Source organism: Corallococcus sp. AB038B, assembly GCF_003668955.1.
Taxonomy (GTDB): domain Bacteria; phylum Myxococcota; class Myxococcia; order Myxococcales; family Myxococcaceae; genus Corallococcus; species Corallococcus exiguus.
Genome location: NZ_RAWO01000006.1, coordinates 32076 through 147418, shown reverse-complemented (window position 1 = coordinate 147418; position 115343 = coordinate 32076). Strand labels below are relative to the sequence as shown.

Below are 115343 nucleotides of genomic sequence, written 5' to 3'. Positions count from 1 at the left end.
GGGCAGAAGGCCAGCGGCCGCTTCCAGGTGCCGGTGAAGTCCATCAAGACGGGCAACGAGACGCGCGACGGCCACCTTCAGAACGACCGCTGGCTGGACGCGGCGAAGCACCCGGACATCGTCTTCGAGTTCAAGGATGTGGCCCTGCCCGCGCCGCTCGCCAACGCGAAGCCGGTGGTGCTCAAGACGAAGGGCACCTTCACCATTCACGGCATCACGCGCGAAGAGCCCGTGGAGGTGACGGCCACGTACCTCCAGGAGACGGCCGAGACGAAGAACCGCGCCGCGGGCGAGCTCTTGCGCGTGCGCGCGAAGTTCCAGATTCCCCTGGAGGCCTACGGCATCCAGCGCACCGAAGCGCTGCTGCTGAAGGTAGGCGAGCGGGCCGAAGTCACGGTCGACGCCTGGGGCTCCACGCAGTTCAAGCCGTAGCGGTTGTTGTCGTCAGTTCCCTCGTAGTCACACCCCCAAGCGGTACGAAAGGAAGCAACACATGAACGTCAAGGCTCTTGCGGCGGTCGTCGGCACCCTGTCCCTCGGCGCGCTGGCCACCGGCTGTGCGTCCAACAAGGCGGCGGAGGGCAGCAAGGTGCACGCCGCGTCGCCGGGCGCGGCCGAAGGCGCCGAGGCCAGCTGCAGCAACAAGCCCGCCGACAGCGCGGCTCCCGCCGCCGCCCCCGCCGCCGCCCCGGAGAAGGGCGCCGAGGGCTCCTGTGGCGCCGGCTCCTGCGGCGCTGGCTCCTGCAGCGGCAAGAAGTAGTCATTCATCTGGGAGGGCCTGCGTGACAGGTCTCCTCCCAGGCTCGCGGGCGGCGGGAAGAGTCCTTCCTGCCGCCCGTGTTGTTTCCACCCCGCAAGCTCCAAGGAGGAGCGCCGCATGCCGTCCCCCCGCTACGCAGACCGCCATGGATTGAAGCCACTGGGGGCGGGCATCGGGTTGCGCCGCGACTTCTACGAAGCGCTGCCACGCACGCCGCGCGCGCTGGACTGGGTGGAGATCATCCCGGAGAACTTCCTCACGCTGGGCGGCCGCTCCCAACGCGCTCTAGACGCGTGCCGCGAGCGCTGGACGCTGCTGCCGCATGGCGTGGGCCTCAACATCGGCGGGCCGGACGCGCTGGATGACGACTACGTCACCCGCCTGGCCGCGCTGGTGAAGCGGCTGGACGCGCCGTTCTTCTCCGACCACCTGTGTTACTCGCGGCTGGGCGGCGTGCACCTGCATGACCTGCTGCCGCTGCCCTTCACGGAGGCCGCGGTGGAGCACGTGGTGCCGCGCGTGCGCGAAGTCATGGCGCGCGTGGAGCGCCCCTTCCTGCTGGAGAACCCCAGCTACTACGCGGCCATGCCGGGCGGCACGCTGAAGGAAGCGGACTTCCTGCGCCAGGTGGTGGAGGCCGCGGACTGCGGGCTGCTCCTGGACGTGAACAACGTCTGGGTCAACGCGAAGAACCACGGCTACGACCCGCGCGCCTTCGTGGACGCGCTGCCCCTGGAACGCGTGGTGCAAGTGCATCTGGCCGGCCATGACCAGCGCGAAACAGTCCTCATCGACACGCACGGCGACCGCGTCTGTGACGACGTGTGGGCGCTGTACCGCTACACGCTGGAGCGCACCGGCCCGGTCTCCACTCTGATTGAGTGGGACCAGGCCATCCCGTCGCTGGACGCTGTGTTGGACGAGGCGGACCATGCCCGCGTCTTGCTCGCGGAGGGTTCGCGATGAAGCAGTCGCTGAGGCACTTCTTCGACAGCATGGACGCGTACCTCGCGGGGCCACCCGGCGCGGAAGGCCTGTTGAAGCTGTCCGCGTCGCACCCGGGCTGGGACGTGGATCCGGAGCGCATGGCGCTCTACGGCCAGTTCGTGCGCGGCCACGTGCGCTCCACGCTGGAGAAGCTCTTCCCGCTGACGTGCAAGGCGGTGACGCCCGAAGCGTGGGACGCTCTGGTGGAGGGCTACACCCGCACGCGTCCCGCGCGGCACTACGAACTCAACCGCCTGGGTGAAGGCTTCGCGCCCTTCGTCTCGGACGCCGCGGCGAAGGGACTGCCGCCGTTCCTGCCCGCGCTCGCGCGCTTCGAGTGGACGGACTTCGCGGTGTTCGCCTCCGAGGAAGACATCCCGGACGCGGTGGAGCGTCTGACTCCCAACCCCACGCTCACGGTGCTGGAGCAGCCCTACCAGCTCTGCGCGTTCGTGCGGGCCCGGGGAGCGGAAGCGGCGCCGGTGGAAGGCGAGGAGCTGGCGCTGCTCTGGCGCCACCCGGAGCGGCTGGTGACCTTCTACATGGAGGCCACGCCGCCCTCGCTGCTGGTGCTGAAGATGGCCGTGGAGGGCCTGTCAGAAGAGGCCGTCGTCCAGGCCACCGGCATGTCCGCCGCGGACCTCCACGCGGAGGTGGTGCGCTTCGCGAAGGACGGCCTGGTGCTGGCTCCGGCAGCCCGTATTCACTGAAGAACCTGTTGTCTTCCGAGCGGTTTCGCCGCAGCACGTCAAGACGCAAGTGTCCTTCATGGATCCTTTCGTGAAGACGCATGGCTAGGTTTGCGTCCAACATCGCGCAGAAACCGACCCGGAGGTTTTCACCATGAAGAAGACGCTGACTGCCGTGCTGCTGTCGCTGACCCTCGCCGCGCCCGTCATGGCCAAGGACATCGCGGGTGTGAAGTACCCGGAAACCGCCACCGTGGCTGGCAAGGAGCTGAAGCTCAACGGCGTGGGCCTGCGCAAGAAGGCCATCTTCAAGGTCTACACGCTGGGCCTCTACGTGGAGAACCCCACGCAGGACGCCACCGCGCTGCTCAACGCGGACGAGGTCAAGCGCGTGCGCATGTTCATGAAGCGCGACCTCAAGAAGGAGCAGATCACCGAGGCCATCGAGAACGGCTTCAAGAAGAGCGCGGGCGCGAACATGCCCAAGCTCCAGGCGCGCCTGGACGCCTTCAAGGCCGCCATCCCCGCGGAGGTGAAGGAGGGCCAGGAGCTCAACCTCACCTACGTCCCCGGCAAGGGCACCACGGTGCAGGTGACGGGCGGCCAGTCCATCGACGTGGAGGGCAAGGACTTCGCGGACGCGCTCTTCTCCGTGTGGCTGGGCAAGGACCCCGTGGACAGCGGCCTCAAGGACGGCATCCTCGGCAAGGAAGACTGACGCTCCTCCACGCTTCACCCGGAGTCCTGCGCGCGCCCCCGGAGCGGCCCTTCTTCACGGAAGGGGCGTTTCGTGGGGCGCAGTCGTTTCCGGAGGCAACGCCATTGCTTCAATGGTGGACAGCGGACGAGGCCCCTGTCACACGCGCTGGAGTTGAAGCTGGAATGCCCCCGTGCATCAGGAGTTGATGCGCGCCGGATTCTCACCCCTTGTCCGTGCTGGAGAACGCTTTGAAGCGACTGGCCCTCTTCGCCGCCTCCTGTGTCCTTGGCGCCGCCTGCAAGACGGCGGAGCCCACCCCCGAGCCGCCCCAGGCCTCCACCCCGGCCCCCGTGGCCGCCGCCGCGCCGGCCACGCCCGCGCCAGAGGCCCCCGCCGTGCCCATGTCCGAGCGCCCCATGCCCCCGGGCCTGGACGCCGCGGTGATGGACCCGTCCGTGAACCCCTGTGACGACTTCTACCAGTACGCGTGTGGCGGCTGGCTGAAGGCCACGGAGATCCCCGCCGAGCGCGCGCGCTGGAGCCGCGGCTTCGAGACGGTGGCCGAGCGCAACCAGACCGTGCTGCGCGACATCCTCGCCAAGGCCGCGGAAGGGCAGGGTGAGGGCACCGCGGAAGAGAAGAAGCTGGGCGACTTCTACGGCTCCTGCATGGACGAGGCGAAGCTGGAGCAGTCGCTGCCTACGCTGCGCACGTACCTGGCGAAGCTCAACGGCCTGAAGAGCCCGCAGGCGGTGGCTGGCGCGGTGGCCTGGCTGCACGCGCGCGACGTGAACGCGCTGTTCCGCGTGGGGTCGGATCAGGACCAGAAGGACGCCACGCAGGTCATCGCCGTGGTGGATGCCGGGGGCCTGGGCCTGCCGGACCGCGACTACTACCTCAAGCCCGACGTGAAGATGCGCGAGGCGCGCACCGCCTATCAGGCGCACGTGCAGAAGGTCTTCGAGCTGTTGGGGGACGCGCCCTTCGTGGCCAGCCGCAAGGCCATTGGCATCCTCGCCATCGAGACGCGCCTGGCCAACGCGCGGCTGCCCAAGGAGGAGCGCCGCGAGCCGGAGAAGGTCTACCACCGCCTGGAGCGCCAGGGCCTGAAGCAGCTGGCGCCCGCCTTCCAGTGGGACACGTACTTCGCGCAGGTGGGGCTGCCCGCGGGTGAAGCGCTCAACGTGACGGAGCCGAAGTTCTTCTCGGAGGTGTCCGCGCTGGTGCGTCAGCAGCGGCCGACGGACATGGGGCCGTACCTCTCCTACCACCTGGTGAAGGACGTGCAGACGGCGCTGCCCAAGGCGCTGCGCGACGAGTTCTTCCGCTTCGAGTCCACGGTGCTCACCGGCGCCAAGGCGGACCTGGCGCGCTGGAAGAAGTGCGTGGACGCCACGGACGAAGCGCTGCCGCACGCGCTGGCCAAGCCCTTCATCGCGCGCACCTTCGGCGCGGACGGCAAGGCCACCACGCTGGACATGGTCCAGCAGATTGAGCAGTCCTTCGAGCGCAACCTGGACACGCTGTCCTGGATGGACGCGGAGACGAAGGCCCAGGCGTTGGTGAAGGTGAAGAAGATCACCAACAAGATTGGCTACCCGGACCAGTGGCGCAGCTACGACGGGCTGACGGTGACGCGCGACTCGTACCTGGACAACGTGCTGGCGGCGGACGCCTTCGAGCAGGCGCGCCAGCTGCGCAAGGTGGGCCAGCCGGTGGACCGGCAGGAGTGGTTCATGTCGCCGCCCACGGTGAACGCCTACTACAACGCGGCCACCAACGAGATTGTCTTCCCGGCGGGCATCCTCCAGCCGCCGTTCTTCGGGCGGGACGCGTCCGCGGCGGTGAACTTCGGCGGCATGGGCATGGTGGTGGGCCACGAAATCACCCATGGCTTCGACGACGAGGGCCGCCAGTTCGACGCGGACGGCAACCTGCGCACGTGGTGGACCCCGGCGTCGGACAAGGCCTTCCGCGAGCGCGTGTCGTGCGTGAAGAACCAGTATGACCAGTACACCGCCGTGGACGACGTGAAGGTGAACGGCAAGCTCACCCTGGGCGAGAACGTCGCGGACCTGGGCGGCCTCAAGCTGGCGTACGCGGCCATGGAGTCCTACCTGGCGAAGCGCCCGGAGCAGGCGGCGAAGGCGAACTCGTACCGGTTCACCCCGGGGCAGCAGTTCTTCCTCGCGCACGCGCAATCGTGGTGCTCGAAGATTCGTAACGAAGCTGCGCGGCAGCGGGCGCTGACGGATTCGCACTCGCCGGCGTTCCTGCGCGTGAAGGGGCCGGACGTGAACCTGCCGCAGTTCCAGCAGGCCTTCTCCTGCCCCGCGGGGTCGCCGATGGTGGCGCCCGCTGCGAACCGCTGTGAGGTCTGGTAAGGCTTCGGTCCTACCTGGAGGACGGCATGTCTATCTGCTCGTGGCTGGTGTTGGGCGGTATCGCGGGTTGGCTGGCCAGCATCATCAAGGGCACCAATGCCCGGATGGGGATGTTCGCCAACATCGTCGCCGGCATCGTGGGTGCCATGCTGGGCGGCTGGGTGTTCAGCTTCTTCGGTGGCCGGGGCGTGACAGGCTTCAACCTGTACTCGCTGCTGGTGGCCACGGTGGGCGCGGTCATCCTGCTGTCCATCCTGCAAGCCATCCGGAAATAGCGCCCCCGGATGTCGCGCCCTTCGCTGCCTAGAAGAGCGACAGCTGGGGTGACGTGGAGGGCCGCGCGGGGCGCCGGAAGGTGTCCGGCGCGGCCTCCGTGATGGATGAGGCGCGCATGCCCACCTTGCGCGCCGACGTCGCGAAGAGCTGGTGGATGGTCTGGGCGTAGAGCCCTTCGCCGCGCATGCGGTGCTTGAAGCGGTTGTCGGTGAGCTCCCCGCCGCGCGTCTCGCGGATGCGGTGCAGTACCCGCTCCGCGCGCAGGGGCAGCTTCGTGCGCAGGCGCTCCTCGAAGACGGCCTGCACGGGGCCGGGAAGCCGCAAGAGCGTGTAGTGCGCGCGCGTGGCGCCGGCCTCACGGGCGGAGGTGATGACCCGCGCGATGTCCTCGTCGTTGAGGCCAGGGATGATGGGGGCCACGGACACGGCCACGTCGATGCCGGCCTCCGTGAGCTTGCGGATGGTGGCCAGGCGCCGCTTCGGTGTGGCGACGAGCGGCTCCATGGCGCGCGCCAGCTCCTCGTTGTGGAAGGGGAGGCTGATGCTCACGAACAGCTTCGTCTCCGACGCCAGCCGCTGGAGCACGTCCAGGTCGCGCTCAATCAGCACGCCCTTGGTCACGATGCCCACGGGGTTGCGGTACTCGGCGCAGACCTCCAGGCACTGGCGGGTGAGCCGGAGCGACGCCTCCAGGGGCTGGTAGCAATCCGTGACGCCGCTGAAGACGACCGTCTCTCCCTTCCACGATGGACGGTCGAAGGCTTCGCGCAGGAGCTCCGGGGCTTTGGGTTTGACGACGAGGCGCGTCTCGAAGTCCGTGCCCGCGCCGAAGTCCAGGTACTGGTGCGTGGGGCGCGCGTAGCAGTAGGCGCAGGCGTGAAGGCAGCCCCGGTACGGGTTGACGCTCCAGGAGAAGCACACGTCGGGGCTGTCGTTGCTCGCGATGATGGAGCGGCTGTGGTCCTCCCAGACTTCCAGGCGCGCGGGGGGAATCTCGTCCAGGTACTCCACCGCGGTGCTGGCCCAGGGGTTGGGCGGATTGTCGACGGGACGGGCCTTCACCCGGCCAGGGTGTGGCTGAAAGCGCGTTCAGTCAAGACGCCCGCGCGCCTTTACAGCGTGGGGGCCGCGGCCAAAGCTGCCCGGATGGCGAACTACACGGTCAAGCTCTCCAAGGCGCCGAAGGGTCATGAGATTCCACCGCTGCTGGCGGACGTCGGCGCGTGGATTGGCAATCAGTCCCATGGAACGCTGGGCTGGTTCGATGCGCTCGCGGCCGAGCCTGTTCCGAAGGAGTGGAACCCGGAGAAGGCGGACCGGCTTCACCGTGACGCCTTCGCGTTCCTCCAGCTTCCGGATGGCTCGTTGCTCGCGCTCGTGAACCCCGGCGCGGACGCTCCGTGGGCTGTGGCGTTGGTCGGTTCGGAGGGCGAGGCGCGGACGGTCGCGAACAGCCTCGAGGAGTTCCTGGCGCTGTGGGCCCGGGGCGAGACGGAGGTGTCCGACCTGGATGACGAAGAGGGGGCGTCCGGCCGCAAGGCGCTGGCTGCGTGGCTGAAGGCGAAGAAGGTCCGGGCGCCGAAGGCGAAGGACTTCGACTTCGCGGCCTGGCTGGACGGCGATGCCGTGCCCCCCGCGTCCGCGCCTCCGGCGACGGTGCACACGTTCGTTCCCACCGCGGTGATGAAGAAGCTCGGCCCGAAGGTCCAGCAACTGGCGGCGCTCATGGGACGGCGCGCGGACGACCCCGAGGTCATCGCCTACGTGACCGGTGTGCTTGGCAAGAAGGTGCCCGCGTCCACGAGTGAGAACACCGATTCGGTGAACGTCGAAGCGGCGAAGCACGGCGTCGAAATCGTCTTCTCCCACGACATCCTGAACGACGCCTTCCTGCCCATCCCGAAGACGGCCAAGACGTTCATCCCCTACGTCTCCTCCGCGTGGGTGCGCTCGAAGGTGGGCGAGGACGTCCTGGGCGTGCCGTGGAAGGTGAAGGCGGAGGCGGAGCTCACGAAACTGCTCGGCCCGCCCACCGGTCGTAGCGCCGCCTTCGCTGACGAAGACGCGCTCACCGTCGCCTATTGGGACTTCGCGCTCGACACCGCGGAGCACGTGTGGCTCACGCTCGAGTTCGACGAGGCCCTCTCCGTCACCCTCGCCGTGGAGGGCGGGGGCGCCCTCGAGCGGTATCCCGACGTCACGACCGGGCTCTTCATTGGCTATGCCGCGACACGGGGCCTGCTTGATGCGTCGCGATTCCCGGCGCACCGCGCGCTGCTCGAGGCTGTCGCGACACGCAAGGCGAAGGGGTCGGAGTTCGTGAAGCAGGCGCTCCCGCGCGGCCTCTGGGACAACCACCTCCGCGAAGCGCCGGGCCTCCGCGAGCTGGCGTGGCGGTGGTTCCACAACATGAACGGGCTGTGGATCACCGACGACCTCAAGAAGACGTTCGGAAAGCGCGCGGGGCCGCACGGTCACGACGCGCCGAAGCTCGACGACGACACCTGGGACGCCGTCGACAAGGCGGCGCCGCTCCTCGACAAGCGCTTCGCGGAGTGGCTCGCGAAGTAGAGCTGGCCGTGGTCCGTCAGAGCAGCGGGCCACATCCGAGCGTCTTCTCCAGCGCGTCGCGCAGTTTCATCTTGAGCTGCGGCCGGCCCAGGGTGCCCCGCAGCGGGTTCAACTTGTTGCGCACCTCCGTGAGGTTCGCCACCGTCACGCCTTGCCCGGTCGCGGCGACGTAGGTGACGCCCTGGGTCCGCAGGGGCGAGAAGAAGTGCTGGCGGTTGTGGGGTTCGAACAGGGCCCCGGGGACCGCGTTGTGGTGGCCGCCGTACCACGTCAGCCATTCGAACAGGCCCTGGCCCATGGCATGGGCCTCCGTCCCCAGGGTGCCGTTCATGTTCTGGGTCATGCCCTCCGCGTGCGCGCGGCACATGTCCGTCGTCATCAGGAGCACGCGCGCCATGGGGGCCACGTTCTGGAACTGGTTGAGCCAGGCGTCCACCCGGCCCGTGTTGAGGGCGGTGACGATGCGGTCCACCTCCTCGCGGATGCCGGCCAGGATTTCGTTCGGGTACGTGGCGGCCTGGACCCAGGGGCCGTGGAGCGCGGTGCTGAACCCCGCGTTGACCTCCGTCTGATCATAGGGCGCGGACACGTTGCTGGCCTGCCACTGGCCCCGGTAGAGGTCGGTGGTGAAGACGCCGCCCACCATGCTGTGTGGCGGGGGGGCGATGCGGAGCACCTGGGACAGCGCGGCGTGGTTGATGGGGTTGTCGAGCGGCCCCGCGGGGTAGTTGAAGCCCATCTCCGCGTCGATGAGGTGGGGACCCTGGGCGGTGGTCATCACGTTCTCGTGATGGAGGTCGGTGATGCCAAACACCGCCGACACCGTGATGAGCCGGCCCAGCTTCCGGAAGTACGTGGGCTGATTCGCCAGGGCAATCTGCCGCGTCTTCGCGACCATCTGCATGTAGCCGTACTCCCCCCTCGCGTGCGGAAACGCGACGATGCGGATCGCCGGCAGGTCCGCGTCGAGCGTGGTGAAGAGGCTGTCGGTGTACGGCATCAGGGCGGGGTAGTGCGTGCGGCAGATTTGATACGACTGGGGGTCGCCCATGAGCAGCAATTGGAAGGTGAGGTCCGACGGCTTGTAGACGACGCGCCCTCCACAGGAGAACCGCAGCAGCGCGACGCGGTGGCCGGTGTGGTGGGGGTCGCTGCCCGTGACATTCACGTCGGCGAGGGTCCCGGTGATGCCGAAGGCATTCTGCAGCAGGGCGCTGTCTCCCATGATGCGGCTCACCAGCGAGGCTCCGAAGTCCACATGGGCTCGCACCATGTCCTGGATGATCCGCCAGACGCGATCCGCCGGAGTCTCCGCGAGCGTCGCCACCGAGCCCAGCGCGTTGCGGCCCAGGCTCCAGGCGAAGCTGAGCGGACGCAGGTTCCAGGCATTGTCCACCGCGCCCCATTCCCGGCGCGCGGACAGCCCGGCGGCCGCCGAGCAGGGGCCGTAGAGGTCCATCGCCGTGCGGTGGAGGAAGTTGTTCGCCAGCAGGATGCCCGTCAGGCGCTGGAGCCCCGCCAGCTTGAGCACGCCCGCCAGCTGACTCACGACCTGCTTGAGGGCGTCCTTGATGAACGGCTTGACCGCGTTCACGTGCGGGGGCGCGCCCTGGATGACCGCAGTCCCCATGAACGTCGTCACTTCGTTCAGCGCGTCGTTGATCTCGGTGTCGTACATGGCGGAAGGGCCCAGGGGTTGGACGGGAATGTTCACGATACGGCCTTGCGAACTCCATCCGAGGGTGAACCGGGACAGGCGCGGGCTTACATGGGGCCTTGTGGTCTTGGTTGACAACATGAGCCCATGTTGTCAAAAGAGTCCATATGGCCGTGGATCCGAAGCCCCCCTCGAAGCCCTCGGATGATGCGCGGCGGCGCAAGCTGCTGGAGGCGTCGCTCGGGGTGTTCGTGCGCTTCGGCTATCGCAAGACGTCGATGGAGGAGGTGGCCCGGGCGGCGGATGTGTCCCGCCAGGGCCTCTACCTGCACTTCGCCACCAAGGAGGAGCTGTTCCGGGCGGCGGTGGAGTACGCGCTCGGCAACCACCTGGAGGCGGCGCTCGCGGCGCTGACGGCTACGGAGCGCCCGCTGGAGGCCCGGCTGGTGGCCGCGCTCGACGAGCGGTTGGGCTGCTACATCGGACAGATGGGGGCGGATGCCTCGGACCTCATCGAGACCAGCGGCGTCCTCACGGGCTCGCTCCTGGCCAGCCACGATGCCCGGTTCGAGAAGGCCCTGGCCCGGGCGCTCTCCGATTCGCAGTTGATGGCCGTCTATGCGTCCGCCGGACTCACCGCGCCGCAGCTCGCGCGGACGCTGCACGCCACCGCGCGCGGTTGGAAGCACACGTGCACCTCGCGCGAAGCCTTCGTTGAGCAGATCACCGTCGCGGTGCGGATGCTGTTCGCGCCGCTGCGCCAGGGCCGCTGACGCGCCCTGCCTTGTCGTTCCCTCGTTGCTTGACGCACGGAGGCCTCTCCATGAGCGAAGCTCTACCTTTCGGTGCCCGTTCCACGGCGGAGGATGTGCTCGAAGGGGTTGACCTGAAGGGGCGCACCTTCCTTCTCACGGGTTGCAACGCCGGCCTTGGCGCGGAGACCCTGCGGGCGCTCACCGCGCATGGCGGACACGTCATCGGGCTCGCGCGTTCGCTTGAACAGGCGCGGGAGGCGTGTGAGCGGGTGGGGGGCTCGACGACGCCTGTCGCCTGCGACCTGGGGAACGTGGCCTCGGTCCTTGCCGCGGTGGAGACCGTCCGCGCGCTGGGCCGTCCGCTGGATGCCATCATCGCCAACGCGGGGGTGATGGCTCCCCCGAAGCTCGAGCTCCGGTACGGTGTCGAGCAGCAGTTCTTCGTCAACCACCTGGCCCACTTCCTCCTCGTGAACCGGCTGGTCGACCGGGTGCCGGACCGCACGGGCCGCATCGTGGTCCTCAGCAGCAGCGCGGGCGTCAACCAGGCGCCCCGCGAGGGCATCCAGTTCGACAACCTGGACGGGCATCGCGGCTACAAGCCCGTGGCCTTCTACGGCCAGTCGAAGCTCGCCAACGCGCTGTTCGCCCGGGAGTTGTCGCGCCGGCTCGCGGACCGGGGCATCTGCGTCAACTCCCTGCACCCGGGCGCGGTGCGCACCTCGCTCACGCGGAGCGTGGGCTTTCCGCTCACCCTCATCCTGCCGGTGGCCCGGCTGTTCATGAAGTCCGTCGAAGAGGGCGCGGCGACGCAGACGCTGCTTGCCGCGAGCCCCCGCGTGGACGGCCTCACCGGGAAGTACTGGGCCGACTGCCAGGAGGCCCGGGGCCACAGGCTGTTGGAGGATGCCGCGTTCGCCCAGCGCCTCTGGACCGTCTCCGAGGACCTGTTGCGCCCTCTCGGATGAAGGGCATGGTCTCCAGGACATGGAACCCCGGAAACACGAAGGCCGGCAGTCCCGAGTTTCCTCAAGGACTACCGGCCTTCAAGTGAGCGGCGGAAGGGATTCGAACCCTCGACCCCGAGCTTGGGAAGCTCGTGCTCTACCAACTGAGCTACCACCGCAGGTGATGCGCGAAGCGAGGCCCAAAGTAGGGGCGGGGCCCTGCCTTGTCAACGGGAAGAATCGCCTGGGTCTTCCAGTGAGAAGGTCTCCGCGCACGCAGGGCATGACGCGGTTCCTCCCAGGCACCGCAGCCAGGTGGCTGCACGAGCGTGTCCCGCGTGCAGGCTCAACGCGAGCAGCTGCTCCCGAGGCCCCGCCCCGTCGTCCGATGGGACGGTCCGCTCCGGTGCGGGCGTCACCGGCAGGCGGCGGGCAGCGGGCTTGAATGCGGCGTTGGGCTCCGCCGAAACGCTCATTCCTTCATCTTCGGGAAGAAGGACCAGCGGGACACCGCACTTCGGACACTTCGTTTCCAACTGGTCGGCCGCGAGCCCGTCGATCTGGTACCCGAGCCGCTTCCATCCGGACAGGCCTGCCAGGGCCATGAGCAGGTGGAGATGGGTCGTCAGGCGAGGCGTGGCGACCCTCAGCTCTTCCAGCGCCAGCCGGCGTGCATGCGCGATGGCTGTCTGGAAGTCAGTCCGGAACTCCTCGGGCACGACATCCACTGGCCCTTCAAGCACCGTGATGCCAACGACGACCGCGCATTCCCGCCGCGTCACGGGCCCTGGATGCGCAAGGGCCACCTCCACGACGTGGGGGATCGCGGCATACGCACCCGAGCAGATCGATCCCGGGTGGAAGAGGGCACCCCAGAGTTCACCCCACCACAGGCCTTCATCCTCGGGATGCTCCCTCAACTGGCGGAGCAATCCCGGGACGTGGGAGGCAGGGCCCTTGGCCGTCTCCAGTGCATGCCACCGTGGCGAGTCGAGTGGCAGCACGTCGGGCTACTCCCCCTCTTCGACGGTCAGCTGGTACGAGTCCTGGAAGTTCGCCTCGCGGTTCTTCGCGTCGCGCACTTCGAAGACGTAGACGCCCGGCTCGGCGCTGTAGCGGATGGTCTCCGGCAGGTCACCCTTGGCGCGGTCGGACGTCTGCACCAGGGTCAGCTTTCCGTCCGGCTGCACCCGGTGCAGGTAGAGCCCCACGTCCACCTTCAGGATGCCCAGCAGCGTCGCGGTGATGGCCGTGCGCACCGGCCGGTCGGACAGGTCCACCCGGAAGAAGTCCACGTCCTTCGCCGGGTACACCGTGCCGCGCACTGCCTTGCCCAACGTCAGGTCCTGCGCGCGGTCGGCGGTGTTGTTGGGCTCGCGCTCCTCGCCGCCGTTATCCGGCACCGTCGTCACGCTGATTCGGTAGGGCTGGTCCGCGTTCTCGAAGTCCTTCACGAACTTGCCGTTCACCTTCCGGAACGAGCCCTCCACCCGGAAGTAGCAGGTGCCGTTGCACGCCACGTTGTTCAGCCGCTCCGGCTCCTTGAGGGCGCCGTCGTTGGCCTTGAGCAGCACCGTCTCCTTCTGCCCGTCACCCTGCGGCGGCTCCACCATCGACAGCGTCAGGTCCAACCGGTCCACGCCCGACAGCTCCACCTTCGCCAGCACCGGCTCGCGCGTCGTCAGCACGTAGTTGTCCACGTCCGACTTGGGCGACAGGAAGCCCTCGCGGAAGCCAGCGCCCGTCAGCGGCGTGGCCTTGAGCAGCTCGTCGTTGGGCTCCAGCTCCGCGTGCGCCCCCGCCTCCTCCTGGGACACCGTCAGCGTGTAGGGCACCTGCGCGTTGTACGTGCGCCGCTGTGCCTTGCCCGTCCCCGTCCAGCCGCCCTTCACCACCACGTAGACCACCCGGTCCGTGGCCCTCACGCCAATGTTGCGCAGCGCGAGCGGCTCGCCCTCCTTGCCCTGCAGGGTGAAGAGCGGCGCCTCCGCGGCGGACAGGACCGAAATCTCCGGTCGCACGCCCTCCACGGCGGACAGCTCAATCTTCAGCGCCACCGACGGCACCTCCGGCTCGAGGGGCGGGAGGCCCGCGTCCGCCGCCTGGGCCGCCGTCGCCCCCGCCAGCTCTCCGGGCGCCGTGGGCGTCGCGCCCTCCGGCGGCTGAGCGGGCGGCTCTCCGCCTCCAAATGTGCCCTCGGGGGAGGGCGCCGCGTTGTCGTCGATGACCGGCGTCTCGTCCGGCACGGACGGCGGAGGCACGGCCGCGGGCGTCGAACCCGGAGCCGGCGCACCCGGGGCCTCGGGCGTCGCGCCCGGCGCCGGTGCGCCACTGTCCTGGACCGCGGGGACTTCACCCTCGGGCATGGCGGGACCGGGCAGCTCCACCCGGTACCAGTCCTCGTCTCCGGAGTGCCCCAGGAACGCCGTCACCGTCTGCCCCAGCGGCAGCGCGGCGGCGTCCACGGCGCGGTCGTTGGGCTCGCGCTCCTCGCCGTCGTTGGGCTGGCGGTACTTCACCTCCAGCGTGTACGCCCCGCCCGTGCCCTTGCGCGCGGGCGACACCACCAGCCAGCGCTCCTTCTCCACGTAGAGGTTCGGAAGGCGCTCTCCCTTGCCCTCGCCCTCGCTGTTCACGCCCACCAGCCGGTTGCGGTCCTGGTCGTAGACGTCCAGCTTCACGTCCCCGCCGGGCAGGCCCGTCACCGTCACGTCCGCGATGCGCGGAGTGCCGGGGGCCAGCCGGTACCAGTCCTCATCCAGCTTGTTGGGCTCCGCCGCCAGACCGCCCGTCACCACGCTGTCGCGGGTAATCGGCAGCGCCTGGTCGGGCCGCTCGTTGGGCTCCTTCTCCGTGAGGGCGGAGGGGCCCGTCTCCTCCACGCCCGCGTCCGGCACCTCCGCAGGCACGTCCTTCTTGCATGCGGCCACCCCCAGCAGCCCCACGACACAGACCCAGCCCCAACGTCGCATCACGTCTTCCTCCTCGGTCGGTCCGCCTTGTCGGCCTGGGCGTGTCCGGGTGTCAAGCACCCCCAACCCCTGGCGGGCCGCTTTCATCCTCGCCCCCGGCACGTCACATGGACAACGCCAGGCCCTCCTTCATGGCCCGCCGCGAGGTCCGGTGGTGGCGGAAGGTGCACACCCGGACTGGAGCCCCGGGGTGGGGACGATCCAAGATGCGCCCCATGCGACGCCTGTCCCTGGCCTGCCTGCTGTTCGTGTCTCCGTTCGTCCTCGCCGCCGCGCCCGCCGCGCCCGGCTATGCCCAGGCGGAGGCCTGGCTGGAGAAGGAGGGGCGCCCGGACCACTACGTGCCCCTCAATATGCTGGACGGCCGGGACACCACCGTCTGGTGCGCGGAAGGGGAGAAGCCCTCCCACGTCTTCATCGGCTTCAAGGAGCCCGTCACCCTGGACGAGGTGCGCGTCTACACGGGCGACGGAACCTCCCGCGACGCCTTCAAGGCCAACGGCCGCGTGCGCAAGTTCACCCTCACCAGCGTGGACGCGTCCCGCAGCGTCACCGTGCAGGACAAGCGGGGCCTGCAGGCCGTGCCCCTGTCCCAGCCGCTGTTCGGCGCGCGCTTCATCCTGGAAGTGGCGGACCGCTTCCCTGGCGCCAAGGAAGACAGCCCGGTGTGCCTCACCGACCTGGTCCTCTACTCGGGCGGAAAGCCCCTCAACGGCCCCGCGCTGGCCACCCGGTACAAGTACGACGCGCGCGTGGCCCCGCTCGTGGGCACCTGGTTCGGCGGGCATGAAGGCGCCCCGGAGCGCTTCCTGTCCTTCTTCGTGGACGGCACCTGGCGCTTCTCGCTGGAGCCCCTGGAGACGCCGGAGCCCACCACCGTCGTCAGCGGCACCTACACGGTGTCCGGCAACAAGGTGACGTTGGACATCCCGAAGAAGGGCAAGGTGACGGCCCGCTTCGAGCGGACCGCCGCTGGCGAGGGGCCGAAGGCGGCCGCCGCGCTGTCGCTGGACGGGACGCTCCCCGAGGAGTGGGGAAGCGCCTTCCGCGGCAAGCCTTGAGAACGACCGGGCGCCTGGGAGAACCGGGCGCCCACCAACCCTAGCGGCCTAGATGGCCGCCTTGGACTTCCGCTTCGCGTCGAAGTTGCGGAAGAAGGTGACGATCTCCTGCTCGGCGGCCTTGGTGTCCGCGGCGTCCGCGAACTCCGACTCCAGGAAGATGCCGCCGCAGGATTCGCAGGTGTCGTAGTGCAGCGGATGCTTCCGGTCGCCACCATCGATGCGTACGAAGTCCACCTGGCAGTCCGGGCACTGCCCTGTCAGGGCCTCCGCGTCGACCTTGCCCCCGAGTAGCTCCAGACCGGGCAGGTTGTTGTGAAGGAGGATGCGGCGCAGGTCCGAAACATCGGTCCACAGGCCTCCGCAGTCTCCACACTTCCGCAACGTCTCGTGATCTCCTTCGAGATCAGTCATCTCGACGCTGCAACCGGGGCAATTCATGGGGCGGCTCGTTCTCCTGAAAGGGGGGAGCGGTTGGTGCTCCCCAGTGAATGGAGAATGATAAGTCGCCCAAAAATTGGGATGCAACCCGTGCGGCGGCTTCTGTTGGCAACGTGCCGTCGGCCGGCCCCTCAGGCTCAGGCCCGTTCCTTCACCCGGCGGATGTCCGCCCCCAGGCCCCGCAGTTTGCGCTCCAGCCGCTCGTACCCGCGGTCCAGGTGGTAGACGCGGCTGACCTCGGTCTGCCCGTCAGCCCGCAGGCCAGCCAGGATGAGCGACGCGCTGGCGCGCAGGTCGGTGGCCATCACCTGCGCCCCGCTGAGCGCCTTCACGCCCTTCACCACCGCCGTGTGCCCCTGGATGGTGATGTCCGCGCCCAGCCGGTGAAGCTCCGGCACGTGCATGAAGCGGTTCTCGAAGATGTTCTCGGAGATGACGGACGTGCCGTGGCTCACCGTCATCAGCGCCATCAACTGCGCCTGCATGTCCGTGGGGAAGCCCGGGTGCTCCGTGGTGGTGATGTTCACCGACTTGAGCGACCTGGGCGCCTTGCAGCGCAGGCCCCCGCCCTCGGCGGTGATGGTGCAGCCCGCCTCGCGCAGCTTGTCGATGACCGCGTCCAGGTGCTCCGGCCGTGCGTGCTTCACCAGCACGTTGCCCCCGCTGATGGCCGCCGCGACCAGCAGCGTGCCCGCCTCGATGCGGTCCGGGAGGATGGCGTGCTCCACCGGGTTCAGGGAGTCCACGCCCTCGATGGTGATGATGGACGTGCCCGCCCCCTCCACCTTCGCGCCCATCTTGTTGAGGACGCGCGCCAGCTCCTCCACCTCCGGCTCGCGCGCGCAGTTCTCCATCACCGTGCGGCCCTTCGCGAGCACCGCCGCCATCATCACGTTCTCCGTGCCGGTGACGGTGATGACGTCGAAGTTCACCATGCCGCCCTTGAGCTGCTTCGCCCGGGCCTCCACGTAGCCTTCCGTCAGGTGGATGTCCGCGCCCAGCGCCTTCAGGCCCTTCAGATGCTGGTCGATGGGACGCGCGCCAATGGCGCACCCGCCCGGCATGGACACGCGCGCCCGGCCGAAGCGCGCGACGAGCGGCCCCAGCACCAGAACGCTGGCGCGCATGGTCTTCACCAGGTCGTAGGGGGCCTCCGGGGTGATGTTCCCCGCGATGCTGATTTCACACGTGTCCGCCTTCTTGCCGGTGAGCCGCGCGGCCTCGCAGCCCATCGTGCGGAGCACTTCCAGCATCGTGGCCACGTCCGCCAGGTCCGGCACGTTGCGGAAGGTGGTGGTGCCATCCGCCAGCAGCGCGGAGGCCAGGATGGGCAGCGCCGCGTTCTTCGCGCCGGAGACCTCCACCTCGCCGTGCAGCGCGGTGCCACCCTTCATGACGATCTTGTCCATGTCTTTGACGTGCCTTCTCGTGCGGCTGCCGGGCCGCGTGTCCCGTGGCCGTCAGGCCGCGGGCTGTGTCCCGAACGCCATGCGTTCACGCCGTTCCAGGTCCTTCTCCACGCGCGCGTCGGAGTAGCCCGCGGCCCGCAGGAGCTCCAGGACGGCGCTTCCCTGGGTCTCACCCATCTCCAATGCAAGCAATCCGCCAGGCTCCAGCACCCGCCGGGCGCCCTCAATCACCCGCCGCAGCGCGACCAGTCCGTCCGGCCCGCCGTCGAGCGCCAGCCGGGGCTCGCGCCGCACCTCGGCGGACAGCCCGGCGATGTCGCCCGAGTCGATGTACGGCGGGTTCGACACCACCACCCGGAACGTCGCGTCCGGGGGCAGGGGAGAGAACAGGTCGCCCTCCAGCACGCTCACGCGCTCGGCTACGCCCAGGGCCTGCGCGTTCTCACGGGCCAGTGCGCACGCGTCCTTGGACAGGTCCGTGGCCAGCACCGTCGCCTGGGGGCGCTCCGCCGCCACGCTGATGGCGATGCAGCCCGACCCCGTGCACACGTCCAGCACGCGGCTGGGCGCGTCCTTCGGCACCGAGTGCAGCACCGCCTCCACCAGCAGCTCCGTCTCCGGCCGGGGGATGAGCACGCGCGCGTCCACCTTGAACGGGCGGTTGTAGAACTCCTTCGTGCCCGTCAGGTAGTTCGTGGGCTCGCCCGCCATCCGGCGCTCGATGAGCGCCTTGAAGGCGGCCAGCTCGTCCTTATCCAGCGGCCGGTCCAGGTCCACGTACAGGCGCACCCGGCCCGTCTTGAGCACGTGCGCGAGCAGGATTTCCGTCGTGAGCCGGGGCGCATCCACCCCGCGCTTCTCGAAGTGCCCCGTCGTCCAGGTGAGGAGCCGACGGATGGTCCAGACGTCGCTCATGCTTCGCTGGCGGGACGCCCGCCGCCCGTCTGCGCCTTGAGGGCTTCGGCCTGGTAGTGGGTGCGGCAGGCGGTAATCACTTCGTCCACGTTGCCCACCATGATGGCCGGCAGGTTGTGCACGGTGAGGCCGATGCGGTGGTCGGTGAGCCGGTCCTGCGGGAAGTTGTAGGTGCGGATCTTCTCGCTGCGGTCGCCCGTGCCCACCTGGCCGCGGCGCATGGAGTCGCGCTCGTTGCGGATGCGCTCCTGCTCCATGTCGTAGAGCTTCGCGCGCAGCATGCGCAGGGCCATGGCGCGGTTCTTCCCCTGGCTCTTCTCCTGCTGGCACTTCACCACGATGCCGGACGGCTTGTGGATGAGGCGCACCGCGGAGTCCGTGGTGTTGACGCTCTGGCCACCGGCGCCCGTGGAGCGCATCACCTGCATCTCGATGTCCGCGGGGTTGATCTGCACGTCCACGTCCTCCGCCTCCGGCATCACCGACACGGTGATGGTGGAGGTGTGGATGCGCCCTTGCGTCTCCGTGGCCGGCACGCGCTGGACGCGGTGGACGCCGGACTCGTACTTGAGCTGGCTGAACACGGCGTCCCCGGAGAGCGTCACCGTGGCGTCCTTCACGCCGCCCGCGTTGCCCGCGCTCATGTCCAGGATGTCCGCCTTCCATCCCTTGCGGTCCGCGTAGCGCAGGTACATCTGCATGACCTCTTCGGCGAAGAGGGCCGCCTCGTCGCCGCCCGCGCCCGCGCGGATCTCCAGGATGACGTTCTTCTCGTCATTGGGATCCTTGGGCAGCAGGAGGATCTTCAGCGCGGCTTCCTGCTCCTCGCGCTGTTCCTTGAGGCCCGGCAGGGACTCCTTGGCGTAGGCCTTCTCGTCGGGGTCGGAGCTGGACAGCCACGCCTCCACCTCCGACAGGTCCGCCAGCACCTTGCGGTAGCCGCGGAAGGTCTCGACGAGCCTCTCCAGCCCGGCGCGCTCCTTGGACACCTTCTGGAGCTTCGCCGTGTCGGCGAGGATATCGGGGTTCGACAGGTCGGCCGTGAGCCGCTCGAAGCGGCGCTCGACCTCTTCCAATTTGTCAATCATGCGTGGTTCCCGGGGCGTCTTGCCCCGTTGGGCGCCCCGTGGCAAGGGCCGAGGGCGTCAAGGAAAACCTTGGCCGTATGGGCAGCGGCATGTAAGAACGGCCCCCGTTGCCGCCCGGTGCGGCTTGAATCACGCTCAACACGGAGTCCTTCACATGGCCGCACAGAAGGGGAATCGTTCCAAGAAGAAGCTGAAGAACCGCGCCAAGACCCGGAAGGCGCAGCTGAAGCGCCGCCGCACGCGCTTCAAGCGCGGCCAGCGCAACAACAAGTAGTCCTGGAAGCTACTGCCCCCCTCTCACACTGGAGGAGGGGGGCGGCTGGCTCCCTGCTCCCCCGGCTTCCAACGCGGGGAGCATCCGCTCCAGCCCCGGCGTCCCCTGCGACGCGGTGCGCAGCAGCGTCATCACCCCCTCGGCCTCGGCACCCGTGACGGGCACCGGCTGGACGGGGAACTCGGGGTAGCGGTCGGTCCTGAGGGGTAGCACGTCACTGGAGAGATAACCCGTGGAGTCGAAGCGCGCCCGCCACAGGACGCTGCGCTTGTCCCGGGGGTTCCAGTTCCCGCCGAACACGAAGTTGCCCAGCGAGTAGAGCACCGGCTTGCCCTGGTACAGCTCCATGGACTGGAGCACGTGCGGGTGGCTGCCCAGCACCCCCGCCGCCCCCGCGTCGATGGCCGCGTGCGCCAGCCGGACCTGGTACGGCTCCGGGGTGGTGTTGCCCTCGATGCCCCAGTGGAAGAAGGGCAGCACCAGGTCCGCCTGGGCCTTCGCCGCGGCGATGTCCTCGCGCAGCATCCGCTCCATCACCTCCACGTCGGAGAAGTGCCCAGCCACACCCGGCGTGGTGTCCGTGGCGTAGACCTCCCGGGGTTCGATGTTGCGCGTGCCCAGGAAGAAGTAGCCCAGGAACGCCACGCGCAGGCCCCCCACGGTGAGCACGGCCGGGCGGCGCGCCTCCGCCAGGGTCCGGCCGGCCCCGAAGTAGGGGATGCGCGCGGCCTCCAGGGAGGTGAGGGTGTCCAGCAGCCCCTGCGCGCCGTAGTCCATCAGGTGGTTGTTGGCCAGGCTCACCACGCCCACCCGGCCCGCGGTGAGCACGTTCACCAGCTCCGGCCGAGCGCGGAAGTTGAAGTTCTTGGGCAGCTTCACCGTGCTGTCCGTGTACGGGCACTCCAGGTTCACGACGAACAGGTCGCCGGAGTCAACGATGGGCATCACCTCGCGGAAGCCGTACGCGAACATCTCCTCGCGCGTCCTCCCCTTGGCCACCTGATCATCGAAGTACTCCTCGTAGTGGTAGCCCACCGTCACGTCGCCGCCCACCACCAGGGTCACCGGGCGGGCGGGGGCTGGAGGGGTCGGCTGGCCAGCGGGATGTCCGGTATCGGACCCGGCCGGAGGGGTGGAAGCGGCCTCGGGGGGCGGGGATTCCGTGGCCGCGGTGGGCTCCAGCCCCGGGGGAGGGGAGGCGGGCGTCACGGGGCGGGGATGGCAGGCGGAAAGCGACAGCAGGAGCAGCAGGGCGGCGTGGCGCATGGGCAAGGGGAAACTCTACCTTGCACGGGGAAACGCGCGACGCGTAGATTGCCGCGCGCCCATGGCCCGGGAAAAGGACAACATCGCTCTGTCCGATGAGCACAACACCCGCGGCATCGAGCTGGCGGACCGGGGCTGGCTGGACGAGGCCATCAAGGAGTTCAAGAAGGCCATCGACCTGGACCCCACGTCGGCGCACGCGCACGACAACCTGGCCACGGTCTACGCGGAGAAGAAGCAGTTCCGCGAGGCGCTGGGCGAGTACCTCACCGCGCTCAAGCTGGAGCCGGAGAGCGCCACCGCGCACTACAACCTGGCCTGCTTCCTCTCCACCCACGCCAGCGAGATGGCCGTGGAGGAGTACAAGGAAGCCATCGAGCTGGATCCGGAGTACCCGGACGCCCACTTGAACCTGGGGCTCACCTACGCGGACCAGGGGCGGGTGGAGGAGGCGATGCGGGAGCTGCAGGCCGCCATCGAGCTGGACCCGCAGGACGCCTTCCCCCGGCACGAGCTGGCGGCGCTGATGATGGACGAGGGGGACTACCGCTCCTCCATCACCCAGCTGAAGGAAGTGGTGCGGCTGGAGCCGGACAACTTCGAGGCGCAGCTGGACCTGGGCATCTGCTACGCCCAGAAGGGCTTCTACGCGGAAGCGGAGCGCGCCTACGAGCGCGCCCGGGCGCTCAACGCGGAAGACCTCCTGCTCAACTACAACCTGGCGGCGCTGTACGCGCTGTGGGGCCGTCCGAAGGACGCAGTCCAGTACCTGCAGAAGGCGCTGGCGGCGGACCGGCAGAAGGTCCTGGGGTGGCTGTCCGCGGACCCCATGTTCGACGTGCTCAAGGGCGATCCGGACTTCGAAGCCCTCTTCTGAGGGAATCACACATGGAATGGGTTTTCCTGGGGCTGGCGCTGCTGCTGGTCGTCGCGAACGGTTTCTTCGTGGCGACGGAGTTCGCCATCGTGAAGATCCGCGCCACGCGCCTGCAGTCCCTGGTGGACGAGGGCACGCCCGGCGCGTCCACGGCCCTCAAGATGGTCAGCGAGCTGGACGCGTACCTGTCCGCCACGCAGTTCGGCATCACGCTCGCGTCGCTGGGCCTGGGCTGGCTGGGTGAGCCCGCGTTCGAACACCTGCTGCACCCGGTGGTGGAGAAGGTGCTGCCGGAGGCGATGGCGGCGAAGTACGGCTCCACCGCGGCGGGCATCATTGGCTTCAGCATCATCACGTTCCTGCACATCGTGATGGGGGAGCTGGCGCCCAAGAGCGTCGCCATCCAGCGCGCGGAGCAGACGACGCTCGCGGTGGCGCTGCCCATGCGCGCGTTCTACTTCCTCTTCTACCCGGCCATCCGGCTGCTCAACTGGCTGGCGGGGCTGGTGCTCAAGGCCTTCGGCCTGCACTCCGCCAGTGAGTCGCACGAGGCGACGAACGAGGACGAGCTGCGCGTCATCCTGCACAGCTCCGCGCAGGCCGGCGCCATCACCACGGCGCGGGCGGAGCTGCTGGAGCGCGCGCTGGAGATGGCGCAGAAGACGGCGCGGCAGGTGATGGTTCCCCGCAACCAGATGCGCTACCTGGACGTGGAGGAGGCGCTGGACCGGAACGTCATCGACGCGCGGGCGTCCGGGCACACGTGGCTGCCGGTGTGCCGGGGCAACCTCGACGAGGTCGAGGGCGTGGTGAACGTGAAGGACCTGTTCTTCCTCCTGTCGCGCGGCGAGCTGCGCAGCCTGTCGCAGGTGCAGCGCCCGGTGCTCTTCATCCCGGAGAACGCGACGCTGGAGCAGTTGCTGACGGAGTTCCGCCGCCGGCGCCGGCAGATCGCCATGGTGGTGGACGAGCACGGCGGCACGTCCGGGCTCGTGACCATCGCGGACGTGGTGGCGGAGGTGGTGGGCGACGTGGCGGAGCTGGGCCGGCGCGTGGAGGAGGTCCGGGCGCTGCCAGGAGGCCGCTTCGAGCTGCCCGGCACCGCGCAGCTGGACGACCTGGAGGCCCAGCTGGACGTCACCTTCGACCTGAGCGACGACGAGAAGGGCGAGGTGACGACCATCGCCGGCTACCTGATGACGAAGCTGGGCCGGGTGCCGGAGAAGGGCGACAGCCTCAAGCTCGACATGTGGCGCATCCTCGTGGAGGAGGTGGACGGCCCCCGCGTGGTGCGCGTCACGGTGGAGCCGCAGTCGCGCCCCACGGCGGTGCCCAAGGACGGCAGCCGCCCCGCGGAGCCGCCCGTGCCCTCCGGCGAGACGGGGTGAAGCGCTAGCTCTTGGTGGGCTTCACGGCCTTCTTCTTCGCGCCGCCCTGGATGGCCGCCGGCTTCACCTTGGCGTTCGGCCGGTCCACCTTGAGCAGCTCCAGGTTCGTCTCTCCGTCCGTGGTCAGCTTCACGATGCCCACGTCCGGCGCGAACCACATGAAGCTCTCCATGGAGCGCCCCTCCGAGCCGGGGCGGCTGGCGCGGGCCGTGGTGATGTTCTTGATCTTCAGCGCCTTGAAGGTGCCCGCCGCGACGGTGACCTCCTCCTCGCCCACCACCGTGGCCTCCTTGTCGAAGGTCGTGGCGATGATGGGGCGCAGGCCGCCCTTCCTGGCCGGCGGCTGCAGCTTCACCGACAGGCTGTTCTTCCAGGTGCCCCCGAGGACCATCACGGACGGCGCCGGCACGGCCGCGCCCTCCGCGTTGACGACTTGAACGTCCATGCCGGACGCGGACAGGAGCGTGCCCTCCAGGCCGCCCAGGCCCGTGCGGACGCCTTCGGAGTCGCAGGTCAGGTCCGTCTGGCCGCTGCGCCCCTTGAGGCTCACCGCCAGCGTGGCCTTCACCGTCCCGTCCGCGGCAGGGGCCACGTCCTTCGTCGCCAGCACCAGCTCCGACGAGCGGCCCGCCCGGTAGGTCAGCGACAGGCCTTCCTCCATGGGAAACCAGGGGTTCGGACAGGGGGCCGGCGCCGCCGCCACGACCATGTCAGACCGGGGTGCTACCTGGGACGTCGGGGACGCACCGACGAGGAGCGACATGGCGAGCAAGGGCTGAAACGTAGGACGCCTCCAGAAAGATCAAGAGGAAGGTAGGGTGGGTCGGTTGCTTTGCAAGGGTGGTGCAAGGCAGCTCGCACACCGGCCTGTAGCACTGCACATAGGGTCATGCGTGGCATGGTCACGCTTGATCCGGGGCGGGGTGCGTTGGTACTCCTGCCAAACGCTGCGGAGCCGATTTTCCGGCCCCGCGCGCGTTTTCACCCCGTCTCACCGTCGGCCTGTAGGGAGCCCGCTGGCATGCGAATCAAGCGCCTGGACATCACCGGCTTCAAGTCGTTCATGGAGCGGAGCGTCTTCTCCTTCGACGAGGGCGTCACCGGGGTCGTCGGCCCCAATGGGTGTGGCAAATCCAACGTCGTGGACGCCATCCGCTGGGTGATGGGCGAGCAGAGCGCGAAGAACCTGCGCGGCCGCGGCATGGAAGACGTCATCTTCAACGGCTCGGAGAACAAGCCGCCCCTGTCCATGGCGGAGGTGTCGCTCACCTTCCTCGTGGACGACACGGACACGCTGGCGCCGCAGTACCAGGGCTTCAGTGAGATCACCGTGACGCGGCGCCTGTTCCGCAACGGCGACTCCGAGTACCTCATCAACAAGACCCTCTGCCGCCTGCTGGACATCACCGAGCTGTTCCTCGGCACGGGCGTGGGCACCAAGGCCTACTCCATCATCGAGCAGGGCCGCGTGGGCCTCATCGTCTCCAGCAAGCCGGAGGACCGCCGGCACCTGCTGGAGGAGGCCGCGGGCGTCACCAAGTACAAGGCCCGCCGCAAGGCCGCCGAGCGCAAGATGGAGGCCACCGAGGCCAACCTCCTGCGCGTCAACGACATCACGGGCGAGCTGGAGAAGCGGCTCGACACGCTGTCGCGCCAGGCGAAGAAGGCGGAGAAGTACCGCAAGCTCAAGGGGCGCATGCGGGAGATTGATTTGCACTCCACCAGCCACCGCTCGCTGGAGCTGATGGCGGAGAAGCGCGTGCTCCAGTCGCGCCTGGAGAACCTGGGCGGCGAGGAGCGCGAGGGCCTGGACAAGGTGAAGGAGCTGGAGGAGGTCATCACCCGGCGCCGCGCGGAGCTGGACGCGGAAGGGGCGGCCCTCCAGCAGTACGCCGGAGAGGTGCACGCGCTGGAGAGCGCCCTGCAGCGCGAGGCGCAGGAGCTGTCCTACGGCCGCCGCGACTTCGAGGAAACCGGCACGCGCGTGGAGTCCGCGCAGGCGGAGCTGGACGCGCTGCTCGCGCGGCAGGCCGAGGTCGTGCGGACCATGACGGCCCGCGAGTCGGAGCTGTCGGGCATCGCCGGCTCGTACAAGGAAGACGAAGTGGCCATGGCGGTGGCCCTGGAGGAGCAGCGCCGCGTCTCCGTGCTCCAGACGGAAATCTCCCTGCGCCTGGAGCAGGAGCGGGCCGGGCTGGTCGCCGTGGCCACGCGCCTGGCGAACCACGAGAGCAACCTGGTGAACCTCGCGCGTCAGCGCACGGACCTGGAGGCGCGCCGCGCGAAGCTGGGCGGTGAGCTGGAGGCCCTGCGCGTCCAGGAGCAGGAACTGGACACCGTGCGCACCCAGGCGGCCAGGCACGTGGAGGACACGCGCCACCTGGCCTCCGAATTGGCCGAGCGCCGGGGCCAGGAAGAAGAGGCCCTCACCCGCACGCGCGAGGCCTTCACGGAGAACGAGGTCCAGGTCATCGCGCTGCGCGAGGAGCTGAGCGACAAGCGCAGCCGCCTGTCCTCCCTGGAGGACATCCAGAAGAACTACGACGGCTTCGACCGGGGCGTGCGCGCCGTCATGGTTCGCGCCGCGGAGGCCGCTCGCGAGCAGGGCATCTTCGGCCTGGTGGCGGACGTCCTCACGGTGAATTCGGCGCGCTACGAGCGCGCGGTGGAGGCCGCCCTGGGCGAGCGGCTCCAGCACGTCATCGTGGACAGCCGCGAGAAGGGCGTGGAGCTGGTGGAGTACCTGAAGGGCCACGCCGAAGGGCGCGGCACCTTCCTGCCGCTGCCCTCCGGCGAGCAGGCCCGGGCCTACGTGGAGCCGGACCTCTCGCGCCCGGGCGTCCTGGCGCACGCGCTCAAGGAAGTGTCCTGCGAGCCCGCGCTGGAGCCGGTGCTCAAGCTGCTCCTGGGTGACGTGGTCATCGTCCAGGACCTGGCCGCCGCGAGCGAGTACGCGGAAACCACCCCCGTGCCCGTCACGCTCGTCACGCTGGACGGCGAGGTGTTCCGCGCGGACGGCTCCATCACCGGCGGTGAGCGCGAGGGCGCGGCGGTGGGCGCGCTCCAGAAGAAGCGCGAAATCGCCGAGCTGGCCACCGAAGTGGCCCGGGTGGAGGAGCGCTACAACGAGATTCTGACCCGCCACTACACGCTCCAGAAGCAGATGGGGCAGGCGGAGGCCGTCCTCAAGGGCCTGGGCAAGGAGCAGCACGCGGAGGAGGTCAACCTGGCCAGCCAGGAGAAGGACCTCCACAAGGCGAGCGAGGACCTGGCCCGGGTGCGCGAGCGGCTGCGCTCGCTGGAGGGCGAGGAGGGCCAGCTGTCTCAGAGCCACACCGCGCTCGCCAACGAGGAGGAGTCCAGCCGCGGCGAGGTGGCCCACGGCCAGGCGGACCGCGAGGCTCGCGAGGAGCGCGTGCGCCAGTACGCCGGGGAACTGGAGGGGCTGCGCCAGCGCGCGGACACCGCGTCCTCGGACCTGATGGGCCTGCGCGTGAAGGTGGCCGCCGGCAGCGAGCGCGGTGAGTCCGCGCGCAAGGAGCTGGAGAGCCTGGTGGCGCAGCGCCGGGACATGGAGTCGCGCGTCAGCCGCCTGCAGGCCACGGTGACGGATGGCCGCACCAAGGTGGAGCAGCTGCAGAGCCGGCTCGCGGAGCTGGAGTCCACCAAGGAGCAGCGGGCGGAGGAGCACCGCGTGGGCGCGGAGGCCCTGGAGGCCCGCCGCACCGCGCACACCACCGCCACCACGGAAGTGCGCGAGCAGGACACCTCCTTCCGCGAGCTGCGCGGCCGGTTGGATGAGCTCATGCAGGGCCTGTCGCAAATCACCCTGCGCGAGAAGGAGATTGGCCTGGAGCTGGAGCACCTGGCCGCCGGCATCCGCGAGCGCTACCAGCTGGAGCTGGCCACGGAGCTGCACAACTACCACCTGCTGGCGCCGCTCTCGCCGGAAGTGGAGAGCGAGCTCAAGGACCTGCGCGCGCAGGTGGAGAAGATGGGGGAGATCAACCTCACCGCCATCGACGAGCACGCGGAGCTGTCCAAGCGCTTCGAGTTCCTCTCCACCCAGCGTCAGGACCTCCTGGCGTCCATCAGCCAGCTGAAGGAAGCCATCGTCCGCATCGACGCGACGAGCCGCGAGCGCTTCAAGCAGACCTTCGACGTGGTGAACGACAAGTTCCAGGCCATCTTCCCGCGCTTGTTCGGCGGTGGCCGCGCCAGCCTCATCCTCACGCAGGAGGGCCCCAACGGTGAGCCGGGCGTGGAGATTGTCGCCCAGCCGCCGGGCAAGAAGCTCCAGAGCGTCAACCTGCTCTCCGGTGGCGAGAAGGCCCTCACCGCCGTGGCGCTCATCTTCGGCATCTTCCTCATCAAGCCCACCCCCTTCTGCCTCCTGGACGAGGTCGACGCCCCGCTGGATGAGGGCAACGTGGGCCGCTACAACGACATGGTGAAGGAGATGAGCAGCCAGTCGCAGTTCATCCTCATCACCCACAACAAGCGCACCATGGAGATCGCCGACACGCTCTACGGCGTCACCATGGAGGAGCCCGGCATCTCCAAGCTCGTCAGCGTGAAGATGCGCGAGGCCTCCGCGCACAACGACGACAAGGTCCCCGCCGCGTCTTGAGGGCGCGGGGCGGGGCAGGGCAGAGCGCTGAAAAGAAGACGGGCGCCCCGGAGAAGTTCTTCCGGAGCGCCCGTTGTCATTTCAGCGACTCAACCGCGAAGGGACTACTTCTTCTTCGCCGGCGCGTAGCTCTTCTTCGGGCAGGCGCCCTGGTCCGCGGCCAGACGCTGCTGGGCGGCGGAGAGGTCCTTCTGGGTGTTGGCCAGGGCCTCCTGGCTGGCGGTCTCCACCGGGGCCCAGTCTTCCTTCTGGGCCTTGAGCTGCTGCACCAGCGTCAGGGTCGTCTGGTCCACCGTCTCCTGCGCCTTGAGCGCGTCCACCCACTTGCCGGCGGAGTCCACCAGCGCCTGGCACTTGGAGGCCAGCTCGTCGAAGAGCCTGTAGTCCTTCGTCTTGGTGTACTTCTGCACGACGGCGTCATACGTGTCCGCCGCGTTGGTGCGCGCGCCGAAGGCGATGGCGGACGCGGCGGCCGTCTGGGTGCGCGCCAGCTCCAGCTGGAAGAAGCGCAGCTCCGGCGGCATGGTCGCGGAGGCGTCCACCGGGGCCTGCGAGTTGAAGAACACGAAGCGGAACGGGAACTTCAGCTCACCCGTCGTCGTCGCGGGCATGGCGGCGATCTTCGCCTGCATGCAGGACGCGAGCTGGTCGCCTTCCGTGCTGCCGGAGGGCTTGAAGACGACCTCCGTCGGGTTGGGCTGACCCTTCACGATGTGGATGTCGGCGGCCAGCACCGGCGGCGTGGACGCCTTGAAGCCGGCGAAGCAGTCACACCAGCTCTTCTGCGCCAGGCGCACCGTGCCGGAGAAGTCCGAGCCCTCGTTGATGCCCATGGTGACGGAGGGGTTGTTGGCGGTGGCGTGGTCGTACTCGTACGAGGCCTCCACCGGCTTCGCGTCCGCCGCCAGCGCCGCGGGCTTCACGTGCGTGTCCAGCACCTGCTGGATGCAGGCCGTGCCGGCCGGGGTGAGGTTCTCACCGGTGACGGCGTGCGTGGCGCCCTGCGCGTTGACGGTGGACTTCACCATCACCTTGGTGCTGGCCGCGGGGCCGCGGTTGGCGGGGTCCACCAGGCACTCCAGCACGTCCGGACGGACGCTCAGGAGCGCGCCCACGAGGACACCCTCGTTGGCGGGGGTGGGCAGGGTCTGCTCGTGCGGGAAGCAGGTCGCCAGGTCGAACGGGGGCTGGTTGGTGATGCGCAGCCGCTCTTCCTTGGTCATCTGCTTCTGACCTTCGGGGGCTTCGGTCTTCTGCTGGCCGGCACAGGCGGCGGTGAGGATGACGGAGGCGACGGCGAGACGCTTCAGCATGGTGAGGCTTTCTCCCGGTTGGGGTGTTTGGGACTGCGGTCGGGCGCTCACTTCTCCAGGCCCTCGGCGTTCTTGAGGTCCTTGAGGCGGAGCCCGTTCTTCTTCAACAGGCGGTAGAGGCTCTGCATGGACAGGCCGGTGCGCTGCTCCGCGGCCTTCATGTCGAAGGCCACCTCGCGCATCACTTCCGCGAAGTACAGCCGCTCGAAGTCCGCGAGCACCCGGTCCTTCGCTTCGTGGTACGGCATGCCGGTGACGATGGCGGCCACGTTGGTGGCGGGCTCCGTGCCTTCCGTGAGCTTGGGCGCGTGCGCCAGGAAGTCCAGCCAGCTGGTGTTGCCCGTCTCCTGCATCAGCGCGCCGCGCTCCAGCACGTTGCGCAGCTCGCGCACGTTGCCCGGCCAGTCGTAACCCTCGAAGAGGGCCAGCGTCTGCGGCGTCAATTCCAGCGCGGCCTTCATGCCGCGCGACAGGGCCTGCGACAGCGTGGGGATGTCGTCGCGGCGGGTGCGCAGGGGCGGCAGCTTCACGCGCGCCACCGCGAGCCGGAAGTAGAGGTCCGCGCGGAAGCGGCCCTGGCGCACGTCCTCCTCCAGGTTGCGGTGCGTGGAGGCGATGACGCGCACGTCCACCGCCACCGGCTGCCCGTCCAGCGACGGCACCTCGCGCGTCTCCAGCACGCGCAACAGCTTGCCCTGCACGGACATGGGCAGCTCGCCCACCTCGTCCAGGAAGAGGGTGCCTCCGCGAGCCGCCTCGAAGATGCCGCGCGCGCCCTTGTCCTCGTTCTCCCCGGCGCGCAGCCCGCCGAACAGCTCGCGCTCCGCCTTCTCCTCGGAGATGAGGTTGCAGTCCACGACCTTGAAGGCGCCGTGGCGGCGCAGCGAGTGCTGGTGCACCGCCCGCGCGGCCAGCTCCTTGCCCGTGCCCGTCTCACCCTCGACGAGCAGGTTCATGTCCTCGCGAGCGATGCGGCGCAGCTCCGTGAAGACCCAGCGCATCTTCTCCGAGCTGCCCACGAGCTGCCCGAAGGACTCCGCGCCGGCGACCTCCACCTCCGTCGCGCGGGCGGCCACCTTCACCACCAGCTTCGTCTTGCCCAGCTCCACCTTGTCGCCGCTGGCGACGAAGGCCTGGATGATGCGGCGCCCGTCCAGGAACGTGCCGTTGCGGCTGCCGGTGTCGCGCAGCAGCAGCCCCTGCGGCAGCCGCTCCACCTCCAGGTGACGGCGGCTCACCGTCGGGTCGCTCAGCACCAGGTCGCCCGCGGCGTCGGAGCCCGCGCGCACCAGCGAGTCCCGCGTGGTGACCTTCTTGCCCTTGTCCGGACCGCCCACCACCTCCACCGTCCACTCGTGAAGGGGGACGCGAGTGGCCTGGGCCTCGCGCTCCGCGTGGACGGTTTCGGTGACATCCGGTCTGTCAATCATGGTCACGGACCCCTGGTCGCAACGGGGCGTGGGGGCAAAAACACCCCTCGTCGCCCTCAATCCCGCCTCTTTAGGGGGGACTGCACACAGGGGGCAAGCGGAACAAGTAGACGCGGAAACGTCCGTTGAAGATGAAGACAGAAGGGGCCCGGCCGCCCCAACCAGGGACGTCGGGCCTGCCCTCCGGATTTCCCCCCGCCTCAGTACTTCGAGGGTGCGTCGCTCGCGGGGAACGACTCCTTGGACTGCTCGTCCACTTCGTCGTCGCCGGGGCTTCCGCCGGAGCGCACGCTCGCGTTGGTGGGGCCCTTCACCTCGCGCGTCGGCACCTCCGCGTTCGTCCTGCGCTTCGTGCTCTTGGGCTCCGCGCCCGACGTGGCCGCACGGCCCGTGCCGGCCTGCGCGTTCACCATGCGCGTGCCCAGCAGGTTCTTGGCGCGCTCGGCCAGGTTGCGCTGCTCGTCCTGCCAGTCGCGGAAGAGCTGCGCCAGCTCCTGGTCCCCCGCGGCCTCCGCGTCGCGCAGGTACTGCGCGCTCACCGACGCGCCCTTGAGCAGGTGGTAGAGCGTGCTGATGAGGTCGTGGTGTTCATCCCGGGTCCCCGTGACTTCCTGTCCGCCCGCCATGGTGTTCCTCCCGTGAAGGGGTGAATGCCTTGACGGAGAAGGTAGGCACGGGGAACGCGGGTGGCGTCCGGGCACGGGGCCCGGCCGCCTGGCTGCTCAAGCGTGGAGCATGGGGTCCAGCTTGCCCTCGCGGTCGAGCGCGGCCATGTCGGAGTAGCCGCCCACGTGCGTGTCGCCGATGAAGATCTGCGGCACGGTGCGCTGACCGCCGCTCATCTCCACCAGCTTCGTGCGGGCGTCGTCGTCTCCGGTGACGTCCACCTCTTCGTAGGCCACGCCCTTGCGCTTGAGCAGGTCCTTCGCGCGCACGCAAAAGCCACAGTAGGTCGTCGTGTAGATCTTCACGGGCTTCATGGAATTCCTCCTGGCTCTCTTGATGCCAAACCTAAGGGGCCGTTGCACGGGTGGCCACGGGCCTTCCCTTGTGCCTGGTCCCTTGAAAACACGACGGCCCCCGGAACCCTGGTGGGCGCCGGAGGCCATCAAGTCCATCCCCTGGACTGCTTGGGGACGGGTGGGGCGACTACATGCCCATGCCGCCCATACCGCCCATGCCACCCATCCCGCCCATGCCACCACCGCCGCCGCCGCCCTTGTCGTCGTCCGCCTTCGGGCGCTCGGCGACCATGGCCTCCGTGGTGAGCATCAGCGAGGCGACCGACGCCGCGTTCTGCAGCGCGGTGCGGCTCACCTTGGCCGGGTCGATGACGCCCGCGGCCAGCAGGTCCTCGTAGACGCCCGTGGCGGCGTTGAAGCCGAAGGGACCCGTGCCCTCCTTGACCTTGTTCACCACCACGCTGCCCTCCAGGCCGCCGTTGCCGACGATCTGACGCAGCGGCTCCTCGACGGAGCGACGGATGATGTCCACGCCGGACTTCTCACCGTCGGCGACCTTCAGGGTCTCCAGGGCCTTGAGGCAGCGGATGTACGCCACGCCGCCGCCAGGAACGACGCCCTCTTCCACGGCCGCGCGGGTCGCGTTGAGCGCGTCTTCCACGCGGGCCTTCTTCTCCTTCATCTCCGTCTCGGTCGCGGCGCCCACGTTGATGACGGCCACGCCGCCCACGAGCTTCGCGAGGCGCTCCTGGAGCTTCTCACGGTCGTAGTCGCTGGAGGTCTCCTCGACCTGGGCGCGGATCTGCTTCACGCGCGCCTCGATCTCCGACTGGCTGCCCGCGCCGTCGACGACCGTGGTGTTGTCCTTGTCGATGGTGACGCGCTTCGCGCGGCCCAGGTCCTGGAGCGTCAGCGTGTCCAGCTTGATGCCCAGGTCCTCGGCGATCATCCGGCCGCCGGTGAGGACCGCGATGTCCTCCAGCATGGCCTTGCGGCGGTCGCCGAAGCCCGGCGCCTTCACCGCCGCCACGTTCAGCACGCCGCGGATCTTGTTCACCACCAGGGTGGCCAGGGCCTCGCCCTCGACCTCCTCGGCGATGATCAGCAGGGGCTTACCGGCGCGCGCCACCTGCTCCAGGATGGGGAGCAGGTCCTTCATCGACGAGATCTTCTTCTCGTGGATGAGGATGAGGGGGTCGTTCAGCACGACCTCCATGCGCTCCGGATCCGTCACGAAGTACGGGGACAGGTAGCCGCGGTCGAACTGCATGCCCTCGACGACGTCCAGGGTGGTGTCCAGGCCCTTGGCCTCTTCCACCGTGATGACGCCCTCCTTGCCGACCTTCTCCATCGCGTCCGCGATGATCTGGCCGATGGTGGTGTCACCGTTCGCGGAGATGGTGCCAACCTGGGCGATCTCCTTGTTGCCCTTGGTCGGCTTCGCCAGCGTCTTCAGTTCGGCGATGATGGCGGCGACGGCCTTGTCGATGCCGCGCTTGATGTCCATCGGGTTGTGGCCCGCGGCGACCAGCTTCGCGCCCTCGCGGAAGATGGCCTGCGCCAGCACGGTGGCCGTGGTGGTGCCGTCACCCGCGACGTCAGACGTCTTGGAGGCAACCTCCTTGACCATCTGGGCGCCCATGTTCTCGAACTTGTTCTCCAGTTCGATTTCCTTCGCCACCGTCACGCCGTCCTTCGTGATGGTGGGGGAGCCGAAGCTCTTCTCGATGACGACGTTGCGGCCCTTGGGCCCCAGGGTCACCTTGACCGCGTCGGCCAGGATGTTCACGCCGCGCAGGATGGCGTCACGCGCGCGCACTTCGAAAATGATGTCCTTCGCCATGGTCTGAATCCTCTAGAAGTTGTGAGTGGGAAGACGAACGGCGGGCTTCACTTCTCGATGATGCCCAGCACGTCCTCTTCGCGGAGGATCAGGTGATCCTCGCCGTCCAGCTTGATCTCCGTGCCCGCGTACTTGGAGAAGAGGATGGTGTCGCCGGCCTTGATGTCCATGGCGCGCACCTTGCCGTCCTCCAGCACCTTGCCGTTACCGACGGCGACGACCTTGCCCTCGAGCGGCTTCTCCTTCGCCGTATCGGGGATGAAGAGGCCGCCCTTGGTCTTGTTCTCCTCGGCGACGCGCTTGATGATGAGCCGATCCTGCAGGGGACGAATCTTCATGGCTTGCTCCTGTGAATCGCGGCTGCCGGAGGCGGACGGAAGGTCCGGACCGGGATGCCGCAGGGGTGATTGAAAAGGTCCTGTGGGCCCCGGCGTTGGCACTCGCACCCGCTGAGTGCTAACGCCCAGGCGCGGCGGATAATAACCAGGGACTTCACCTCGTCAAGCGACGTCGGGACATCTGTCCGGATGCCGCTAAACTCCCGTCCTGATTGGGCTTTTCCGAAAAACATTCCCGCTTGTCGCACCTGCCCGCAAGGCCGTGTGGGGTGTCCGGACGTTGGCACTCGCCCCGGACGAGTGCCAGCGTAAGTGCTTGATAAGACTTGGGTCTGTTTTGCTAACGCCTTGCGACATGGCTACGCTTGTCGGAAGCGTGTCCTGGAAGGTCCGGGCGCTGGCCCGGAGGCCTTTCAGGCTTCATCCGGGAGGTGTGCTCGATGAGCGGACTGGTGACGTCCTCTTCCTCGCTGAAGGAGTTCTTCCGGGAACTCCTCTTGGAGGTCGCGGCCCGGCAGCGGGTGGCGCTGGGCGAGTCCACCGAGTTCTACCTGGTGAACCTGCTGGCGGAGTTCGCGGCCACGGACAAGCTGTTCAGCCGTGACGCGGAGGGCCGGCGGGACCACGAGCCGCTGGCGGAGCTGTACCACCGCTCGCTGCAGCAGGAGCGCGAGGAGCGCATCCGCACGCTGCGGCGGCTGGGCGACGTGTCGCTCTACAAGGTCGGCTTCTTCTCCGGCGCGCTGCAGCAGGGGATGGTGGGCCCGGACTACTACATCCAGATGGGCGGCGCGGCCTACGGGCAGGTGGCGGAGCTGGTGCCCGCAGGCGGCTTCACCGGCGTGTACCGCGAGCTGTGCGACAAGTTCCGCTCGCTCGCGGAGGTGCTGGAGGAGATCAGCGCGCGCGGCCTGGTGAGCGCGGGGCCCGCGGGTGCGCTGCGCGTCTACGAGTCCTGGGTGCGCACGGGCAACGACAAGCTGGAGCGCGTGCTGGTGGACGCGGGCTGGATCCCGCGCAAGGGGCCACTTGCCAACTGACGACGGGGACTTCCCGCTCGTGGGGCGCCTCCAGGCCCACCTGGAGGCCATCTACGGCTTCCGGTGCGAGGCCCGCGCGGAGGCCTTCGTGGTCGTGGACGCGGAGGTCGCCGCGCTCCTGGGTGGCACCGGACGCGCGCCGGAGGAGCTGCTGGTGCTGGAGGCCCGGGGCGAACTGGAGGTGGCGCTCTACCTGGACCCCGGCCTGCGCGAGCGCATGGAGCGCTACTCGAGCAGCTCCCTGGGCGCCGTGCTGGAGGGCGACCTGGACGGCTACTGCCAGGTGACCGAAGGGGTCAGCCACTTCCTCTACGTCGCGCACACGGCGCACTACGAGCGCACGGTGTCGCTGCTGGAGCTGGAGGCCCAGGCGGAGGTGGACAAGTTCGTCGTGTGCCTCATGCACCGCTGGGGCGAAGGCGTGGCCGGGTGGGCGCGGGAGCTGTTGGGGCGCCTCTTCGACCAGGTCGCGTACCAGCCCCTGCTGTCCGTGGAGGAGCGCTGGCGCTACGAGGAGGCGAACCGGCTGTCCCGGCGCTTCTGCGCGCGGCTCATGGGGCACGTCCTGAGCCGGCGGTTGGACCGGCTCCTCGGCGACCTGCGTTATGCCTACCGGTTGGGAGCGGAGGCCAAGCTGCGCCACTTCGCGCACGGCGGTTGAGGGTCCCGGCCGCCGCCTGCATCGGGTAGGGTGGAGGCATGCCGCGCGAGGCGTCCTCAGGAGGCATTGTCATCCGCTTCCAGGACGGAGCCTGGGAGGTCGCCGTCATCCGTCCGCACGGGCGTCACCTGTGGGCGCTGCCCAAGGGCCACGTGGACCCCGGCGAGACGCCGGAGCAGACCGCGCGGCGCGAGGTGAAGGAGGAGACGGGCCTCACCGCCGTGGCGCTGCTCGCGCCCCTGGGGGAGATCCGCTACGTCTACCAGTTCCGGGGGCAGCGCATCTTCAAGCGCGTCCACTTCTTCCTCTTCCGCTACGAGGCCGGAGAGCTGGGGCCGCTGCCGGGGCCGCGCGTGGAGGTGGACGAGGTGCGCTGGATGCCGCTCGAGGGGCTGATTCCGGCGCTGGGCTACAAGGGTGAGAAGGCCGTCGCCGGCCGGGCGCTGCGGTGGATGCGCGCCCAGGGCCTGGCGCCCGGGGCTCCTCCCCCCATGGAGGGGAAGGAGCCGGGGTAGGGCGGAAGGCTACTTCTTGCCTTCTTCGCCCACGTACTTGCCGGACAGCGCCTCGCGCACGTCGCGGTCGAACTTCACGCGCTGGGTGGCGACCTCGCGCAGGGCGAGCACGGGCGGCTTGTTCTTCGAGGTCTCGATGATGGGCCGGGCGCCGGCCATCAGCTGGCGCGCGCGCTTGGCGCCCAGGAGCACCAGCGCGAACCGGTTGTCCACGTAGGGAAGGCAGTCTTCAACGGTAACGCGGGCCATGGAACATCCTTCTTGGCTCTGACTGAGCCGGTGGAAGCCTCTCAACCTAAAGAGCGGGTTCGGATCAGTCAAGGAAGGATGGCGGGCCCGAAGCTCCGCCGGGTGCCTGGCCGGGCACCGCCTCCCCGCCCGCCCTCCACCTCCTGCCGTGTGCTCGGCAGCCGACCCTCCCACACGGAAGGTGTTGGCTGACGTACGCTTCATTCTCAGCCTCCGGAATTTGAGAGCGAAGGCCGCAACGGATCAGAACGGGCGCGTTTCTACGAGTAGGGAATGGGATGCCAGAGTGGGTCCAAATCACCCCGTCGCCGGCCGGTTTCCGGGGTGGCGGGTGGGTGGGAGGAGTTCCGCATGAGCGCAGGAGCGTCGTCTGGCGCCGGCCGTGTCCGGCGGGTTGCGGAGGGCTGGCCGTGGTGAGTGGGCCGGTGCTCGTCACGGGGCCCACGGGCAACGTGGGGCGTGCGGTGGTGCGCGCGCTCCTGGCCGAAGGGGTGGCGGTGCGCGCGGCGGTGAAGTCGCCGGAGCACACGGTGTCGCTGCTCAAGGAGATGGACGGGGAAGTGATGCCGACGCCGCTGGACTTCCTGCGGCCGGAGACGTTCCTCCCCGCGCTGGAGAACGTGCGGGGCGTGTTCCTGATGCATCCGCCGGCCATCGCCCATGCGGAAGAGACGCTCAACGCGTTCATCGACGCGGCCGCCACGCAGGGCGTGAAGCAGGTGGTGTTCCTGTCCATGGCGGGCGCGGAGACGCGCGCGTGGGCGCCGCACCACGCGGTGGAGGAGCACCTGATGCGCTCCAACGTCGGGTGGACGCTGCTGCGCCCGGCGTTCTTCGCGCAGAACCTGGGAGACGCGTACCGCGAAGACATCCGCCAGGACGGCCGGCTCTACATGCCCGCGGGCCACGGCAAGGTGGCCTTCGTGGACGTGCGCGACGTGGGTGAGGTGGCGGCGCGGGCTCTCCTGGACACGTCGCTGCGCAACCGCGCCTTCACGCTCACCGGCCTGGAGGCGGTGTCCTTCGAGGAGGTGGCGTCCGTGCTGTCGGAGGTGCTGGGCCGGCCCATCCGGTACGTGCCCGCGTCGGTGCCCGGCTACGTGCTCCACCTGCACCAGCGCCAGCTGTCATGGGGCCATCTGGGAATGCAGACGCTGATGCACGTGGGGCTTCGCTTCGGGAAGGCGGAGCAGGTGGACCCCACGCTCACCTACCTGCTGGGCCGTCCCACGCGCACGGTGCGCCAGTACATCGAGGACCACGCGCCGCTCTGGCGCTGAGGCCGCTCTGGCGCGCTCAGACGTACCAGAGCGCCCAGGCGATGAGCACGACCTGGAGCGGCAGCCGCGCCCAGAGCATGCCCCGAGGAATCTTCCGGAACTGCTCCGGGTGCTGGGCCATGTAGATGTTCGCGGGGAACACCGCCACGAACAGCGCGACCAGTCCCCAGGCCGCGAGCCGCGTGGTGGCGGGCACCAGCAGGAAGATGCCCAGCAGCACCTCCGCCACGCCGCTCAGCAGCACCAGCTCCCGGGGCCGGGGCAGGTACGGCGGCATGATGCGCATGTACATGCGGGGCTTGAGGAAGTGGTTCACCCCCGCCACGACCATGAACAGCGCGAGCACGTACTGCAGGATGGTTTTCACTTCCATGGGTGGTGGGGCTCCTCGCGCGGCATCGAAGCCCGCGCGAGGCGTCTGAGTCCACGCCTACTTTCCGGCGAACGCCTCTGAGACGATGGCGCGCGCCTCCTGGACGATGGCGTCCAGGTGCGCCTGGTCGCGGAAGCTCTCCGCGTAGATTTTGTACACATCCTCCGTGCCGGACGGACGCGCGGCGAACCAGCCGTTCTCCGACGTCACCTTGAGGCCGCCCAGGTCCGCGTTGTTGCCCGGCGCGCGCGTGAGGCGCTGGAGGATGGGCTCGCCCGCGAGCGTCGTGGCCTTCACCGCCTCCGGCGACAGCTTCTTCAGCGCGGCCTTCTGCGCGGACGTGGCTGGCTGGTCGATGCGCGTGTACAGCGGCGCGCCGAACTTCTTCGCCAGCTCCTGGTAGTGCTCGCCGGGGTCCTTGCCGGTGCGCGCGAGGATTTCCGCCGCGAGCAGGTCCAGGATGATGCCGTCCTTGTCCGTGGTCCACACGGTGCCGTCCTTGCGCAGGAAGGACGCGCCCGCGCTCTCCTCGCCGCCGAAGCCCAGCGAGCCGTCCAGGAGCCCGTCCACGAACCACTTGAAGCCCACCGGCACCTCCACCACGCGGCGGCCCAGGTCCTTGCCCACGCGGTCGATGAGGCTGCTGCTCACCAGCGTCTTGCCCACCGCCGCGTCCGCCTTCCAGCCCGGGCGGTTGCGGAAGAGGTAGTTGATGGCGACCGCCAGGAAGTGGTTCGGGTTCATCAACCCCATGCTGCGGGTGACGATGCCGTGGCGGTCGGAGTCCGTGTCGTTGCCGAACGCGAGCGCGTACTGGTCCTTGAGCTTCACCAGATTCGCCATCGCGTACGGCGACGAGCAGTCCATGCGGATCTTCCCGTCATGGTCGGCGGGCATGAAGCCGAAGGTGGGGTCCACGGTGGGGTTCACCACCGTGAGGTCCAGGCCGTACTTCCGAGCGATCGGCTCCCAGTACTGGAGGTTGGAGCCGCCCAGCGGATCCGCGCCCAGCTTCAGCTTCGCGCCCCGGATGACGTCCAGGTCCACCACGTTCGCCAGGTCCGCCACGTACGGGGTGATGAAGTCATACGGCTTCACCGTGGCGCTCGCGCGCGCCTTCTCGTAGGGGACGCGCTGCACGCCCTTGTTGCCCGAGGCCATCAGTTCGTTGGCGCGCTTCTCCACCAGCGACGTGACATTGGTGTCGGCGGGGCCGCCGTTGGGCGGGTTGTACTTGATGCCGCCGTCCTCAGGCGGGTTGTGGGACGGGGTGATGACGATGCCGTCCGCGAGCCCGCTCGTGCGGCCCCGGTTGTACGTGAGGATGGCGTGGGAGATGACCGGCGTGGGCGTGGCGCCGTCCGTGTAGCGGACCTCCACGCCGTGGGCGGCCAGCACCTCCAGCGTGGTGCGCTGGGCGGGCTCGGAGAGGGCGTGCGTGTCCATGCCCAGGAAGAGCGGGCCGTCATAGCCCTGCTGCTTGCGGTACTCGCACAGGGCCTGTGCCACCGCGAGGATGTGCGCCTCGTTGAAGCTCCGGCGCGCGGCGCTCCCGCGGTGACCGGAGGTGCCGAAGGCCACACGCTGCTCGGCCACGGACGCGTCGGGCGTGTCGTCGTAGTACTGCGCGCGCAGCTTCTCGGGATTGATCAGCAGGTCGCGCGAAAGGGGCTTGCCAGCGGAAGGGTGGGCCATGTCGAGGCAACCCTAGCCGCGCGCGCTCTGGGAGGGGAGCCCAAGTCGTGGCCCTGTCGCGCGCCTCACCCGTCTTGACGCGCTCCGTCCAGTAGCGGGCGGGGCGCGGGCTGTCGGGACGGGGACGCGTGTCCGGAAGCTGTCAGCGCGCCACGGCGACGGAGGCCGCGGAAGACGACGCGGGCGGGACGGATTCGGGCGCGGGGGGCTCGTCCTCCTTCGGCTGGGCGGCGTTCTCCGGCAGGAACGTCAGCAGCACCAGCGCGGGGATGGCCGCCGCGGCGGTGAAGGCGAAGAAGGTGGGCCAGCCCATCCACGTGGCCAGGTAGCCGGACACGGAGCCGATGAGCCGGTTGGCGATGGTGCCCAGCGCGGACAAGAGCGCGTACTGCGTGGCGCTGAAGCTCTTGTGGCACAGCGACATGATGAAGGCCGCGAACGCCGTGACGCCCAGGCCCGTGCACACGTTGTCCACGGCGATGGTGCCCGCGAGCATCAGGTCGTTCTTGCCCACCAGTGCCAGCGCCATGAAGGCCAGGTTGGTGAGGCCCTGCGCGGCGCCGAAGATGAAGAGCGCGCGGCGCATGCTGAGCTTCACCATCAGCACGCCGCCCAGCAGGCCGCCGCCGATGGTGGCCACCATGCCCAGCGTCTTGCTGAGCGCGCCAATCTCCGTGTTGGAGAAACCGAGCTCGATGTAGAAGGGCGTCACCATGCTGGCGGCGATGGCGTCCCCCAGCTTGTAGAGCACCAGGAACGCGAGCACCCCCAGCGCGTACTCGCGGCGGAAGTAGTCCACGAAGGGCCGCACCACCGCGTCCGCCAGGTTGCGCGGAGGCCGCACGCTCTGGGGCTCCGGGGCCAGCAGCGTGGCCACCACGCCCACGCCCATGAGCACGCCCATCACGTAGTAAGTCTGGGACCAGCCCAGGTGGTCCGACAGGATGAACGCGAGCCCGCCCGCCACGAGCATGCCCAGCCGGTAGCCGGTGACGTACAGCGAGTTGCCCAGCCCGCGCTCCTCCAGGGTGAGGATGTCCGTGCGCCACGCGTCCGCGACGATGTCCTGGCTGGCGGACAGGAACGTCACCACCACCGCCATGCACGCCATGGCGATGGGCGTGTCCTTGGGGTTCACCAGGCCCATTGCGGCGATGGCGCCCATGAGCAGCACCTGCGTGAGCAGCATCCAGCCGCGCCGCCGGCCCAGGAAGGGCAGGGTGTAGCGGTCCATCAGCGGCGCCCACAGCACCTTGAAGGTGTAGGGCAGCGCCACCAGGCTGAAGATGCCAATCGTCTTGAGATTGACCCCCTCGTTCTTCATCCACGCGGACAGCGTGACGCCGGTCAGCCACAGGGGGAGGCCGGACGCGAAGCCGACGGCCATCAGGAGCCAGACGCGCCGGCTCTTCAAGACGGTGAGAAGCGAGGAGTTGGGCATGGGGGCGCGGGAAACCGCCGCCAGCATAGAGAATCCACCCCGCGCGTCACCTTCCAACGGCCAGGGACTGTCCGCCCGGCTGCTGTCCGGCCCTAAGCCCGGGCGGCCTCTTCAGGGCTTCGGGTCCAGCGCGGACACGTCCGGGCAGGTGCGGCGGTCGCCCTCGGTGGGGGTGATGAAGTCCCAGTTGCGCTGCATGAAGGTGATGCGCGTCCGAGCGTCCCAGCACTCCGTGTACTGCGCGCCCTTCGCGTCCCCGTCCAGGATGTTGAGGACCAGCACGCCCCGGCCATCCGGCGTCCAGCGCGCCAGGATGTCCAGCGTCTCCAGGAGCCCGCCTGGAATCAGGTCCGTGTTCGGCAACCGGAACGCCATCTCCCCCAGGCCCTCGGGCGTCTGACGCGACGCATAGCGGGTGTTCGGGGTCGCGGCGCCGGCGCCGGTGAAGAGCAGCTCCACGCGCGTGGGCAGCGCCTTCGTCTGGTAGTCGATGTCCAGCCGGTCCAAGGACTTCGCGTCGCCCGTGTCGAAGCCGTGCGCACGGGACGCCTTGAGGTCCAACGCGAGCGTGCCCGTCCCCTTGCGGATGCCGCCGTCCGCCTTGAAGGTGCCGGGCAGGTAGGTCCACCACGCGTCCTCGCCACCGCCCTGCGGACGGAACTGGAGGAGGTACGCGAAGGAGGCGCCCTGGCGCTCCATCACGAAGCGCAGCTCGTGGCCCGGGTGGTCGTCGGAAGGGAAGGGACCCCAGATGCGCTGGTCGGTTTCGCGCGTGGTGGGCGGGGCGTTGCGGAACAGCTCCAGCAGGGAGAGCAGGCCGTCCACGCTGGTGTTGAACTGCGTGCCCGCCTGGTAGGCCTGAAGGGCGAGGGACGACGTGCCGCCCAGCACCTGCGACGCGTTCAGCCGTTGGGCGCGGGTGCCCAGGCTCTGGCCGGCGCGGGCGGAGTCCGGGAGCTTCGCGGCCAGGTCCTCGCGCTGGGGCAGGGCGTTCTGGAACTCCAGGTCGTCGTTGGAGAAGTCGCCGCCGCACGCGACCGCGAGGAGACAGGGGAGGGCCAGGGCAAAGGTTCGCATCACGTGCTCCCTCATGGCTGGTACGTGAGGAGCGCGGCGAGTTCCCAGAACCCCAGGGAGCGCTGCGCATCGACGGTGTATTGGAGGTACTGCAAGCGGCTGCGCGCGGTGAGGTTCAGCTTGCGCGTGAGCTGGAATCTCGCGCCCGTCGCCAGGCCCGGTGACACCATGGCGAAGCGTTGATCCGGGAATGCCGCGTCATCGAATTTGCGGCCCATGATGAGGTACGCGACGCGCACGCCCACGAAGGGGGCGAAGCGGCCCACGGGCCATTCGGCGGTGAGGCTGGTGCCCACGTTCACCACGGAGTAGCGGTACGCCGGGCCCGCGAGCGTGGGCAGTGACAGCACGCCGTTCGTGCCGCCCACCGCCGCGTCGAAGCCCCAGACCCAGTCGCGGCGGAAGTAGTCGTGCAGCTCGGCCTCCGCGCCGAAGAGAGGCACGGAGAGGAAGAGGGACTGGCGCGTCTGGGGGTCGAAGAAGGACTGGAAGCCGCCGGTGAGGCCGAACGCCCACCACGCGCCCTTGTTCAGCATCGCCCCCTTCACGGGGTCGTCGGAGAAGGGCGCGTCCTTGAAGCGCGGCTCCTGCAGGATGGTCGTGCGTCCGCGAGCGACCTCCACTTCTCCGATGCGCAGCCGGTCACTGAGCCGGCGCTTCACGCGGTAGGTGCCGGGGGCCAGGGCCACGCGACGCTCGGTGTCCACGGCCTTGTCCAGCTCCGCGACCACCAGGCCTGCCGGATCCACGAAGTAGTAGGAGCCCGCGGGGGCATTGCCGGGGACGACCAGTCCTTCGGCGCTCGCGCGCAGGTCGGTGAGGACCAGGTCTCCGTTGCCCGCCAGGTCGTAGCTGAACGTGGGGTGCTGGGGGCCCGCGCTGCTGTCGGCTGTGTCCGCGACGGTGCGTGCGTAGGCGTGCGAATACGCTTCGAAGAGCGTCACGCGTCCGTCGCCGCTGCGGTCCGCGTCTCCCAGAAGGCCGCTGGCCAGGTGATGGGAGAAGTAGCTGCCACCGAGCGCGTCCGACTCCTGCGAGTCCTCGTCCGCGGCGCTGGAGGTGAGGATGACGACGCCCCGCGCATCGCGTGCCGCGCCGGACTCCACGTCGAAGGCCGGGGCCTTGCGCGCGCCCTTGGTGCGGGTGAGCGCACCGGAGCGGCAGGAGTCGAGGATGGCGATGCGGATGTCCACGGGCGCGTCGGCCAGCCGGCGCTTGAGCGCGTCGAAGGCGAGCCGCGAATCACCCAGCCGCAGCGCGCCGTCCTTCGCATGGCCGGAGTAGTAGACGAACAGCGCGGTGCGCTCACCGCGAGCCTGGGCCGCGCGGGCCCGTTGCTCCAGTTCCGACAGCGCGACGAGGAAGTCCTTCGCGTCGTCGTCGAGAAGGAGCTTCGCGTCGGCCGGGGACACGCCGCCCAGCCGCGTGAGCAGGTCGTGCATCTTGCGCGCATCGTCGCGCGCGTAGCTCAAGGGCCGCGTGTCCGCTCCGCCCGTGTCGTTGCCCGCGATGAGCGCGAAGCGGTGCAGCGTGTCCGCATGCGCGGCGGTGGAGGCCAGCACCAGCGCGGGAATCGACGCCCGCATCGCCGAGCCCAGGGCCCGTGCCCAGGCCGCCACGGGAGCGAGCACCTGTTTCACGGGGCCGTCGCTCATGGCTTCAGCAAAATCCACTGCGTCTGCGCGCCCGCCACGTCCAGCGGGGCCATGCGGGTGACGTCCCGGCCCGCCGCGACGAAGGACTTCCGGGCCGCGTCGCTCAGCGTATCCATGGACACGGGCGCGTCCGTCAGCACCAGCACCACGCGCTCCGCACCCGCGCCGGTGAACTCCACGCTCTCTGGCAGCCAGTGCTGCTCCTCGCCCGGCTCTACCGCGAGGCTGTCCCCGGACTCCGGATACAGCGGCGTCACCTCGCCCTGCGCATCCACTGACAGTGCCGCCACGTATCGGAACGCGTCCGCCGTGTAGCCCAGCCGCACGCGCTCACCGGGCTGCAACGTCTCCGGCGCCTCCGTGCCCGCCACCCGCTGCGGATCCACGCCCCCACCGATTCGCAGCTCCGCGCCCGCGCCGCCCTTGATGCGGTTGCCCGTGACTGGCGGTTGGACCGGATCCGTCCTCCCGCCGGTCTCCAGCAGCGGACGCGCCAACACCAGCACCACCACGGACGCCGCCACCGCCATCAGCGGCCGGACCCACTGCGAGCGCGTCGCCGGCTCGCTTGAAGCCTGCCTCGCGCGAGCCCGCTCCACTCCGGCCTCGAAACTTTCGAAGGGCACCTCCGCCTCGAACGCGGCCTGCGCATCCGCGAAGGACCTCAGCGTCGCTCCACACGCCTCGCACGCCTCCGCATGCTCCCGGACACGGTTCGCCTCCTGGGTGGGCAGCTCACCGGCGTGCAGACGGCGCAATGTCCAGTTCGACTCGTGCGCGCTCATCGGACGCTCAGCTCCTCTCCACCCAGCTCCGCGAATTGCTCCAGCCGCTTGCGCACCGTGGGCACCGAACGCCCCAGCACCGCGGCCACCTCTTCCAGCGTCATCCCATCCACGTGGTAGTGGATCGCCGCCGCCTGCGTCTCCGCGTCCACCCGGGCCAGCAGCTTGCGCACCAGGTCGCGCGTCTCCATCGCCTCCGCGCCGCCATGGCCCTCGGAACGGGCCGCTTCGTCCCGCGCGAACCACTTCCGCCACGCCGCCCCTTCCGAGCGCAGCTGGTTGAGGCAGTGGTGCGTGGCGATCTTCATCAACCACGTCAGCGGAGACGCCTCCGCGCGGAACGACTCCCCGTGCACGAGCGCGCGGGCGAAGACGTCATGCATCGCGTCCTCCGCCCGGCTCGCGTCCTTCAACAGGTAGCGGCAGCGCTCACGCACGCTGCCGCCGTACTTCACATACAGCTCGCGCAGGACGGCCCGCCGGTCCTCGTTGGGACGGGGAGGCACCACCTTCAGGGCCAGCGGGGTCGGTCCGGTCACGCGCGGCGCAAGCCTACCGCGACCCGGCTCACAGCGACGAGTACACCGCCGCCGTGAAACCGCCGCAGGCCGCCTCCGCCTCGCCGTAGCCCAGGCGCGGGTCCAGGCTGACGCGGAAGTAGGTGCTGAGGAAGCTCGTGTCCCAGCACTCGTTCAGCGTGGCCTCGCCTACCAGGTCGCCTCCCGTCACCTTGATGTCCGAGCGGCCCGCCCCCGTCGCCGTCCAGCGGCTCTTGATGGACAGCTTCTCCAGCTTCGCGCGCAGCGGGTCGCCATTGTCGATGTCCTCGTTCGTCGCGAACTCGAACTCGCCGCCCGCCGTCGCGGACGCCTTGTAGTGGTAGGTCCCGTCCACGCGCTTGTTGGGGTCCTTCTCGTCACGCACCTGGTGGAAGTCCGCGTCCACCGAGGCCTCCGCGGAGGCGCTCGGGCGCGCGTAGCGGATCTCCACCGTGCCCACGTTGTCGTCGGCATCCGGCAGGGTGTGCGCCGCGTCCCAGTCGATGAACAGCTCGCCGGAGCCGTAGCCCTTCACGCGCTCGCCATCCGCGTCCACCGCCACCTGCTGCGCGCCGGACAGCACCGCGCGGAAGGCGCTGTCCTCCTCGGCCTTCGCCTTGCCTTCCAGCACCCAGGAGAACGACGCCTCCCCCGACTTCGTCACCGTCAGCCGCCACGTGGTGGGACTCAGCGCCTCCGTGCTCGGGCCCCACACCGCCTTGTTCTCCTCCAGCGTCGTCGGCGGATACTTGGAGATCTGCTCGATGAGGTTGAGCACCCACAGCGTGCCGCCGTTCACCGCCACCGTGGCGTTCACCGTCGCCTGGTAGTACTCCGCCTTCTGCCCCTGGCCGTACTGCGCGGAAGGGCCGGCCGCCGTCAGGCCCTGGCCGTTCGCCTTCGGCGCCTTCACCTGCGTCATCTCCTTGGAGGGCAGGCCGTCACGGAACGTGTCCGCGTCGTTGCTCCCGGCGTCGTTGCAGCCCACGAACAGCAGGGAGGCACACAGCAGGCTCTTGCGCAGCATGGTCGGGCGTCCTTTCAGGGCCCGTCTTGTGCGGGTCCTGTGGCAGTGAATTCGCCCCTATGGACACAGGCCGGCCGTAAAACAGAAAAAGCGCTCGCTACGAGTGGAAAAGCACAGTGAAAGCAGGCGCTTGGCGTCTGGCTGCCTGCTCTCCGGGCGCCCACGGCCGCCTGCCCGACGGTTGAAATGGGCCATCCCTACCTTTCGCCCATGGAAAAACGACACCCGAACCATCCCGGGGAGATGGGTACGGACGCCACGCTGGCCGAGCGGGAGCGTGCGCCGGACGAGATCAACGCCCGCGCCAGAGCCGTTGGCCTGTTGCATGAGGCCGGGGTGCCGTTCGTGGTGGGTGGTGCGTATGCCTACGCCACCTATACCGGCATCTACCGCGACACCAAGGACCTGGACCTGTTCCCGCGCAAGCAGGACGCCATCCGCGCCCTGGACGTGCTGGAGAAGGATGGCTGGCGCACGGAACGGCCGGACGAGGTCTGGCTCTACAAGGCGTACAAAGGCGACTACTTCGTCGACTTCATCTTCTCCTCCGGCAACGGTGTGGCGACGGTGGACGACGAGTGGTTCACCAACGCCAAGAAGGCCACCATCTTCGGCTACGAGTGCCTCATCGCACCGGCCGAGGAGATGATCTGGTCCAAGGCCTTCGTCACCGAGCGCGAGCGCTATGACGGCGCGGACATCAACCACCTCATCCTCAAGGCGGGGCGGGAGATGGACTGGGACCGCATCCTCCGGCGGTTCGACCGCTACTGGGAGGTGCTGCTCAGCCACCTGATGATGTTCCGCTTCGCGTACCCCAGCGAGCGCGACATCGTGCCCAACTACGTGATGACGGAGTTGATGAGCCGCACGCTCCAGACGGTGCGCGACGGGAGCTGGGACGAGAAGCTGTGCCGGGGCAACCTGGTGTCCAAGGTGAACTATCACGTGGACATCCACCACTGGGGCTTTGGGGACGGCAGGGCGTGGGACGAACAGGACAGACCCGAGGGGGGAACCCGTGGCGCGAGATCCGAGCTCGAAGATTCGACTGGCAGCGGTCGGTGACCTGCACTGCCGGGAGGACCAGCACGGGCGGTTCCGTCAGCTCGTCAAACAGGTGAACGCCTCGGCGGATCTGCTGCTCTTGTGCGGGGACCTGACGGACCGCGGGATGATTGAAGAGGGCAAGGTCCTGGCCGAGGAACTCTCGGCCTTGCGTGTCCCGTGCGCCGCGGTGCTGGGCAATCACGACTACGAGCACGGGCAGGTGAAGGACATCTGCTCGGAGCTCTCCAAGGTCGGTGTGCACATCCTCGACGGGGACCACTTCATCTTCGAGAAGGTGCTGGGCGTCGCGGGGGTGAAGGGCTTCGGGGGCGGCTTCGGCAACGCGACGTTGCAGGCGTTCGGCGAGGGCCAGACGAAGTCCTTCGTGCAGGAGGCCGTCACCGAGTCACTCAAGCTGGAGGCCGCGCTCAGCCACCTGGACACGCCCAAGAAGGTCGTGATCATGCACTACGCCCCCATCCCGGAGACGCTGGAGGGGGAGAACATCGAGATCCGCCCCTTCCTGGGGACGAGCCGTCTGTCGATGCCTATCGACCACTACGGCGCGGCCTACGTCTTCCACGGCCACGCGCACCACGGCGCGCTCGAGGGCAAGACGAAGAGCGGCATCCCGGTGTTCAACGTCGCCATGCCACTGCTCACCAAGTTCACGCCCGAGCAGCGCTTCGCCTTGATGGAGGTGTAGCGACGCCTCAGGGCGTGGGAGGTCCGCCGTCCGAAGCTTCGGGCGGCGCCTCCTGGAGGTCCGAGGCGCGCGTGGGCAGATCCGCCACCGCACTCATGGACACCTCCACCAGGTCCGGCCCGGAGCCCCGTGCGTAGAGCCGGTCCTCCGTGTCCGGAACTGCGTCGCCCAGCCACAGCCGCGCCAGTTCGCGCCCCTCCGCGTCGCGCAGCACGACGCCCCGGGACGTGTCGCTGATGCCGTAGCGATCCCAGTGCTTCACCTTCGCTTCGCCGAACGCGGAGGCCTTCAGCGCCTCAAGCCGGCCCAGCAGTTTCACCACGCGGAAGTGCAGGGCGCGTCCACCGCCGGGACCTTCCACCTGCCATGCGTCGCTGTTGCCCGCGCCGCGCGTCACCACCACGGGGGCGGCCTTGCCTCCGGGGAGGAGCTCCATGCGCCGCACGTCGTCGCGTGGGAACGACAGCACACGGCGGTCCTTCAACTCCTGCACACCCACGTCCAGTGTCGTCAGCGCGCGGGGTTCGACCTCCGCCAGCGTGGACCGCGAACCCTGTTCCTGCAGTGCATGAACAACGGTCGCACCGTCACGAGTCACCTGCGCCAGCCTGACGCGGATGGGCTCACCGGAGGCAGGCACGAAGCGTACGTCCACGACGGGCGTGTCCAGCCCCAGGGCCTTCCGGTTGGCGGCGGTGTCCTGAGGGAAGGACAGGGCCTGATGGTTCTCGAACGCCTTGAGCAGGTCCGTCAGCCGGCTGGCGTTCGCGCGGGTGGGCTCCGGCTTCTCCATCCGCCACGACTTGCCGTCCGCTTCGCGCGTCAGCACGTACGCGTGGTCCTTCGCTTTGACTTCGATGGACTGGAGCGACGCGAGCTCCAGCGGTCCCAGGAACTCCTTGGCGCGCAGTTCGAACGGGCCCTTGTCCAGCGAGTACCGCACGGCACCATCGGCCGCGTACACGGTCGCGTCGCCTTCACGGCGCACGTAGACGGAGCCATCGAACGGGTTCTCATCTCCACCGGCCAGCGTCACGGTGCGCTGGCGGGACGGATTCTCCGCGCCTTCACCGTTGGCATCCGGGAGGAAGGCCCGCGCCGTGACAGTGAACGCCGGAGACGTGAGCCCGTACTTCTTCAGGTCCGCGTCCGTCGGCGAAGCATTCACGGTGGACTTGAACTTCGCCGAGGTGAGCTGCTGCACCAGGGCCTCCACCGCGTACGGATCCGCCTTCGCCTCCACGGGAGACACAAGCCGCCAGCCCTCCGGCGTCCGCTCCAGCTCCGTGGTGGCGCCGCGAGCCTTCACCGTCAGGTGCGTGAAGACGGGCGTCGGGTCCGGAGTCGCGCCACGGGGGAGCTCGGCGGGCTCCGTAGCGAAGAGCTTCGGAGGAGCAGGGGGCTTCTCCGCATCGCGCGAACAGCCCACGGTCAAAAGCCCCAGCATCAAGACGGTGGAAGTCCTCACCGGTTCCTCCGTGACAACCAGACCGCGAGTCCCACGCCCAGCAGCGACAGGGGCAGCAGGTCGGTGGATACGAAGCGCAGGGTCCGCATCTGGTCCTCGCCCAGCTCAAGCGTGGACGTCTCACGGTCGGGAGGGCGCAGGGTGATCTTCTCCGCCTGATGGGACGCCCATCCCAGGGAGTTCATCACCAGGTTGCGGTTGGCCTCGTATCCCCAGTTCGGATCCAGCAGCAGCTCCGAGTCGCCCACGGCCACCAGCCGCGCCTCGTCGGAGCGTTTGTGCTCCGCCGCGCGCGTGTCCCGGGACGCGGCGGCCACCAGCGTGAGCTGTCCCATCTTCTCGCCGCTGGACGGGGTGGTGTCCTCCAGGGGCCGCGACTCCACCCACGCATACGGTGAACTCAGCAGCACGGGTTCCACCGTCACGCCGGGCAGCAGGAAGCCCTCGCGGACGAGCGTGAAGCTGCGCGGCGTGGGCAGCTGGATGTTGAAGCCGCGCTCCTGCAACGGACGCGTGATGGGGTGCTTGCCGTAGAAGTTCGACAGGAGGACGAACGGGTTGCCCGAGTTGAACTGCGGATCCGCTGCCACGCCCTCGTCCACCTGCACGCCATAGTCAGCGAGGAACAGGCCCAGCCCGTCGTCCGTGTTCGCGTCCGTGAAGTAGAGCAGCCGGCCACCTTCGCCCAGATAGGTGCGAAGCACCGCCACCTCCGGCGCCGTATACGCCTGCTTCGCGCCAGCGATGATCAACAGGCCCGCGTCGCGAGGCACTTCCTTCCGGCCCAGGAGGTTGAGCGGTTCGGGGCGGTAGCCCTCGCGCAGCAGCTGGCGCCGCAGCTCCGTCAGCCCCTCACCTGCCGCCTCCAGTGACCACTCGCCATGTCCTTCGAGGACGTACACCTTCTGCGCGCCCGTCGCGCTCAGCTGGAGCAGGGCGTTGGTCAGCTCCTGCTCGCTGGGGACGGGCAGGGTGGTGTGGGGCGCGGCAGCGCCCTCGCCACGGGAGACGACGACCAGCGTCTGCTTGTCCTTGAGCTGATACTTCGCGGCCAGGGTCGGCTCGCGGCGCGGATCCACGAAGGCGTAGTCGAAGGCCTCCGGTGCCGCCTCGTGGTAGCGCCGGAACAGCTCCTCCAGCTCGCCATAGGACGGATTCGTAGGTGGGACGAGCGCCAGCGCATGGGCCTTCTCCTTCAACCCCGCCAGCGTCTGCACCGTCTGCGGCGCGAGCGAGAAGATTCGCTCCTGTGTCAAATCCCACCGCTGGTTCTTGCGGAACGCAAACACGTTGAGCGCCACCAGCACGCCCAGCACCGCCAGCGTGGTGAGCACGGAGGACGCAAGGAACCGTCCCGTGCGGCGGGTGCCCGCGCGCCCCAGCTCCTGCCGGTGCGTGACGACGTAGGCCGTGAGCATCGCCGCGCCCAGCACCGCCTTGCCCGCGGCGAGCGCCACGCTGCCGGAGGTGAGGAACAGCGTGAAGGGACTGGACGCGAGGAGCAGCAGGCCGAAGGCCCCCAGCACCCGGGTGACGTGGGTCGCTCTCATGGTCATGCGTAGCGCTGCGCTTCCACCGCGCGGTGGGTGAGCAGCAGCGAGAACAGGATGACGGACGCGAAGAACACCAGCGCCTGCACCTCCAGGACGCCCTGGATCATCCCCTGCAACTGCGTGTCGAAGGACAGGTAGTTCAGGAACGAGCGCAGCGGCTCCGCGGTGGACTGGGCCACGCCGCGCAGGAGCATCCACGGCAGCAGCACGGTGAAGGTGAGGAACGCCGCCAGCATCTGACTCTCCGTCAACGCGGAGATGAACATCCCCACGGCCATGCACGTCGCGCCCCACAGGAGCACCGCGCCGTAGCCCAGCAGCACCGTGGGCCACTCCAGCGCGGAGCCGGATGGGCCCGTGCCCACCACCGACAGCAGCACCGGGAACACCAGCGTCAGCCCCAGCGTGACGAAGATGAGGCCCAGGCCGCCCAGGTACTTGCCCAGCACGATGTCCACCGGCCGCACCGGCGTCGTGAGCAGCAGCGCGAACGTCTTCTGTCGCTTCTCCTCCGCGAACAGCCGCATGGACAGGAAGGGCGCGACGAAGAGCGTGAGGATCAACACCACACCCCACAGCTGCACCACCACGCCGTCCGTGAGGTTGCGGTAGACGATGGAGTCCGGCGGCAGCTTGCTCCAGCCGTGCTCGCGCGCCAGGGACTGCACCTGCTGGAACTGCTCCAGCAGGCTGACGAAGAAGAACGACGAGAGCGCCGCCATCGCCGTGAACACGGCGTAGGCCCACGGGGTGGTGAAGGCGACGGCCAGCTCCTTGCGGGCAATGGCCAGGGCAGTGCGCATGCGCTTAAGGGTTCCTGTTCAGGCGGCGGTCAGCTTGATGAAGACTTCTTCCAACGACGCGTGCTCGGCCTGGCCATGCGCCTTCGCCAACTGGTCGATGGCGTCATGGGCCACCACGCGGCCCTGATGGAGGATGAGGACGTTCTCGCACGTCACCGTGACCTCCGGGAGGATGTGCGTGGACAACAGCACCGTGTGCTTGCCCTTGAGGCTCCGGATCAACGCGCGCAGGTCCGCGCGCTGCGCGGGGTCCAGGCCTTCGGTGGGCTCGTCCAAGATGAGCACGGGCGGCGAACCGATGAGCGCCTGCGCGATGCCCACTCGCTGCTGGTAGCCCTTGGACAGGTTCTGGAGCACGCGGCCCATCACGTCGTCGATGCCCGTGAGCCCCGCCACCCGCGCCACCTCCGCCTTCACCGCGCGGCCGGGCACCTGCTTGAGCGCCGCGACGAACGCCAGGTAGCCGTGCACCGTCAGCTCCGGATACAGCGGCGGCGTCTCCGGCAGGTAGCCGATGCGCCGTTTGACCTCCATGGGGTGCGTGGACACGTCGAAGCCCGCCACCTTCGCGCTGCCCTCGGAGGGGGGCAGGAAGCCGGTGAGGATCTTCATCGTGGTGGACTTGCCCGCGCCGTTGGGGCCCAGGAAGCCCAGCAGCTCGCCCTCACCGACCGTGAAGGACAGATCCTCGATGGCCACGCGATCGCGGTAACGCCGGGTGAGGTTGCGCACCTCGATGATGGGCTTCTCGGTGATTGGCATGCGCGGGGGCGAACTCTACACTGCCCCGGAAGCGAGGCGTGGATGCCAATCGTGGTGCAGAAGTACGGCGGCTCATCGGTCGCTGACGCGGAGAAGCTCGGCAAGGTCGCGCGGCGCGTGAAGCAGAAGCGGGACGCGGGCTATCAGGTCGTCGTCGTCGTGAGCGCCATGGGCGACACCACGGATGACCTGCTGTCACTGGCCAAGAGCGTGTCCCAGGACCCGCCCCGGCGCGAACTGGACATGCTCCTCACCTGCGGCGAGCGCATCTCCATGGCGCTGTTGTCCATGGCGCTCCAGGAGCAGGGCGTCCCGGCCATCAGCTTCACTGGCAGCCAGAGCGGCATCATCACCAACGACGCGCACGCCCAGGCGCGCATCGTGGAGGTGCGGCCCTACCGCATCCAGGATGAGCTGGCGCACGGCAAGGTCGTCATCGTCGCGGGCTACCAGGGCGTCTCCTACAAGAAGGAAGTGACGACGCTGGGACGCGGCGGCTCCGACACCACCGCGGTCGCGCTGGCGGCGGCGCTGGACGCGGAGGCGTGTGAAATCTATTCGGACGTGGACGGCGTCTTCAGCGCGGATCCGCGCGTGGTGCCGGACGCACGCAAGCTGGAGTCGCTGAGCTACGACGAGATGCAGGAGCTGGCGAGCGCCGGCGCCAAGGTGCTCAACGCGCAGGCCGTGGAGTGGGCGAAGGCGCGCGGCATCACCATCCTCGCGCGCACCGCGCACGGCCAGGGCACCGGCACCAGCGTGCAGGAACTCGCCGTGCCCACCGACAGCCGCGTGAAGGGCGTGACGGCGGACGCGGAGATGGCCGTGCTCGTCGCGCACGCCAGCGTGCCCCTCCAGGAGCTGCTGGAGTTCCTGGACGCGCGCGCCGTCCGAGGTCGCACGCTTGCCCACGATGGACTGCCGGGCGCGCCGGGACGCACGTACCTGGCGGTTCCCCTCGCGGACATTCACGGCCCGGAGGCGCTCCAGCGTGAGCTTGCCACTCGCTTTGGCGCGGGAGTGGACTGGCAGGACGGCTGGGGCACGATCACCTGTGTGGGCGTGGGCCTCAACGCGGACTGGGTGCCGCTGCGCAAGGCCCTCTCCGCCGCCGAGGCCCTCTCCGCTCGGGTTCATGCGGTAAGCACCTCGCCCCTGCAGGTGACCCTCCTGGTGGACAAGACGCATCTGAAGACCCTCACGGCCCGGCTGCACCGCGAACTGCTCGGTAGCTGACACGCATCGCGCCCGCGCAACCCCCGTTGATCCGAGGACTTGCGGGGTGTTCCTGGGGACGAGTCGACATCGTCTGTCGAACTTCCTTTCCCATTGGGGGCAGAGCGCTTCCCTCTGAGAAGTCGATGCCTACCCTCCTCCCCGAACACCTTGGAGGGTTGGGCCATGGGTCAGGGGCGTCGCTGGATGGGACTGGGGGTGGTGCTGGCGCTCCTGGTGACGGGGGCCTCGGGCTGCAAGGACTCCGGTCCGGCACCCGGCACGCCTCCCCCTGGCGACCGCCATGATGAGCCGCCGCTGAACAACGACGACGCGGGCGTCATCGGGCCGGACGGCGGCATCATCGTTCCCGAATACGACGCGGGCACTCCGGACGACGAGCCGGACGCGGGCACGCTGCCCGACGGCGGCAGCGCACTTCCCGAGCGCGACCCGGACGCCGTCTACAAGGAGAACCAGAAGAAGGGCACCACGGGCTGGCGCATCGACAAGAACGCCAACAGCCGTGAGATTGAAGGCTACCCGCTCAAGGCCACCCTGACGCAGGGCGAGTCACTGCGTGTGGCGGTGTCCCTGTCCGAGGAGCGCAAGTTCAGCTGGTTCGTCTACCGCCTGGGCTACTACGGCGGCGTGGGTGCCCGCGAGGTCGCGCGCGGTGGCCCGGTGCAGGGCACGCGGCAGGCGGACTGTCCGGCGGATCCCTCCACGGGCATCATCGCCTGTTCCTGGTCACCCACGCTGGAGATCCCCATCGGCGAGAACTGGGTGCGCGGCGTGTACGTGGTGAAGCTCGTGCGCGACGATCGGCCTTCGCGCTACGTGCCCTTCTACGTGCGGGACGCCAACCCTCGCTCGGAGGTCGCGGTGCTCATCCCCACCGCGAACTGGGCGGCGTACAACACCTGGGGCGGCACCAGCCTCTACGATGATCAGAAGGGCGTGATGAAGGCGCACGGCGTCTCGCGTGCCTTCCAGTCCTCCTACGACCGGCCCTACTACCGGGGCCAGGGCTCCGGGCACCTGATGACGGACGACCTGAGTCTGGTGACGTGGCTGGAGTCGCAAGACCTGGACGTGGGCTACTTCACCGACGAGGACATGGACGAAAGCTACGACTTCTTCCGTGGCGCGAAGGTGTTCTTCATGTCCGGCCACGACGAGTACTGGTCCTCCAAGCAGCGCGACCACGCGGACCGTGCGCTGTCGGAAGGGCGCTCCATCATCAACCTGGGCTCGAACAACGCCTACTGGCAGGTGCGCTTCGAGCCCGCCGCCGACGGCCGTCAGCGCCGCGTCGTGACCTGCTACAAGGGCGCGCCCGAGGATCCGTACAAGGACCAGCGCAGGACGGTGAAGTTCCGCGACCTGCCCGCGCCCCGTCCGGAGAACGCGCTGCTGGGCGTGCAGTTCGCCGCGCGCTGGCACCAGTGGCCCTTCCCGACCGTCATCACCAACCCGGAGCACTGGGCCTTCAACGGCACGGGCCTGAAGGCCGGTGACACGCTGTGGATGGCGAACGGCTACGAAGTGGATCAACTGGTGTCCAACGGCCGCCAGCCTTCCGGCGTGGAGGTGCTCGCGGAGTCGCCGTCGCTGTCGCTCCAGGGTGGCTTCGGCTTCGCGCACATGGTGGTGCGCAAGCAGGGGGAGGCGTACGTCTTCTCCTCGGGCGGCATCGACTTCGTGCAGAAGCTGGCCGGGGTAGGGGACCGCGTGGCGGATCCGCGCGCGGGCCGCATCGTGGCCAACGTGCTCTACAAGGCGCTGGGCCGGAAGCTGCCGGGCGACCTGGTGAAGTTCCAGCCTCCGGCGGCACCCTCGCCCATGGGTCCGTTCGCCGCGTCCGTGACGACGGTGGCGGGACAGCCCGGCAAGCGCTGCCAGTCGGGCGCGAAGGTGGGGCCGGAGGAACTGGGCGCGCCGCTCGCGGTCGCCGTGCTGCCGGATGGAGGCTGGGCGGTGGCGGACTCGCTGGGCAACACCGTGAAGCGCGTGTCGCCGGACGGGAAGATCCGCACGGTGCTCACCGGCCTCTACGGTCCCATGGGCATCGCCTCGGACGCGCTGGGCAACCTCTACGTGTCCGACACGGAGAACGCACTCATCCGCCGCATCACCCCGGACGGAAAGGCGCAGATCTTCGCGGGCACCTCGTGGGGCTATCAGGATGGCCCCGCGCTGTCGGCGGCGTTCAACCAGCCTGCGGGCCTGTCCTTCACTCCGGACGGCACGGCACTGCTCGTGGCGGACTTGAACAACAGCGTCATCCGCCGCATCGACATGGTGACGCCCGGCAACCCGGTGACGACGCTGCAGGGCGACTGGCTCTACCGTCCCTCCGCGGTGGCCCAGACGGTGGACGGCACCACCTACGTCGTGGAGAGCGGCATGGCGCGCGTGGTGCGCGTGCGCGACGGCGTCACCACCGTGGTGGCGGGCTCCACGCCCGGCTTCCGCGACGGGGATCCGAAGGAGGGCCAGCTGCTGCCGTACCTGGGCCTGGCGCTGCTGCCGGACGGCTCGCTCGCCATCTCCGACCCCGGCAACTACCGCGTGCGCCGGCTGACCTTCAACGCGTCGGGTGAACCGGAGAAGCTGACCACGCTCGCGGGCAGTGGCCGCTATGGCGCGGACGACGGCGCGGGCAGGGAGGCCCAGCTGGTGCTGCCCGCCGGGCTCGCGGTGGGGCCGGACGGCACCCTCTACGTGGCGGACGCGGGCAACTCGCTGGTGCGCGCCATCAAGCGCTGATCACCGGCCCGGGTTGCGCATGCCACCCATGGGCGGCGGCGCGTCCATCTCCTGCCGCGTGCGCCGCCGGTCCGGGGTGTCGCGCGGCAGCTCCACGAAGGTGCACATCTCGCAGAGGCGGCTGTAGATGCGCTCGCCCACGCGCTCGCGCAGGAGCTCCGCGTCCTTCATGGCGGAGCGGGCATCGTCCGTGGCGCGGTAGCCCGAAGGCGCGCTGCTCCGCACGCCCTTGCGCTCCGGCTCCAGCGAGTAGTTCGTGGCGAAGAGCGTCGTGCGCCCCGCGTTGTAGCGCCGGGCGATCAGCTCATCGAGCGTCTCCATCTCGAAGGGACTGCCGCGCCCCTTGCCCAGTTCGTCGATGGCGAGGACCTCCACCTCCGACAAGGGCCCGATGATCTCTCCGCCGCTCTTGCCGTCCTGGAAGCCGCGCCGGATGGTCGCGTACAGGAGCGAGATTTCGACGTAGCGGGTCTTCACGCCCATCTCCAGCACCAGGTGCCCGAGCGTCGCCGCCATGAGGTGCGTCTTGCCCGTGCCCACCGGCCCGCTCAGCACGAAGCCCTTGCTGGTGGCGCCCTTCACGTACTGATTGGCGAAGTGCATCGCGACGCCGCGGCCGCGGTCCTGCGCCTCGTTGAAGGGCCGGTAGTTGTCGAACGACGCGTGCGCCATGACGCCCGGCATCTGCACGTCGTTGTAGAGCGCCACACGCGTGCGCCGGAGCGTGCACACGCACGGCTCCAGGACGTCATACGTCCGGGGGCCCACCTTCGCGCTGAAGGTGCCTTCCTTCTGCACCAGCCTGTGCCCGCGTCCACCGCACATCGGGCAGTCCACCGAGCACGTACACACCCGAGCGGTCGCGAGCTCTCCGCGCCGCTCGATGACGTACGTCCGCCCGCCGCACAGCCCACACGCCTCGCCGTTCGCCTTGGCAGCCATCACGCCCAGCCATAACACCGTCCCCCTTGCCCGTCAGCCTGCTGAACTTTCGTTCAGGCGCGTGGCGGGAGGACAACCCTTCAGGTTTCCTTCATGTCCAGCCGCCGTCTGACGGCCGCCTGGAGCCGGAAGCGCCGGGACACACGCCGCGCGCGGGCGGTCATCAGCTGTTGTTCACCGGTGCGCGCATCTCGCCACACCGTGCGTCGCTCCGAGAAGGGCAGGGCGCGCAGCAGCACCAGCAGCGCCCAGGCCTCTTGCTGATCCATGGCCGCGGGCTCGCGAGGCACGCACGCGAGCACCGTGTCCAGCAGCCGGTGCACCCGCGGCGCCATCGCGGCTTCGCGCTCCGTCAGCGCCCGCAGCGCCGTGCACAACCGCGCGTGCCGCACCTCTTCCCACGAACGGGCAGGGCGCTTCTTCGAGGAGGCCTGAGGCGCCTCTTCTCCCTGGCCCGCGGACAGGTCGCGGTACTTGCGGATCTCCGTCTCCACCTGGCGCCGGCACGCGCGCAGCGAACGCAGCACCGGCTCTCCGGGCCGCGCGTCCCACAGCGCCTTCTCCGCCGAACGCGAGATGCCGCGCGCCACGACCTCGAAGGGCACGCCCTCCCGAGCCCACGCGATGACGAGCTCCGTGTCCAGCGCGGACAACATCAGGCCCGCGCCGCGCACCGCGAGGAAGTAGTCCTGCACCAGCTCTTCGAAGCTGGCGCTCTCCGGCAGAAGACTCATGATCCGACAACCACTCCAGGCAGGGCGACCAGACGAACAGCCGCCAGCCTCCCATACCCGTTGGGGCAGCCGGTGCAACCTTCCTGTCGCTGTCTGGAGCGGGGATGGCGCACAGCGAAATTGAAGTTTTCTCGCTTGCTATCCAACGGACCGGACGTCCCGTCGTCTGGGTTGACCCGCCTTGCGCAAACCGCGCATAGTACGAGTCCCCTCATGGAAATTCCCGAAGATTCCCGGACACTTGCCAAGCAAGCAGGCATCCGTGGACACCGGTCACCCGCTCCTAGGAAGACCATGCGCCGCTCGCTACTCGTTTGCCTCGTTCTCCTGACTTCCATGGCTTCGGCCCAGGAGAAGAAAGCACTGCGCGACGCTGACCTGGGCAAGAAGTCCACCACCACCGTGGACAAGTCCCTCGCAGGCGACATCACGCGCCCGAAGGAAGCCCAGCAGGCCGCTCCCGCGCTTCAATATGATCAGTTCCGCCTGGGCGTGGAAGTGCAGGTCGCCTCCAAGCGCCGCGAACAGATCGAATCGCTGAGGAAGATCATCTCGCTGTCTCCTGATCAGAAGGAGGCCCCCAGCCTGCTGTTCCGCCTGGGCGAGCTCTACTGGGAGGAGTCGAAGTTCTTCTTCTTCGAAGCCAACCGGAAGGACGATGAGCTCATCGTCGCCATGAACCGCAACGACGCCGCGGCCCAGCAGAAGGCCAAGGCGGAGAAGGCGGAGTTGATGGCGAAGGTGAAGGAGAACGGCAAGTACGCCGTCGAGCAGTACACGAAGATCGTCCAGGAGTACCCGAAGTTCGAGCGCACGGACGAAGTGCTCTTCTTCCTCGGCCAGTACCTGATGGAGGACGGCCAGGACAAGAAGGCGCTCGTCGCGTTCAAGCGCCTGATTGAGAAGCACCCCACGTCCAAGTACATCCCGGACGCGTACTTCGCCTTCGGCGAGTACTACTTCAACAACTCCAAGGGCAAGCGCCCGGAGCTGGAGAAGGCGCTCGCCGCGTACAAGAAGGCCGCCGAGTTCCCGGAGAACCAGGTCTACGCCTTCGCCCTCTACAAGCAGGGCTGGTGCTACTTCAACATGGGCGAGTACGAGTCCGCGAAGGACAAGTACAAGACCGTGGTCCTCTACGGTGAGCTGGCTGGCGCCGCCGCCGTGGAGAAGGACGGCAAGTCCAAGGCGAAGGGCTCGCTGGTGCGTGAAGCGCGCGCCGACTACGTGCGCGCCTTCGCCCGCGAGGGTGACGTGACGCAGGCCCGCGCGGACTTCGGCAAGGTCGCCACCAATCCGGAAGACCGCTTCGCGATGATGAAGCAGCTCGCGAACCTGTACTACGGCGACGGCAAGGACCGCGAAGCGGCCATCACCTACAACTCGCTGATCAAGGAGAAGCCGCTGTCTCCGGAGGCCCCTGGCTTCCAGGGCAAGATCGTCGACTGCATCCTGCGCATGGGCAACAAGGAGCGCACCGTGGCCCAGGTGCGCCGGCTCGTGAAGATCATGAAGGACGTCGAGTCCTCTGGCGTCATCAAGGACGACAAGGACAAGAAGGCGCTCGCGGAGGCGAAGGAGTTGTCCGAGCGCACGCTCTCCAACCTGGCCGTCACCTGGCACAACGAGGGCAAGAAGACGCGCAGCGAGGAGACCTTCAAGTACGCGGACGCCGTGTACAGCGACTACCTCACGCTCTTCCCGGAGAACCCCAAGGCGTACGACCTGCGCTTCTTCTGGGCGGAGCTCCTCAACGACAACCTCCAGAACTTCGACAAGGCCGCCGCCAACTACACGCTCGTCGTCCTCCAGGACGCCAAGGTGCTGGAGGCCAAGGACGACAAGGGCAAGCCCAAGCCGGGCAAGCCGGGCAAGTGGCTGACCAACGCCTCCTACAACGCCGTGCTCGCCTACGACGAAGTCGTGAAGGCCGCTGAAGCGCGCGGTGAGGCCAAGTCCGAGTCCGCCGGCACGGACATCCAGAAGAAGATCGCCATCCCCACGCTGAAGAAGTCGCTGCTGGACGCGTGCGAGCGCTACCTCAAGTACGTCCCCAAGGGCGACAAGCGCGTGGAGATCGCCTTCAAGGCGGCGAACATCTACTACCGCCACAACCACTTCGACGAAGCGGTGCTGCGCTTCTCCGAAATCGCGCTCGGCTACCCCGAGTACAAGTTCGAGGACGGGCAGCGCGCCGCTGAAATCGCCGCCAACCTCATCCTCGACTCGTACAACCTGCTGGGCGACTTCGCGAAGGTCAACGAGTGGGCCCGCCGCTTCTACTCCAACGACAAGCTGGCCACCGGCAAGTTCCGCGACGACCTGGCGAAGCTGATCGAGCAGTCGTCGTTCAAGCTGGTCAGCCAGCTGGAGGAGAAGAAGGAGTTCTCCAAGGCGGCCGAGGCGTACCTGAACTTCGTCCACGACTTCCCGCAGACGGAGATCGCGGACCTGGCGCTCTACAACGCGTCCGTCGACTACTACAAGGCGAAGAGCCTGGATAAGGCCATCGAGGTCCGCAAGCGCCTGTTCGCGGAGTACCCCCGGTCCAAGTACGTGCCGGACTCCATCTACGCGAACGCGGAGGCGCTGGAGGCCATCGGTGACTTCGAGGAGGCCGCGGGCACCTACGAACTCTACGTGCGTGGCTACGAGCGCAACCTGAACGAGAAGGGCGGCGCGCCGGCCGCGAAGGCCAAGGCGAAGAGCAAGGCCAAGGGCCGCGCGAAGCAGGCCTCCAACGACGACGGCCCCGCGAAGCCCGCGGTGGTGCAGAAGTGGGACGAGTCCAAGGCGCAGATCGCCCTGTTCAACGCGGCCACCTACCGCGAGGGCCTGGGCCAGCTGAAGGCCGCGCTCAAGAACCGCGAGCACTACATCGAGCTGTGGCCCAAGTCGAAGGACGCGGAGGCCGCCTTCCTGTCCGTCGTGGATCTGCACGTGAAGCAGGGCGCGTACATGAAGGCCATCAAGCTCCTGGAGGAGTACGAGCGCGACAACATGCGCTCCCAGAGCAAGTTCCTCATGGCCGAGGGCCGCATCGTCGACATCTACGGGAAGATGAAGAAGACGAACGACGTGCGCCGCATGAACAAGCGCATCTTCGAGTACTTCGATCAGCTGCCCCGCCGTCAGCAGACCGCGCTGGAGAAGCCCGCGCTGGCCGCCGCCGCGCAGGCGAACCTGCTGGCCATCGAGCCGGACTGGAACGAGTTCCGGCGCCTGAAGCTGTACTGGGGCGTGCCGCCGTCGCCGGAGCGCTTCAAGGGCTCGCTGGCCGACAAGGGCCGCGCGCTGGAGGTCGTGCAGAAGAAGTACGTGCAGACCGTGGCCCTGGGCGCCCCGGAGCCGGCCATCTGCGCGCTGCAGCGCATTGGCCTCGCGTATGACCACATGGCGGAGCTCGTCGTGAACGCGCCCATGCCGCGCGGTCTGGACGAGGAGTCGCAGCAGGCCCTGCGCGACGAGTTCAGCAACCAGGCGCAGCCGCTCAAGGACAAGGCCACGGAGGCCTTCTCCGGCGCGGTGGCCAAGAGCCGCGAGCTGGGTGTGTTCAACGACTGCGCCGCGGCGAGCCTGAAGATCCTCCGCACGACCTACGCTCCGGATCGCTACCCGGAGGTGCTGGAGGAGAAGCTCGCGCTGAAGAACAAGGAGCTGGTGCTGGGTGGCGACCTGCTGGCCGCCGTGCAGGACATCCCGCCCCCGGTCTCCAAGTCCGAGCCGGAGAAGCAGGCCAAGAGCGAGGCGCTCAACGAGGACCTGTCCGCGCTGACGAACGCGCTTCGCCAGCAGACCGAGTCCGAGGTCGCCAAGCCCGCCGCCGCGTCCAAGGACGGCGCCCCCAAGAAGACCGTTGATGATCAGGAGCCGGAGGACTTCCTCTAATGAATCGCCGCATGCACCCGTTCCGCCCCCTCCTGCTGGCCACGCTGGCGCTGACCGCCGTCGGTTGTTCCACCACGCAGACCAACACCCCGCCGCCCGTCGCCAAGCCCGTGGCCGCCTCCACGGGCCCGGTGTCCATCTCCAACCGCGCCATGCTGCTGTTCGATGACGCGACGAAGTCCTTCGACGCGCAGAAGAAGGCGAAGGCCTTCGACTACCCGTCGCTGGAGCGCAAGTTCAAGGCCGCCCTGGAGGCGGACCAGAACCTGGCGGAGGCCGAGTACAACCTGGGCGTCATCGCCGAGCGCATGGGCAAGCCCGACGAGGCCAAGGCCCGCTACGCGTCCGCGCTCACCAAGAAGCCGTCCCTGCGCCAGGCGTCCGACAACCTGGCCATCATGAAGCAGAACGGCGGCGACGTGGCCGGCGCCGTGGCGCTCTACCAGGACGTGCTCACGCGCTACCCGGATGACGCGGGCTCGCGCGCTCGGCTCGCGGAGATCTACCGGCAGAACAACGACCACGACAAGGCGATGGAGCTGTCTCGCGCCGCGCTCATGCGCGACCCGATGAACACCAACGCCCTCAAGGTCATGATCCGCAGCTACCTGGATCGCAAGCAGCTGGCCATGGCGAAGCTCGTCGCGCTGCGCGCGGTGAAGCTGGACGGCACGGATCCGGAGCTGCACCAGGCCGTGGGCCTCATCCTCCTCAAGGAGGGCGACACCGAGGGCGCGCGGCTGCAGTTCAAGAGCGCCCTGGAAGCGAAGGCGGACTACGTGCCGGCGCACGTGGAGCTGGCCCAGCTGGCGCTCAACGCGGAGGACTTCCCCGGCGCGGAGGAGCACCTGCGCCGCATCCTGCAGTCGGACGGCAAGAACGCCGCCGCGCACGTGGACCTGGGCATCGCGCTCAAGGGCCAGGGCCAGTACGACAAGGCCATGCAGGAGTACGACGAGGCGGAGAAGCTCAACCCCGACCTGGGCGCCACGTACCTCAACCGCGGCATCATCCTGCACAAGGTGAAGGACGCTCCCGAGCGCGCGGTGGAGCTCTACAAGAAGTACGTCGCGCTCGCCGGCGGCGAGGTCGCGATCAACGCGGAGGCGCCTGTCTTCGGCCTCATGCGCGAGGCGGAGAGCATCGTGCAGGCCAAGCGCGAGGCGTCCGCCGCGGAGGCCCAGGCCAAGCAGATGGAGGCGCTCCAGGCGCAGCAGCAGGCCGCGATGAAGGCGGAAGAGGCGAAGCAGAAGGGCCAGCCGCCTCCGGGTGGAGCGACGCCCGCGTCCGGCACCGGCACCGCTCCGCAGGCCACTCCGGTCTCGGGCACGGGTGCGCAGCAGCCGGCCGCCACTCCGGCGGGTGGCACGCAGACGGCCCCTGCCCAGAAGAATGCAGCACCGGTGGACTCCGACGAGCCCACCGACGACCTGCTGTGATGTGGGAGACGCCCGCCAGTGGCTTCACGCTGGCGGCGCGGCTCGGGAAGATGCGAACCTTGTGGGCCCCTCGCTTTTCGAGGCGGGGGCCCACCATGCGGAAACACCAGTGGGCCTTGGGAAGGCCCCACGTGGAGGCAGGATGCGGAAGTGGCTGATGCTGTTGGTGACGCTGTCGGTGGCCCCGGCCTTCGCCCAGGACGAGGGCGGCAAGGCGGCGGGTGAGGGTGGCGGCGCCAGGATGCAGAAGACGACCAGCGTCGACTTCGAGGACGACACCATTGAAGGTGACCTCACGAAGCCGGATGGCGAGTACGTCGAGGCGCGCAAGACCGTGAAGCACTCCAACCTCATCCGCATCCGCGAAGACTTCGAGGACAAGGTGATGCAGTCCGTGGGCGAGCTGTAATCCCCCCACCACGGATTGAATCGACGGCGGGAACCTTCCGCCGGCACCGTTGTCCAAGAGCGCCAAAGCCTACCGGGAGCCCTCCATGGCCGTACCCCTGACACTCAAGGTCTTCAAGGGCGACACGTTGGTCGCCTCCAAGGACTACGAGCGCGACATCATCAAGATTGGTCGTCTTTCCTCCGCGCACCTGTGCCTGGAGGACGACAAGGTCAGCCGCATCCACTCCGTCATCGAAGTTGCCGCCGACGGCTCCATGTCCATCATCGACATGGGCAGCGTCGAAGGCACCTACGTCAACGGCAAGCGCGTCAACAAGGGGCAGGTCTCCTTCGGTGACGAGGTCCGCGTGGGTGGCACCACCATCCGCCTGGAGAACCCGGCCGCTGTCGCCGCGGTGAACCTGGCCGCCGCCGTCGCCCAGGCGGACGCGCCCACGGACAAGAATCCCACTGTCGCGCCGGTGGCCCCCGCCGCCGCCATCGCGCAGGCCGTGGCCGCGCCTGCTCCGGTGGTCGCGACGCCCGCGCCCGCCGCGACGCCGGCTCCGGCTCCTGTCGCCGCGCTGGATTCATCCGTCGCGCCCACGCAGAAGAACGCCGTGGCACCCGCGCGGGCTCCCAAGGCCCCCAAGGCTCCGGAGGCGGACGACGCGCACGAGGAGCAGGAAGCCGCGCCGCGCGTGCGCACCGTGCGCAAGACGAAGTCCAACGGCCCGCAGGGCGTGTCGCTGCGCCTGCTCTGGGGTGACCAGCGCGTGGGCGAGTTCTTCGTGCCCCCCGGCGCGAAGAAGGCCTTCACGGTCGGCAGCGCCAAGGGCGTGGACTTCGTGATGGGCGACGCCAAGCTGGGCGCCCCCACCTTCGAGGTGCTGCGCACCGACGGCCAGTCCTTCACCGTGCGCTTCGCGCGCAAGATGAAGGGCGAGCTCACCCGCAAGGGCGAGACGCTGGACCTGGAAGCGGTGATGGAGTCCGGCAAGGCCTCCCAGGACGGCGACGCCTACGGCCTCACGCTGGAAGCGGACGACTTCGTCTGGGTGGACCTGGGTGGCCTCACGCTGGAGGCGCAGTTCCAGCCGGTGCCCAAGCGCGTCGCCGTGCCGGTGGGCGAGAACATCGACTACACGGCGCTCAACATCTTCCTGGTGATGTTCTTCATCGGCACCGCGTTCGTCATCCACTCCATGAACCAGAGTGGGGAAGGGGACGAGTACGCGGATGAGCTCGCGGGCAACGACGCGCGCATCGCGAAGCTGATCATCAAGGCTCCGGAGACCCAGAAGAACAAGTTCCTGGAGAAGCTGAACCAGCAGAAGGAGAAGAAGTCGGGCGAGATGGCCCAGAAGCAGCGCAACGACGAAGGTCAGATGGGCAAGAAGGACGCGCCCAAGACCAACAACCGCGCGGCGCCCAAGGGCGACCCGAACAAGAAGGACGAGGCGCGCGCCCTCACCGCGAAGATCTTCGGCGGTGGCAAGGGCGGCATCTCCACCATCTTCGGCAAGTCGGGCCTGGGCGGTGAGCTCAAGAGCGCCATGGGCAACATGTTCGGCGCCAAGGCGGGCGATGCGGGCGGCTTCGGCGGCATGGGCCTGCGCGGCAGCGGCGGCGGTGGCGGCGGTACCGGTGACAGCATCGGCATCGGCGGCATCGGCACCAAGGGCCGTGGCGGCGGCAGCGGCAGCTACGGCACCGGCGTGGGCTCGCTCGGCGGCAAGCAGAGCGTGGACGTGGGCATCACCTCGTCGGATCCGGAAGTGATGGGCTCGCTGGACAAGGAGCTCATCCGCCAGGTCATCCAGCGCAACCGCGGGCAGATCCGCTACTGCTACGAGAGCCTGCTCAACCGCTTCCCCAAGCTGGGCGGCAAGGTCTCCGTGAAGTTCGTCATCAGCGCCAACGGCTCGGTGGCCACGTCCAACGTCGCGCAGTCCACGGCGGGCAACTCGGACCTGGAGACCTGCGTGGCTGGCCGCGTGCGCACCTGGAAGTTCCCGGAGCCCAAGGGTGGAGGCTCCGTGATCGTCACCTACCCGTTCATCTTCAAGCAGGCCGGTGACTGACGTAGAATCAACACATCCGTTTCCCGCGCGGGCGGTCCTGTTCTCAGGGCTGCCCGCTTCTTCACTTCAACCTCCCGCCCCCGCGGGAGGACTGCCCCCCACCAGGCCGCCCTCCATGCAGAAAGTCCTTGCTCCTCTTGCCCTGAGCGCCGCGCTCCTCATTCCCGCGATGGCGGGCGCCCAGGACACCCCCAGCGCCGGTTCCGCGATGCAGGACCGGCCCGCGGTGACCTTCAACGAGGTCGAGCGCGGTGTGTACTTCGGCGTGTACGGCGGTCCGTCGTGGATCACCAACCCGCCCGCGGACTCCGGCCCGCGGCCCTTCTCCTCTGGCCAGATGGCCCAGGTGGAGCTGGGCGTGGACCTGGGCGAGCGCCTGTCCCTGGGCGTCTTCTTCATGGGCTCCGCCAACCGCGCGGGCGCCGAATACGTCGGCTACTCGCAGGGCGCCGCGTCCGGTGACTTCACCATGCTGGTTCCTGGCGCCGTGCTGCGAGCCCGCCTGGTGGGCTTTGCCGACAGCCAGGAGGTCAAGCGCACCTGGATTTACGCCCGTGCCGGCGTGGGCTACGCGATGTTCTCTCCCAAGAAGCTCCTCCCGGATTCCGACATTCTTGTGTTTGCCGGGCCCGGAGTGGAGTACTACACGCGGCTGCGCCACTTCTCGGTGGGGCTGGAGGTCGTGGGGAACTACCTCGCCTCCAAGGGCGCCTTCGGGTTCGCGGTGGCGCCCAACATTCGCTACGCGTTCTAGCGGGAGATTCACGTGGCTCAGGAGAATGGAAGCGGTGGATCGCGTCCGGGTGGACGCGGTCCGAACGGGGGCGCGCCGGGCCAGGGGCCCCGTCGTGACGGACCGGGAGGCTTCGGAGGTCGTGGCGGTCCTGGCGGTGGCCGGGGTGAAGGGCGCGGCCGGGGTGAAGGCCGTGGCCGTGATCGCGACGCGGGCCCGGTGGGGCCTGGCCAGCGTGTCATCGCCGAGCTGAGCGTCCTGGAGAAGGCTCTCTCCAAGAACGACTTCACGGCGGAGAAGGGTCCGCTGGAGGCCATTGTCCGCTCGCTGCGGACCATGAACCTCAAGTCGCTGGAGGACCTGGACCTCAACACGCGTGGCCGCCTCATCACCACGCTCCTGCGCGTGCAGCGCCAGTCCAAGCCGGCCCTGCCGGAAGCGGGCGCGGAAGCCGCATCGCCGGAAGCGGGCGCCACCACCGAAGCAGCGCCCACGGAGGCTCCGGCCGACGAGGCTGCTGCTCCGGCCGAGGGTGCCGAGTCGGCCGAAGGGAGCGCGCCCGCCGAGGCAGCCCCGTCGAAGCCGGCCGTGGACCCCGCGAAGGAGAAGTTCGACGGCTGGGTGGACGTGATGTCCCTGGTGGGCCGTGTCTGGCGCGCCGCGGGCGACGCGGACCGTTCCCAGGCGGCCTTCACGCTCAGTGGCCGTGAGCCGACGGCGGAGGCCTCGGCCCCGGCCCGTGAGGAGCGCGCCGAGCGTCCCCCTCGCGGTGACCGTCCGGAGCGCGGCGAGCGCCGGGACCGGGGTGAGCGCGGTGAGCGTCCTCCCCGCGGCGAGCGTCCGGAGCGCGGCGCGGCCGGTGAGCGGCGCGAGCGTCCTCCCCGGGGCGAGCGCCCCGAGCGTGGCGAGCGTCCTCCGCGCGGTGAGCGCCCCGAGCGCGCGCCGATGCCGGAGCTGACGGGCGACTGGAAGGAGCAGGCGACCCAGCTGGAAGGCATGGGCCGCACGCGCGACGCGGCGCGCCTGCACGAGCGCAACAACGGCTTCGCGGATGCCACCCGGCTGTTCGAGGCGGGCGGTGACCTGAAGAGCGCGCTGCGCACGGCGCTGTCCGGTCAGGACAACGACGCGGCACGCCGCCTCGTGAGCACGCTGCCCGCGGATCAGATCGGCCCCACGCTGGAGAAGGCCGGCGCGTACGAGCTGCTCATGGAGCACTACGTCGCCAAGGCCGACTTCGAGAACGTCGCCCGCCTCTACGAGCGCGCGCGGCAGTTCGACCAGGCGGGCCTCGCGTACGAGCGCGCGAACAAGCTGACCCTGGCGCGCAAGGCGTACGAGCGCGCCCGGGACCTGGTTGGCGCCAACCGCATCCGGGGCCTGGAGGTGAAGGCCCTGGTGGATCGCGGCGACCGTCTGGGCGCGGCGACCCTGCTGGTGGCCGTGGGCCAGCGGCGCGAGGCGGTGGAGGTGCTGAGCCCCTTGCCTCCTCCGAAGGCGTTCCACTTCATGCAGCGGCTCACCCTGGAGGACGAGGCCAAGGAACTCGCGAAGCGCGAGCTGGCCCGTGCCGAACAGGAGCAGAAGCCCGCCGGCCGCGCCCGGTGGCTGGAGCTGCTGGGTGACACCGCCGCCGCCGCGGAGACGTGGACGCAGGCGGGCCGCAAGGACAAGGCGCTGCCCCTCTACGAGAAGCTCGGTGGGGAGCACCTGCCCCGCGCCGCGCAGCTCGCGGAAGAGCTGCAGCAGCGTGACAAGGCCATCGCCCTGTACACGCAGCTCAACGACAGCGCCGGCGTGGAGCGTGCGAAGGCCCTCCCCGAGGCCCCCGCGACGCCCCCCGCGGGCAGCCAGCCGGAAGCCGGTGACGACGCTGATTCCGCGGCGTCGCCGACGGAAAATGCTTCCTCGGCTGGCGAGCAAGAAAGCCAATAATTCCCGCCGGTTGACGGGTTTTGCATGATTGCCCGGGGGCGCCCGCGGCCGGTACACTCCGGTCGCTGGCGCCCTCGTTTCATTCCCCCTTTGGCCAACGAGCATCATGGAACAGCCTTCCACCCCTGCGCGTCCCACGCTGCGTGTGACCGATGACCGCTCCTTCGTTGAGACCGAAGCGGCCCTGGAGAAGACGGGCCGGGTCGAGGAGCTGATCCGCCTGTACGAGGGGCGCTCGCGGGACGTTCCGACGGAGGAGGCGGCGCGTCTCTTGTGCCGCGCGGCGGAGCTGGCACACGAGCGTCAGCGCAACGCGCCGCGCGCGGAGGATCTGCTCAAGCGCGCGCTGCTGGTCGCGAAGGACCCGATGCCCGCGCTGCGCGGTCTCAAGCGACTGCATGAGATCCGCCAGGACTCGTCGTCGCTGGTGGATGTGCTGGAGCGGCTGGGCGCCGCGACGCAGGGCGAGGAGAGCGCGGGCCACTACCTGAAGGCCGCGGACCTCTACGAGCAGAAGCTCTTCCGGCGCGACCGCGCGGTGCTGTGCCTGCAGCGTGCGGCGCGAGTGAAGCCGGACCGTGCGACGTTCCGGCGCGTGCGCCAGTTGCTGCTCTCCGAGGAGCGCTTCCAGCCGGCGTTCGAGGCGCTGCAGCGTGAGCGCGCGGCGCTGGGCGACGCGGGCATGGCGGAGGAATACGCCGCGCTCGCGGAGCGGCTGGTGGACGACCCCACCGAGCACGCGCTGGCGCAGCAGGTGCTGGACGTGGCGCGGGAGTTGGATCCGCAGAACGCGCGCGCGGACAAGGCCACCCGCGCGATGCAGCGCTTCGAGCAGGTGTGGCGCGACAAGGTCCGCATGCTGCGCGGAATGTCGCTGGAGGAGCGCGACCGCAAGAGCGCCGCGCGACTGTCGCTGCTCGTGGCGAAGCTGTTCGCCTGGTACGACCCGGGCTCCGCCGCCAAGGTGAAGGAGGCGTTGGATCGCTGCTTCCTGCTGTGGCCGGGCATGCCGGAAGCGCTGACGCTCATCGAGCGGATGGCGGGGCGCGCGGGCGATTACGGACCGGCGCTCGCGCAGTTGGAGGCGATGGCGGGCGAGGCGCGCGACCGCACGGCGCAGGTGGACCTGTGGCTGCGCGTGGGGACGGTGAAGCTGGGCCGGATGAACGACGCGGCCGGAGCGCTGGCCGCCTTCGAGAAGGCCGTGGCGGCGGATGCGTCGCGCGCGGATGCGGCCAGCCTGGCGGCGGAGCTGATGCTGGGCCAGGAGCGCTACGCGGACGCGGTGGCCACGCTGGAGCGCTACCTGGGCACGGTGAAGGACCGCGCGCAGCAGGCCAGCCTGCGTCTGCGCCTGGCGGACCTGTGCATGCAGCAGCTGCAGGACGCGGACGCGGCGCGCGCGCACCTGGAGGCGGCGCTCAAGCTGGAGCCCACCAACGCGCTCGCGGCCTTCCAGCTGTCGCGCCTGCTGGCGGAGGACGAGAAGCTGGACGACGTGCTGCCGCTCCTGGAGCTGGCCATGCTCGCCCCGCGTCCGCGCGCCGAGCGCGTGGCGTTCTGCGAAGCGCTGGCGCTGATGTTCGAGGAGCAGGAGAACGAGCGAGGCGCCTTCGAGGTGCTGGCGCGCGCGCTGGAGCTGGAGCCGGGGCGGCCGCTGCTGCTCAACACGGTGGTGGAGCACGCGGAGAAGGCCAACGCGCAGCCGGCGTTGGCTCACGCGCTCTTGCGCGCGGCGCAGGGCGCGACGCCTCCGGCCGTGGCGGTGGCGCTGTGGCGGCACCTGGCGCAGCTGCTCCAGGGCCCGCTGGCGGACCCCGTGCGGGCGGAGGCGGCGTGGCGCGAGGTGCTCTCGCGCGTGCCGGGAGACACCGCGGCGAGCGAGGCGGTGAAGTCGCTGCAGGCGGCCGCGGCGCTGGCGGATGATCCGAAGACGCGGCTGGAGACGGACATCGCCCGGCGCGAGGCGGCCGGTGCCTCGCCCGTGGAGCTGGAGCCGATCGTGCGTCAGTGGGTGCAGCTGGCGCCCGAGGACACGCAGCCGGTGCAGCGGCTCCAGGCGCTGTGCGTGGCGCTGTCGAAGTTCGAGGAGGCGGCGGCGCTGGCGGGGAAGCTGGCGACGCTCTCCGAGTCACAGCTGGAGCGCAACGAGTGGACCGCGCGGCAGGCGAAGCTGTACGCGGAGCGGCTGAACCGTCAGGAGGACGCGGCGGACCTGTTCCTCGCGCTGCTGGCGGAGAACGTGTCCACGGGCGTGGTGGTGGGCGGCCTGGAGCGGCTGGCGGCCGGCGGCGTGCGCACGGTCGCGCTGACCGAGGCCCTGGCGAACCACTACGGCCGGACGGGTGACCACCAGCGGCAGGTGGCGGCGCTCCAGCAGCAGCTGGACTCCACGACGGACGCGCCCACGCGCAAGCGGTTGCTGACGGTGCTGGCCGGCATCCACGAGAAGCAGCTCGCGGACAGCCGCGCGGCGTTCGACACGCGGCTGCGCATGGTGCGCGAGGAGCCGAAGGACGAGTCGGGACGCGCGGAGACGGCGCGCCTGGCGCGCGACCTGTCCGCGCACGCGGAGCTGGGCCGCGTGCTGCGCACGCTCGCCACCGAGTCCGAGGACCCCGTCCTCGCCGTGCAGCTGCTCTCCGAGGCGTCGGTGCTGGCGGAAGAGGGCGGCATGGCGGCGGAGGCCATCACTGCGCTGGAGGCCGCGCAGGCGCGCTCGCCCGAGTCGCCGCAGGTGCTCCAGCGCCTCGTGCGGCTGTACGGGCGCGCGGGCCGCTCCGCGGACGCGGAGACGCTGCTGCGCAAGCGCATCCACGCCACGCGTGGGCCGGAGCGGTTGGACCTGCTCCTGCGGCTCGTGGACCTGAGCGTGGAGCTGGGCCGTCCGCAGCAGGCCGCCGAAGCGCTCCAGTCCGCCATCACGCATGGCGGCGAGGAGGGCCGGCACCTGCCGCGCCTGGCGGAGCTCTACGAGAAGGCCGGCATGCAGCGCGAGCTGGGGGACACCCTGGCGCGGATGATCGGCCTGGCGGAGACGGCCGGTGACGCGGACCACGTGTCGCGGCTGAAGCTGCGCCGCGCGCAGTTGCTGCAGGGCTCTCAGGACGGCGGCGCGGAGGCGGTGCAGAGCTACGCGGACCTGCTGCGGCAGCGTCCGTCGGATCCGGACGCGCTCTCGGCGCTGGAGGCGATGCTGGCCTCGGGCTCTTCGCGTGAGGCGGCGGCGCGCGCGCTGATTCCCGCGTACGAGCGCACGAAGGAGCACCGCAAGCTGGTGGCGACGCTGGACGTGCTCTCGGAGGTGGCTCGCGACGACACCGGTCGGGTGCAGGCGCTGCGTCACGCGGCCCAGGTGCACCTGGCGCACCTGCGGCAGCCGGAGCTGGCGTTCGCGGCGCTCGCGCGGGCGCTGCGTCTGGCGCCGTCGGACGCGGGCCTCCGGGCCGCCGCGCGTCAGGCCGCGGAGGACGCGGACTCGCTCGACAGCTTCGCGGAGATCCTCTCCGAGCTGACGGAGGAGGGCGACGTGGGCCCCGCGCGCGCGGCGCTGCTGCGCGAGCTGGCGGAGGTCCAGGAGAAGAAGCTCGATGACCGGCCCGGCGCGGTGAAGGCGCTGCGGGCGCTGTTGGAGCTGGAGCCGGGCAACCTCGACAGCCTGCGGGCGTTGCAGCGGTTGCACCGCGCGGGCGAGGAGTGGGCGGCGCTGGCGGAGGTGCTGGAGAAGCTGGCTGCGGCCATCCAGGAGCCCGCGGATCAGCTCGTGTGTCTGCGCGAGGCCGCGCTGCTGCACGAGGCGAAGCTCACCGACAAGGAGAGCGCGGCGTCCGCGTGGCGCGCCATCGCGGAGCGCGACCCGGCGCAGCGCGAGGCCGCCACGGCGCTGGACCGCCTCTACACGGACCTCAACCGTCCCAAGGACCTGGCGTGGACGCTCACGCTGCGGCGCAACCAGGAGGGCCAGAGCCCGCAGGGGCGTGAGGTGTCCTTCCGCCTGGCGGAGCTGCTGCGCACGGTGCTGGACGACGCCAACGCGGCGCTCGGCCTCTACAAGCGCATCCTCACCGAGGACCCCGGCCACCCGGGCGCGAGGGCCGCGCTGGAGGCCTGGGTGAAGGCGGCCGTGCCCATGAGCGGCGCGGCGCTGGAGGTGCTGGACAAGGTGCTCGCGCAGGTGGGCGACCATGCCCGCCGCGTGGCGCTGCGCGAGACGCGGATGGAGTCCGCGCTCACGGTGGAGAAGATCATCCTCGCCGGAGAGGTCCGCCGCATCTACGAGCGCGACATGCAGCAGCCGTCGCTCGCGTTCATGGCGTCGGTGAAGGCGTTCGCCAACGACCTGGACCGCGAAGGCGTGCGTCCGGACCTGGAGCGCCTGGCCCGCGATACGGGCAGCCACGAGGTGCTGGCGGAGATCTACGAGACCACCGCGGTGGAGCTCACCGCGGGAGACCCGGCGACGCTGGACCTGCTGCGCCGCGCGGCGGAGCTGCGTGAGAGCCTGGATCAGCCCGAGGAGGCCACGCGCCTCTGGAAGAACCTGCTGGCGGACGCGCCGCAGGACCGCCAGGCGCTGGAGGCGCTGTCCCGGCTCTACGAGAAGGGCCAGAACGCCAAGAGCCTGTCGGAGGTCTACGCCCGTCAGGCGCAGCTCTCCACCGACCCGGAGGCGCGGCTGGGCCTGCTGCTCAAGGCCGGCGAGGCCTACGCGAGCGCGGGCGAGGATGCGAAGGCCATCGAGGTCCTGCGCTCCGCGCTGGCGAACCGCAAGGTGCCCGAGGGGCTGCTGGCGCTCGACAAGCTGTACGCGAAGACGCGCCACTTCGTGGAGCAGGCGGACGTGTTGGATCAGCTCGCGGAGCTCGCGCCGGACGAGCCCGGGCGCCGCGCGTACCTGCTGCGCCGCGCGCAGTTGCTGGAGAAGGAAGTCGGTCCCACCGAAGCGCTGCCGGTGTACCGCCGGCTGCTGGAGCTGTCGCCGGGCGACGGCCAGGTGGTGGCGGGCCTGGAGCGCCTGCTCGCGCATGACGGCCCCCGTCTGGAGGCGGCGCGTTTGCTGGAGCCCGTCTACCGCGGACTCAACGACACGCGGAAGCTGGTGGACGTGCTGGAGGTGCTGCTGCCGGGCGTTCCGCCGGAGAAGCGCCTGGAGCGGCTGCAGGAGATCGCCGTCCTGCGCGAGGGCCTGGGCCAGACATCGCTGGCCTTCGTCGCGCGCCTGCGCGCGTTCAACGAGCTGCCCGCTGAAGCCGGCGTACGCGACGAGCTGGAGCGGCTCGCGGCGGACTCGGGCTCCTTCGAGGAGGTGGCGGCGGCCTACGAGGATCAGCTGGAGCGCGACCCCGCGGAGCCCCTGGCGGGCGACCTGTGGCGGCGGCTGGCGGCCATCTACGACAACCGCCTGAAGCGCTACGACCTGGCGGTGCGCGCCCTGGAGCAGGTGAGCCGGCGCGACCCGATGAACAAGCCGGTGCTGGAGGCCATCGCCCGAGTGCACCGCCGCACGGGGGCGCACCGGGAGCTGGCGCTCGTCATGCGCCGGCAGGTGTCCGCGGAGGTGAGTCCGGCCTCGCAGATCAACCTGCTCTTCGAGCTGGCGCACCTGGCCGAGGAGACGCTGGCGGACAAGTCGCTGGCGGCGCAGGCGTACCGCGAAGTCCTGGAGCGCCGTCCGGAGAACGCCAACGCGTTGAAGCTCCTGGGCCGCGTGCTCGCGGACATGGAGCGCTGGGCGGAGCTCGCGCAGCACGTCGAGCGCGAAATCCAGATGGCGGACGCACGCGACGCGCAGGAAGAGGCGTCCGACCTGCGAGTGCGCCTGGGCCGGCTGAAGGTGTCGCGCCTGGATGATCCGCGAGGCGCGCTGGAGCTGTACCAGGCGGTGCTCGCGCGGCGCGCGGGCCACCCGGGCGCGGTGGGCGCGCTGGAAGAGCTGGCGCGTTCGGAGAGCCCGCTGCGTGGCGCGGCGGCGAGCGCCCTGGAGCCCATCTTCGCTTCAGTGGGCAACCACCTGAAGCAGGTGGAGATGCTGGAGTCGCGCGCCTCCGCGGAGCCCGTGCCGCAGGAGCGGGCCGCGCTGCTGCGCCGCATCGCGGAAATCTACGCCAACGCGCTGGAGAACGCGGAGATGGGGTTCCTCTCCGCCACGCGCGCGCTGCGCGAGCTGCCGGAGGATCCGCGTTCGCTGGAGCTGTGCATCCAGCTGGTGGACAAGGCGGAGGCACCCGAGGAGCTGTGCGCGGTGCTGACCGAGGTGGCCCCCAAGGCCAGCGACGCCGCCCGCGCCGAGCTGTACCGCGCGCTCGCCCGCATGCAGGTGGACCTGGGTGAGCCGGCGGAGGCGCTCCAGTCGTGGAAGCGCGTGCTGGAGCTCAAGCCCACGGACACCGAGGCGCTGGATGGCACCGCGCGGCTGGTGGCTTCGACGGGCCGTCCTTCGGAGCTGCTGGAGGTGCTGCGCCGTCAGCTCGCGCTGTCGGAGGAGCCGGCGCGGCGTGCGGCGGTGCTCCACCAGATTGGCGCGTTGCAGGAGGAGCAGCTCAAGGATCCGCTGGGCGCGCTGGCCACGTTCCGGCGCCTCCTGGAGCTGCAGCCGGACGACGCGGTGGCGCTCGCGCGCATGGACAGCCTCTGCCAGAAGCAGGAGCGCTGGCCGGAGCTCGCGGACGTCCTCGCGCGGCGCATCGCGCTGATGCCGCCGGAGGAGGGCCTGGAGCTGAAGTTCCGCCTGGCGACGGTGCGCGAGTCCAAGCTGCTCGACAAGGCGGGCGCGCTGTCGCTGTACGGCGAGGTGCTGTCCATGCAGCCCAACCACCCGGGCGCGGTGGGCCGCATGGAAGCCATCGTGGCGCGCGAGCCGCAGAACCTGCTCGCGGTGGAGACGCTGCTGCGCGCCTTCCGCGCGAGCGGTGACGTCACGCGGCTGGCGCAGCTGATTGAGACGCGCGTGGGCGTGTCGCCGGATGCCATCGAGCGCAAGCAACTGCTCGGCGAGCTGGCCACGCTGCGCGAGACGCAGGGCGAGAGCGAGCTGGCCTTCCTCGCGCTCTACCGCGGCTTCAAGGAAGACCCGAACGACAGCGAGGTCCGCCGCCGCCTGGAGAACGCCACCGACGTCGCGGGCAGCTACGACGAGCTGGTGGTGCTCTACGAGGAGGCCCTGCCGCGCATCGCCGAGGCCGCCGACGCGGCCCTGGTGTGCCTCAAGCTGGGCCAGGTGCTGGAGACGCGTCTGCGCGACCCGGACCGCGCGGTGTCCTACTTCGAGCGTGCGCGCACGCTGCACACGTCGGTGCAGCAGAGCTCGCTCGTCGCGTTGGACCGCCTCTACCTGCACCTGGAGGCGTGGCCGGAGCTGGCCGGCGTGCTGGAGGCGCTGGCCACCGGCGCGACTCAAGCCGCGGACAAGATCGGCTTCCTCTTCCGCCTGGGGCAGCTCTACCAGGAGCGGATGGACAGCCCGGACCGCGCCGCGGGGGCCTACGAGGCCATCCTCGCGTTGGATCCGTCGCACCTCGCCTCGGCGCGACTGCTGGAGGGCATCTACGAGGGCGCGGGCGCGTCCGAGAAGCTCTACGCCATCCTGAAGCTCCAGTCGGAGAAGGTCTCCGGCAGCGAGCGGGACCGTGTCCTGGGCAAGATGGCGCAGGTGTCGGCCGAGGGGCTGTCGGACCTGGGCCGCTCCATCGATTTGTACCGCGAGCTGCTGGCGAAGAACCCGCGCAACGAGCAGGTCTTCACCGCGCTGGAGTCGCTGTACGAGCGCGCGGGCCGTCCGCAGGACCTGCGGGAGATGCTCGAGGGCCGCCTGGCCATCACGCTGGATCCGCGTGAGGTGGTGCGCCTCAACGAGCGGCTGGGCCGCGTGGTGTACCGCCTGCTCAAGCAGCCGGACGCGGCGGTGCCGTTCTTCAAGGCGGCGCTGGACCGCGACGCGCGCCACCGTGGCGTGCTGGACACGCTGCGCGAGCTGTACGACGAGACGGGCCAGCGCGAGGAGTTGGTGGGGATCCTGCGCCGCCTCATCCCGCTGCAGGACAGCAGCGACGGCGTGAAGGCGCTCCGCCTGCGGATGGCGGAGGTGCTCGCGGGCATGGGTCGGCGCGAGGAGTCGCTGGACGCAGCCCGCCGCGCGCTGGAGGTGGAGCCGCACTCCGTCTCCGACCTGGAGCGCGTGTACGCGCTGTCCGTGTCGCTGCGCGCGTGGAACGACGCCGTGCGCGCCCTGGAGCTCAAGGTCCAGGTGCACCTGGTGACCGAAGAGCGCGACCCGGCCATCGCCGCGTACTTCACGGTCGCGGACCTGTGGGAAGGGCAGGGCGGCAAGCCGGAGTTGTCCGCTGGCGCGCTGGAGAAGGTGCTGGAGCTCGACCCCGCCAACCGCACCGCCTACGAGCGCGTGTGCACGCTGTACCGCGCGAACAACGACTGGCGCGCGTACGCCACGGTGATGGACCGCTACATGCCCAACCTCGTCACGGACGAGGAGAAGATGGCGGTGCTGCGGGAGATCGCCCGGGTGCAGGAGGAGCGCCTGGGCCAGAAGGACGTGGCCTTCCTGGCGCTCTGCCGCGCGCTGCAACTGGACGCGGCCGAGGACGCGCTGCGCGAAGAGGTGGAGCGCCTGGCGGACGAGACGGGCAGCCACGAGGAGCTGGCGGCGGTCTACGAGGAGGTCGCGGACGAACTGCCCCGTGGCCCGCTCGCGGAGCGCATCTACGCCACGCTCGCGCGCATCCACGACTCGCGGCTGGATGATCCGCAGGCGGCGGAGGCCGCGTTCCGCAAGATCCTGGAGTTCGACCCCACCAACGCCACCGCGCTGGACGGGCTGGCGGCGGTGTTCCAGCGGCGCGGCCGCGACCGCGAGTACGTCGTCGCGCTGGAGCAGAAGCTGGAGGCGGCGGGCTCCATCGAGGCGCGCAAGGGCATCCTCAAGGAGATCGCCCGCGTCTGGGACGAGACGCTGGACGACCCCACGGAGGCGGCCAGCGCCCTGTTGCGCGCGCTGGAGCTGGAGCCGGACCTGGAGACGCTCGGCGTCCTCACGAAGCTCTACCGGCGTGGAAATGCGTTCCGCGACGTGGCCACCACGCTGCTCCGGGCCCGCGACCTCGCGGCGTCCAACGAGGAGCGTGCGCGCATCCAGGTGGAGGTGGCGACCGTCTACGAGCGCGACCTCAAGGACGACGAGTCCGCGGTCTCCGCGTTCCGCATGGCGCTGGAGTTCGACCCCTACAACCGCGAGGCGCTGGAGTCGCTGGAGCGGCTGCACACGCGGTTGGACCAGCCGGCGGACCTGCTCGCCATCTACGAGCGGATGCTGGAGCTGTCCCAGGACTACCGCGAGAAGGTTCGCGTCCTCTTCCGCAGCGCGACCATCTGGGAGGACACGTACCAGAACCCGGCCAACGCCGACGCGTGCGTGGAGGGCGTGCTCTCCATCGACCCGCAGAACGTGCCGGCCATCAAGTCCCTCATCCGGCTGCGCCGCGCGCAGTCCCGGTGGGAAGACCTCCTGCTCGCGTACGAGCGGCAGCTCTCGCTCACCACCAGCCCGCAGGAGCAGGCGGAGCTGTACGTGGAGATGGGCAACGTCCTGTACCAGAACCTCAAGGCCGTGGACCGCGCGGTGAACAGCTACCACGCGGCGCTCGCCACGGACCCCGAGTCCCGTCAGGCGCTGCACGCCCTGGGCAACCTCTACGAGCGCAGCGGCAACTGGCCCTTCGCGCTGGAGATGCTCCAGAAGGAAGCGCAGGTCGTGGGCAGCGACCCGGTGGCGGTGGAGCTGTGGCACCGCCTGGGGAAGATCAACGAGGACATGCTCTCGGACATGTCGAGCGCGCGGAACGCGTATCAGCAGGCGCTCGCCATCGACCCGGGCCACCTGCCCACCATCCGCGCCCTCAAGGGCATCCAGGAGCAGGAGCAGGACTGGAGCGGCTACGAGCAGACGCTGCTGCAGGAGGCGCAGCAGACGGATGATCCGGCCGCCAAGGGCAAGGCCCTGCTGGACGTCGCGCGCTACCACGCGGAGACGCGCGAGGACCGCGACACGGCCACGCCCTACTGGGAGGAGACGCTCAAGCACGTCCCGGACAGCCTGGATGCGGCGCGCCCGCTGGCGGACGTCTACATCGCGCGAGAGGACTGGTCGTCCGCGGAGCGGATGCTGGACATCGTCACGCGCAAGATGGCGGAGAAGGCCATGGCGGAGAAGGACCCCGCCATCGCACAGGACCTCTGCCGCCAGCTCTACCGGCTGGGCTACGTGACGGAGAAGCTGGGCCGCCGCGACAAGGCCCTGTCCTCGTACGAGAAGGCCTACGGCCTGGACGCCACGTACCTGCCCTCGCTCGAGGGCTACGGCAACCTGCTGGTGCAGGCGAAGCGGTACGAGGATGCGCTCAAGGTCTTCCAGACCATCCTCATCCACCACCGCGAGGAGCTGACGGACCTGGAGGTCGTGGAGGTCTACTGGCAGCTGGGTGACGTGCACGCCGCGCTCGGCCAGACGGACCGCGCGCAGAACCACTTCGAGAAGGCGCTCACCATCGACCCTCAGCACGAGCAGACGCTGCGTGCGCTGGTGTCGTTGATGGACAAGGCGGGCAACTTCGACAAGTCCGCGGAGCTGCGCCAGGAGCTCGTCAACGGCCTGGAGGGTGAGGCCAAGGTCAAGGTCTACCTGGAGCTGGGCCGCATCGCGCGCGACGAGCTGCACGACCCGTACATGGCCATCGACGCGTTCACCGGCGCCCTCAAGACGCAGCCGGACTCGCCGGAGGTGATGGACGCGCTCTACCGGCTGCTGCGTGAGACGCGTCAGGGCCAGAAGGCCGCGGACGTGCTGGGCCGCATGCTGGCGCTGCCCGCGCTCGCCCTGGAGCCGCACAAGGCCAAGCGCGTGTGGTTCGCGCTCGGCGAGATCCGCCGCGACGAGCTGAAGGACGTAGAGGGCGCGACGCAGGCCTTCAACGCCGCTCTCGACCTGGACCACCGCTTCGTGGAGGCCTTCAGCGCGCTGGAAGCGCTGCTCGGCGGCGCACGCCAGTGGAAGACGCTGGAGGAGAACTACACCCGCATGCTCGCGCGTCTGCCCAAGACGCCGGACACGCACCCTGCGCGCATGACGCTGTGGCGCGCGCTGGGCGACCTGTACCTCCAGGTGCTCAAGCATCCGGAAGGCGCGGTGGCCGCCTACGGCGTCGCGGCGAAGGGCCTGCCGGACGACGCCTCCATCCAGGAGACGTTCGCGGAGGTCGCGGGCCAGATGCCGGGCCGCGAGGAAGAGGCCATCGTGGCGCTGCGCCGCGCGCTACCGAACACGCCGAATCCGCGCAAGGTGGTGGGCCACCTGGTGCGGCTGTCCGCGGTGCGCAAGGACTACGACACCGCATGGCTCGCCGCGCAGGCGGTGTCGGGCCTCCTGGGCGAGGCGGGCGAGGACGAGCAGGAGATCCTCACCAAGCTGGGGCCCTACGCGAAGAAGAAGGAACTGGCGCAGCGTCCGCTGACGGACCGGCTGTGGCAGACCGCGCTCTTCCACCCGAAGGTGCGCGGGCCGCTGTCGGAGCTGTTGGGCCTGCTCTTCGAGAAGGCGGGACACCTGTACGCGGTGCCCTTCCCGCAGTACCAGCTGGTGCCCAAGCGCCACCGCATCGACGTGGCGACGGCGCAGGAGTACCACGTCAACCACTACCGTTACGTCGCGCGGCTCTTCGGCATGGAGGCGGTGGAGCTGTACTCGCCCTTCCTCGTGGCCACGCGCGAGCGGCTGGCGAAGCGCTCCAACGAACCGGCCCCCGAGCCGCTCGTGAACGTGGATCTGCTCCAGACGCATCCCGCGTGTGTGCGTGTGGGCGGCAAGTACTTCGCGGAGCAGGGGCAGAAGGAGGTGTATTACCTCCTGGGTCGTACCCTGGCCCTGGCCCGCGCGGAGCTGGCGTTCAGCCAGCGCGTCGCGCCCGAGCGGTTGGAGGCCGTGGTTCAAGCCGCGCTCAGCCTGGTGGTGGGCAACGTACGCTACACGGTGGATCCGCGACTGGTGGACGTGGAGCGGCAGCTGCTCCAGAAGAGCCTGAGCGAGCCGGACCGGGCCGCCCTTGCGAAGGTGGCGAGGGCCTACCTTCCCACTGCGACGCCGCAGGATGTGCGCACGTGGCTGGAGGGCGCGGAACTCACCGCGTCGCGCGCGGGCCTCTTCGCTGCGGGCGAGCTGGAGCCCGTACGCCGCATGGTTCAGGGCGAGACGGGGTCTTCCTTCCGCGTCGCCCCGCGCACCAAGCTGCGGGAGTTGCTGGTGTTCGCCACCTCCGAGGACCTGCATGAGCTGCGTGTGGCCGTTGGCACACACGTCGAGGTCCAGGTGCGAAAGTAGGGCCCTCAGACCGCAACGAGGGTTCATGCGTTGAAAGCAGGCGGGCGTTCAAGGCAGGTGTCCTTGATCTCCGCCGGTAGCCACTTCTACGATTCAGACGGGATTTCGCCCGTCATTTCTGAGGCTTACGGGAACGATGCGTTTCGTCTGCGACAGCTGCCGCGCGCAGTACATGATCAGCGACGACAAGATTGGCCCCAAGGGGGTCAAGCTGCGTTGCAAGAAGTGCGGTCACACCATTCTGGTGAGGCCCGCCGGTGCATCGGCGGCGAAGGAGGGCGGAGCGGAGGCCTCCGCGTCCACCGAGACCAAGAGCAGCGCGGATGCGAACGCGCCCCGTATCGTGGAGTCGTCTGGCACGGGGCTGCCTGCCTCGCTGGGCACGCCGCCGGAAGGCGGCCTCTTCACGGACGTGGAAGAGGATGAGATCGGCGCGGTCTTCGACCAGGTCCTGAGCACGGGCTCCCAGAAGCTCAAGGCCGCGGAAGCGGAAGCGGAGGCCAAGGCCGCGAAGGCGGAGGCCGTGCGCAAGCTCGCCGAGGCCGAATCCGCCGAGCCGACCGCGGAGGAGAAGGCCGCCGCCGCGACGCACGAGTGGTACGTCGCCATCGACGAGAAGCAGGTGGGCCCCTGGACGGTCGAGAAGGTGAAGGACGCCTGGGACCGTGGCGAGGTGGGCCCGGACAACCTCTGCTGGCGCTCGGGCTTCAGCGACTGGATTCCCCTGTCGGAGACGGCGGAGCTGGCGTCGGTGCTGGCGCCGCGTCCGGCCAAGCCGGTCATCGTCGCGCCCGCGCCGGTGTCCACGTCGTCGCCCACGCTTCCCGCCGGTCCGGTGGAGTCCGCCTTCAGCGCGGGCGCCTCCCGTCCGGGCGCGGGTGGCAACTCGGCCGTCGCCGAGGAGCCGGTGGGCTGGAAGCCTTCGGCCGCGAGCGTGCTGGCCTCGCTGGTGAAGGAGGAGAACGACGCACTCAGCAAGCCGCCGCCGCGTCCGGCGCCGTCGCTTGAGCGCGAGCCGTTGTCACAGTCGCGTCTCCTGGATGTGCCCATGCCGCCGCCGGAGCCGGTGTCCTCTCCGTCGATGCCCGGGGCCATGATGGCCGCCGCGCCGGGAATGGCCGCGCCCCAGGCCTACGCGCCGCCGCAGCCGCAGGGCTATGCGCCGCAGCCGCCGGTGCAGCAGCAGTACGCGCCGCAGCCGCAGGGCTACGCGCCGCAGCAGCCCCAGATGCCGTACGGGCAGCAGCCCCAGGGCTATCCGCCTCCCGGCTATCCGGCGGCCTATCCGCCGCCTGCGGCGGCACCTACGGGCGGCAAGGGCCGCACGGGGATGATGGTCGCGGTGACGGCGGGCGTGCTGGTGATGGCGGGCGCCGCCGTCGTCTTCGTCGCGCGCGGCAATTCGTCCGAGCGTCCCACGGAGCAGCCGGTCCAGGTCGCGGCCGCGCCGACTCCCAAGGCGGAGATGCCGCCCATGCCGCCGCCTCCCGCGGCGGTGCAGACGCCTCCTCCGGCGGCGGTGCAGCCCGCGGCGACGCCGACCCCGCCTGCTGACGGCACCGCGGCGACCGCTGCCTCGGGGACACCTGCTGTCGCTGGCACTCCGCCCGCGGCGGTGGCAACGCCGCCCGCCGCCGTGGCCACGGCTCCGGCCGCCACGCCGACGCCTCCTCCGCCCGCGGCGGAGGTGAAGCCTGCCTCCGCGACGCCCAACATGGGGACGGCGGTGGCGCGCGTGGATTCGCGCAACCATCGCAAGTCGGGCTCCAACGGAAGCCGAGGCTCCTCGCGGGATGACGACGACGACGGCGATGCGATCACCGTGTCGAAGCCTTCCGCGGCGTCTTCGTCGTCTTCGTCGTCGAACTCCGGTGGCGGGGATGACGACTTCGACGAGCTGTTCGGCACGAAGAAGACGACGACCGCGAAGCCCGCGAGCAAGCCGACGGCGACGGCGTACATCCCGCCCGAGCCGGGAGGCGGCACGCTGGATCGCCTGCAGCAGTCGGACATCATGCAGGTGGTGCTGAACAACAAGCCGGCCATCGTGAAGTGCGTGAACGAGCAGAAGCAGAAGGACCCTTCGCTCAGCGGCAAGCTGGTGATGCGCTGGACGGTCCAGACGAGCGGTAAGACGACCGCGGTGTCGTGCCGCACGGACGAGTTCCGCACGAGCTACATGGCCACGTGCATCACGGGCCTCATCAAGAGCTGGTCGTTCCCGAAGCACCAGAAGCAGGGCGAGCCCATCGACTTCCCGTTCACGTTCTGAAATCCAGCAGCGACATCGCCGTCACGTATGACGGCGATGTCGCTGTGACGTGCGTCTGGATTGTGCGCTTTCGTGAACAGTGAATTTCCCAGGGTGGGAGGCGTAGGAAGGTCGGTCGACACTCGTTGACACGTCTGGAGCGAGAGGACTAAAGCCCGCTCGACTTCAAACCCGGTGTCTGGAGTCAGGTGGCCGGAGACGCCGGGCGACGTAACCCATCCAGGAGGATGTTCCGAATGCAGCTGCGCAAGATGATGGTGATGCTCGCCGCTTTGAGCTCGATGAGCCTGGCCCTGACGGCCTGTGGCGATGAGACGACGACGGTTGATTCCTGTACGTCGGACACCGACTGCTCCTCCGGTTTCTGCAACACGGCCGCCGGCGTGTGCATGGACACCTGCGAGAGCGGCTCGGACTGCGCCGACTCCGAGAAGAACTGCGCCGTGCTGGCCGGTTCGTCCAACACGCAGAAGGTCTGCCAGTGCCAGACCAACCAGCTGTGCAACTCGGGCGACACCACGGACCTGGTCTGCGGCACCGTGTCCAAGCGCTGCGAGGAGCCCGGCTCCACCCCCGAGGGCTGCACCAAGGACGCTGACTGCGGCGCCGGCAACACCTGCAACACCACCACGGGCGTGTGCAGCCCTGCCGCGACGACCTGCACCGGTGAGGGCCAGGCGACCTGCGCGTACGGCTCGGCCTGCTTCGGCGGCACCTGCTCGGCGCCCCCGGCCCCGACCTGCTCCAACCTCCAGGGCAAGCCGGCCGCGAGCTTTGACCCGGCCACGGGAACCGGCAACATCATCTACAGCGTGACGAAGGAGATCTTCGGAACGGCTTGCGGCACGGATACGTCCGCGCAGACCGTGAAGGCCCGTGTGTCCTTCTATTCCAAGAACGCGGACCTGCCCGCGACGAAAGAGGGCCTCAACGGGTTCTTCTACGTCCGCACTACTGGCGGTGAACAGAATGGCGTGCCGCTGAGCAATGGCTACCAGCGGTCGGCGGATGCTCGGAGCGCGTCTCTGTCGGTGAACCTCTGTGTTGACAAGGATCTCTCCCAGACTGTGCTCGGCTTCTACTTCACCAACGGCAACGGCTTCTGCGCGACGCTGACGAAGTAGCCAGTAGTCCGTTGTCGATACTGGGCCCCTGAGCGTGTCCAGAAGGCCCTGTTCCCTAACTAAGGGGCAGGGCCTTCTTAATTGCGGATTCCGTTCAAGGCGGTGCCGAGAGCTTGAATTTATTCGGAGGCCACGCGTTTTACGTGTGGGAGTTCGAGACGCCTCCCAACATCTGGAAAGAAGGAAGACCATGTCCAAAGTTCCGTACCGCGTTCTTGCCCTGTGCTTGGCTGTGAGCGGTCCTGCGATGGCTGCAAACCCGAGCGATATCAAGCTGACCTGCCCAGCGGGCACGAAGCAGTTTGGGGGGCGCGAGACCATGGCGGATCGCGGGGTTTTCTGCGTTAGGAACAAGACCGAGGCCAGCGTCCCTGTCGCGCATGGGCCGTACGTCAGCTTCCACCCGAACGGCCAGAAGAAGGTCGTTGGCCAGCACACGGACGGCGCCCAGTCAGGCCTCTGGACCTTCTTCGATGCGAACGGCGTCAAGACAGAGGAGATCGAGTTCTCCGGCGGGAACTATCACGGACGTCGCACGCACTTCTTCGCCAGTGGTCAGAAGCGGTCCGAGGACCACTGGGCAAAGGGAACGCAGAATGGTGTCGCCGTGGCGTTCGCTGAAAACGGGCAGAAGGTCGCTGAGCGCCAGTACCGCGATGGGCAACTCGTGAGCGAGCAGGAGTACGAGTCGTCGTCCTCGAAGTAGCCCTGTTGTCAAGGGTGGCTTCCTGGTTCATCCAGGAAGCCACCGAGGGGCTTTCCCTGAGCTTCCGGTCCGGTTAGGAACGCAGGTGTGAAGGCCCCCTCTCTTGTTCCAGTCCTCCCTGCTATCCCTGTCCGCCCGGTGTCGCAGATGGGATTGCGTGAGCTTGAGCGTATCCGGCTCATCCTGAGAGGTGGCTCCGTCATCGACTGGCGGCGCATGCACTTCCAGACGCGGGATGAGGTAGACCGATTCCTGCGGCTCTGCCAACTGGACGTATCGCGGCCCTACGACGATGCCTGGGCCCGGACGGTGCTCGCCGATGCGGTGGAGTACCTGCGGAAGACTTTCGACTACCGGGTCGCGGACGCCGTGGCCCAGCCGGAAGAAATCCACGACCTCTTTCTCTTCGCATCGGGGGCCAAGGGGCTTGCCCGCTACCGGCGCATCGCCTGCATCGTGCTGAAGGTCATGCACGTCATCCAGCACATCGAAGGGCGGGACCTGCTCTTCCGCCTGGCCGCCTCCGAAGCCGAGCTCGCGGAGATGGTCACGGAGAAGGTGCTGGGCGTCGCCCGTGAGATGCAGGAGATGGGCTTGCCCATCGTGGAGTTTGCCCACTCTATCAAGACGCGGGACTCCCTGGTCACGAAGCTGATCGCGAAGAAGGAGACCGTTGCGGCGCAGGTGTATGACCGCACGCGGTTTCGCGTCATCACCCGCAAGCGGGAAGACCTGTTGCCGGTCCTCTACTTCCTGACGCAGCGCCTGTTCCCCTTCAACTTCGTTGTCCCGGGGCAGACAGAGAACACGTTGCTGCCGTTCAAGGGACTGCTGGAGGAGAACCCTCACTTCGAGCAGTTCATCCCTCAGCTCCACCTGGACCGGGACTTCGAGGACCGCGAGGACCGGATGGGGAACGCCTTCTCTGGGGATTCCTACCGGGTCCTCAACTTCGTCGTGGACCTTCCACTCCGGATGGACCCCTACCTTCCTCCGCCTGAGAGTGATACCCGCCCCCGGAAGGGGCGGGTCACCTTCGCACTCGTTGAGTTCCAGATCGCGGACGAAGAGACAGCTCGCCGCAACGAACTAGGCGACAATGCTCACGAAAGCTACAAGCGGCGACAAAAACGACGCGTCCTCAATCGCTTGAGCCGTGGATTGGTCGTGCCCAAACGGCAGGGGTAATCATCTAATCCCAAGGGCACTGCAGAGCCGCTGGGTGAAGGCCTCTGCAGTACCCGAACAGATATAAGCTAGGATTTAGCGGTTGATGCGGACCACGTAAATGCTGGCTGCGCTCGCATCCGCCTCAGCCCATGCAATGAAGGGCTGTGCTGTGGAGTTCAGCGCCACTGACGGTGCAGTGGCAGGGGTACCAGCCGCAGACAAGGCGTTGAGGGGGGAACTCATGGTCTGCCATGAATTTGCGATCCATTGACTTACAAGAATGCTTCGTTCGGAGTCAATGATTCCGCTCCATGCCAGCACATGAGGGCCACCTTTTGCCAGCGCAAGGCTTGGTGTTGCGTTGCCCGTGGACCGCGTGTTGACGGCACCGGGGGATGTCCAAGAACTACCTTCCCAGCGCCCCCAGTGGATTTGACCGTCTGACTGAGGGGCTGCCTCGAACTCCGCCCATGCTACCCAAGGACGGCCGTTACTGTCGGCGTCAATGGAAGGCGTCTCAGAGCCATTGCCCAGTGTCGTGCCGCCGAGGTAGGGATCCTTATTCTTGTATACAACGATGTTACGCGTTGACGTGTGATCGTCGAAGACAGTTGCTGCGACGAAGACGTCCCCACCTGAGGCGACCGAGGATGCATCGCTAGGATTAAATAGATACGGGTCGTCGCGCAGGCTCCATGGCTGCTGCCAACTCGATGCTGGGTTGGAAGACTGGTAGCAGAGGATGGAAAATCTCGCGGTATCATGATGCGAGGTGAAGAGATGGGTGGTGTTGTCAGGCCCAATTACAAGGCTGGGAGCGAAGAGAATATCCAGGTTTGAGGGCGGAGTCGGTGATGGCAACGATTCCCACGTCATCCCTGTCCAACGTCGGATGAAAACGGCACGCCCATCGCCACTTCCGGTCGTTTCTTCCCATGCGACTACTGGCGCTCCAGTAACGTCGATGGCCAACGTGGGTGCCGCTGCATTTGTTCCAATGGCAGCAAAGCCGCTCAGGGGCGCGCCTAGCATGAGCCACGCCTCTCCGTTCCAACGAGTAACGTAGATGTTCTTGCTGGATCCGTCCGACTCAGCCCATGCAAGGACTGGGCGGTCATCGTGATCCAACTTTAGGACGACGCTCTCGGTTGAGGTTGCGCCTCCCACCGCATTGACTGCTCCACCCACCGGCAGCCACGTCGGTACGGAGAATGACCATGCCGGTGCGCTCACCACCCCGTTCCCCGCCAGGTCCGTCAGCGCGCTTGTTGCCGCCGTCAGGTCAACCTGGACGGTGCTCGGTGCAGTCAGGGCGCTAAGCGGCGTTACGGTCAGCGTCTTGCCGTCCGCGGAAAGTGCCACAGACTTCGCGATGACAGCCCCGGCCCCCGACTTGAGCCCCACCGCCGCCTCCGGCACCGAGAGCGGATTCATGGGCTCACTGAAGGTGACCTGGATGGCTTCGCGGACCCCCACGGTCGCCGCGTCCTTGGCGGGCAGGAAAGACGCCACGGTGGGCGCGGTGCGGTCGACGATGACCGTGCGTGCCGCACTGGTGAAGACGGCTCCACCCCGGGTCGCGCGGATGGACAGCTGGTACGTCCCCTCCGCCTCCGAGGTGGTATCCCAGGTGAACGAATACGGACTCCCCGTGGGCTTCACGAGCACCGTGGCGTCCTTCAGGAGCTCCACGTTGTCCGCCGCGCCTCCTTCCACCGTGAACTGCAGGAGCAGGGGGCCTCGCGTGTACGCCTTTCCGGGCGTGGGCACGACCCAATTCACCACCAGGTCTCCAGGCTTCCCGACCGTCACCGCCACCGTCGCCTGCTTCGTGACCGTGCCGCTCTTGCCCTGGAGCGTCAGCGTGTAGGCACCGGGCACCGTGCCCGCTCCCACGCGGATGCTCAGGGTCGCACGCGTTTCTCCCTTGGGCAGGGTCGACGACTGCAACTCGATGCCCGCGGGCGGAGACACGAGGCTCCAGGTGACCGCGCCTCCCGTGGATTCGGTCCAGGCGAGCCGGACGTCGCAGTCCAGGGTTCCTCCCGGGAGGACCTGCTCCTGGGCGGATACCGCCGTGAAGGTGAAGTCCGCGTCGGGGTCCGTCCGCGGATCCTCCTGGGGCGGGTCCTCCAGCGGGGGGACGTCGATGCATGCGGGGCTCAGTCCGATGCAGCTCAACAGCAACAGGTGTTTCAGGTTGGGCATGGGGGCGCGTTCTGCAAGGTCAGGACCGGTCGGTCCCGAGCGAGAACACTGCCATGCCCGTCCGCGGAACAGGACATGCGTCCGGCCCCGGAAACACGCCTGCCCGCCGCCCCCGGTTTTCGGTGGGGGACGCGCGGGCAGGGGAGGGACTCCAGAAGGCCGCGGACTACTTCTTCTTGCGGTTCTTCTTCTTGTTCTCCTTCTCCTTCTTGCGCCGCTCCTTGATGGCGTCGCGGTCGTCCGGCTTGCTCGCGGCCGGGGGCGCGTAGCCCATCAGGCGGGCCTTGGCCATCGCGGCCTGACCCATGGGCGGCGTGTAGCCCGGGGCGATCTGCGGCAGCTGCATGGGCATGCCACCCATGCCTCCGCCCATCGCCGACATGGCCTTCTCCAGCGCCTTCGGGTCCTTCCCGAACATGTTGCCCAGGTCCATGTTCTTCATCTGGCCCAGCTGCCCCAGCTGCTTGAAGCCGGGGATGCGTCCCAGGAGGCCCGGGTTCTGGCCGATGGTTCCCATCACCTGCTGCATCATCCCGAACTTCTGCAGCAGCTCGCGCACCTCCTCCGGCTTGCGGCCACTGCCCTTGGAGATGCGGTTGATGCGGCTGCCGTTGATGATGTCCGGACGCAGGCGCTCCTTCTGCGTCATCGAGTCGTACATCGCCTCGATTTTGGTGAGTTCCTTCTCATCCGGGTTCAGGTGCTCGGTGAGGTCGCCGAAGAGGGGGAACTTCTCCAGCAGGTCCTTCAGCGGGCCCATCTTGCGGACCATGCGGATCTGCTCGACGAAGTCCTTCATCGAGAACTGGCCGGAGAGCAGCTTGCGCGCGTCGTCCTCGGCCTTCTTCTCGTCGACGACCTTCTCGAAGTCCTTCATCAGGCCGACGATGTCGCCGAAGCCCAGGATGCGGCCCGCGAGGCCCTCCGGACGGAACTCCTCCAGCTTGTCCATCGACTCGCCCATGCCGAGGAACTTGATGGGCTTGCCCGTTACTTCCTTGATGGACAGCGCCGCGCCGCCGCGCGCGTCACCGTCCAGCTTCGTCAGGATGAAGCCGTCCAGCGTGAGGCGCCGGTCGAACTCGGCCGCCGTGCGAACAGAGTCCTGGCCAATCATCGCGTCGCACACCAGCAGGATGGTGTCCGGCTGCACGTTGGACTTGATGGACTCCAGCTCCGTCATCAGCGTCTCGTCGATGGCGAGCCGGCCGGCCGTGTCGATGAGCACCACGTCGCACTTCTGCTCGCGCGCGGCCGCGTAGCCCCGCTTCGCCAGCTCGGGCGGCTGCACGCCGGGCTCGTGGTAGACGGGGACCTTCAGCCGCTCGCCCAGGACCTTGAGCTGATCCACGGCGGCCGGGCGGTAGATGTCCGCGGCGACCAGCAGGGGCTTGCGCCCCTCCGCGAGGAGCCGGCTGGCAAGCTTGCCCGTGGTCGTCGTCTTACCGGAGCCCTGGAGGCCCACCATCATGATGCCGGACAGCTGGCCCTTGGGCTTCAGGTGGAGGCTCGTGTCCACCGGGCCCATCAGGGCCTCCAGCTCGTCGTGGCAGATCTTGATGAAGTGGTCCATCGCGCTGACCTTGCGCTTCTGGCCCCCCGCATCCGTGACGGACGTCTGCACGACTTCGCCCACGGCCTTCTCGCGGACGCGGGCGACAAACTTCTTCACCACGTCGAAGGCGACGTCGGCCTCCAGCAGGGAGACGCGGATGTCTCGCAGCGACTCGTCCACCAGCTCGGGGGTGAGTTCGCTCTTGCCGGCGAGGCGGTTCTTGGCGGCCCGGAAGCCCTTGGTGACGGTCTCAAGCATGGGGGGCGCTTTATAACAGCGTCCCGCCGGATGCGACGGTCACGGAAGCCCCGGCCGTCCAGCAGTGGAGGAATCGAGGGGCTTTCCCCACCATCCTGGGAGGCCTCCCACCCCCCCTCCGGGCTCAATCCGCCGCCGTCCAGGCCCCTCCGGGCTCGGGCAGTCCGTCCGGGCGCCTGACCGCCGTGCACAGCGCCTTCAGGACCACGCGCGACTTGAGAAGCATCTCCTCCAGTTCGGCCGCCGGGTCCGAGAGCGCCACGATGGCCCCTCCTGCGCCGATGCTCACCTCGCCGGGGCGGACCACCGCCGTTCGGATGACGACGTTCAGATCCGCCGCGCCGGTGGCGGAGAAGTACCCGATGGCGCCCGAGTACACCCCCCGGGCCTCCCGCTCCAGGCGGTCGATGAGCTCCATCGTGCGCTCCTTGGGGGCCCCCGTCATGGATCCTCCAGGGAAGGCGGCGCGCACCGCGTCCACGGCCGTGAGCCCCTCGCGCAGGTGGCCCCGGATGGTGCTCACCAGTTGGTGCACCGTGGCGTACGACTCCACGTGCATGAGCCGGGGGACGTGGACCGAGCCCACCTCGCACACGCGCCCGAGGTCGTTGCGCACGAGGTCCACGATCATCAGGTTCTCCGCCCGGTCCTTCTCCTGGGAGCCCAGCTGTTGGCGCAGCCGTTCGTCCTCGTCGGGCGTGGAGCCGCGGCGCAGGGTGCCCTTGATGGGCTTCGACTCGACCCAGCGGTCTGCGTCCACTCGCAGGAAGCGTTCGGGGGAGGAGCAGGCGATGCCCAGTGCTCCCATGCGGAGGTACGCGGCGTAGGGCGCGGGGTTCAGCCGGCGCAGGCTCCGGTAAAGGTCCAGGGGCTCGACGTGGGCGCGCGCGAGGAGCTTGTTGGTGAGGCAGACCTCGTACGTTTCGCCTTCGTGGAGCTGTTCCAGGCAGTGCTGGATGTCGGCCAGGTAGGTCTCGCGGTCCCTGGCGAGGCGGACCGGGAAGGGGGCTCCGGAACGGGGCTTGAGGGGCGCCAGCGGGGGCAGGGCGCGCAGGCTGGATTCCGTGGCGTCGAACCAGGCCTGGACCTCGGCCGCCTCGTGTTCGGGGGCGAGCGCGACGAGGTACACCGCGCGTTCGAGGTGGTCCCAGGCCAGCAGCCGGTCCGCCAGGATGAGGCTGGCGTCTGGATCCGGTGAGGCATGCGGGGTGCTCGCGCCGCAGTCGTGCTTCAGCTCGTAGCCGAGGGAGCCCACGAAACCGCCCTGGAAGTCGAAGGGCAGCCCGGACGGGGTTGCTCGCAGCCGCGTCAGCTCCTGCTGGAGGAACTCGAACAGCTCGGTGGTGTGTTCCTCTGTTCCCTGACGCCGGCGCACGGTGAGCTGGCGTGGGTTCACCTGGTAGTGGATGACGGCGCTGTGTGGGCCGGTTGCGTCCCCCATGAAGGAGAAGCGTGACAGGCCGGCTTCGACGCGGCTGCTGTCCAACCAGAAGGCGGGGTCCTTGCCTCCGAAGAGCGTGACGAAGGCCTGCTCAGGATCGACATCGAGCCGCAGCTTCCGGTGGTGGACCCAGAAGCCCTTGGGCGGGGCGATGGGGCTTGGGGGCTGTGCTTCAGCGGGAGCTTCGGGGCGTGGGATACGACGGTGCTCGCGGCTCAGGCGGACGAAGTTGGCGAGGAGCTGGCGGCCGTGGGTGGTGGCGATGGACTCCGGATGGAACTGGACGCCCCAGCGGGGGAGGGAGGCGTGGCGCAGGGCCATGAGGACGCCGTCGGGGGTCCAGGCGGTCTCCACCAGGTCCTCGGGCAGGGGCCGGGCGAGGCAGAGCGAGTGGTAGCGCACCACCTGGAAGTCCTGCGGAAGGCCCTGGAAGAGTTCCGTCCCGGTGTGGCGCACCGGGCTCAGCCGTCCGTGCATGACCTCCGGTGCGTGCTGGATCCGTGCGCCGTGGACGTGGCCCAGGCCCTGGTGGCCCAGGCATACGCCGAGGATGGGGACGTCTGCTTCGAGGAGCGCATCCCGGCAGACGCCGAAGTCCGCCGGGTGGTCGGGACGCCCGGGGCCCGGGGAGATGACGATGTTGTCGAACGCGAGCTCGCGCAGCTCCCGCCACGACCGCTCGTCGTTGCGCACGACGAGGGGCTCCGTCCCTCCGACCTCCGCCAGCAATTGGAAGAGGTTGAACGTGAACGAGTCGTGGTTGTCGATGATGAGCGTCCGCTGCCGCACGGCGCGCACCTTACCGTGGGCGGCGCGACGCGGAGCCGGTTCGAGCATGGCTGCCGGGCGGCCGTACTTGGCGGCCCAAGGATGATGGTGGCCTGCGCAGGCGCCTCGCTTGAGCGGCGGGGTCTGCTATCTTTCCTTCCATCGCACGAGTGGCGGAACTGGCAGACGCAGCGGACTTAAAATCCGCTGACTCGCAAGGGTCGTCCGGGTTCGATCCCCGGCTCGTGCACTTCGAACTTTCCCCCTCAAGGCTGTCTATCGCGAGGCCTTCAGCGCCTCGCGGAGCCACCCCGCCAGTTCGTGCACCGCCGGAGCCCGCAGCAGGCTGTAATGGTCGCCGGGCAGCAGGTGCCGCTCGAGGGTGTCACCCACCCGGTCCGTCCAGCCGCCGTCCTCGGGCAACCCCTCCGCGCTGTCCGTTGCCTTGAAGAGCACCGTCCGGCCTTCGCTGGTTGGAGCCAGGTAGCGCCTCGATGCGCGCAGGTTGCCCTCGAAGACCCGGAATAGCGCCCTCACGTGCTCGGAGCTCCTCCCTGGAGGCAGGATGCCGGCGCCCGCCGCCAGCTCCAGCAGCCGCTCCAGCAGCGCCTCCGGCTCCATGCCTGCCAGCGGCGTCAGGTCCACGCTCAGCTCAGCCAGGGACGTCCCCAGCAGGTCTCTTGCGAACATCGCCGCCAACCGCGCTCGGTCCGGCTCTGGCTCCTTCGCCACCGTTGCCGTCGGGGCGTAGGCGTCGATGAGTGCCAGCAGGGCCACCTGCTCGCCGCGCTCGCGCAGTTGTCGAGCCATCTCGTAGGCGATGACGCCACCCATGGACCAGCCCCCCAGGGAGTAGGGCCCGGACGGCTGCACCGCACGGATGGCCTTCACATAATCGGAGGCCATCTCTTCGATGGTGTCCAATGGCTGGCTGCTGTCATCCACACCTCGCGCCTGCAGCCCGTAGAAGGGCTGTCGCGGCCCCAGCAGCCGGGCCAGCTCGGCGTAGCACAGCACGTTGCCTCCCACCGGGTGCACGCAGAAGAAGGGCCTGGCGTCACCGGTGGCTGGCTCCCCGAAGGGCACCAGGGGCGAGAAGGTCCCCGGATCCTCCCGGCGCAGCAGCGCGGCGAACTGCTCCACCGTGGGCGCCTGGAAGAGCGCGGCCAGCGGCAGGTCGCGGCCCGTCGCTTCCCGCACCGCGGCCATCAGCCGCACGGCCAGCAGCGAGTGGCCTCCCAGCTCGAAGAAGTTGCTGCGCACGCCCACTGGCTGCACACCCAGCACCGACTCCCACAGCCGCACCAGCTGCAGCTCCCGTGCGTTTCGGGGCGCCAGCAGGGCCGCAGCCGGCACTTCAGCCCGCTGAGGTGCGGGCAGGGCCTTGCGGTCCACCTTGCCGTTGGGCGTCAGCGGCAGGCTGGGGAGCACGGCGATGGCCGCGGGCACCATGTGCCCGGGCAGTCGCTGCTTGAGGGCCTGGTGCAGCGCGGCCACGTCCAGCGTGTCGCCCTCTTCGGCCACCACATAGGCCACCAGTCGCTTGTCCCCGGGCGCGTCCTCGCGCACGGTGGCCACGGCCTCGCGCACCGATGGGTGCTGGAGGAGCGCGGACTCGACCTCGCCCAACTCAATCCGGAAGCCGCGCAGCTTCACCTGCGCATCCAGGCGGCCGAGGTACTCAAGCGTGCCGTCCGCCAGCCACCGCCCCCGGTCCCCGGTGCGGTAGAGGCGGGCGCCGGGCTCGGAACGGAACGGGTCGGGAGCGAACCGCTCCGCCGTCAGCTCCGGCTGGCCCAGGTATCCCCGGGCCACGCCCACGCCGCCCACGCACAGCTCGCCAGGGACTCCGGGAGGCACCGGCCGCAGCGCCGTGTCCAGCACGTACGCCCGCACGTTGGCCCACGGCCGGCCGATGGTGAGCCGCTCCCCGGGCCGCAGCGGCTCGGAGACGGTGGCGCACACGGTGATCTCCGTGGGGCCGTAGGCGTTGAGCATCCGCACACGGGGGCCCCAGCGTGCCACCAGTTCCGGTGTGCAGGCCTCTCCCGCGGAGACGAGCGTCTCCAGGGCGGGGAAGTCCTCTGGCGTCAGCTGTGCCAGCACCGAGGGCGTCAGGGTGACGGCGGTGAGGGCCTCTTCCCGCAGCAGCTCTTGCAGGGGCGCACCGGGCATGAGCCGCTCGCGCGGCGCGAGCACCAGCGTGGCTCCGGCCAGCAGCGCTCCGAAGATTTCGAACACCGACGCATCGAAGCCGAAGGCGGCGTACTGGAGGACGCGGCTGCCGGAGTGCAAGCCCTGCGCGCGCACGGCGTTGAGCGCCGTGTTGCACAGCCCCCGGTGCTGCAACAGCGTGCCCTTGGGCCGGCCTGTGCTGCCCGACGTGTAGATGACGTAGGCCAGGTTGCTGGCGTGGGTGAGGTTCTCGGGCGCCGTGCCCGGCCGTGCATCGAGGAGGGGCGCGTCCACGTCCAGCAGCACGAGTTGCTCGCCGCCGGAGGGCAGCTCATCCGCGAGGGCCTCGGTGGTGACGAGCACCGGGGCGGCGCAGTCGCGCAGCATGTACGTCAGCCGCTCCACGGGGTAGCTCGCGTCCAGGGGCACCCAGGCGCCGCCGGCCTTGAGGATGCCGAGGATGGCCACCACCGTCTCCAGCGAGCGCTCCACGCAGAGCGCCACGGGGACGTCGGGCCGCACGCCCAGCGCGCGGAGGTGGTGCGCAAGCTGGTTGGCACGGGTGTCGAGCTGCGCGTAGGTGAGCGCCGTGCCCTCGAAGCGGACGGCGGTGGCGTGCGGGGTGCGAGCCACCTGGGCCTCGAAGAGCTGGTGCGCGCAGGTCTCACGCGGGAAGTCGCGCGAGGTGGCGTTCCAGTCGACCAGCACCTGGCGCTGCTCGGCCTCGTCCATGAGGTGCAGCTCGGACAGCGCGGCCCCGGGCGAAGCCGCCGCGGCCTGGAGCACCGTACCCAGGTGCCGCACCATCCGGTCGATGGTGGCCGCCTCGAAGAGGTCCGTCCGGTACTCGCAGCCACACTCCAGTCCCCGCGCCGTCTCCGAGATGCTCAGGGTGAGGTCCAGGCGGGAGGTGCCCGAGTCCATGGACTCACCGCGCAGGGTGAGGCCGGGCAGCGTCAGCTCGGTGGCGGGCTGGTTCTGTAGCACCAGCTTCACCTGGAACAGCGGGGCTCCTGCCTGGTCGCGCTTGGGGTTGATTGCCTTGACCAGCTCCTCGAATGGGAGGTCCTGGTGCGCGTACGCGCCGAGCGTGGCCTCCCGGACGCGGCCCAGCAGCTCTCGGAAGGACGGGTTGCCACCCACTCGCGCGCGCAGGGCGAGCTGATTGATGAAGAAGCCGATGAGGCCCTCGGTCTCCGCCTGGTTGCGGTTCGCGATGTCGGTGCCGACGACGAAGTCCTCCTGGCCCGAGTAGCGCGACAGCACCACCTGGAAGCCCGCCAGCAGGGCCATGAACAGGGTGGTGCCCTCGCGGCGGCACAGCGCCTGGAGTGCCTCGGCAAGCTCGCGTGGCAGCACGCTCCGGTGGATGGCGCCCCGCAGGCTCACCACCGCGGGCCGTGGGAAGTCGGTGGGCAGCTCCAGCATGGGCGCCGCGCCGGTGAGGTGCTCGCGCCACCAGGACAGCTGCTCCTCCAGCGCCTCGTCGCGCAGCCAGCCTCGCTGCCACACCGCGTAGTCCGCGTACTGCACGGGCAGCTCGGGCAGCGGGGACGGTGTGCCCTCCTGGAAGGCCGCATAGAGCGCCGCCAGCTCGCGCACGAGCACGCCCATGGACCAGCCATCCGAGGCGATGTGGTGCAGGTTGAGGAGCAGCAGGTGCCGCGACTTGGAGACCCGCGGCAGCATGGCGCGCAGCAGCGGGCCCCGCTCCAGGTCGAAGGGACGCCGGGCCTCCTCGTGGGCCAGACGCCGGGCCTCGGCCTCGCGCGTGTCCCCTGGGAGCGCGGACAGGTCCACCCACGGCAGGTGGAACGGCGCGGGAGGATGGATGACCTGGACGGGATCGCTGGCCTCCGTCTGGAAGGTGGTGCGCAGCACCTCGTGGCGGCGCACCAGCTCCGTCAGCGCGTGCTCCAGCGCGCCCACGTCCAGAGTGCCCTCCAGCCAGAGCGCGGCGGGCATGTTGTAGAAGGGGCTCCCCGGCTCCAGCCGGTCGAGGAACCACAGGCGCTGCTGCGCGAAGGACAGCGGCAGCGGACCCTCCCGGCGCGCCCGTACCAGCGCGGGCAGGCGGGTGCCAGCGTGGTTGCCCTGGAGGCGCTCCGCGAGGGCGGCCACGGTGGGCGCCTCGAAGAGGGTGCGCACGCTGAGCTCCACGTCGAAGGCGGCACGGATGCGCGCCACCAACTGCATGGCCAGCAGCGAGTGGCCTCCCAGCTCGAAGAAGTCGCCCCGCCGTCCCACGGTGCGCACGCGCAGGACGTCACACCACAGCTCCGCCAGCCGCTGCTCCACGGGATTGGCCGGTGGCTCCTCCTCTCGCGTGGGCGCCGCGGGCTGTGCGGCATCCGGTATGGGCAGGGCCTTGCGGTCCACCTTGCCGGTGGGCGTCAGCGGCAGCGCGGGCAGCACGACGAAGGCCCCCGGGACCATGTACTCGGGCAGGCGCTGCCGCAGGTGCGCCCGCAGCGCGGCGGTGTCCGCCATGGAGGTGCCGCACACGACGTAGGCGACCAGGCGCTTGTCACCGGGCATGTCCTCGCGCACCACCACCCGCACGTCCTTTACGGACGCGTGCGCACGCAGCGAGGCCTCGACTTCGGCCAGCTCGATACGGAAGCCGCGCACCTTCACCTGGGCGTCGGCGCGGCCGAGGAACTCCAGCACGCCGTCCCCGCGCCAGCGGGCCAGGTCTCCCGTGCGGTACATGCGCGCGCCCGGAGCGGTGCTGAAGGGGTCGGGGATGAATCGCTCGGCGGTGAGGGCGGGCTGCTCCACGTAGCCACGGGCCACGCCATCGCCACCGATGAACAGCTCTCCGGTGACACCGGCGGGCACGGGCTGGACAGCGGCGTCCAGCACGTACACCTGGGTATTGCCGATGGGCCGGCCAATGGGGACGGAAGCGCCTGCGTGGGCCACGTCCGTCATGCGGTGGCAGGAGGCGAAGAGGGTGGTCTCGGTGGGGCCGTAGCAGGCGGTGACGGGGATGCGCAGCTCCTCCAGCACCCGCTTGACGTGCGGAGCGGAGACGACGTCGCCGCCGGTGAGCAGCTGGCGCACTCCGCGAAGGGCCCCGAGGTGATTGTCCACCACCTGGGTGAAGAGGCCCGCCGTCAAGTGCAGCGTCGTGACCCCGTGCTTCATCAGCACCGACTCCAGCTCCTGCACGTCGGAGGGCGGGTGCGGCGGGAAGACGACGAGCCGGCCGCCATGCAGCAGCGGACCCCAGAGCTCCAGGGTGGAGGCGTCGAAGGAGATGGGGGCGATGAGCAGGAACGTCTCGTCGGGCCCCAGGTGCGCGTAGTCGACACCGAAGAGGGTGCGAAGCACAGAGGCCTGCGGGGTGCCCACGCCCTTGGGGCGGCCCGTGCTGCCCGAGGTGAAGTCGATGTACGCGAGGCTCTGGGGCAAGGCCGCCAGGGGGGGCGCGTGCACCGGCTCACCCAGGAGGGAGACCTCGTCCACGAGCACGGTGTCCAGGCCCTCGGCGGGGAGGTGCTCCAGCAGCGCGCGGGTGGTGATGAGCACGCGCGGGCGCGAGTCCTCCACCATGGCCGCCAGCCGCTCACGCGGGTAGGCGGTATCCAGCGGTACGTAGGCGCCGCCGGCCTTGAGGATGGCCAGCAGCGAGACGATGAGCTCCACCGAGCGCTCCAGCGCCATGGCCACGCGCGAGTCCGTGGACACACCCAGACCGCGCAGGTGATGCGCGAGCTGGTTGGCGCGCGCGTCGAGCTGCCGGTAGGTGAGCTTCACGTCACCGAACTCCACGGCCACCCTGTCCGCGTGGAGTGCCACCACCTGGGAGAAGACCTCGGGGAGGGTGGAGGCGCGCGGGTACCCGGTGGTGGTGGCGTTCCACTCCACCAGGAGCCTCTGGCGTTCCCGCGCGGGCAGCACCTCCACCTGGCTGACCGGCGTCTCCGGGCGGGCCTCCAGCGATTCCACCAGGCTCTGGATGGCCATCCGCATGGACTCACAGAGGCTCTGTGGCAGCACCGCCCCTGCCGCCACCTGCGCGGTCAGGCCGAAGTCTTCGCCGAAGTCATCGACCACCAGGGTCAACGGATAGTTGCTGCGCTCCTCGGTTCCCAGCACCTGGACCTGCAGCGCGCCTTCTCCAGACGGGCCCGCGGCGTCCTGGACCCCGTTGTGCCGGTAGTTCATGAGCGCCGTGAACAAGGGCGTCCTCGCCGGCAGTGCGCTGCACCGCTGTGCCAGCGCTAGCGAGGCGTGCTCATGCTCCAGCAACCGGGTGAGACCGCGGTGCGCGAGCAGGAGGCTCTCGCGCACGCCTTCGCTGCCCAGCCTGATGCGGATCGGCAACGTGTTGATGAAAGGGCCCAGGGCCTGCCCGGTGCCCGCGCCGCCCTGCATGCGTCCGAACAGCACCGTGCCGAACACCACGTCGGCGCTTCGCCCCGAGCCGCGCGCCAGCACCTGGGCCCAGGCCAGGTGCATCAGGCTGGCGGCGCTGACGCTTGCAAGCCGGGCCTGCCGCCGCACGCGCCGCGCCAGGCTCGGCTCCAGCATCAGCCGCGCTTCGGCGATGCCGACACCCTCTCCTTGCGTGTCGATGAGCCCGAACGGCGCCGTGGGCTCTTCCACATCCCCCAGCATGGCCTTGAAGAACGCCTCGTGTTCGGCCTGCGGCACACGCCGCGCAAGGGCCACGTAGTTGCGAAAGGGCACCGGCTCCGCCAGCCGCTCGCGCTGGCCCGCCAGGATGAGCTGGACCTGCGCCACCATCAGCCGCAGCGAGGTGGCGTCGTCGATCAAGTGGTGGAACAGCACCTGTAACAGCCAGCGCCCGTTCGCCGCATCGTGGGCGACCGCGCAGCGCAGAAGCGGCGCCTGCCGGATGTCGAGCCGGTAGTGCCGCGGATCATGCCGCGCACGCAGTTGTCCGGCGATGTCGCCCGCGGCGCCCGACAGCTCCAACGCTTCCACGACGAGGCGCGCGCGCCGCCACACCACCTGCACCGGTTCGCGCAAGCCTTCCCACACCATGGCCGTGCGCAGGATGTCCTGCCGGTCCACGACCTCCTGGAGCGCGGCGAGAAAGCGGTCCAGTTCCTCGCGCTTCGCGGAGGCCAGCATGGCCTGCTGCAGATAGGCATCCCCCTGCCGCGCCATCAGGTGATGGAACAGGAAGCCTTCCTGCAGCGGCGCCAGCGGATAGATGTCCTGCACGTTGGCCGCCCCGCCCGGCACGCGCGCCACGATGGCGTCAATCTCGTCTTGTGACAGGGACACCAGCGGCAGCATCCGCGGCGTGATGACCTCGCTGCCCGGCGTGATGCGGTTCGGCGGAACGTCGTCGCCGCTGCCTTCCGCGTTCGCCCGCGCGGCCAGTTGCGCGAGCGTGGCCGAGGCGAAGATGCCGTGCACGTCCACCGCCAGCCCGTCGCGGCGGAGCGCGTCGATCATGCGCACCGCCAGCAGGGAATGGCCGCCCAGCGCGAAGAAGTTGTCCTCGCGGCCGATGCGCTCCATGCCCAGCAACCGGGCCCAGACGGCGGCGATCTTCTCCTCCACCCCACCGCGCGGTGCCTCGTAGGCACGGCGCGACACCGCGCCAGTATCGGGCGCCGGCAGGGCCTTGCGGTCCACCTTGCCGTTCGGGCTCAGGGGCAGGGCCTCCAGCAGCATGTAATGCGCCGGCACCATGTACTCCGGCAGGCGGCGCGCCAGCGCGTCACGCAACTCCGCCGGCGCTGGACGCGCTCCCGGCTGCGCCAGCACGTAGGCGACCAGGCGCTGGTCGCCGGGGGTGTCCTCGCGCGCCAGCACCACCGCGTCACGCACGCCCGGCCAGGTGGCCAGCGCGGCCTCGATCTCGCCTGGTTCGATGCGAAAGCCGCGCACCTTCACCTGGTGGTCGATGCGTCCCAGGTAGTCGATGTTGCCGTCGGGCAGGTACCGCGCCAGGTCCCCGGTGCGGTACATGCGGCTGCCGGGCGCGCCGAAGGGGTTGGGGATGAAGCGCTCGCTGGTCAGCTCCGGTCGGTTGACGTAGCCGCGCGCCAGGCCGATGCCGGCGATGTGGAGCTCGCCCGCCACGCCTGGAGGCACCGGGTTCAGGTGCCGGTCCAGCACGTGCAGTTGCGTGTTGGCGATGGGCCAGCCGATGGGCACGCGGGCCTGCGGCGCTCCAGGCCGGCAGGCCCAGGAGGTCACGTCCACCGAGGCCTCGGTGGGGCCGTAGAGGTTGTGCAGCTCCACGCCCGGCAGCAGCCGGAAGAAGCGCTCCTGAAGCTCCCGGGGCAGGGCCTGGCCGCTGCAGACCACGCGGCGCAGGCTGGCGCATGGCGCGGCGCGGGCCTGGCCCAGGAACACTTCCAGCATCGGCGGCACGAAATGCAGGGTGGTGATCGCCTCGCTTGAGATCACCTCGCGCAGATAGGCCGCATCCTGGTGGCCGCCGGGCCGCGCCATCACCAGCCGCGCGCCGTACAACAGCGGCCAGAAGAACTCCCACACGGACACGTCGAAGCTGAACGGCGTTTTCTGCAGCACGCTGTCGTCGGCGCCGAGCCCGTAGGCCTCCTGCATCCATTGCAGGCGGTTGACGATGCCGGCGTGCGGGATGCCCACGCCCTTGGGCCGGCCCGTGGAGCCGGAGGTGTAGATGACATAGGCCAGGTGCAGCGGGTCGGCGCCGGACGCTACCGGCGTGGCCGGTTCTTCCGCGATGCGCGGCCAGTCGGCATCCAGCAGGAGCCTGGGGATGGCGGTCCCTGGCAATGCGTCGCGCAGGCTCGCCTGCGTCAGCACCCGCCGCGCACCGCAATCCGCCAGCATGAAAGCCAGCCGCTCCGCCGGGTAGCCGGGGTCCAGCGGCACATAGGCGCCGCCGGCCTTGAGGATGCCGAGCAGTCCCACCACCATCTCGATGCCGCGTTCCACGCACAGCGCGACCCGACTGTCTGGGCCGACGCCGTGCGCGCGCAGCACGCGGGCCAGTTGGTTGGCGCGCGCATCGAGCTGGGCATACGTCAGGTGGCTGTTTTCGAAGACGAGCGCCACGCGCTCGGGCGTGCGCAGCACCTGGTCCTCGAAAAGCCGCGCCAGCGTGCCGCCTCGCGGAGGGTCGTTCGCGGTGGCATTCCAATCGAACAGGATGCGGCGCCGCTGCGCCTCGCTCAGCAGCGGGATGTCCGCCAGCGGCCGGTCCGGCTCGGCCGCCGCCGCTTCGAGCAGGGCTCGATAGTGGCCGGCGAACTGATCGATGGTGCCGGCCTCGAACAGGTCGCTGGCGTACTCGATCACGGCATCGAGGACTCCCGCGCTTTCCATCAGGAACAGCGACAGGTCCAGCTTGGAGGCACGGGACGCGACAGCGCCGCCCTCCAGCCGGCCCAATTGCAAACCCGGCAGCCGCAAGCCCTCCTCGGGATAGTTCTGCAGCGCGAACTGCACCTGGAAGAGGGGAGGGCGCGAGAGGTCACGCACGGGGTTGAGTTGCTCGACCAGCTTCTCGAAGGGCAGGTCCTGGTGCGCGTAGGCCTGCAGGGCGGTCTCCCTGGCCCGAGCCAGCAGCTGGCGCAACGTGGGGTTTCCGGACACGTCGGTGCGCAGCACCAGCATGTTGACGAAGAAGCCGATGAGGCCTTCGGTGCGCCGGTCCGTGCGGCCGGCCACGGGCGTGCCGAGGACGATGTCCTGCTGGCCGCTCCAGCGGGAGAGCAGATGCTGGAAGCCGGCCAGCAGCAGCATGAACAGCGTGGCGCCTTCCTCGCGCGCCAGCGCCCGCAGTTGCCCGGTCAGCGCCCTGGGCAGGGCGAACGACACGCTCGCACCCCGGAAGCTCTGCACGGGCGGGCGCGGATGGTCCAGGGGCAGCTCCAGCGCGGCCGGTGCGCCCGCGAGCCGCTGCTTCCAGTAGGTGACCTGCTTTTCAAGCGCTTCGCCTCGCAGCCAGTCGCGCTGCCACAAGGCATAGTCGGCGTACTGCACCGGCAGCTCCGGCAGCGGTGACTCCAGGCCTTGGGCATACGCGGTGTACAGCGCGCCCAATTCTCGGACCAACACCCCCACCGACCAACCGTCGCTGACGATGTGGTGCATCACCACCACGACGATGTGCTCCTCTGGCGCCAGCCGCAGCAGCAGCGCGCGGAACAGGGGCCCTTGCGACAGGTCGAAGCGCTGGCTCACGAATGCGCCCGCCTGTGCCAGGACAGCCGGCCCTCGTTCCGCCTCCTCCAGTGAGGACAGGTCCTGCCGTTGCGACACGAAACCGCCGGGGGCATCGATCACCTGCGCGACCGTGTCCTGCCCGGCCGCGAAGCGCGTGCGAAGGGCCTCGTGCCGGCGCACGATTTCCGCGAGCGCCCGCTCGAAGGCGCGGTCGTCGAAGTGGCCCGTCAGACGCAGGCCGCTGGCGATGTGGTAGGCCGTGCCCAGGTTCTCGAGGCGATCCAGCAGCCACAGGCGCTCCTGCGCGTATGACAGCGGCAGGTGTTCGGGCCTCGGCCTCGCGGCCACCAGCGGGGCCGCCTGCGCACCCGCCGCCTGCCGCAGGAAGTCCACCAGCTCCGCCTTCCGCACGCGCAGCTGCGCCAGGCGTTCCTGCGTCATCGCGCCCCTGGGCGCCTGGTAGCGCAGCTCGCCACCTTCCAGCCACAGCCGCACGCCGTCCTGCCGCAGGGCGGCCAGCAACGATTGAACCGCGCTCATGTCCGCCCCAGGGACCGCGTGTGTCATTTGGTCCGGATCTCGTCAATCAGACGGGCTGACAGGCCATTGACCATGGTGCGGTTGATCATCGGGTGCGCTTCGTGCGTGGGGCCGAAGTCGCTGTCCGGATGGTAGGCGACCACAGACATTTCGGAGTCCGTGGTGCGGAAGGAGTGCGGGCCTTCGGCGCGAATGACGAACACCCGGCCCGGAATGAGCGGGATGATCTCCGTGGGCGTGACGCATTCGCCGTGCCCGCGAATCACCATGCCCACGCGCATCGACGGATGCGTGTGCTGCGTCTGATCGATGCCGGGCGGGAAGTAGAGCAGGTTGAAGCAGGCGTCGCCCATCATCACCGGCGGAATCAGCAGCGAGTCGGTGCATCCGTCGATGTACTTGAGGCGCCCGCGCGCCTCCACCGGACCGCCAATCTGGAAGAAGCCGTCATAGCCCAGCCGGGAGATGGCGATGCCCCGGCCGTTGCCGTGCACCACGGCCTCGCCGGGCGCGGAGAAATACATTCCGCCGCGCAGCTTGAACTCGCCGGCGGCGTGCTCCAGCGTCACCGTACCGTCGTAGACGTAGCCGATGTGCGTGGCGCCGGCCGGCAGCTTCAGCCGGTCTTGCGTCCAGGCCCAAAGCTGGGTGGAGAACGTGTCGTCCTTCATGTCCGCCAGCAGGCCGTGCGCGAGCGGAAAGGGAATGAAACTGTCTTGGCGAACGGCGTGCATGAGGTGTTGCTCCGGTTGAGGCAAGGGGACGGTGCTTCGGACCGCGCTGGAATCAGGAGGGATGGCCTGGGGTGTCAGGGGCCCACGACGGGCTCGCTGCCAAAGTTGCGCTTTGCGTAGGACTGGAACCGCTGCGCCAGCACTGCGCGCTTGACCTTGCCGGTCGGCGTCGCCGGGATGGGGTCGGCGCCGAACAGGACCACTCGCGGCCGGTAGCGGACGGAGCAGGCCTTCACCGCGTCCAGCACCTTTCTTTCGTTGTCAGGCGTGCGGGGCACCACGAGGTACAGGCCGATCTCCTCGCCCGCCGCCTCGTTGGGAAAGCCCGTCACGGCGAAGCGGCCGACGGCGCGCAGCGCCTCCAGCTCAGCCTCGATGGCCAGCGGCGAGAGGTTCTCGCCGTAGCGGATGACGATCTCCTTCTTGCGGCCGGTGACGAAGATGTAGCGCTCGCCGCCGACCAGGGCGAAGAAGCCCAGGTCTCCGGTGCGCAGCGCGCCCTCGCCCAGGGCCGCTCCGGTCGCGTCCTCCGCATCCCAGTAGCCGCGCATCAGGGTGTGGCCTGTCACCACGATCTCACCCTCCTCCTCGGCGCCGGCGGGCGAGCCGTCCGCGCGGCGGATGTCGATGTCGCAGCCGAACAGGGCCGGGCCGATGCTCGGCACCGCCCAGTGGCCCATGGAGCGCTCCAGGTCGGCGTCCGGGGCATCCCAGGGAATGGTGGCGGCGAAGTTCACGCATTCGCTCAGGCCGTAGCCCTGATGGATGGGGATGCCCGTCCTGTCGACGAACTCGCGCGCCACCGTCTTGGGCAGCGGCGCGGCGGCCGAGGTCACGTACTTGAGGTCGGGCAGCGTGTCGCGCGGCACCGGCATGCGCGAGAGCACGCGGATGATCTCCGGCACGAGCGAGATGACGTCCACGCGCTCCGTTCGAAGGATGTCCCACACCGCCGCGCCCGGCAGGCCGGCGCTGAGCACGACATGGCTGCCCGCGTAGAGCGAGGCCACCATGGAGAAGCCGAACGCGTTGGCGTGGAACAGCGGTAGCACGCACATGTGCACCCGGCGCCGCGCCAGGTCATGGACCCGCGCCAGGCCCTCCGCGTTGACCAGCAGGTTGTAGTGGCTCAGGCACACGCCCTTGGGCGCGGAGGTGGTGCCGGAGGTGAACAGGATGACCGCCGGCTCGTCGGGCATCACGTCGCGGGCCGGCCACTCGAAGCCCGCGTCGCCGTCGGCCGCGAGCGGCAGGGCCGGCAGCGCCACCATGCCGCCCGGCCTGGCCGCGAGCAGCTCCGCCGACACCTCGCGGCCGGTGACCACGAGCCGGGGGGTGACCTTGTCGGCGATGAGCTGCAGCACGCGCGGCGATTCGGTGTTGCTCACCGGCACGGTCACCGCGCCCAGCGACATCAGCGCCAGGTGCGTGGCGAAGGCCTCCGGGCTGTTGGCGGACAGCACGATGACGCGGTCGCCGCGCGTGATGCCGTGCCCACGCGCGAACCAGTGAGCGAGCGCGCGGACCTGGCGCGGCAGCTCGGCGGCGTCGAAGTGCAGCACGCGCCGTTCCGCCTCGTACCAGGTGAGCGACGGTCCTCCGTGTGCCGGTATGCCCGCCAGGACCTGGGGCAGCGTGGTCCTTTCGATCAACCGCTCTTCCGGACCGCGGCCGCGGTAGTCGCGCGCGGCGGCGTGGCGCGACAGCGGCGGGATGGCAGGTGCGATATCGCTCATGGGTTTCCTCCCGGCATTGCGTTGCTCCACGGGGTCATATGATGCCTTCCTCCTCGCCGTTCGCGTCCTGCTCGGCGGCGCCCGGCGGCGCCCCCTGCACGGACCAGCGCACGTTGGCGACGTACTCGGCCAGCGCCGCGAGCGTGCGGAGCTCGAACAGGGTGCGCAATGGCAGGTCGACGCCGAACGCCTCACGCAGCCGCGCCACCATCAGCGTGGCCAGCAGCGAATGGCCGCCCAGGTCGAAGAAGTTGTCCTGCGCGCCCACTCGCTCCACGCCCAGCACCTCGGCCCAGATCGCGGCCAGGCTCTCCTCCTCGGGCGTGCGCGGCGCCACGTACTCCGCGCCGCCGCCCGGCGCTGGCAGGGCCTTCCAGTCCACGGTGCCGCGCGGCGTGCGCGGCAGCGCGTTCATCACCACCACCGCGGACGGCAGCATGTGCCGCGGCAACCGCCGCGCGAGCGAGGCGCGCCATTCGGCGTCCGCCGCAGCGGCGGGCATGGCGGCATCCGCCACCACGTAGGCGATCAGTCGTGGCTGGCCCTGCGCGTCCGCGTGTGCGGCCACCACCGCCTGCGCGACACGCGGATGCATCCGCAGCGCCGCTTCGATCTCGCGGAGCTCCACCCAGCTACCGGCGATGCGCAGCCGTCGCGGCGGCTCCAGGAGCTCCAGAGCGCCGTCGGCGCGCCGGCGCGCCAGCTCACCCGTGCGGTAGAGCCGCTCGCCCTCCACGAAGGGCGATGGCAGGAAGTCTCGTGCCGTGGGGTCCGGCCGTGCCGCGTAGCCGCGCGCCCACTCGGCACCGCTCACGTACAGCTCGCCATACACGCCCGGCGGTAGCGGCATCAGCCGCCGGTCCAGGATGTAGGCGCGCAGCCCCGGCGCGGGCAGGCCGATCCGCGCCCCCTGCGCGTCCGCCGGCAGCCTGGCCATGCCGTACAGGCTCACGTCCTCGGGCGCGGCTGCCTCCGCCGGTTCCTCCCGCGGCGCGAGCAGCAGCCTTGCGCCGGTGGCGAGCGGCTGCAGCAGGCTCTGCACGGACGGCTCGAAGCCCAAGGCCTCTGGGTGTGGCGCGCCCGCGGCGCCGTGGTGCCGCGCCATCAGGGCCACCTGGTTCGCCAGCCCGCGGTGCGTGAGCATCAGCAGGCTTGCCACGGCGGACGCATCCCAGGCGACGGCCAGGCACGCGAGCTGGCCAGGGTGCGTCACCCTGTCCACGGGCGTGTCCGGCAAGGCCGCGATGCGCTCCTCCAGCCCGGTCAGGTCCAGCGCGGGGCAGGCGTCTCGCGCCAGCGCATCGGCGTAGCCGTCCGTGCCGAGCACGAGCGCCGCCGCGCCTTGGGCAAGCAGTTCGCCCATGCGCTCGGGCGGATGGGCAGGGTCCAGCGGCAGGCAGGCCAGGCCCGCCTTCAAGATGCCCAGGCAGGCCGCGAGCGTGGCCGGCGACCGCTGCATCACCAGGCCCACCACGCTTTCGGGTGCGAGGCCCAGCGTGCCCAGGTACCGGGCCAGCCGGTTCGACCACGCGTCCAGCGCGCCGTAGCCCAGGGATTCGTCATCCCAGGCCAGAGCGATGGCATTCGGGGCATGCCGTGCCTGCCGCGCCACCTGCCGGTGGAGACAGTCGGCTTCCGGCCCGGACGCGGTGGCGTTCCAATCGACCAGCAGTTGGTGCCGCTCCGCATCGCCCAACAGCGAGAAGCCGGACAACGTCTGGTCTGGCTCGGCCACCGCCGCCGCGAGCAGCGCGACGTAGTGCGTGCCGAAGCGCTCGATGGTCGTGCGGTCGAAGAGGTCCGTGGCGTATTCGAACTGGCAGACGACCTCGTCGTCATGCCCATGCAGTCGCAGCATCAGCTCGAACCGCGCGCTCACCTCGTCACTGTCCAGGACCTCCGTGCGCAGGCCCGGCAGGCTCAGGGAGCCCGGCGGATCCTCGGTGAGGAAGGAGTTGATCATCACCTGGAAGAGGGGAGGGCGGGAGAGGTCGCGCACGGGGTTGAGCTGCTCGACCAGCTTCTCGAAGGGCAGGTCCTGGTGCGCGTAGGCCTGCAGCGCTGTCTCCCTGGCCCGTGCCAGCAGCTGGCGCAACGTCGGGTCTCCGGATACGTCGGTGCGCAGCACCAGCATGTTGACGAAGAAGCCGATGAGGCCTTCGGTGCGCCGGTCCGTGCGGCCGGCCACGGGCGTGCCGAGGACGATGTCTTCCTGTCCGCTCCAGCGCGAAAGCAGATGCTGGAACCCGGCCAGCAGCACCATGAACAGCGTGGCGCCCTGGCCGCGTGCCAGCGCCTGCAGCTGCCCGGTCAGCGCCCTGGGCAGGGCGAACGACACGCTCGCACCCCGGAAGCTCTGCACGGGCGGGCGTGGATGGTCCAGGGGCAGCTCCAGCGCGGCCGGAGCGCCCGCGAGCCGGTGCTTCCAGTAGGCGACCTGCTTTTCCAGCGCCTCGTCCCGCAGCCAGCCGCGCTGCCACAAGGCGTAGTCGGCGTACTGCACCGGCAGCTCCGGCAGCGGCGACTCCAGGCCCCGGGCATACGCGGTGTACAGCGCGCCCAGCTCGCGGATCAGCACCCCCAGCGACCAGCCATCGCTGACGATGTGGTGCATCACCACCACGACGATGTGCTCCTCCGGCGCCAGCCGCAGCAGCACGGCATGGAAGAGCGCCCCCCTGGCGAGGTCGAAGCGCCTGCCCGTCGCCGCGTGAATGGCGCGCCGCGCCTCTTCCTTGCGCGCCGCCGCCGGCAACGGGGACAGGTCGATGCGCTCCATCTCGAAGCGACCGGGCGGCTCGACGAGCTGCTCGATGGTCTCGTCGTCGGCCGCGAAGCGCGTGCGTAGCGCCTCGTGGCGCCGCACGATCTCCGCCAGTGCATGCTCGAAGGCCTGGCCGTCCAGCGCGCCGACGAAGCGCACCGCGCCCGTGATGTTGTAGGCATCGCCCAGCGACTCGATCTGCTCCAACAGCCACAGTCGCTCCTGCGCATAGGACAACGGCAGGCGGGAGGGACGGCGCTGCACGGCGAGCGGTGGCACGTTCAGCCCCTGGCCCTCGCGCCGGGCCGCGTCCAGGGCCGCGCCGAGCGCACCCAGGTGCGGCGTCTCGAACAGCGTGCGCAGCGGCAGCTCGACGCCGAAGGTGTCGCGCAGCCGCACCACCACCTGCGTCGCCAGCAGCGAATGGCCACCCAGCTCGAAGAAGTTGTCCTGTGCGCCCACGCGCGCGACCTGGAGCACGTCCGACCAGATAGCGGCCACGGCCTCCTCGGTGGGCGTGCGCGGTGCGACGTAGACGCGCTCCTCACCCCCGAGGTCGGGCGCCGGCAGCGCCTTGCGGTCGAGCTTCCCGTTGGGCGTGAGCGGCAGGCGCTCCAGCAGCACGATGTGCGAGGGCAGCATGTAGTGCGGAAGCGTCCCCTGCAGCGCCACGCGCAACTGCGCCGCGTCGCGGGCCTCGGGCTCGCAGACCGCGTAGGCGACCAGCCGCTTGTCGCCGGGGCGGTCCTCACGTGCCATCACCAGCGCCTGCCGCACGCCGGCCACGGAGGAGAGCGCCGCTTCAATCTCTCCCAGCTCGATGCGGTAGCCGCGCACCTTCACCTGCTCATCCAGCCGCCCCAGGTACTCCAGGCTCCCGTCCTCCAACCTTCGCGCCGCATCTCCGGTGCGGTACATCCGCTCGCCGGCTTCCGCGTGGGGATTGGGGATGAAGCGCTCCGCGGTCAGCTCCGGCCGCCTGAGGTACCCGCGCGCCAGCCCGGCCCCGGCCACGTACAGCTCCCCGGCCACCCCCGGCGGCACCGGCTCCAGCCGCGCGTCCAGCACGTACGCGCGCAGGTCTCCAATGGGCACGCCAATCAGGCTCGTGCTCTTCTCCACGTCACGCGGGCTCACCGCATGGTGCGTCACATGCACCGTGGTCTCGGTGATGCCGTACATATTCACCAGCCGCGGCGCGTCCGCCTCGTGCCGCGCGTACCAGGGCTTCAGCCGCTGGAAGTCCAGCCGCTCGCCGCCGAACACCACGCTTCGCAGGGCCAGGGGCAGCTTCAGCTGCGCGTCCGCCTCCAGCAGTTGGTAGAAGGCCGAGGGCGTCTGGTTGAGCACCGTCACGCCTTCTTGGGACAGCAGCTCCAGGAAGGCGGGAGGTGAGCGCCTCACAGCGTCGGGCACCACCACCACGCGCCCGCCATACAGCAGCGCGCCCCAGATTTCCCACACGGAGAAGTCGAAGGCGAGCGAGTGGAAGAAGCTCCACACGTCGAGCTCGCTGAAGGCGAATTGGGACGTCGCCTGGAAGAGGCGCAGCACGTTGTCGTGCTGGAGCAGCGCCCCCTTGGGCTTGCCCGTGGAGCCGGAGGTGTAGATGACGTAGGCTAGGTGCCCAGGGCCGCTGAGGGGCGGGAGGTTGGCGTCGGGCAGGCCCGCCACCGACTGCCAATCCCGGTCCAGGCACCAGAGGGGTTGGCGCGCGCCGGCCAGCCGCTCCGCGAAGGACTCCTGGGTGAGCACCAGGGCGGGCCGCGCGTCGTCGAGCATGCCCAGCAGCCGCTGCGCCGGGGAGTCCGGGTCCAGCGGCAGGTAGGCCCCGCCGGCCTTGAGGATGGCGAGCATTGCTACCAGCAAGTCGAAGCCGCGCGAGGCGCACAGGCCCACCAGCACGTCGGGCCCGACGCCCTGGGAGCGCAGGTGGTGCGCAAGCTGGTTGGCCCGCGCGTTGAGCTCGCCGTAGGCCAGGGAGCGGCCCTCGTGGGTGAGCGCCACTGCCTGGGGCCGGCGGGCCGCCTGCGCCTCGAAGAGCCCTTGCAGCGTGCCGTCCACCGCGTACCGCGACGCCGCGTTGCACGCCGCCAGAAGCGTCCCGCGCTCCTTCCCATCCAGCAGCGGCAGCCTCGAGATGCGCGTCCGAGGCGCGTCGCATGCGGCCTCGGCCAGGCACTCCAGGTGGTGGTGCCAGCGCGCGAGGGTCGCGGCGTCGAACAGGTCGGTGTTGTAGACGTAGTCGACCGAGAGCCGGTCGCCCGTCATGCGCATCTCGACCTTGATCTCGAAGTCGGCCTGTACGCCCAGCGCGCTCGGCCGGCTGGCGATGCGCAGGCCCTCGGCCGAGGTGAAGTCATCGAGCGCGCCGCCCAGCTCCGCGTCGTCGTAGAAGTTGAGCACCACTTGCGCGTAGGGCAGGTACGAGGCGTCGCGGCTGGCCACCAGATGCTTGAGCACCAGCTCGAACGGCAACGGGTACTCGTGCACCGAGAGCACCTGCCGTGAGGTGGCGTCCAGCACGTCGGCGAACGAGCTGTCCTCGCGGGCCGTGCTGCGCAGCGTGACGATGTTGGCGAAGATGCCGATCAGGTTCTCCGTGCCGTAGGACCGGTTCGCCGACAGGCTGCCCAGGCACAGTTCGTTCTGTCCCGTCAGCCGGTGGAACAGCGCCTTGAACGCCGCGGCCATGACCATGAACAGGGTCGCGCGCGAGGCGCCACCCAGGGCCGTGAGGCGCCGCGTCAGCGCGGGCGACAGCGCGGCGCGGTGCACCTGCCCGCGGTAGGTCATGGCCGCCGGACGCGGCCGGTCGGTGGGCAGCGACAGCAGGTCGGGGGCGCCCGCGAGCTGCTCCTTCCAGTAATCGAGCTGTTCTCGCAACGCCGGGCCGCTGAACCGCCGGCGCTCCCAGTCGCAGTAGTCGACGTACTGGATGGGCAGCGGCGCGAGCGGCAGGCCGTCGTAAAGCCGCATCACCTCCTCCATCAGCACCCGGAACGACCAGCCGTCATAGAGGATGTGGTGCAGCGTGAGCAGCAGCACGTGCTCGCCCTCGGCGGCCTTGAGCAGGCGCACGCGGAACAGCGGTCCCTGCTCCAGGTGGAAGGGCGTGGCCGCCTCCTCGCGAATCCCACGCGCGACGGCGTCGTTCGCCTGCGCCGCGCCGAGCCCGCTGAAGTCCTCCACCGCCACGTGCAGGGGCGCTGGTGGCGCAATCACCTGCTCGGGCACGCCGGAGCGATGGGTGAAGGTGGTGCGCAGCGGCTCGTGGCGCGCCACCAGCATGTCGAAGGCGCGCGCGAGGCGCTGTGAGTCCCAGGCACCGGACAGCGTGAGCGCCACCGGCATGCTGTAGGACAGGACTCCGGGCTGGTACTGCTCCAGGAACCAGAAGCGGTTCTGCGCGTAGGACAGCGGCGCCGTGCCCTGGCGCGGCACCGGTTCGATGCGCGCCGTCACACGCTGGCGCGTGCCGCGCCCGGCCTCGATGCGCGCGGCCAGTTCGGCCACGCTGGGTGCCTCGAACAGGGCGCGCAGCTGCAGCTCCACCTCCAGCTGCGCGCGCACCTTGGAAATCACGCGCGTGGCCAGCAGCGAATGGCCGCCCAGGTTGAAGAAGTTATCGTGGATGCCCACGCGGTCCAGGCCCAGCACTTCCGCCCAGATGCGCGCGGTGGCCTCCTCCATGGGCGTGCGCGGCGCGACGTAGCCTGCCTCGCCGCGCGTGAGGTCGGGTGCGGGCAGCGCCTTCTTGTCCACCTTGCCGTTGGGCGTGAGCGGCAGCGCGTCCAGCACGACGACGTGCGCCGGAACCATGTAGGCCGGGAGTTGCTCGCGCAGCCGCTCCAGCACCGTGTGCTGCAACCCGGCCTGCCGCTCCTCCAGATACGGCTCGTGCGCCAGTGCGCGCAGCGACGCGGCATCCGCGCCCGCCGCCGGGTACAGGGCCGACCAGTCGATGGCGCGCGGCGCACGAAGGAACACCGCGTGCAGCCCCCCCTCGTTGCCCGAGGCGAGCGCGAAACGCACGGTGTAGCCGCGCTCGGCGGCCAGCGCCTCCAGGCGCGCTGGGTCCACGCCCGGCAGGGGCTGGGCGTCCAGCTCGCGCGCGAGCCCGGCCGCCGTCGCCTCATCGGCCATCCGGTGCAGCAGTCCCTGCGCCGCGCGCATCGAGGCGAGCCGCGCCTGCGGGATGTCGCGCACGGCCAGGGACGGCGGCGCCTCGCGCGCGAGCCGCTGGCGCACGGCCTCCTCGCTCTCCCAGCCTTGCCAGTCTGGCACGAGCTCCGCTGCGGCCTGGCCCACGGAGAGGACCACGTCGTAGCGGAAGCGCGTCAGCTCGTTGTCCACCTGGCCGCGCTTGGGCAGGACGTTGACGCCGCTGATGCGCGGGAAGCGTCGGCGCAGCGCGAAGAACCAGGCCGGGTCGACCAGCAGCTCGGCCTCGCGGCGCGCGTTCAGCAGCGCGAGCTGCCGCAGCTCGCCGACGCGGGCGTCCGGCTCGGCCTGGTGCAGGGCCATGGAGGCGTGCAGCAGCTCCAGCAGTCCGGCGTGCCGGATGTCGCCCACGAACACGTGGCCGGACGCGCCGAGCTGCCCGAGCGCGCCCTCCAGCACGGTCTCCAGGTAGGCCAGGCTCGGGAAGTACTGCGCCACCGAGTTGATGACCACGGTGTCGAAGGGCCCGCCGGGCAGGTCGCGCAGCGCATCCGCCGGGCGCTGCAGCAGCGAGAGTTCACAGGGCATGGGCTCGCGCGCGTCCAGGCCGCGGCGAAGCTTGTCCAGCACCACGCCCGAAAGGTCGGTGCCGCAGTACCGCGTGCACGACGGCGCGAGGCGGTGCAGCAGCAGGCCGGTGCCGCAGCCAATCTCCAACACCCTCTCCGGCTCGAGCGCGCGGATGCGCGCCACCGTCTGGTCCACCCACTCGTGCATCTGCGCGGCCGGGATGGGTTGGCGGTCGTAGCTGCTGGTCCAGCCCGAGAGGTCGAAGGTCAGGTCGTCCGGCGTGGCCGTCTCGCCGTAGATCTGGTCGAACACCTGGTTCATGCCGGCGATCTGCTCGGCTTCGGCCAACGGCGCCGCCGCGCGGCGTTGCAGCAGGCCCACGTGCGGCGCGGCACGCCCGTCGGCGTGGGTCCGCGCGTCGCGCACGGCATAGAGCTGGTAGACGCCCGTGCCCTGCATGGCGCGCTTCTGGTGCACCACGCAGCCGAAGCCGTGGCCAGTCAGCAGACGGCGGATGGTGTCGACGCGGCCGTCGATGTCGTGCGTCTCGATGACCAGCTGGCGGATCTTCGGCCAGTCGCCGGGCTCGATGCCCGACAGCACGTCGAGCTCGCTTTTCTCGACATCGAGCTTCAGCAGGTCGATGCGCTCCACGCCGGTCTCGCGGATGGCCTGTGACAGCGTGATGATGCGGCAGGAGTGGACCTCGGCCTCGAACTTGCCTTCCAGCAGCTCGTCCAGGAAGGAGCCCGACTCCTCCGACTGGTTCCTCAGGAACCGCTCGGTGAGCGCCCGTTCGGTCCGGGCATCCGCGTACAGGCCCGAGTTGACGGACATGTTTCGGTAGTAGTGGATCTGGGTGGTCTGCTCGCGGTTGGACAGGCCGAACGGCATGGCGGTGGCGCCCGGCGCATGGAGCGCCACATTGCGGGCCATCACGTCGAACACCGGCGGCACCGGCTCGAAGGAGTAGACGCGGGGGCGGGCGCAGCGGTCGTGCACGAACAGCGTGAACAGGCCGATGTTGGCTCCGACGTCGAACACCACGCAGTCGTCCTCCAGCGTGATGCCGTTCTGCAGGTAGACCTCCTCCTCGAAGATCTCCTCGAACACGGCACGCGTCTCGTGCTGGTTGAGGTGGGCGATGCGAATGCCGTTGGGCAACGCGTAGCGGTCCTGTGCGTCCTCTTCCTGCGTGCTCGGCACCACGTAGGCGACCAGCCGCTTGTCGCCGGGGCGGTCCTCGCGTGCCATCACCAGCGCCTGCCGCACACCGGGCACCGAGGAGAGCGCCGCTTCAATCTCTCCCAGCTCGATGCGGTAGCCACGCACCTTCACCTGCTCGTCCAGCCGCCCCAGGTACTCCAGGCTGCCGTCCTCCAACCTGCGCGCCGCATCTCCGGTGCGGTACATCCGCTCGCCCGCGTCTCCATGCGGATTGGGGATGAAGCGCTCCGCGGTCAGCTCCGGCCGCCTCAAGTACCCGCGCGCCAGCCCGGCCCCGGCCACGTACAGCTCCCCGGCCACCCCCGGCGGCACCGGCTCCAGCCGCGCGTCCAGCACGTACGCGCGCAGGTCTCCAATGGGCACGCCAATCAGGCTCGCGCTCTTCTCCACGTCACGCGGGCTCACCGCATGGTGCGTCACATGCACCGTGGTCTCGGTGATGCCGTACATATTCACCAGCAGTGGCGCGTCCGCCTCGTGCCGCGCGTACCAGGGCTTCAGCCGCTGGAAGTCCAGCCGCTCGCCGCCAAACACCACGCTTCGCAGGGCCAGGGGCAGCTTCAGCTGCGCGTCCGCCTCCAGCAGTTGGTAGAAGGCCGAGGGCGTCTGGTTGAGCACCGTCACGCCTTCTTGGGACAGCAGCTCCAGGAAGGCGGG

The 115343-nt window shown here is 69.5% G+C and carries 72 protein-coding genes and 2 tRNA genes (1 of these 74 only partly in view); 35 read left to right on the top strand and 39 right to left on the bottom strand.

All coding sequences use genetic code 11. The features are described from left to right. The 7 genes from D7Y04_RS24185 to D7Y04_RS24155 form a co-directional block, all read left to right on the top strand. Nucleotides 1-432: the 3' portion of a YceI family protein gene (locus D7Y04_RS24185; protein WP_120599552.1), read on the top strand. It extends 192 nt beyond the left edge of the window; 432 of the gene's 624 nt are visible here — the last part of the coding sequence; its start codon lies beyond the left edge, outside the window; it ends in the stop codon at nt 430-432. Between the two features lie 61 nt (nt 433-493). Continuing rightward, entirely contained in the window at nt 494-760 is a 267-nt protein-coding gene (locus D7Y04_RS24180) for a hypothetical protein (RefSeq protein ID WP_121760833.1), read from the top strand. 117 nt (nt 761-877) lie between these two features. Beyond that, complete coding sequence (locus D7Y04_RS24175) at nt 878-1726, top strand: DUF692 domain-containing protein (RefSeq protein ID WP_121760832.1); 849 nt, start codon at nt 878-880, stop codon at nt 1724-1726. Further along, nucleotides 1723-2457, top strand: a complete 735-nt coding sequence (locus D7Y04_RS24170) for a DUF2063 domain-containing protein (protein WP_121760831.1) — start codon at nt 1723-1725, stop codon at nt 2455-2457. The genes D7Y04_RS24175 and D7Y04_RS24170 overlap by 4 nt, the downstream gene beginning before the upstream one ends. A 133-nt stretch (nt 2458-2590) precedes the next feature. Then, complete coding sequence (locus tag D7Y04_RS24165; protein WP_120580710.1) at nt 2591-3154, top strand: chalcone isomerase family protein; 564 nt, start codon at nt 2591-2593, stop codon at nt 3152-3154. A gap of 230 nt (nt 3155-3384) precedes the next feature. After that, nucleotides 3385-5520, top strand: a complete 2136-nt coding sequence (locus D7Y04_RS24160) for a M13 family metallopeptidase (protein WP_233601558.1) — start codon at nt 3385-3387, stop codon at nt 5518-5520. Nucleotides 5521-5546: 26 nt separating this feature from the next. Continuing rightward, a complete protein-coding gene (locus D7Y04_RS24155; RefSeq protein WP_120598217.1) occupies nt 5547-5795 on the top strand; it encodes a GlsB/YeaQ/YmgE family stress response membrane protein in 249 nt (82 codons plus the stop codon). A 28-nt stretch (nt 5796-5823) separates the two neighbouring features. Here D7Y04_RS24155 and D7Y04_RS24150 read toward each other — a convergent pair whose 3' ends face one another. Further along, the gene (locus D7Y04_RS24150; RefSeq protein ID WP_121760829.1) at nt 5824-6858 is read right to left on the bottom strand and encodes a PA0069 family radical SAM protein; all 1035 of its coding nucleotides are present in this window, start codon (nt 6856-6858) and stop codon (nt 5824-5826) included. An 84-nt stretch (nt 6859-6942) separates the two neighbouring features. On the opposite strand from D7Y04_RS24150, the gene D7Y04_RS24145 reads away from it, so the two are divergent. After that, the gene (locus tag D7Y04_RS24145; protein ID WP_121760828.1) at nt 6943-8367 is read left to right on the top strand and encodes a hypothetical protein; all 1425 of its coding nucleotides are present in this window, start codon (nt 6943-6945) and stop codon (nt 8365-8367) included. A gap of 16 nt (nt 8368-8383) precedes the next feature. Here the strand turns inward: D7Y04_RS24145 and D7Y04_RS24140 are convergent, their stop codons facing one another. Beyond that, a complete protein-coding gene (locus D7Y04_RS24140) occupies nt 8384-10081 on the bottom strand; it encodes a DUF4135 domain-containing protein (RefSeq protein WP_158627581.1) in 1698 nt (565 codons plus the stop codon). Nucleotides 10082-10197: 116 nt separating this feature from the next. Here D7Y04_RS24140 and D7Y04_RS24135 point away from each other — a divergent pair, with 116 nt between their 5' ends. Both D7Y04_RS24135 and D7Y04_RS24130 read left to right on the top strand, forming a co-directional pair. Continuing rightward, nucleotides 10198-10797, top strand: a complete 600-nt coding sequence (locus tag D7Y04_RS24135; RefSeq protein WP_158627580.1) for a TetR/AcrR family transcriptional regulator — start codon at nt 10198-10200, stop codon at nt 10795-10797. A 50-nt stretch (nt 10798-10847) separates the two neighbouring features. Further along, a complete protein-coding gene (locus tag D7Y04_RS24130) occupies nt 10848-11747 on the top strand; it encodes an SDR family NAD(P)-dependent oxidoreductase (RefSeq protein WP_120598222.1) in 900 nt (299 codons plus the stop codon). Between the two features lie 85 nt (nt 11748-11832). Here D7Y04_RS24130 and D7Y04_RS24125 read toward each other — a convergent pair. From D7Y04_RS24125 to D7Y04_RS24115, 3 genes are all read right to left on the bottom strand, one after another. Then, nucleotides 11833-11905 (bottom strand) — tRNA-Gly (locus tag D7Y04_RS24125). A gap of 48 nt (nt 11906-11953) precedes the next feature. Continuing rightward, a complete protein-coding gene (locus D7Y04_RS24120) occupies nt 11954-12730 on the bottom strand; it encodes a hypothetical protein (RefSeq protein ID WP_147477185.1) in 777 nt (258 codons plus the stop codon). Nucleotides 12731-12736: 6 nt separating this feature from the next. Next, nucleotides 12737-14698, bottom strand: coding sequence for an ABC transporter substrate-binding protein (locus D7Y04_RS24115; RefSeq protein WP_120580950.1), 1962 nt, complete (start codon nt 14696-14698; stop codon nt 12737-12739). Nucleotides 14699-14913: 215 nt separating this feature from the next. On the opposite strand from D7Y04_RS24115, the gene D7Y04_RS24110 reads away from it, so the two are divergent. Next, a complete protein-coding gene (locus D7Y04_RS24110; RefSeq protein WP_233601557.1) occupies nt 14914-15759 on the top strand; it encodes a discoidin domain-containing protein in 846 nt (281 codons plus the stop codon). 48 nt (nt 15760-15807) lie between these two features. Here D7Y04_RS24110 and D7Y04_RS24105 read toward each other — a convergent pair whose 3' ends face one another. From D7Y04_RS24105 to D7Y04_RS24085, 5 genes are all read right to left on the bottom strand, one after another. Continuing rightward, entirely contained in the window at nt 15808-16200 is a 393-nt protein-coding gene (locus D7Y04_RS24105) for a zf-TFIIB domain-containing protein (protein ID WP_120598226.1), read from the bottom strand. A gap of 137 nt (nt 16201-16337) precedes the next feature. Next, entirely contained in the window at nt 16338-17609 is a 1272-nt protein-coding gene (gene murA / locus D7Y04_RS24100; protein ID WP_120580947.1) for a UDP-N-acetylglucosamine 1-carboxyvinyltransferase, read from the bottom strand. A gap of 51 nt (nt 17610-17660) precedes the next feature. Continuing rightward, nucleotides 17661-18524, bottom strand: a complete 864-nt coding sequence (prmC, locus tag D7Y04_RS24095; protein WP_120598227.1) for a peptide chain release factor N(5)-glutamine methyltransferase — start codon at nt 18522-18524, stop codon at nt 17661-17663. Further along, on the bottom strand, nt 18521-19612 hold the full coding sequence (gene prfA / locus D7Y04_RS24090) for a peptide chain release factor 1 (RefSeq protein WP_120598228.1): 1092 nt from the start codon (nt 19610-19612) through the stop codon (nt 18521-18523). The genes prmC and prfA overlap by 4 nt, the downstream gene beginning before the upstream one ends. 283 nt (nt 19613-19895) lie before the next feature. Next, nucleotides 19896-21152 carry a CapA family protein gene (locus tag D7Y04_RS24085; protein WP_121760823.1) on the bottom strand — a complete coding sequence of 419 codons (1257 nt, stop codon included), beginning with the start codon at nt 21150-21152 and terminating at the stop codon, nt 19896-19898. 61 nt (nt 21153-21213) lie between these two features. Between D7Y04_RS24085 and D7Y04_RS24080 the strand changes: the two genes are divergently transcribed. Together D7Y04_RS24080 and D7Y04_RS24075 are read left to right on the top strand one after the other, a co-directional pair. Beyond that, nucleotides 21214-22029 (top strand): lipopolysaccharide assembly protein LapB, encoded by an 816-nt coding sequence (locus D7Y04_RS24080; RefSeq protein WP_120564113.1) that lies wholly within the window; start codon nt 21214-21216, stop codon nt 22027-22029. An 11-nt stretch (nt 22030-22040) separates the two neighbouring features. After that, nucleotides 22041-23417, top strand: a complete 1377-nt coding sequence (locus tag D7Y04_RS24075; protein ID WP_121760822.1) for a hemolysin family protein — start codon at nt 22041-22043, stop codon at nt 23415-23417. Nucleotides 23418-23421: 4 nt separating this feature from the next. Here the strand turns inward: D7Y04_RS24075 and D7Y04_RS24070 are convergent, their stop codons facing one another. Beyond that, complete coding sequence (locus tag D7Y04_RS24070) at nt 23422-24078, bottom strand: hypothetical protein (protein ID WP_233596786.1); 657 nt, start codon at nt 24076-24078, stop codon at nt 23422-23424. A 360-nt stretch (nt 24079-24438) separates the two neighbouring features. Here D7Y04_RS24070 and smc point away from each other — a divergent pair, with 360 nt between their 5' ends. Then, nucleotides 24439-28047: a chromosome segregation protein SMC gene (gene smc, locus D7Y04_RS24065; RefSeq protein ID WP_121760821.1), complete on the top strand. Its 3609-nt coding sequence runs from the start codon at nt 24439-24441 to the stop codon at nt 28045-28047. A 104-nt stretch (nt 28048-28151) separates the two neighbouring features. Here smc and D7Y04_RS24060 read toward each other — a convergent pair whose 3' ends face one another. The 6 genes from D7Y04_RS24060 to groES form a co-directional block, all read right to left on the bottom strand. Further along, entirely contained in the window at nt 28152-29360 is a 1209-nt protein-coding gene (locus tag D7Y04_RS24060; RefSeq protein ID WP_121760820.1) for a hypothetical protein, read from the bottom strand. Between the two features lie 47 nt (nt 29361-29407). Beyond that, on the bottom strand, nt 29408-30790 hold the full coding sequence (locus D7Y04_RS24055; RefSeq protein ID WP_120576023.1) for a sigma 54-interacting transcriptional regulator: 1383 nt from the start codon (nt 30788-30790) through the stop codon (nt 29408-29410). Nucleotides 30791-30990: 200 nt separating this feature from the next. Further along, nucleotides 30991-31416, bottom strand: coding sequence for a hypothetical protein (locus D7Y04_RS24050; RefSeq protein ID WP_120576022.1), 426 nt, complete (start codon nt 31414-31416; stop codon nt 30991-30993). A 96-nt stretch (nt 31417-31512) separates the two neighbouring features. Beyond that, complete coding sequence (grxC, locus tag D7Y04_RS24045) at nt 31513-31770, bottom strand: glutaredoxin 3 (protein WP_120564118.1); 258 nt, start codon at nt 31768-31770, stop codon at nt 31513-31515. A 169-nt stretch (nt 31771-31939) separates the two neighbouring features. Further along, nucleotides 31940-33595, bottom strand: a complete 1656-nt coding sequence (gene groL / locus D7Y04_RS24040) for a chaperonin GroEL (RefSeq protein WP_121760819.1) — start codon at nt 33593-33595, stop codon at nt 31940-31942. A 47-nt stretch (nt 33596-33642) separates the two neighbouring features. After that, complete coding sequence (gene groES / locus D7Y04_RS24035) at nt 33643-33933, bottom strand: co-chaperone GroES (RefSeq protein ID WP_120600169.1); 291 nt, start codon at nt 33931-33933, stop codon at nt 33643-33645. 440 nt (nt 33934-34373) lie between these two features. Between groES and D7Y04_RS24030 the strand changes: the two genes are divergently transcribed. Genes D7Y04_RS24030 through D7Y04_RS24020 form a run of 3 tightly spaced genes read left to right on the top strand, consistent with a single transcriptional unit; the run spans nt 34374 to nt 36149 of the window. Next, complete coding sequence (locus D7Y04_RS24030) at nt 34374-34973, top strand: hypothetical protein (protein ID WP_121760818.1); 600 nt, start codon at nt 34374-34376, stop codon at nt 34971-34973. Beyond that, nucleotides 34963-35634, top strand: a complete 672-nt coding sequence (locus D7Y04_RS24025) for a hypothetical protein (protein WP_121760817.1) — start codon at nt 34963-34965, stop codon at nt 35632-35634. Before D7Y04_RS24030 ends, D7Y04_RS24025 begins: the two co-directional genes overlap by 11 nt. Before the next feature lie 38 nt (nt 35635-35672). Then, nucleotides 35673-36149 carry an NUDIX hydrolase gene (locus tag D7Y04_RS24020; RefSeq protein ID WP_120576018.1) on the top strand — a complete coding sequence of 159 codons (477 nt, stop codon included), beginning with the start codon at nt 35673-35675 and terminating at the stop codon, nt 36147-36149. A gap of 9 nt (nt 36150-36158) precedes the next feature. Here D7Y04_RS24020 and rpoZ read toward each other — a convergent pair whose 3' ends face one another. Continuing rightward, nucleotides 36159-36398: a DNA-directed RNA polymerase subunit omega gene (gene rpoZ / locus D7Y04_RS24015; protein WP_120576017.1), complete on the bottom strand. Its 240-nt coding sequence runs from the start codon at nt 36396-36398 to the stop codon at nt 36159-36161. A 410-nt stretch (nt 36399-36808) separates the two neighbouring features. Between rpoZ and D7Y04_RS24010 the strand changes: the two genes are divergently transcribed. Next, the gene (locus D7Y04_RS24010; RefSeq protein ID WP_199749724.1) at nt 36809-37678 is read left to right on the top strand and encodes an SDR family oxidoreductase; all 870 of its coding nucleotides are present in this window, start codon (nt 36809-36811) and stop codon (nt 37676-37678) included. Between the two features lie 16 nt (nt 37679-37694). On the opposite strand, the gene D7Y04_RS24005 is transcribed toward D7Y04_RS24010, so the two are convergent. From D7Y04_RS24005 to D7Y04_RS23970, 8 genes are all read right to left on the bottom strand, one after another. Next, the gene (locus D7Y04_RS24005; RefSeq protein WP_121760816.1) at nt 37695-38051 is read right to left on the bottom strand and encodes a DoxX family protein; all 357 of its coding nucleotides are present in this window, start codon (nt 38049-38051) and stop codon (nt 37695-37697) included. 57 nt (nt 38052-38108) lie between these two features. Further along, the gene (gene pgm, locus D7Y04_RS24000; RefSeq protein WP_120594292.1) at nt 38109-39746 is read right to left on the bottom strand and encodes a phosphoglucomutase (alpha-D-glucose-1,6-bisphosphate-dependent); all 1638 of its coding nucleotides are present in this window, start codon (nt 39744-39746) and stop codon (nt 38109-38111) included. A gap of 142 nt (nt 39747-39888) precedes the next feature. Continuing rightward, on the bottom strand, nt 39889-41187 hold the full coding sequence (locus D7Y04_RS23995) for an AmpG family muropeptide MFS transporter (RefSeq protein WP_120594299.1): 1299 nt from the start codon (nt 41185-41187) through the stop codon (nt 39889-39891). A 111-nt stretch (nt 41188-41298) separates the two neighbouring features. Then, nucleotides 41299-42264 (bottom strand): hypothetical protein, encoded by a 966-nt coding sequence (locus tag D7Y04_RS23990; RefSeq protein ID WP_121760815.1) that lies wholly within the window; start codon nt 42262-42264, stop codon nt 41299-41301. Between the two features lie 11 nt (nt 42265-42275). Then, the gene (locus D7Y04_RS23985; RefSeq protein WP_233601556.1) at nt 42276-43919 is read right to left on the bottom strand and encodes a caspase family protein; all 1644 of its coding nucleotides are present in this window, start codon (nt 43917-43919) and stop codon (nt 42276-42278) included. Continuing rightward, the gene (locus D7Y04_RS23980; RefSeq protein ID WP_121760814.1) at nt 43916-44704 is read right to left on the bottom strand and encodes a DUF4384 domain-containing protein; all 789 of its coding nucleotides are present in this window, start codon (nt 44702-44704) and stop codon (nt 43916-43918) included. Before D7Y04_RS23980 ends, D7Y04_RS23985 begins: the two co-directional genes overlap by 4 nt. Beyond that, nucleotides 44701-45243 carry an RNA polymerase sigma factor gene (locus tag D7Y04_RS23975; protein ID WP_233596784.1) on the bottom strand — a complete coding sequence of 181 codons (543 nt, stop codon included), beginning with the start codon at nt 45241-45243 and terminating at the stop codon, nt 44701-44703. Before D7Y04_RS23975 ends, D7Y04_RS23980 begins: the two co-directional genes overlap by 4 nt. 28 nt (nt 45244-45271) lie before the next feature. Continuing rightward, nucleotides 45272-46270 carry a hypothetical protein gene (locus tag D7Y04_RS23970; RefSeq protein WP_121760813.1) on the bottom strand — a complete coding sequence of 333 codons (999 nt, stop codon included), beginning with the start codon at nt 46268-46270 and terminating at the stop codon, nt 45272-45274. A 243-nt stretch (nt 46271-46513) separates the two neighbouring features. On the opposite strand from D7Y04_RS23970, the gene D7Y04_RS23965 reads away from it, so the two are divergent. After that, entirely contained in the window at nt 46514-47338 is an 825-nt protein-coding gene (locus D7Y04_RS23965; RefSeq protein ID WP_120594288.1) for a nucleotidyltransferase, read from the top strand. Continuing rightward, nucleotides 47322-48026, top strand: a complete 705-nt coding sequence (locus tag D7Y04_RS23960; RefSeq protein WP_120594297.1) for a metallophosphoesterase — start codon at nt 47322-47324, stop codon at nt 48024-48026. The genes D7Y04_RS23965 and D7Y04_RS23960 overlap by 17 nt, the downstream gene beginning before the upstream one ends. Before the next feature lie 7 nt (nt 48027-48033). On the opposite strand, the gene D7Y04_RS23955 is transcribed toward D7Y04_RS23960, so the two are convergent. From D7Y04_RS23955 to D7Y04_RS23940, 4 genes are read right to left on the bottom strand one after another with little or no spacing between them, the layout of a single operon-like run. Continuing rightward, on the bottom strand, nt 48034-49494 hold the full coding sequence (locus D7Y04_RS23955; protein ID WP_121760812.1) for a DUF4340 domain-containing protein: 1461 nt from the start codon (nt 49492-49494) through the stop codon (nt 48034-48036). Then, nucleotides 49491-51044, bottom strand: a complete 1554-nt coding sequence (locus D7Y04_RS23950; protein WP_121760950.1) for a GldG family protein — start codon at nt 51042-51044, stop codon at nt 49491-49493. Before D7Y04_RS23950 ends, D7Y04_RS23955 begins: the two co-directional genes overlap by 4 nt. Nucleotides 51045-51046: 2 nt before the next feature. Then, nucleotides 51047-51850 carry an ABC transporter permease gene (locus D7Y04_RS23945; protein WP_120576009.1) on the bottom strand — a complete coding sequence of 268 codons (804 nt, stop codon included), beginning with the start codon at nt 51848-51850 and terminating at the stop codon, nt 51047-51049. A gap of 18 nt (nt 51851-51868) precedes the next feature. Continuing rightward, the gene (locus D7Y04_RS23940) at nt 51869-52612 is read right to left on the bottom strand and encodes an ABC transporter ATP-binding protein (protein WP_199749723.1); all 744 of its coding nucleotides are present in this window, start codon (nt 52610-52612) and stop codon (nt 51869-51871) included. Nucleotides 52613-52654: 42 nt separating this feature from the next. On the opposite strand from D7Y04_RS23940, the gene D7Y04_RS23935 reads away from it, so the two are divergent. Both D7Y04_RS23935 and D7Y04_RS23930 read left to right on the top strand, forming a co-directional pair. Continuing rightward, on the top strand, nt 52655-53848 hold the full coding sequence (locus tag D7Y04_RS23935; protein WP_121760811.1) for an aspartate kinase: 1194 nt from the start codon (nt 52655-52657) through the stop codon (nt 53846-53848). A gap of 165 nt (nt 53849-54013) precedes the next feature. Next, the gene (locus D7Y04_RS23930; protein ID WP_121760810.1) at nt 54014-56599 is read left to right on the top strand and encodes a N,N-dimethylformamidase beta subunit family domain-containing protein; all 2586 of its coding nucleotides are present in this window, start codon (nt 54014-54016) and stop codon (nt 56597-56599) included. On the opposite strand, the gene D7Y04_RS23925 is transcribed toward D7Y04_RS23930, so the two are convergent. Continuing rightward, the gene (locus D7Y04_RS23925) at nt 56600-57541 is read right to left on the bottom strand and encodes an ATP-binding protein (protein WP_120594285.1); all 942 of its coding nucleotides are present in this window, start codon (nt 57539-57541) and stop codon (nt 56600-56602) included. An 80-nt stretch (nt 57542-57621) separates the two neighbouring features. Then, nucleotides 57622-58275: a hypothetical protein gene (locus D7Y04_RS23920; RefSeq protein ID WP_121760809.1), complete on the bottom strand. Its 654-nt coding sequence runs from the start codon at nt 58273-58275 to the stop codon at nt 57622-57624. Nucleotides 58276-58569: 294 nt separating this feature from the next. Between D7Y04_RS23920 and D7Y04_RS23915 the strand changes: the two genes are divergently transcribed. From D7Y04_RS23915 to D7Y04_RS23865, 12 genes are all read left to right on the top strand, one after another. Further along, a complete protein-coding gene (locus D7Y04_RS23915; protein ID WP_171807071.1) occupies nt 58570-62163 on the top strand; it encodes a tetratricopeptide repeat protein in 3594 nt (1197 codons plus the stop codon). Further along, nucleotides 62163-63602 (top strand): adventurous gliding motility TPR repeat lipoprotein GltE, encoded by a 1440-nt coding sequence (gltE, locus tag D7Y04_RS23910; protein ID WP_121760808.1) that lies wholly within the window; start codon nt 62163-62165, stop codon nt 63600-63602. The genes D7Y04_RS23915 and gltE overlap by 1 nt, the downstream gene beginning before the upstream one ends. 142 nt (nt 63603-63744) lie before the next feature. Continuing rightward, nucleotides 63745-64011, top strand: coding sequence for an adventurous gliding motility protein CglF (cglF, locus tag D7Y04_RS23905; protein WP_120576002.1), 267 nt, complete (start codon nt 63745-63747; stop codon nt 64009-64011). 85 nt (nt 64012-64096) lie between these two features. Beyond that, nucleotides 64097-66076 carry an adventurous gliding motility protein GltG gene (gltG, locus tag D7Y04_RS23900; protein ID WP_121760948.1) on the top strand — a complete coding sequence of 660 codons (1980 nt, stop codon included), beginning with the start codon at nt 64097-64099 and terminating at the stop codon, nt 66074-66076. A 115-nt stretch (nt 66077-66191) separates the two neighbouring features. Then, on the top strand, nt 66192-66830 hold the full coding sequence (cglE, locus tag D7Y04_RS23895) for an adventurous gliding motility protein CglE (protein WP_120581664.1): 639 nt from the start codon (nt 66192-66194) through the stop codon (nt 66828-66830). 34 nt (nt 66831-66864) lie between these two features. After that, entirely contained in the window at nt 66865-67062 is a 198-nt protein-coding gene (locus D7Y04_RS45185) for a hypothetical protein (RefSeq protein WP_167548190.1), read from the top strand. Beyond that, on the top strand, nt 67029-68744 hold the full coding sequence (locus D7Y04_RS23890) for a DEAD/DEAH box helicase (protein ID WP_171807072.1): 1716 nt from the start codon (nt 67029-67031) through the stop codon (nt 68742-68744). Before D7Y04_RS45185 ends, D7Y04_RS23890 begins: the two co-directional genes overlap by 34 nt. A gap of 106 nt (nt 68745-68850) precedes the next feature. After that, nucleotides 68851-81126 (top strand): tetratricopeptide repeat protein, encoded by a 12276-nt coding sequence (locus tag D7Y04_RS23885; protein ID WP_121760806.1) that lies wholly within the window; start codon nt 68851-68853, stop codon nt 81124-81126. A 136-nt stretch (nt 81127-81262) separates the two neighbouring features. Then, the gene (gltJ, locus tag D7Y04_RS23880; protein WP_121760805.1) at nt 81263-83398 is read left to right on the top strand and encodes an adventurous gliding motility protein GltJ; all 2136 of its coding nucleotides are present in this window, start codon (nt 81263-81265) and stop codon (nt 83396-83398) included. Nucleotides 83399-83634: 236 nt separating this feature from the next. Further along, the gene (locus D7Y04_RS23875) at nt 83635-84522 is read left to right on the top strand and encodes a hypothetical protein (protein WP_120594278.1); all 888 of its coding nucleotides are present in this window, start codon (nt 83635-83637) and stop codon (nt 84520-84522) included. 190 nt (nt 84523-84712) lie between these two features. Continuing rightward, complete coding sequence (locus tag D7Y04_RS23870) at nt 84713-85228, top strand: toxin-antitoxin system YwqK family antitoxin (RefSeq protein ID WP_121760804.1); 516 nt, start codon at nt 84713-84715, stop codon at nt 85226-85228. Between the two features lie 87 nt (nt 85229-85315). Then, complete coding sequence (locus D7Y04_RS23865) at nt 85316-86416, top strand: TIGR04552 family protein (protein WP_120594276.1); 1101 nt, start codon at nt 85316-85318, stop codon at nt 86414-86416. Between the two features lie 75 nt (nt 86417-86491). Here the strand turns inward: D7Y04_RS23865 and D7Y04_RS23860 are convergent, their stop codons facing one another. The 3 genes from D7Y04_RS23860 to pabB all read right to left on the bottom strand — a co-directional run bounded on the left by D7Y04_RS23860 (nt 86492) and on the right by pabB (nt 92649). Beyond that, nucleotides 86492-88606: an Ig-like domain-containing protein gene (locus D7Y04_RS23860; RefSeq protein WP_121760803.1), complete on the bottom strand. Its 2115-nt coding sequence runs from the start codon at nt 88604-88606 to the stop codon at nt 86492-86494. Between the two features lie 166 nt (nt 88607-88772). Then, nucleotides 88773-90419: a signal recognition particle protein gene (gene ffh / locus D7Y04_RS23855; RefSeq protein WP_120579074.1), complete on the bottom strand. Its 1647-nt coding sequence runs from the start codon at nt 90417-90419 to the stop codon at nt 88773-88775. Between the two features lie 124 nt (nt 90420-90543). After that, complete coding sequence (pabB, locus tag D7Y04_RS23850) at nt 90544-92649, bottom strand: aminodeoxychorismate synthase component I (protein ID WP_233601555.1); 2106 nt, start codon at nt 92647-92649, stop codon at nt 90544-90546. Between the two features lie 143 nt (nt 92650-92792). Between pabB and D7Y04_RS23845 the strand changes: the two genes are divergently transcribed. After that, a tRNA-Leu gene (locus tag D7Y04_RS23845) sits at nt 92793-92878 on the top strand. 26 nt (nt 92879-92904) lie between these two features. Here the strand turns inward: D7Y04_RS23845 and D7Y04_RS23840 are convergent. From D7Y04_RS23840 to D7Y04_RS23825, 4 genes are all read right to left on the bottom strand, one after another. Then, nucleotides 92905-103491 (bottom strand): non-ribosomal peptide synthetase, encoded by a 10587-nt coding sequence (locus tag D7Y04_RS23840; RefSeq protein WP_158627579.1) that lies wholly within the window; start codon nt 103489-103491, stop codon nt 92905-92907. 23 nt (nt 103492-103514) lie between these two features. Then, complete coding sequence (locus D7Y04_RS23835) at nt 103515-104225, bottom strand: cupin domain-containing protein (RefSeq protein WP_199749722.1); 711 nt, start codon at nt 104223-104225, stop codon at nt 103515-103517. 74 nt (nt 104226-104299) lie between these two features. Further along, the gene (locus D7Y04_RS23830; protein ID WP_121760800.1) at nt 104300-105961 is read right to left on the bottom strand and encodes a class I adenylate-forming enzyme family protein; all 1662 of its coding nucleotides are present in this window, start codon (nt 105959-105961) and stop codon (nt 104300-104302) included. 34 nt (nt 105962-105995) lie between these two features. After that, a complete protein-coding gene (locus D7Y04_RS23825; RefSeq protein WP_304988638.1) occupies nt 105996-115328 on the bottom strand; it encodes a non-ribosomal peptide synthetase in 9333 nt (3110 codons plus the stop codon). Nucleotides 115329-115343 lie beyond the last annotated feature (15 nt).

Excerpts from the sequence above, each read along its gene's own strand:
- D7Y04_RS24180 (WP_121760833.1), top strand. The coding sequence starts at position 494 with ATGAACGTCAAGGCTCTTGCGGCGGTCGTCGGCACCCTGTCCCTCGGC.
- D7Y04_RS24175 (WP_121760832.1), top strand. The coding sequence starts at position 878 with ATGCCGTCCCCCCGCTACGCAGACCGCCATGGATTGAAGCCACTGGGG.
- D7Y04_RS24170 (WP_121760831.1), top strand. The coding sequence starts at position 1,723 with ATGAAGCAGTCGCTGAGGCACTTCTTCGACAGCATGGACGCGTACCTC.
- D7Y04_RS24165 (WP_120580710.1), top strand. The coding sequence starts at position 2,591 with ATGAAGAAGACGCTGACTGCCGTGCTGCTGTCGCTGACCCTCGCCGCG.
- D7Y04_RS24155 (WP_120598217.1), top strand. The coding sequence starts at position 5,547 with ATGTCTATCTGCTCGTGGCTGGTGTTGGGCGGTATCGCGGGTTGGCTG.
- D7Y04_RS24145 (WP_121760828.1), top strand. The coding sequence starts at position 6,943 with ATGGCGAACTACACGGTCAAGCTCTCCAAGGCGCCGAAGGGTCATGAG.
- D7Y04_RS24130 (WP_120598222.1), top strand. The coding sequence starts at position 10,848 with ATGAGCGAAGCTCTACCTTTCGGTGCCCGTTCCACGGCGGAGGATGTG.
- D7Y04_RS24115 (WP_120580950.1), bottom strand. The coding sequence starts at position 14,698 with ATGCGACGTTGGGGCTGGGTCTGTGTCGTGGGGCTGCTGGGGGTGGCC.
- D7Y04_RS24110 (WP_233601557.1), top strand. The coding sequence starts at position 14,914 with ATGCGACGCCTGTCCCTGGCCTGCCTGCTGTTCGTGTCTCCGTTCGTC.
- D7Y04_RS24105 (WP_120598226.1), bottom strand. The coding sequence starts at position 16,200 with ATGAATTGCCCCGGTTGCAGCGTCGAGATGACTGATCTCGAAGGAGAT.
- murA (WP_120580947.1), bottom strand. The coding sequence starts at position 17,609 with ATGGACAAGATCGTCATGAAGGGTGGCACCGCGCTGCACGGCGAGGTG.
- prmC (WP_120598227.1), bottom strand. The coding sequence starts at position 18,524 with ATGAGCGACGTCTGGACCATCCGTCGGCTCCTCACCTGGACGACGGGG.
- prfA (WP_120598228.1), bottom strand. The coding sequence starts at position 19,612 with ATGATTGACAAATTGGAAGAGGTCGAGCGCCGCTTCGAGCGGCTCACG.
- D7Y04_RS24085 (WP_121760823.1), bottom strand. The coding sequence starts at position 21,152 with ATGCGCCACGCCGCCCTGCTGCTCCTGCTGTCGCTTTCCGCCTGCCAT.
- D7Y04_RS24080 (WP_120564113.1), top strand. The coding sequence starts at position 21,214 with ATGGCCCGGGAAAAGGACAACATCGCTCTGTCCGATGAGCACAACACC.
- D7Y04_RS24075 (WP_121760822.1), top strand. The coding sequence starts at position 22,041 with ATGGAATGGGTTTTCCTGGGGCTGGCGCTGCTGCTGGTCGTCGCGAAC.
- D7Y04_RS24070 (WP_233596786.1), bottom strand. The coding sequence starts at position 24,078 with ATGGAGGAAGGCCTGTCGCTGACCTACCGGGCGGGCCGCTCGTCGGAG.
- smc (WP_121760821.1), top strand. The coding sequence starts at position 24,439 with ATGCGAATCAAGCGCCTGGACATCACCGGCTTCAAGTCGTTCATGGAG.
- D7Y04_RS24060 (WP_121760820.1), bottom strand. The coding sequence starts at position 29,360 with ATGCTGAAGCGTCTCGCCGTCGCCTCCGTCATCCTCACCGCCGCCTGT.
- D7Y04_RS24055 (WP_120576023.1), bottom strand. The coding sequence starts at position 30,790 with ATGATTGACAGACCGGATGTCACCGAAACCGTCCACGCGGAGCGCGAG.
- D7Y04_RS24050 (WP_120576022.1), bottom strand. The coding sequence starts at position 31,416 with ATGGCGGGCGGACAGGAAGTCACGGGGACCCGGGATGAACACCACGAC.
- grxC (WP_120564118.1), bottom strand. The coding sequence starts at position 31,770 with ATGAAGCCCGTGAAGATCTACACGACGACCTACTGTGGCTTTTGCGTG.
- groL (WP_121760819.1), bottom strand. The coding sequence starts at position 33,595 with ATGGCGAAGGACATCATTTTCGAAGTGCGCGCGCGTGACGCCATCCTG.
- groES (WP_120600169.1), bottom strand. The coding sequence starts at position 33,933 with ATGAAGATTCGTCCCCTGCAGGATCGGCTCATCATCAAGCGCGTCGCC.
- D7Y04_RS24030 (WP_121760818.1), top strand. The coding sequence starts at position 34,374 with ATGAGCGGACTGGTGACGTCCTCTTCCTCGCTGAAGGAGTTCTTCCGG.
- D7Y04_RS24020 (WP_120576018.1), top strand. The coding sequence starts at position 35,673 with ATGCCGCGCGAGGCGTCCTCAGGAGGCATTGTCATCCGCTTCCAGGAC.
- rpoZ (WP_120576017.1), bottom strand. The coding sequence starts at position 36,398 with ATGGCCCGCGTTACCGTTGAAGACTGCCTTCCCTACGTGGACAACCGG.
- D7Y04_RS24005 (WP_121760816.1), bottom strand. The coding sequence starts at position 38,051 with ATGGAAGTGAAAACCATCCTGCAGTACGTGCTCGCGCTGTTCATGGTC.
- pgm (WP_120594292.1), bottom strand. The coding sequence starts at position 39,746 with ATGGCCCACCCTTCCGCTGGCAAGCCCCTTTCGCGCGACCTGCTGATC.
- D7Y04_RS23995 (WP_120594299.1), bottom strand. The coding sequence starts at position 41,187 with ATGCCCAACTCCTCGCTTCTCACCGTCTTGAAGAGCCGGCGCGTCTGG.
- D7Y04_RS23990 (WP_121760815.1), bottom strand. The coding sequence starts at position 42,264 with ATGCGAACCTTTGCCCTGGCCCTCCCCTGTCTCCTCGCGGTCGCGTGC.
- D7Y04_RS23985 (WP_233601556.1), bottom strand. The coding sequence starts at position 43,919 with ATGAGCGACGGCCCCGTGAAACAGGTGCTCGCTCCCGTGGCGGCCTGG.
- D7Y04_RS23980 (WP_121760814.1), bottom strand. The coding sequence starts at position 44,704 with ATGAGCGCGCACGAGTCGAACTGGACATTGCGCCGTCTGCACGCCGGT.
- D7Y04_RS23970 (WP_121760813.1), bottom strand. The coding sequence starts at position 46,270 with ATGCTGCGCAAGAGCCTGCTGTGTGCCTCCCTGCTGTTCGTGGGCTGC.
- D7Y04_RS23965 (WP_120594288.1), top strand. The coding sequence starts at position 46,514 with ATGGGTACGGACGCCACGCTGGCCGAGCGGGAGCGTGCGCCGGACGAG.
- D7Y04_RS23950 (WP_121760950.1), bottom strand. The coding sequence starts at position 51,044 with ATGAGAGCGACCCACGTCACCCGGGTGCTGGGGGCCTTCGGCCTGCTG.
- D7Y04_RS23945 (WP_120576009.1), bottom strand. The coding sequence starts at position 51,850 with ATGCGCACTGCCCTGGCCATTGCCCGCAAGGAGCTGGCCGTCGCCTTC.
- D7Y04_RS23940 (WP_199749723.1), bottom strand. The coding sequence starts at position 52,612 with ATGCCAATCACCGAGAAGCCCATCATCGAGGTGCGCAACCTCACCCGG.
- D7Y04_RS23935 (WP_121760811.1), top strand. The coding sequence starts at position 52,655 with ATGCCAATCGTGGTGCAGAAGTACGGCGGCTCATCGGTCGCTGACGCG.
- D7Y04_RS23930 (WP_121760810.1), top strand. The coding sequence starts at position 54,014 with ATGGGTCAGGGGCGTCGCTGGATGGGACTGGGGGTGGTGCTGGCGCTC.
- D7Y04_RS23925 (WP_120594285.1), bottom strand. The coding sequence starts at position 57,541 with ATGGCTGCCAAGGCGAACGGCGAGGCGTGTGGGCTGTGCGGCGGGCGG.
- D7Y04_RS23920 (WP_121760809.1), bottom strand. The coding sequence starts at position 58,275 with ATGAGTCTTCTGCCGGAGAGCGCCAGCTTCGAAGAGCTGGTGCAGGAC.
- D7Y04_RS23915 (WP_171807071.1), top strand. The coding sequence starts at position 58,570 with ATGCGCCGCTCGCTACTCGTTTGCCTCGTTCTCCTGACTTCCATGGCT.
- gltE (WP_121760808.1), top strand. The coding sequence starts at position 62,163 with ATGAATCGCCGCATGCACCCGTTCCGCCCCCTCCTGCTGGCCACGCTG.
- cglF (WP_120576002.1), top strand. The coding sequence starts at position 63,745 with ATGCGGAAGTGGCTGATGCTGTTGGTGACGCTGTCGGTGGCCCCGGCC.
- gltG (WP_121760948.1), top strand. The coding sequence starts at position 64,097 with ATGGCCGTACCCCTGACACTCAAGGTCTTCAAGGGCGACACGTTGGTC.
- cglE (WP_120581664.1), top strand. The coding sequence starts at position 66,192 with ATGCAGAAAGTCCTTGCTCCTCTTGCCCTGAGCGCCGCGCTCCTCATT.
- D7Y04_RS23885 (WP_121760806.1), top strand. The coding sequence starts at position 68,851 with ATGGAACAGCCTTCCACCCCTGCGCGTCCCACGCTGCGTGTGACCGAT.
- gltJ (WP_121760805.1), top strand. The coding sequence starts at position 81,263 with ATGCGTTTCGTCTGCGACAGCTGCCGCGCGCAGTACATGATCAGCGAC.
- D7Y04_RS23875 (WP_120594278.1), top strand. The coding sequence starts at position 83,635 with ATGCAGCTGCGCAAGATGATGGTGATGCTCGCCGCTTTGAGCTCGATG.
- D7Y04_RS23870 (WP_121760804.1), top strand. The coding sequence starts at position 84,713 with ATGTCCAAAGTTCCGTACCGCGTTCTTGCCCTGTGCTTGGCTGTGAGC.
- D7Y04_RS23860 (WP_121760803.1), bottom strand. The coding sequence starts at position 88,606 with ATGCCCAACCTGAAACACCTGTTGCTGTTGAGCTGCATCGGACTGAGC.
- ffh (WP_120579074.1), bottom strand. The coding sequence starts at position 90,419 with ATGCTTGAGACCGTCACCAAGGGCTTCCGGGCCGCCAAGAACCGCCTC.
- D7Y04_RS23840 (WP_158627579.1), bottom strand. The coding sequence starts at position 103,491 with ATGAGCGCGGTTCAATCGTTGCTGGCCGCCCTGCGGCAGGACGGCGTG.
- D7Y04_RS23835 (WP_199749722.1), bottom strand. The coding sequence starts at position 104,225 with ATGCACGCCGTTCGCCAAGACAGTTTCATTCCCTTTCCGCTCGCGCAC.
- D7Y04_RS23830 (WP_121760800.1), bottom strand. The coding sequence starts at position 105,961 with ATGAGCGATATCGCACCTGCCATCCCGCCGCTGTCGCGCCACGCCGCC.